Raw genomic sequence first — 114,658 nt, 5'->3', positions numbered from 1 at the left:
GAGGATGTCCGAGACCCGCTCGGCGGTGCTGGTCCGCCCGAGGAGGGCACGGTCGTCGGCCAGCCCGGTCAACTGCTCTGCCATGCCCGGAATTCAATCGCAGATGTCAGAACGAAACAACAGGGGTATTGAGGGATCGTTGAACGATCCCCTACGGTGCCACCCAGTACCGCTCGATGTACCGCTCGGCATACCGCTCGACCAGCACCCTCCGTCCTCCCCTTGCGAGGTGCACCATGAGCACACCCCCTCCACCCCAGGCACCGCCCACCGGCACCCGTCCTCCCGGCACGGCCGAACACGCCCTCGACGACGGCCCGTTCGGCTGGCTGCGCGCCCTCGGACCGCGGGGCCGTCGCGCCTTCGGCGGCGCGTTCGGCGGTTACGCCCTCGATTCGTACGACTACTTCACGCTGCCGCTGACCATGGTCGCGCTGGCCGCCTACTTCGGTCTGGACAGCGGCCAGACCGGGCTGCTGACGACGGTCACCCTGGTCGTCTCCGCGATCGGCGGCGCGCTCGCGGGTGTGCTGGCGGACCGCGCCGGCCGGGTCAGGGCGCTGCTGATCACCGTGATCACCTACGCCGTGTTCACGGTCGCCTGCGGCTTCGCGCCCAACTACGAGACGCTGCTCGTCTTCCGCGCCCTCCAGGGCCTCGGCTTCGGCGGCGAGTGGGCGGTAGGCGCCGTCCTGGTCGCCGAGTACGCGAGCACCAGGCACCGGGGGCGCACGCTCGGCGCGGTGCAGAGCTCCTGGGCCGTCGGCTGGGCGCTCGCGGTGGTCGTGTACACGCTGGTGTTCTCGCTGGCCGGGGACGACCTGGCCTGGCGGGTCATGTTCTGGACCGGCGCGCTCCCGGCCCTCCTCGTGGTGTGGGTGCGACGCAGCGTCCACGACGCGCCCGGGGCCGCCGAGGCGCGCGAGAAGGGTGCGGGCAGGGGTTCCTTCGCGGCGATCTTCAGGCCGGGCACGGCGGACTCACCGGGCCTGTTGCGCGTCACGCTCTTCGCGAGCCTGCTCTCCACCGGGGTCCAGGGCGGCTACTACACCCTCGCCACCTGGGTGCCGACGTATCTGAAGGACGAGCGCGACCTGTCGGTCGTCGGCACCGGCGGCTACCTGACGTTCCTGATCTCGGGTGCCTTCATCGGCTACCTCACCGGCGGCCACCTGACCGACGTGCTGGGCCGCAGGCGCAACATCTGGCTCTTCGCGCTGCTGTCGGCGGTCTGCATCCTGGCGTACGCCAACATTCCCAGCGGCGCCAACACCCTGCTCCTGGTGCTGGGCTTCCCGCTCGGCTTCTGCATGTCGGCCATCTTCAGCGGGTTCGGTTCGTATCTCAGCGAGCTGTATCCGACGGCGGTGCGGGGCGCGGGCCAGGGCTTCACGTACAACACCGGGCGCGCCGTGGGCGCCGTGTTCCCCACCACGGTCGGCTTCCTCGCCGACAGCTGGGGCGTGGGCGGCGCCCTGGTCTTCGGCGCCATCGGCTACGGCATCGCGGCGCTGGCACTGCTGGGGCTGCCGGAGACGCGCGGAAGGGAACTGGCATGAACCACCCGCACCCCGCGACCGGGAACCGGCCGCTCGCCCTCGTCGACGAGCACGCGCACGCGTGGAGCCCGAAAACGGCCCGCGCCCGCTTCCGGGAGGGGCTGACCGGCCCCACCGCCGGGGTCGCCGCCGGCCACACCCAGGCCAACCTCATCTCGGTGCCCGCCGACTGGGCGTACGACATGCTGCTGTTCTGCACCCGCAACCCGCAGCCGTGCCCGGTGCTGGACGTCACGGACGCCGGGACCTGGACCACCGTGCTCGCCGACGGCGCGGACCTGCGCACCGACCTGCCGCGCTACCGGGTGTGGCGGGACGGCGAGCTGGTGGACGAACCGACGGACGTGCGCGCGTACTGGCGGGACGACCTGGTGACGTTCCTGATCGGCTGCAGCTTCACCTTCGAGTGGGCGCTGGCCGCGGCGGGCGTCCCGATCCGCCACGTCGAGCAGGGCCGCAACGTCCCGATGTACGTCACCTCGCGCCCGTGCCGTCCGGCCGGGCGGCTGCGCGGGCCGATGGTGGTGTCGATGCGTCCCGTGCCGCCCGCGCACCTGTCGGCGGCGATCCGCGAGAGCGGCCTGCTCCCGGCGGTGCACGGCAGCCCCGTGCACTGCGGGGACCCGTCGGCGCTCGGCATCGAGGACCTGGACCGGCCCGACTTCGGCGACGCGGTGGAGCGCGAGCCGGACGACATCCCCGTGTTCTGGGCCTGCGGCGTGACGCCGCAGGCGGCGGTCATGGCCTCGCGGCCGCCCTTCGCGCTCACCCACGCACCGGGGCAGATGTTCCTCACGGACGCCCGTGACGAGCAGTACCGCGTGGGGTGATCCCGGATGCCGGGAGGCGTCGCCGCGGCGCCCGCGGCCGGCTCGCACCGGAGGCGGTACGGCGTCCGCCGGTGCCCCGTGAGGGCACGGCGCCGGGGACTCCGGTGCGCTCCCCGCTCCGTGACGGCGGGCGGCGGGCGACGGGCGACGGGCGACGGGCGACCCGACGGTACGCCGACACCCCGGGGGCCGCTCTGCCGACGCCCGGGCCACCTGCCCGACGCCCGGAGCACCTGCCCGGCGGCCACGCGTCGGCGGCGTACCCGCCGCGGGACACCGGGGCCCGGGGCCGCCTCGGTGGCGGTGGCCCGCCACCGGTGCCCCGCGCCTCACGGCGCTCACACGGCAGGCGCGTCCGGTCCGAAGCGGCTGCGTACCGCCGTCTGGACCTCGTCCTCCTCGGCCGGGTCGGCGGCGAGTCTGCGGAGTCGTTCGACGACGCGGGTGTCGCCGGTCTCGGCATGGCGGGCGGCGACTTCGCGGGTGGTCTCCTCGCAGTCCCACAGGCACTCGACGGCGAAGCCCGCCGCGAAGGACGGATCGGTGGCGGCCAGCGCGCGGGCGGCCCGGCCACGCAGGTGGGACGAGGCGGTCTCGCGGTAGACGTGGCGCAGTACGGGGGCGGCGCAGGCGATGCCGAGCCGTCCGGCGCCGTCGACCAGGGTCCACAGGGTCGGCGCGTCGGGGCCTTCACCGCGCACCGCCTCCCGCAGCGCGGCGAGGACGAGATCGCGGTCCTGGGCGGCGCCCCGGCAGGCCAGCACGCGTCCGGCGGCGGCGCCCAGGGCATCGGGGCGGTGCACCCAGCCGCGGGCCCGGTCGACGGCGGCGAGGCTGCGCATACGCTCGTAGGCGGCGACGGCGGCCTCCACGACCGGGGCGGAGCCGGTGGCCACCGCGCCCTCGATCAGGTCGACGACGTCCGGGTCGTTGCCGTCGGCGAGATAGCGCAGGGCGGTGCAGCGGGCGCCCTCGGTGCCGGACCGCGCGGCCTCGACGATCTCGGGACGGTCCTCGGGACCGGCGACGGCCGTGAGACAGCGGGCGGCCGGAACATGGAGCGGGGTGCCGCGCTCGACGCCCTGCTCGGCCCACTCGAACACGGCACGCACGCTCCAGCCGGGACGCGGGCCGGTGGAGTTCATCTGGCGCTGCCAGCGATCGAAACAGCCCGTCTCCTGGGCGGCACGCACGCGCGTGGCGATCGATTCGCGGGGATCGTCGGCCCACAGCCGCCAGGGCCGGGGTTCGAAGGCGTCCCGCACCGCGGCGGCCAGCTCGGCCTCGCCCTCGGCATCGTGCGGGAAGCGGGCCAGCACGGGCGCGGCGAGGGCGCGCAGACCGGCGTCGTCGTCGCGCAGCGCCAGCTCGTCCAGGGCCCACGCCCAGTTGACGCCGTGGGCGGCGTACCGGCGCAGCAGCTGGAGCGCGTCCAGCCTGCCGTAGGAGGCGAGGTGGCCGAGGACCGCGAGGGCCAGCCCGGTGCGCGACTCGTCGGCGTCCAGGACGTCCTCGGGGTCGAAGAGGTGGGCCTCGACCGCGTCCAGCTCGCCGTTCAGGTCGAGGTAGAGGCGGGCGTAGTAGAGGGAGCGGTTCTCGACCTGCCAGTCGTGGCGGGGGTCGTGGAGCACACAGTGGTTCAGCGCCGCGAGCGCCTCGGCGCGCGGAGCGGTGAGCGCGTGCAGCGTGCCGTCGCCGCGACCCCGCTGAAGCAGGCCGAGCAGCGTACCGCTGGGCGCTATGACCGGATCGAACATGGGAAACAGCCTCACATCAAGCGTCGACGCAACCGGGGAGCACGCGTTACCTGGCCGTGCGCCAACACGTCGGAGCGCCCGCCGTCTCTTGCTTGCTGAAGACCATGTTCCTCTGCCTCTCGTCGGTGGCCCTTGCGGGCCGTGTCACGGCCCGCGCGGTGCGGCAACACCTGCCCAGCCATCACGTCCGTGAACCACGTCGTCATGATGGCCCGGCGGTCACATCTGCCGCGACCGAAATTTCGGCGGCCCTGTACCGCCTCCCCCGTTTTCAGTGTTTTTCCTGGTCAGAAAGTATGGAGCGGGCCCGGTCGGGGTCCCCTCCACCGTCCCGTCACGGGGCGCCGAACAGCTCCAGCAGGTCCGTCCGGGCGAACATCCGCGCCGTGTCGACGGCCGACGGAGTGCCCGCCGCCGGGTCCGCGCCGGCCTCCAGAAGCGCCTTGGTCACTTCCGTCTCACCCTTGAAGGCGGCGCCCGCGAGTGGGGTCTGGCCCCGGTCGTTGACCCGGTCGGCGTCGGCGCCACGGGCGAGCAGCGCACGCACCGCGTCGGCGTGGCCGTGGTAGGCGGCGAGCATGACGAGGGAGTCGCCGCGGTCGTTGGTGAGGTCGGCCGGGACACCGGCGTCCACGTAAGCCACCAGTTCCTCGGTCCGCCCCTGCCGGGCCAGGTCGAAGATCTTGGTCGCCAGCTCCACGACCTCGGGGTCGGGGGCTTCACTCATCGGCCGGACCACCTCTCACTGCGCAATCACTGCGAACGTGACGCCCGTCGGGAAGGCTGACGAACGCCGGGGACAACGTGTGCGCACGGCCACGAGCGGTGTGGCCGTGCGAGTGAATCGCCAGGGTACTGGCTCGTGGGGCACCCGAGCGGATCAAGGACCCCTCCGCCACCTGGGGCAATTCTCGCGAATTTCCCCCATTTGCACCTTTTATCGTATGGATACATGCTGTGAGCCTGGAAGTACTCATGGTGACTGTCCCCGTGAACCAGGAGAACTCACATGATCCTCTCGATCTCAGGCGTCGTCCTGCTCGGCGTCGTCGTCTTCATCTTCTTCCGCAAGGACGGCCTCAAGGCCTCGCACCTGCTGGTCGCCGTGCTCTTCGGGTTCTATCTCGCGAGTACGGCCATCGCCCCGAGCATCAAGGCGGGCGGCGAGAGCCTGGCGGGTCTGCTCGGCGGCATCAAGTTCTGACCGGCCCGCTCCCCCGCCCGACACCCACACGTACGCACCTCCAGGAGGCAGCAGTGGCCCGGCGGCCCCTCCCCCGCATTCTGAGCAACGGCGGCGCGCAGCTCGCCCGGAGCCGGGAGCTGGCCCGGACGGCGGCCGACAGCGCCACCGACGTCCTCCAGCCGCTGATCACGATCGCCCGCGGTCTGCGCCGACTGGCCGCGGCCGCGCGGCGCAGATGGGCCGAGACCCCCAAGGACCGGCGCGGCGCGCTCCTGTTCCTGGTGGCCTCGGTGGTCCTGGTGGTGGCGCTCGTGCCGTACGGCCCGCTGCTCGCCGTCATCGTCCTGATGGCGGCGGCAGCCTGGCAGGGCAGGGACCGCACCCCGCCCGTGCCCGAGGGGCCCGACGACTCCCAGAGCCTGCGTCTGCAGTCCCTCTACGAGGCGTTGGTCCCGTACTTCGCGATCGCGGAGGACCCCGACCCCCTGTACGCCCACGGCGGTGGCTGGGAGAAGGCCTTCCCGGCCCACGACTTCGACGGCGACGGCCGCGTCGCCCACCTCGTGATCCGCTACCCCGCCTACTTCACCGACGGCGAGGCGGAGTCCCGGGCCCGGATCGAGCACCTGCTCGCCGCGAAGGCCGGCCGGGGCCGTGAGTACCGCTTCACGTGGGACGAGGAGGCCAACCATCTCGCGGTGGACGTGCTCCCCGCGCTCCCCACCGACATCGCCGCCCAGCGCTTCGTGACGGCCCCCGGCGAGACCGTCCTCGGCTTCACCGACCCGACCGGGGTCCAGCGCACGCTCCCGCTCACCCACGGCGCGGAGCAGCGGGACGTACCGCCGGTCGTCTGGCGCACCGGCATCCGCTCGACCGAACCCCACCTGCTGGTCCTGGGGCAGCCCGGCACCGGCACGTCCACCCTGCTGCGCTCGGTCGCCCTCCAGGCGCTGCACCACGGCGACCTGCTGATCGTCGACGGCGGCGGCACCGGGGAGTACGCCTGCCTGGTCGGCCGGGACGGTGTCCTGGCCGTGGAGTGCGGCCTCACCGGCGCGCTGACCAGCCTGGAGTGGGCCGCCGCGGAGACGGAACGGCGTCTGATCTCCGTCAACCGGGCCCGACAGCAGGGTCTGGCGGCGCCGGACGACACCCGGCGGCCCCTGTGGGTCTTCCTGGACCGCCCGACCGCGTTCACGCACCTCGCCGACGCGGACGGCCGCCGGGACCCGCAGACCCTGCTCCAGATCCCGCTGCGGCACGGCCGGGCCGCGAACGTGACCGTGGTCGTCGCCGACCAGCTGGACGCCCTGGACGGCCTGACCGACGCCGTACGGCAGCACACGCGCGCGCGTGTCGTGCTCGGCCCGGCCACGGCGGACGAGCTGACGACCGCGCTGGGCGCTCCCCCGCACACGACACCCGTCGACCAGGTCCCGCCCGGCCGGGGATACGCCCGCCTCGGCACCGGACCGGTGCACCGCCTCCAGGTTCCGGCCACCCCGGACCCCTACGACGACGCGACGAGCGAGACACACCGGCAGGCGGTGCTCGATCTGCTCCCCCCGCGCACGACGCCGGCGGACGGGGAGCAGGCGCCCCTTCCTCCGGAGGCGGAGGCGAACGCGGGGGCCGAGGCGGAGGCAAGGGCGAAGACGGAAGCCAAGGCCGTCTCCATGGAGAAGAAGGACGCCCCGGAACCGGCGGCATCGGGCGAGCCGGAGGAGAACGCGGCGGACCCGGAGCCGGCCTCCCCGGCGGCGGCCGAGCCGACGCCTGTTGAGCCGGTCGAGCCGGTCCCCGCCGAGGCGGTCGCGGCGGAGACCTCCTGACACCCCGGCCGGGGCGGCGCGAACCCACCGCGCCGCCCCGGCCCCGTCGCGCGGCCGTCGGGTGTCCGCGTCCCGACCGCGCCCGCCCGCGAGGGCTCCGGCGGCCGGGGCGCATCCGGCGGGACACCCCGCCGACGCGGGTGCGGCACACCCGTCCGCGGCGTCGCCCCCCCCGGGGCCGGGGCGCCGCGTCGACGCCGCCCCGGCCCCGGCGGCTGGACACCCCGGGCGCCGCCCACCGGCGCACACGGGCACCGCCGGCGCTCGGCACCCGCACCCGCGCCCCGCTCCGCCGGACCGGTCCTAGGCCACGAACGTCCGTGGTGGCTCGCCGCCGCCGACGCCGCCGTTCTCCACCAGCCGGGCCGCCGCGGCCAGTCGGACCGCCGCCTCCTCGGCCACGGCGCCGCCGACCGTGAACGGCAGCCGGACATACCCCTCGAACGCGCCGTCCACCCCGAACCGCGGCCCGGACGGGACACGCACGCCCACCCGCTCCCCCGCCTCGGCGAGCCGGGAGCCCGACAGGCCCCCGGTCCGCACCCAGAGGGTGAGCCCGCCGCGCGGCACCTCGAACTCCCAGCCGGGCAGCTCCCGCCGTACCGCCGCCACCAGCTCGTCCCGGTTCTGCCGGGCCTGTTCACGGCGCACCGTCACGGCCTGTTCCCAGCCGCCGGTGCTGAACAGCCAGTTCACGGCGAGCTGCTCCAGCACCGGGGTGCCCAGGTCGGCGTACGCCCGCGCGGCGACCAGGCTGCGGATCACGTCGGGCGCGGCACGGACCCAGCCGATGCGCATGCCGGCCCAGAAGGCCTTGCTCGCCGAGCCGACGGTGATCACGGTGGACCCGGCCGGGTCGAAGGCGCACACGGGGCGCGGCATCTCGACGTCGTCGTCCAGCCACAGTTCGCTCATGGTCTCGTCGGCCACGAGCACCGTCCCCGCCGAGCGGGCCGCGTCCACCAGGCGCCGTCGCTGGTCGTCGTCGGCGAGGGCGCCGGTGGGGTTGTGGAAGTCGGCGACGACGTAGGCGATGCGGGGCGCGGCGTCGCGCAGCACCTGGCGCCAGCGGTCCACGTCCCAGCCGGTGAGCCCCTCGGCCATCGCGACGGGCACCAGCCGGGCGCCGGCCTCGCGCATCAGCTGGAGGATGTTGGCGTAGGAGGGGGACTCCACGGCGATGCGCTCGCCGCGCCCCCCGAAGAGGTGGCAGATGGCGTCGATCGCACCCATCGCCCCGGTGGTCACCATGATCTGCTCGGGCATGGTGGGGATGCCCCGCGCGGTGTAGCGCTCGGCGATCATCGCGCGCAGCGCGGGCAGCCCGGCCGGGTAGTCGCCGTGGGTGTGCGCGTACGGCGGCAGCTCCTCGAGGGCGCCCTGCACCGCGCGGGTGAGCCAGGGCTCGGGCGCGGGCAGCGCCGCACAGCCCAGGTCGATCACGGAGCCGAGGGCCTCGGGCGGCAGTGGCTCCAGGCCCCGCGCGGGCAGCGGGTTGCCGGCCGGGACTGCGGTCCAGCTGCCCGCGCCCCGCCGGGACTCCAGGAAGCCCTCGGCCCGCAACGCCTCGTAGGCGGCGGCAACGGTGGTGCGGCTGACGGTCAGGGCGAGGGCCAGTTCGCGTTCGGCGGGCAGCCGGGCGGCGACCGGGACGCGGCCCTCCAGCACGAGCAGCCGGATGCCGTCGGCGAGCGCGCGGTAGGCCGGTGGGCGGCGGGTGCCGGGCCCGGCCGGGCGGTCCTGCTGCGAGCCGAGCAGCCGGGCCAGCTGTCCCGCCCCCACGGCCGAGGTCCACTGCGCCATGGAAATCAGTCCACCTTCCCCGAATTGGCCATGGTTGACTCTCCTTCTCAAGCCACAGGGTGTCATGCGGCAGGCCACTACCACCACACAGGGGGGCATCTCTTGACCAGGCGACCCAGACGACCCAGGCAGCCCACGCAGGGCCACCTCGCGCGACGGCTGATCCAGCTCTACGGCGGTCTCGTCCTGTACGGCGCGAGTTCCGCACTGCTGGTCAGGTCCGGGCTCGGTCTCGAGCCGTGGAACGTGCTGCACCAGGGCCTGGCGGAGCACACCGGGCTGTCGATGGGCGTGGTGCTGACCATCGTGGGCGCGGTCGTCCTGCTGCTGTGGATACCGCTGCGCCAGCGGCCGGGCCTCGGCACTGTCTCCAACGTGCTGGTGATCGGCGCCGCGATGGACGCCACGCTGAGCGTCGTCCCGGACGCCCACGGCTGGACGCTGCGGATCGCCGCGATGGTGGCGGGCATCGTCCTGAACGGCGCGGCGACCGGGCTGTACATCGCCGCACGGTTCGGCCCGGGCCCGCGCGACGGCCTGATGACGGGGCTGAACCAGCGCACCGGGCTCTCGGTGCGGCTGGTGCGGACCGCCGTCGAGATCACCGTCGTGGTGACGGGCTTCGCCCTCGGCGGCACGGTCGGCCTCGGCACCGTGCTCTACGCCGTGTCGATCGGCCCGCTCGCCCAGGTGTTCCTGCGCGTGTTCGCCGTGCCGTCGACACCGGACGGCAGCACGGTGGTTGCCGCCGGTCCGCCCCGGCGCGCGATACTGCGTCGGTGACCACCCCGATACGCCACCCCTACCTCGACCATCCCGGCCCGCTCGCGTTCGCCCACCGGGGCGGGGCGGCGGACGGCCTGGAGAACACGCTGCGGCAGTTCCGCCGCGCGGTGGAGGCGGGCTACCGGTACATCGAGACCGACGTGCACGCCACGCGGGACGGGAAGCTCGTCGCCTTCCACGACGCGACCCTGGACCGGGTGACGGACGGGGCGGGGCGGATCGCGGACCTGCCGTGGGAGAACGTGCGGCACGCGCGCGTGGCGGGCGAGGAACCCGTGCCGCTGTTCGAGGAGCTCCTGGAGACCTTCCCCGAGGTGCGCTGGAACATCGACGTGAAGGCGGAGCCCGCGCTGGGACCCCTGCTGGAGCTGATCCGGCGGCACGACGCCTGGGACCGGATCTGCGTCGGCTCGTTCTCCGAGGCACGCGTGGTGCGCGCCCAGCGGCTGGCCGGTCCGCGCCTGGCCACCTCGTACGGCACCCGTGGCGTCCTCGGTCTGCGGCTGCGCTCCTGGGGCCTGCCGGCCGCTCCGCGCCGCTCGGCGGTGGCCGCGCAGGTCCCCGAGGCCCAGTCGGGCGTCCGGGTGGTGGACCACCGCTTCGTGCGCGCGGCCCACGCGCGCGGGCTGCAGGTGCACGTCTGGACGGTGAACGATCCGGACCGGATGCACCGGCTCCTGGACCTGGGAGTGGATGGCATCATGACCGATCACATCGACACACTGCGCAAGGTCATGGAGGACCGCGGCGTCTGGGTATGAGCCCCGCCGCGCCCCGGGGACGGTGCGCGTGCACGGGGAAGCGAGGGCACGGGTGGGCACCGACACCCTGCGGACGGGCGCGGCCGACGGGGCCGACGGCGCGGCCGAGCGGCGGCGCGAGCAGCGCGGCTGGTACTTCTACGACTGGGCGTGCTCCGTCTACTCCACGAGCGTGCTCACCGTGTTCCTGGGGCCCTATCTCACCTCGGTCGCCGAGTCCGCGGCCGACACGGACGGGTACGTCCACCCGCTGGGCATACCGGTGCGCGCCGGGTCGTTCTTCGCGTACTCGGTGTCGCTGTCGGTGATCGTCGCGGTGCTGGTGATGCCGCTGGTGGGGGCCGCCGCCGACCGCTCGGGCCGCAAGAAGCCGCTGCTGGCCGCCGCCGCGTACACCGGCGCGGCGGCCACGACCGGCATGTTCTTCCTCGACGGCGACCGGTATCTGCTGGGCGGTCTGCTGCTGGTCGTCGCCAACGCGGCGCAGTCGGTCGCGATGATGCTCTACAACTCCTACCTGCCCCAGATCGCCCCGCCCGAGGAGCGCGACGCGGTCTCCTCCCGCGGCTGGGCCTTCGGCTACGCGGCCGGCTCCCTGGTCCTGGTCGTCAACCTGGTCCTCTACACCGGCCACGACTCCTTCGGGCTGAGCGAGAGCGCGGCGGTCCGCGTCTGCCTGGCGTCGGCGGGGCTGTGGTGGGGCGCCTTCGCCCTCATCCCGCTCCGGCGGCTGCGCGACCGGCGCACGGCGGCCCGGGAGGCCGCGCTGCCCGGGTTCCGGCAGCTCGCGGCGACCGTCCGCGACATGCGCCGCCGCCCGCTGACGCTGGCGTTCCTGCTCGCGTACCTCGTCTACAACGACGGCATCCAGACGGTGATCTCCCAGGCCTCGGTCTACGGCTCCGAAGAACTGGGCCTCGGGCAGTCGACGCTCATCGTGGCGGTGCTGCTCGTCCAGGTGCTGGCGGTGGCGGGCGCGCTGGCGCTGGGCCGGCTGGCCCGCAGGTACGGGGCCAAGCGCACGATCCTCGGATCGCTGGTCGCCTGGACGGTGACCCTCGCCGCGGGGTACTTCCTGCCGGCCGGGGCGCCCGTGTGGTTCTTCGTGCTGGCCGCGGGGATCGGGCTCGTCCTGGGCGGCAGCCAGGCACTGTCCCGCTCCCTGTTCTCCCATCTGGTCCCGCCGGGCAAGGAGGCCGAGTACTTCTCGGCGTACGAGCTGAGTGACCGCGGGATGAGCTGGCTCGGGCCGCTGCTCTTCGGGCTCACCTACCAGCTGACCGGGAGCTACCGCGACGCGATCATCTCCCTGGTCGCCTTCTTCGTGATCGGTTTCGTGCTGCTCGCGCGGGTGCCCGTACGGCGGGCGATCGGCGACGCGGGCAATCCGGTACCCGAAAGGATTTAGCGCTCGGCGCGAAAGGGCTGTAGTGTACGCGTTTGGCCTGCCAGGCGTACCGTTACTGCGCGTCAAAGGTGCCGAATCGCTATGTCACATCTGCCAACAGAGGTGACAAACCGGACGTCGGCGGGTACTGCACTGGTTGCAAGGCTGCGGCTGCGACGGCGACGCAGGGCCCGGATCGGGAGTCGGGACGGGAATCTTTACCGCCGCCCGGACGTTGACCGGATGACGACGACAGCGACACCTGTCCTGTGGGCGACAAGCCCGGGAGGCACGATTCATGAGTGAGCGAGCTCTTCGCGGCACGCGCCTCGTGGTGACCAGCTACGAGACGGACCGCGGCATCGACCTGGCCCCGCGCCAGGCCGTGGAGTACGCATGCGAGAAGGGGCATCGATTCGAGATGCCCTTCTCGGTCGAGGCGGAGATCCCGCCGGAGTGGGAGTGCAAGGTCTGCGGGGCCCAGGCACTTCTGGTGGACGGCGACGGCCCTGAGGAGAAGAAGGCCAAGCCCGCGCGTACGCACTGGGACATGCTGATGGAGCGACGCACCCGCGAGGAGCTCGAAGAGGTCCTCGAGGAGCGGCTGGCCGTTCTGCGCTCCGGCGCGATGAACATCGCGGTCCATCCGCGTGACAGCCGCAAGAGTGCGTAGCGGGAAACCGTAGGCGACACAACAGAACAACCGCGGGTGCCGTACATGGGCTTCATGTACGGCACCCGCGGTTTTGTCGTGTCCGTCGGGTGCCGGGTCCGGGCCGTGGGACGGAGCCGCAGGCTCAGCGCGTCAGCGGCGGGCGGGGGTCCTGCGGGAAGTCGTCCGGGTCGTCCCGGACGACCTCGCCCTGGACCACCTTGCCGTCCGGACGGTGCATCCGGGCCTGGCGGAAGGCGTCGCCCAGGGTGCCCGGGCCGGCGTCACGGAGCTTGCGCTCGACCGTCCGCTGGGCGTAACGGCTCACGGCCTTCTGCACCGGGGGCAGCAGCATGAGCAGGCCGAGCGCGTCCGAGATCAGGCCGGGCAGGATCAGGAGCAGTCCGCCCAGCATCATCAGGCCGTTGCCCTCGCTGTTCGGGCGGGCGGTCTCGGGCGGGATGCCCGACTGCTGCTGGTTGAGCGTCTCGGTGAGGTTGCGGAAGGCCCGGCGGCCGGCCGCCTTGATGACCACGGACCCGAGGACCACGCCGGCGACCAGGAGCAGGAAGACCACGAAGCCGCTGGTCGCTCCCGCGACCATGACGAGCAGCCAGATCTCCAGCACGAGCCACGCGGCGACGCCCAGCGGCAGGAAGGTGCGCAGCCGGGAGCGCGGAGGCCGGGCGGGGGACCTGGGGGTCTGAGCGCCAGTCGTCATACTCCCAGTGTGCCTGGCCCCGGCTCAGTGCGGCATAAGGGGCCGGTCGGGCGTCGAAGGGACCGGTCAGGCGTTGCCGTCGGGCACCTTCGTCGGCTCCGCCGGCTTCGTCGACTTGTCGCCCTGCGTCTCCGGCCCGCCGGACACCGCGTCGGGCCGCTTGTCGCGACCCAGGACCTTGCCGACCCTCTCCCCCACGCCCCAGGTGGTGACCCGCCACAGGGCCTCGACGAGGATGTCGCGGCTCATCTTGGAGTCGCCCAGTTCGCGCTCGACGAACGTGATCGGCACCTCGACCACGTGGTACCCGGCCTTGATCGCCCGGCGGGCGAGGTCGACCTGGAAGCAGTAACCCTGCGAGGAGACCTCCTCGAGGCCGAGCCCTTCCAGCGTCTCGCGGCGGAAGGCGCGGTAGCCGCCGGTGATGTCGCGCAGGGGCAGGTCGAGCGCGATCCGCGAGTACATGCTGCCGCCGCGCGAGATGAACTCGCGGGACTTGGGCCAGTTCACCACCCGGCCGCCCGGCACCCAGCGGGAGCCGAGCACCAGGTCGGCGCCCTTGAGGGCGGTCAGCAGGCGGGGCAGTTCCTCGGGCTGGTGGGAGCCGTCGGCGTCCATCTCGATCAGCACGCCGTAGCCGTGCTCCAGGCCCCAGCGGAAGCCCGCGAGGTAGGCGGCGCCCAGTCCTTCCTTGCCCTTGCGGTGCATGACCCGGACGTGGTCGTCCGCGGCCGCCAGTTCGTCGGCGAGCCTGCCGGTGCCGTCGGGGCTGTTGTCGTCGGCCACGAGCACGTGTGCCTCGGGGACGGCCTCGCGCACGCGCGTGACGATCGCCTTGATGTTCTCCGCCTCGTTGTAGGTCGGAATGATCACCAGGGTTGTGCCCAGCGGGCCGAACCGCCTCTCACGCCCCGCAGCCGCGGGCGTCCCGTCGCCGTCGTTCACCACTGCCCCTTCGTGTCCGTACGCAGAGGACCACCATAATCGCCGCGGCCTGCGTCAACGTGACAGGACGGTCCTACGGTGGTGTCGGTTCCCGGAAAGCGGGGTAGGGATGGCCGTTTCGGGACGTTGTGCGACGGATGGGGGCCCGGCGCCCTTCGGGCCGGCCCGGGACCCGCCGGCTGCGGGTCGACCTGGGTCGTTGTCTACTGAGCGCCCGGGCCCCACCCGGGTCACACCTCCCGACCGGCCGGAACGTTCCCTCGTCACGGTGCGGGCACTGAGCCTGGCTCCCAGTGGCGGTGCGCCGGTGCGGCACACCGTCCCTGACTCAGCGGCGCCGCGACGCGTCTGCGGAAGATTCCCCGGTCGGGCGTCCGGTGGTGGACTCCGCCGAACCTACCGGCCCCCCGCCGCCGCCTGTCAACAGTCGCTCGACCTGCGCCTTTTCCATCAACGCGCAGGTCAGCGCGGCGGCGAAGCAGGGCATGGCCCTGCGAAGATCATCGCCCCGTCGGCCGTGGAGATCACTCGCCCGGCCGTACGAAGACGGTACGGCCGCCCACCACGGTGCGGAGACAGACGGGCAGCTCCCGGCCGGGGGTGAGGTCGGGCAGGCCGGGCGTGCCCGAGCGCGGGTCGGTCGACCAGCGCGCGACCCGGTCGTCGGGGGCCTGGACCACGAGGTCGCCGGTACGCCACACGGCGTAGTCCGCGGGCACGCCGGGCACCAGGACGCCCGCGTCGTCGCGGCCGATCGCCCGCCAGCCGCCGCGCGTGTGCGCCGTGAACGCGGCGCGGACGGAGACGCGGTGCTCGGGAGTGCGGTGGAAGGCGGCGGCCCGGACGGTGCCCCACGGGTCGAGGGGCGTGACGGGGCTGTCGGAGCCGAAGGCGAGCGGCACGCCGGCGCGCAGCAGGGCCGCGTAGGGGTTGAGCGTGCGGGCCCGCTCGGCGCCCAGGCGCTGGGCGTACATGCCGTCCTCGCCGCCCCAGAGCGCGTCGAAGGCGGGCTGGACGGAGGCGGTCAGGCCCAGTTCGGCGAAGGCCGCGACGGTCTCCGGGGTGAGCATCTCGGCGTGCTCGATCCGGTGGCGGGCGGCGCGGACGCGGGCGAGGCCCACCTTGTCGGCGGCGGCGCGCACCCCCTCCACGACGGCGGTCACGGCGGCGTCCCCGATGGCGTGGAAGCCCGCCTGGAGACCCGCCTCGGTGCAGGCGACGACGTGCGCGGCGACGGCGGCGGCGTCCAGGTGGGCGGTGCCGGTGTGTCCGGCGTCGGCGTAGGGCTGGTGCAGGCAGGCGGTGTGCGAGCCGAGGGAGCCGTCGACGAAGAGGTCGCCGGCGGCACCGACGGCGCCCAGCTCGCGCGCCTTGTCTACGTCCTGCTCGGCCCAGTAGCCGATGACCCGCGGCCCAAGTTCCTCGGCGGACAGGCGCAGCAGGCCGGTGAGGTCGTCCTCGGAGGAGATCTCCGGGCCTGCGCATTCGTGAACGGTTCCGATGCCGAGGGAGGCGGCGTACGCGAGGGCGGCGCGCTGGGCCCCGGCACGCTGGGCCGGGGTGACGGCCCCGAGGGCGGCGGCGCGCACGGCGTGGTGGGCGTCGCCGGTGAGCGGGCCGTCACCGCGGGCGAGGTCACCGGGCGCCAGGTCGAGCAGGGCGGTGGTGACGACGGCCGAGTGGACGTCGATACGGCTGAGGTAGAGGGGGCGGCCGCCGGTGGCCGCGTCCAGTTCGGCGCGCGTCGGGGGCTGCCCGTCGGGCCAGCGGGCGGCGTCCCAGCCGTGGCCGAGGAGCACCCGGTCGTCCGGGCGGGCGGCGGCGAAGTCCCGTACGAGGGCGAGGGCCGCCTCGCGGGTCGGGGCGCCGGACAGGTCCAGGCCGGTGAGCGCGAGGCCGGTGGCGGTGGTGTGCACGTGTGCGTCGGTGAATGCCGGGGTGACGAGGGCGCCGTCCAGGTCGATCACCTCGTCGACCCCGTCCGCGAAGGCGTCCGCGGCGCCCTCCGAGCCGACCCAGGCGACCTGGCCGCGTTCGACGACCATGGCCGTGGCGAAGGGGTCGGCGGGACTGTGGACCTCGCCGCGGCGCAGCAGGACGGTCGAGGACGGGGTGGTGGACTCACTCATGGACACCAGTCTCGCCCCTCACGGGCGCCGCCCGGCAGTCGGGGCGGCGTGGGCGCCGGACGGTGCCCGGCGCCGTCGCGCGGCACCGGTCAGATCCGCGGCGGCCGGGACTCGTAGGGGGTCGAGAGGACGACGGTGGTGCGGGTGGAGACACCGGCGAGGGAGCGGACGCGCGCGAGCAGTTCCTCCAGCTCGTGCGGGGTGGCCACCCGGACCTTGAGGATGTAGTTCTCGTCGCCCGCGACGCTGTGGCAGGCCTCGATCTCGGGGACGCCGGCGAGGCGGTCCGCGATGTCGTCGGGGGCGCTGGGGTCGAACGGTTTCACCGAGATGAAGGCGGTCATCGGCAGCCCGACGGCCTCCGGGTCGACGACCGCGGCGTAACCGCGGATGACGCCACGCTGCTCCAGCCGGCGCACCCGCTGGTGCACGGCCGACGTGGACAGGCCCGTGGCCTTGCCCAGGTCTGTGTAGCTCATCCGCCCGTCCTTGACGAGCAGCTGCACGATCTGTCGGTCCAGCTCCTCCATGGCGCAAGAACCTACAGTGCCGTTGATCTCCTCGGATAGCCGAGCAGCCCAGGTCATGCCCCGTTCGTGATCTGACGGGGCGCCGGGCGGGAGCCGAGCGGGGACAAACCCGCCGCAGGGGGCATCTGCGAGCGGCATGTGACGAAGACCACACTGGTTGAACGTTCTCCGTAATGTTCTCGTGATTACCCCGGAGGGGGGACGGGAAGTGCTTGCTGTGGTCGAGGCCGCAGTGCCGTCACGGCCCAGCCCGAGGGGGAGATCCCATGCAGAGTCTTAAGCGCCCTGGTCGTACCACGTCCAAGCGGCAGCAGCCGGTCGTCGAGCTCGTATCGGAGGGCGTCGAACCGGACGCCTTCGACGACGAGGAAGTCGACGCCTACGACACCTTCGAGATGTACCGGGTGATCTGCCCGGACTGCGCGCAGCCCATCGCCCTGCTGGCGGACGAGGAGACGCTGCCGGAGCACGCGCTGTGCGCCTCGCCGTGGAACCCGTTCGGGCTCACGGTCTGCGTCGGCACCGGCCGCCGGGCCACCGAGGCGCGTCCGGCGGACGAGTCGTTCCAGCCGCACGAGCAGGACACCGCCCTGCTGCTGACGCTCCCCCGGGGCCTCGACTGGCGGACCCAGCCCTTCTCCCACGTCGGCGGCCCGGGCTCGCGCCCGATGCGGGTGCCGACGATGCGGCGCGAAGCGGCCTGAGGCGTCCGGACGCCCCGTTCGGGGCCGTCGACCCTGATCGCGGGGGCGGTCGACGGGGCGTCAAGGTCAGGGCGGCAAGCGGCACATGCCGGTGGACGCCCGCGAACTCACGCTCGAATACGCCCGCCGGTGACCTGTCCGCACCGTGACGCGTTGCCCGGGTATGACCCCCACGTACTCGTCGACCGGCAGTCGGCGCCGCGTGTTCGTACCGGTGCCCGCGGGACCGGTGCCCCCGGCCCCGCAGATCCCGGACCCGCCGATCTACCGCGAGCTGATGCGGACCTGGGCCGACGGCGGCCGCACCCTGCCGGGGCGCCACGACCCGGAGTGGGTCAGGCTCGCGGAGCCCCCGCGCGGCCTCGGCGACTTCTTCGCCACGGGTGACTTCTTCACCACCGGCGACCTTCGGGTCGGCGGCGACTTCACCGTCGCCGCCGGGCTCACCGCTCCTCGGGACCCGCGAGGTGACGGGCGATGACCATCCGCTGGATCTGGTTGGTGCCCTCGACGATCTGCAGCACCTTGGCCTCGCGCATGTACCGCTCGGCCGGGAAGTCGGCGGTGTAGCCGTACCCACCGAGGATCTGCACGGCGTCGGTGGTGACCCGCATCGCCGTGTCGGTGCAGTGCAGCTTGGCCATGGCGGCCTGCTTGGCGAACGGGAGTCCGGCATCGCGCAGCCGGGCCGCGGTCAGGTACAGCGCACGGCCGGCCTCGATCTGCGTCGCCATGTCGGCGAGCATGAAGCGCAGCCCCTGGAAGTCGGCGATCGGCTTGCCGAACTGCCGCCGCTCGGCCGCGTAGGACACCGCCTCGTCCAGCGCCGCCTGGGCCACTCCGATCGCGCAGGCCGCGATGCCGAGCCGGCCGGATTCGAGCGCGGACAGGGCGATCGCGAAGCCCTGCCCCTCCTCGCCGATGCGCCGGGCGTCGGGCACCCGTACCCCGTCCAGGTGGACCTGCGCCGTGGGCGAGCCCTTGAGTCCCATCTTCTTCTCGGGCACCGCGGCGCTCAGCCCCTCGGCGTCGCCGGGCACCAGGAAGGCGGTGATGCCGCGCGGTCCGTCCTCGCCCGTGCGCGCCATCACGGTGTAGAAGTCGGCGATGCCGCCGTGCGTGATCCACGCCTTGGTGCCGGTGATCACCCAGTCGTCGCCGTCGCGCACGGCCTTGGTGCGCAGCGAGGCGGCGTCGGAGCCGGAGGCGGGTTCGGAGAGGCAGTAGGCGCCGAGCAGGCCGCCGCCGAGCATCGCGGGCAGGTGCTCGGTCTGCTGCTCCTTGGTGCCGTAGGTGGCGAGCGCGTAGGAGGCGAGCGTGTGCACGCTGACGCCGAGGCCGACGGTGAGCCGGGCCGCGGCGAGCTCCTCGAGGACCTGGAGGTAGACCTCGTAGGGCTGTTCGCCGCCGCCGAACTCGGCGTCGTAGGGCAGTCCGAGGAGGCCGGCGTCGGACAGGAGGGTGAAGACCTCGCGCGGGAAGCGTCCGGCGTCCTCCTCCTCGGCCGCGCTCGGGGTGATCTCACGCTGCGCGATGTCGCGGACGAGCGAGATCAGATCCCGTGCCTCGTCCGTCGGCAGTTGCCGGTCCACCTGCTGCGGGGCGCGGTCGGGCATGGCGACGCTCTCCTCCCTGTCGGGCACATCGGCGGACGTGCGCCTTGGGTGGAGGCGGCTCCGCCGGGTCGTTCGGGCCTGGCCGATGCTCGCACTCCCGGGTCGCGGAAGCGGCTGACCAGCGGCTGTGCGCTGTGAGTATGCCCGATCGGAGGCACGGAGTCACCAGTTAACGACCGCTTACTCGAAGAATTCGGAGAATGGCCCGGACCGCGCCCGGGGGCCGGGATTTCCGGCTCCCCGGCGTCGAGAATGGTCCGCACCATTGACCACACTGGTCTAGTCCTCCTACGGTGACGAACCGAACGCCTTACCGCGTTCATGCCAATCGGCGCGCGTTCCCTCTTCCCCCCACGAGGAGACACCCGATGCACGTCCCGCACCTCCCCCGCGTCCGCCCCATCCGGACGCTGTTCTCCGCCCTGTGCACCGTCGCCCTGGGCGCCGGACTGCTGGCCGGCGCCGGTCCGGCCACGGCGACCGCCGAGTCGCCCGCCGCGCAGGCCGCGGCCGGGTCCAAGGTCGTCGGCTACTTCACGGAATGGGGCGTCTACGACCGCGACTACCACGTCAAGAACATCGAGTCGTCGGGCTCCGCCGACAAACTCACCCACATCAACTACTCGTTCGGCAACGTCACCGGCGGAAAGTGCGCCATGGGCGACTCCTACGCGGCCACCGACCGGGCCTACACCGCGGCCGAGTCCGTCGACGGTGTCGCCGACACCTGGGACCAGCCGCTGCGCGGCAACTTCAACCAGCTGCTCAAGCTGAAGAAGAAGCACCCCGACCTCAAGATCCTCTGGTCCTTCGGCGGCTGGACCTGGTCCGGCGGCTTCGCGCAGGCCGCGCAGAACCCGGAGGCGTTCGCCCAGTCCTGCTACGACCTGGTCGAGAACTCCAAGTGGGCCGACGTCTTCGACGGCATCGACATCGACTGGGAGTACCCGAACGCCTGCGGCCTGACCTGCGACACCAGCGGTCGTGAGGCCTTCCCGAAGCTGATGGGCGCCCTGCGCGCCAAGTTCGGCCAGGACTACCTGGTCACCGCGGCGATCACGGCCGACGCAACCTCCGGCGGCAAGATCGACGCGGCGGACTACGCGGGCGCCGCCCAGTACGTCGACTGGTACAACCCGATGACGTACGACTTCTTCGGCGCCTGGGACGCCACCGGGCCGACCGCCCCGCACTCGCCGCTCACCTCGTACTCCGGCATCCCGAAGGAGGACTTCCACACCTCGGCGACGATCGCGAAGCTCAAGGGGCTCGGCATCCCGCCCTCGAAGCTCCTGCTCGGGCTCGGCTTCTACGGCCGCGGCTGGACGGGCGTCACCCAGGCGGAGCCGGGCGGCAGCGCGACCGGTCCGGCGAAGGGCACGTACGAGAACGGCATCGAGGACTACAAGGTACTGAAGACCAGTTGCCCGGCGACCGGCACCGTGGGCGGCACCGCGTACGCCAAGTGCGGTGACGACTGGTGGAGTTACGACACCCCGCAGACCATCGCGACCAAGATGGCCTACAAGGACGAGCAGGGCCTCGGCGGCACGTTCTTCTGGGAGCTGAGCGGCGACACCGCCAACGGTGAGCTGATCAGGGCGATCGACTGAACCACCCGCCCACGCACGGGGGGCGGAGGGGTGGAGACCGGCTCGGGTCTCCACCCCTCCGTCACGCGTCGTCCGGGCGCCGGCGTCAGGATTCGTCGCGGCGGGCCGGGGCCGGGGCCGGGTAGGCGGGGTCCAGTTCCTCGATGGCGCGCAGCGTGCCGCCCAGCGACTTCACCAGCAGCTCGCGCATGGTCTCGCGGGGCAGTTCGGGCCGGCCGATCCAGTCCAGGGTGGCACCCTCGACGCTGCACACCCAGGCGAGCAGGCCCATGCGGGCGAGCGGCCCGATGTCCGAACGCCCGTAGGCCCCTTCGGCGATGGTGCCGACGATCGCCTCGCGCACCCCGTCCCGGATGGCGTGCACCTCGGCGTCGAAGCCGACACCGCCGCTGACGATGGTGCGGTAGGCCGCCTGGTTGTGCTCGGCGTAGCGCAGATAGCCGTCGATGGTGCGCTGGACGCGGTCCACCTGCGGCAGTTCGGTGCCGCGCGCCGCGGTGGTGACGAGGTCGGCGACGGAGTCCTGGACGATCGCCAGGTAGTAGCCCCGCTTGGACTGGAAGTAGTAGTAGATCAGCCCCTTGGCGACATGCGCCTGGCGGGCGATGTCGTCCATCGAGAGCGCGTCGTACGACGTGTCGGCGAACAACCTCCGCCCGATGGCGATGAGTTCCGCGCGGCGCGCAGCCGAGCGCTCGGTGCCGCGCGCCCGGGGACGGGCGTCGGCACGTTGTTGACTGATATTCAATTTCGACCCTGGTCTCCTACGGGCGGCGGGACATCCGCAGTATGGCAGGTCGGGTCGTGGGGCAGGTCACACCCGGGTCACGTCACGGACGGGCCGCCGGTCACGTCACGGAGGGACCGCCGGTCAGGTCACAGGAGGCCCAGCTGGACCACGAGCATCGCGACCACCACGACGAGGGTCCAGCCCAGGACGTGTTCCAGGATCTTCGGGCCGTCTTCCTTGGGGCCGCCGGTACGGACACGGGTGGCGGCTGCGGTGTGTGCGGTCATGGCGTCTCGCTGCTCTCGGGCTTCGGCTGGGGCGGAGTCCCCCCCGCTCACGGTGTCCACCTTGCCACCGTGAGCGGCTTTCGCGCCCGAGAGCTTGGTCACAGCGGCGCCGGTCAGCGCACGCCCACCGCCGCGAGGGCCTTGCGCTGACGCGGGCTGGGGTGGGCCGGGAAGTAGAGGTAGCAGACGCCACCGGTGCCGGAGGCGACCTTTCCACTGGCGTTGTACCGCTTGGTCCTGAGCCAGATGTTCTCCCACTCGCGCCGTTTGTAGACGCGGCGCACGGCGTCGTTGTCGTCCGAGGCCGGGTCGTTGGCGATCACGTCGCCGTCGGCGGTGAAGCCGATCACGGTCATAAGGTGGCCCGAGGTGCCGTAGCCCGACCCGGTCAGCTCCTCCTCCAGGAACGACTGGGACGTGATGACCGGGATGCCGGCCGCGATCAGCGTCTCCAGGTCGGTGAGGGAGCCGAGGCGGGTGACCACGCCCTGGAGGCCCTTGAACGTGGCGGCGTAGGCGGCGTTGAAGGGCCAGTTGCCGCAGCCCTCGTACTGGTTGTCGTAGGTGTACCGGGCGGCGTGGCAGATCTGCGGGTCGGCGTAGGAGGGGTCGACCCAGGCGAGCTGTTCCTCGGTGAGACGGCCGCCCCAGTACTCGATGATCATCTGCGAGGAGGTGGGGCTGCACCAGGCCTCGCCGCCGTTGTCGTACTCGGGGTACTGGCCCTTGTGGATCTCCTGCGAGTAGCGCGGGACGCGCAGTTCCCCGGCGTGGCGCGGGGTCGAGGCCGGGACGGTGAAGCGGTCGGGGACGTCGGAGCCCATCGCGCCGAGCCGCCAGACGGTGGGCGTGCTGCGCGTGCCGGGACGGCGGTGGAGGGTGAGCCGGAGCCGGTAGGAGGTCAGACGCAGGCCGGTGGACGCGTCGTCGATCGAGAAGGTGTCGGTCCAGATGCTGCTTCTGCCGTCGCTCTGGTCGTCGACCGAGGTCCGCCTGATGTCCTGCTCGCCGTCGCCGGCGGTCCAGCGGCCCATCACGTACCAGGGCGTGTCCGTGCCGTCGGAGTAGGTGCCCCGCAACTCGACCTGGATCCAGGTGCCGCTCGGCGTGTGCGCGTTCCAGGAGGCGATGACCTCCGTCGAGGGCACCGCGAGCCGGTGGACGGGCGAGGTCCAGGTCGCGTACTCCCAGGCCGCCGTGGTGCCGGTGTGCGGGTCGGTGTAGTCGGCGGTGCCGGCCGGCGCGCCGATCACGACGCCGGAGCGGGCGCCCGCGACGGGACGGACCCCCTGGGCGGCCCCTTGCCGCCAGTCCCGGAACGTGGTCCAGGCGTGGTAGTCGACCGGTCGCCGCGAGGCGGCCCGGGCGGGGCCCGTGGCGGCGCCGCCGGTGCCCGCGGCGGGCGCGGCCTGGGCGGTGGCCGGGATCGCGCCGCCCGCCGCGGCGGCCGCCACGACGGCCGCGGCCAGGAGGGTTCTGCGGGACGGCTGTTCGACTCTGCTCATGGGCGGGAGACCCCCAGGTGTCCGGGTCGGGCGGGTCCGTCGTTGCACGTTCGTGCGCCAACTATGGCCGCAGGCGCCCGGTCCTGCCAGCACTTCCACGCACGCCACGCCACCAATATTGGTGTCGACCAGTGGCGGAGGCAGAAGGTACGGACGTCCGGGCGCGGGGGCCGGGGGACGCGGGTGGTTAGAGTGCGGGTGACCTCGTCCGCCCTCCTGCCCACGGGATGCGCCATCCTCGACCCAGCAGCCCGGCTCCGCCGGCTTCCCCCTTCCTGCGGGCCCGTGCGCCTGATCGGCGTCGACGGACACGCCGGGTCCGGGAAGTCCACGTTCACCGGTCGGCTGGCGGCCCGGCTGGACGGTGCGCCGGTGCTGCACCTGGACGACATCGCCAGTCACGACGAGCTCTTCGGCTGGACCGGGCGACTGCTCCGCCAGGTGATCGAGCCCCTGCGGCACGGCGAGACGGCGCACTACACGCCGTACGACTGGCGGGCCCGGTGTTTCGGAGCGCCACGCCCCCTGCCCCCCGCTCCGGTGATCCTCGTCGAGGGTGTCGGCGCGGGCCGGTCGGCACTGCGGCCGCACCTGGCCGCGCTGCTCTGGATGGACGTACCCCGCGAGCAGGCGTGGGCGCGCGGACGGGCGCGCGACGGAGCGGAACAGCGGACGTTCTGGGACGGGTGGATCCCGGCCGAGCGCCGGCACTTCGCCGAGGACCCCTCACGCCCCTTCGCGCACCTTCTGGTGCGACAGCGCGAACAGGGGTACGAGGTGCTGCCGGGGCCTGCGGGAACGGCCACCGGAGCCCACTTCCTCACTCAAAGTGACGGACCGTCCGCGATGTGTTGAACGCGTGAAGATCACGCTCCCGCAACCCGCCGACGTGCCCCAACTTCGCTTGACCCGGGGGCCGTACAGGTCTTACGTTCTGAATGTGCGGCAGATCGAAGCCGCCGACAGACGCGAAGCCCCCGGTTGTTCCCCCGTGATCGGGGGCTTCGTTCTGCCCCGAGCACGTTTTCCAGCTGCTGCGCGACGCCGAACGCTCACCCTCGGTGACCGCCGGGCCGCGCGCCCCCACCGCTCCGACCTGCGGAACGGCCCCTCCCGCACCCTTCGGAGGAAAGACCGCCGCGGGTACGATGCCCTCGGTGCGAGCTACCGGAGATTGCCGCACGCACCTGCAACTCCGGTCCACGGCAGAGCCGTTGACCGAGGCGGCCGACGGGCGACGGCTCGGCGGCTTACCGACGGGGGCACGGTAGGTGGGGGACGTGATGGACTTCGGCACGCAGGGCCCACCGGCCCCGGCCGAACTCGCCTGGCTGCGCGGCGTGGACGCCTACACGATGGGGGCCTACCCGCAGGCGGAGGAGGAGTTCCGGGCGGCGGTGCGGATCGATCCCACGATGGCCGACGGCTGGCTGGGACTGCACGCGCTGCGCGTCGACACCACGAACGCGCTCCTGCGAATGTTCCGCAACCGCGACCGCTTCGGCGAGCAGCGGGCCCGCCACCGACGGACGCTCAACTCCTGGTACTGGCTGGGCTGGTGGGTGCAGCCGGTGCTGGAGAACCCGCGCGACCTGCTGCTGGCGCACGCCTCGCACTGGCTGGACGGCCGGCACGTACCGGAACTGGACCGGGCGCTGGCCGGGCTGCCGCCGGTGGACTCCGATCCCCAGGTCCGCTTCCTGCACGCCTGCCGCGCCTATCTGGTCAAGGACTGGGAACAGCTCGTGCGGCACACCGACCCGCTGCTCGGCGATCCGTTACTGGGCATCGAGGCCGGCCTGTTCAGCGGCATGGCCCGGGTCCGCCTGGAGATGTACGGGCAGGCCGAGCCGCTCCTTTCGGCGGCCCTGATGCGGTGCCGCAGCGAGCAGCCGCAGCGCAAGGAGCTGCGGTACTGGCTGGCGCGGGCCCATGAGGGCACCGGGCGCAGCGCCGCCGCGCTCCCCCTGTACCGGGCGGTGCACCGCGTCGACCCCGCCTTCATGGACACCTCGGCCAGGCTGGCCGCGATCGCCGAGGGCGACGGCTACGACGACCCGACCGACCTGGCGGGACTCGCGCAGGCCGGTGCGGGGACGGACGGCCTGGACGGACTCGACCCCCTCTTCGGCACCGAGGAGCGCGGCGTCAAGCTCTCCGCCCCCGAGCCCCCGCTGTCCGCCCCGCTGCCCCCGCTCGGCGGAGCGTCGGTGCGCGAGAAGGCGGGCGGGCCGGACCCGTCCCTGCCCACCGGGCCCACCGATCCCGCGTTGCTGGAGGAGGCGCTCGCGGAGCTGGAGCGGATGGTGGGCCTCGAACCGGTGAAGCGGCAGGTCAAGGCGTTGTCCGCGCAGTTGAACATGGCGCGGCTGCGCGCCGGGCAGGGCCTGCCCGTGCAGCCGCCCAAACGTCACTTCGTCTTCTCCGGCCCCTCCGGCACCGGGAAGACCACCGTGGCCCGCATCCTGGGCCGCGTCTTCTACGCCCTCGGGCTGCTCGGCGGCGACCACCTCGTGGAGGCGCAGCGGGCCGATCTGGTCGGCGAGTACCTGGGCCAGACCGCGGTGAAGGCCAACGAGCTGATCGACTCCGCGCTCGGCGGTGTCCTCTTCGTGGACGAGGCGTACTCCCTGTCCAACTCCGGGTACGGCAAGGGCGACGCGTACGGCGACGAGGCGCTGCAGGTGCTGCTGAAGCGGGCCGAGGACAACCGGGACCACCTGGTGGTGATCCTGGCCGGCTATCCGGAGGGCATGGACCGGCTGCTGGGCGCCAATCCCGGGCTGTCGTCGCGCTTCACCACACGGGTGGACTTCCCGTCGTACCGGCCGCTGGAGCTGACCTCGATCGGGGAGGTGCTCGCGGCGGAGAACGGGGACGTGTGGGACGAGGAGGCGCTGGACGAGCTGCGGTCGATCGCCGGGCACGTGGTGGATCAGGGGTGGATCGACGAGTTGGGGAACGGGCGGTTTCTGCGGACGCTGTACGAGAAGAGCTGTGCGTACCGGGATCTGCGGTTGTCCGTGTATCCGGGGGTGCTGAGCCGGGACGATCTGGCGACGTTGCGGTTGCCGGATCTGATGCAGGCGTATGGGGAGGTGCTGTCGGGGCGGGGGCCGGGGGCTCCCCCGACGGTGTGAAGGGCGTGGGGGCGGGGTGGGGGGCGCTTGCCCGCGTTGACGGGGTGCCGCTGCGCCCACCCGTGCCGCCTGGGGGTACCTCCCAGGCCGTTCAGGCACTGGGGGAGGCACGACTGCCCGCAGCGGCGGCGGCGGGGGGCGACTGCCCGCAGCGGTGGCGGCGGGGGGGGACGGCTGCCCGCAGCGGTGGGGCTATGTGGCCAGGGTTACCTCCCTGTCCCTGTGGGCCGGGTCCTTTACCTCGCCGACCAGGAGTTCCAGTACGTCCTCCAGGGCGACCAGGCCCAGGACCCTGCCCGACGCGTCCGTGACCTGGGCCAGGTGGGTGGCTGCTCGGCGCATCACCGTGAGGGCGTCGTCCAGGGGGAGTTCGGGGCGCAGGGTGGTCATCGGGCGCCACAGGTGCTGCGGGACGGCGCGGTCGGACTCCTCCAGGTCGAGGACGTCCTTGACGTGCAGGTAGCCCATGAAGGCGCCCTGTTCCGCCGCGATCGGGAAGCGCGAGTACCCGGTGCGGGCGGTGAGCCCGACGATCTCCCCCGGCGTGACCGAGGGGCTGACCGTCACCAGGGACTCCCGCGGGAGGAGCACGTCGGTCACCGGGCGGGAGCCCAGTTCCAGGGCGTCCTCCAGGCGTTCCTGTTCCTCCGGGTCGAGGAGGCCCGCCTGACCGGCGTCCTCCACCAGGCGATTGAGCTGCTCGCTGGTGAACACGGCCTCGACCTCGTCCTTGGGCTCGACGTGGAAGAGCCGCAGGATGCCCTGCGCGCAGGCGCCGAGCGCCACGGTGATGGGCCTGCACAGGCGGGCGAAGGCGACGAGGCCGGGGCTGAGCCACAGCGCGGCCTTCTCGGGGGCGGCCATGGCGAGGTTCTTGGGCACCATCTCGCCGATGACCAGGTGGCAGAAGACCACGGCGGCCAGCGCGATGACGTAGCCGAGCGGGTGGATCATGCCGTGCGGCAGGTGGATCCACTCGAAGACCGGCTCCAGCAGATGGGCGACGGTCGGCTCGGCGACGGCGCCGAGGGTCAGTGAGCAGACGGTGATGCCGAACTGGGCGGCGGCCATCATCTGGGGCAGCCGTTCCAGGCCGTACAGCACCTGCCGGGCGCGGGCGGTGCCGAGCGGTTCGATCTGGCTGCGGCGCACGGAGACGAGCGCGAACTCCGCGCCGACGAAGAAGCCGTTGGCGAGCACGAGCAGGGCGGCGAAGAGGAGTTGCAGGACGCTCATCGGGCGGCCTCCAGCACGGAGACCGGCGCGGTGCGCACCAGCCGTATCCGTTCGGCGCGGTAGTGGCCCACCTGGCGGACGGAGAGCCGCCAGCCGGGCAGCTCGGCGCGGTCGCCGACGGCGGGGATGCGGCCGAGCAGGTCGGCGACGAGTCCGGCCACCGTCTCGTACGGTCCCTCGGGCGCCTGAAGGCCGACGCGGCGCAGGGCGTCCACGCGGCAGCTGCCGTCGACGTCCCAGGCGGGCCGGCCGTCCTCGGGCGGGGCGGGGGCCAGTTCGGGCGCGTCGAGGCCGTCGTGCTCGTCGCGGACCTCGCCGACGATCTCCTCGACGATGTCCTCCAGGGTGACGACGCCGGCGGTGCCGCCGTACTCGTCGACGACGACCGCGATGGGCTGCTCGCTGCGCAGCCGGGTGAGCAGCGGCCGTACGGGCAGGGTCTCGGGGACCAGCAGAGCCGGGCGGGCGATCCGGCCGGCCGGAGTGCGCAGCCGGTCGTGCACGGGGACGGCGAGGGCGTCCTTGAGGTGGACCATGCCGACGATCTCGTCGATCTTCTCCCGGTAGACCGGGAAGCGGGACAGACCGGTGGCGCGGGTCAGGTTGACGACGTCCTCGGCGGTGGCCGAGGCGTGCAGGGCGCTGACCTTCACGCGCGGGGTCATGACGTGCTGGGCGGTCAGTTCGCCGAGCGACAACGTCCGGACGAAGAGGTCGGCGGTGTCCTGCTCCAGGGCGCCGGCCCGGGCGGAGTGCCGGGCCAGGGAGACCAGTTCGCCGGGGGTGCGGGCGGAGGCCAGCTCCTCGGCGGGTTCGATGCCCAGGGTGCGGACCAGGCGGTTGGCCACGGTGTTGAGCGCGGAGATCACCGGGTGGAAGAGGCGGGCGAAGGCGTGCTGGGGCCCGGCGACGAAGCGCGCGACCTGCAGCGGCTTGGACACCGCCCAGTTCTTGGGCACCAGCTCGCCGATGACCATCTGGACCGCCGAGGCCAGCAGCATGCCGACGACGACCGACACACCGGACACGGCACCGTCGGGGACGCCGATCGCCGTGAAGGGGCCGTCGAGCAGCTGGGCGAGCGCCGGTTCGGCGAGCATGCCGACGACGAGGGAGGTGATGGTGATCCCGAGCTGGGTGCCGGAGAGCTGGAAGGACAGCTCCTTCAGGGACTCGACGACCCGGTGGGCGCGCCGGTCGCCGGCCGCGGCGGCCTGTTCGGCGTCGGGGCGTTCGACGGTCACCAGGCCGAACTCGGCCGCGACGAAGAAGCCGTTGGCGAGGATCAGCAGGAACGCGGCTGCCAGGAGCAGCAGTGGGGTGGTCATGAGGCCGCCGCCTGTGGGGTGTCACAGCAGGGGGCGGCGCAGGTACTGCAGGACGGTCCGTCCATCGCCGGAGGGAGTCACTCCTCGGGTAGCAGGAACCCCGCGCACCGGGCGGAGCGACGGGGGCGAGGACGCGACGGCCGCGTCCTCGTTCCCAGATTAATCACGAAAAGGGTGCCCGCGGCAGGGTCGGCGGCGCCGCGTCAGTCACGCGGGGCCTCGGGAAGGGCACCGGACCGGGCCTCCACGAGGTCGCGCAGGGCGCGTGCGTCGGCGAGGGCGCGCTGCCTGGCGATGCCCGGCTGGATGCCGAGCGCGGGCAGGCTGGTGCCGTCGCTGAGGTCGAGGAAGACCCAGGGGTCGCCCTGGCGGAGGTTGACCCGGAGGATCTCGGGCCAGGCGAGGTCCCGCCTGGCGGTCAGGTTCACCACGGTGACGCCCGTCTCGTCGGCGACGACCCGGGGCCGGGCCAGCAGGAGCAGCACGCCCGCCAGGAGGAGGGCGGTCAGCACGAAGCTGAGTCGCTCGCCGGGTCCGAGACCGCCCAGCAGCAGGCCGAGCGTCGTGACGGTCACGAAGGTGACGACCGCGAGGACGATCAGGACGGCACGGGTGCGTCCCGGGCGGAAGGTGACGGGCAGGGCCGGCAGGTGGTCCGGCGTGGTGTCGGGCATGGTGTGGCTCCGGGTCGTGCTCGCGACGGGGAGGGGGTCAGAGCCGGCAGGCGTGGATGGCCGTGGTCAGGATGGCCCGGGCGCCGATCTCGTAGAGGTCGTCCATGATCCGCTGGGCCTCCTTGGCGGGGACCATCGCGCGGACGGCGACCCAGCCCTCGTTGTGCAGCGGGGACACGGTCGGGGACTCCAGGCCGGGGGTGAGGGCGACGGCCTTCTCCAGCTGCTCCACCCGGCAGTCGTAGTCCATCATCACGTACGTCCGGGCCACCAGGACGCCCTGGAGGCGGCGCAGGAACTGCTGGACCTTGGGCTCGGTGGTCGCGTCGGGCTCGGCGCCCGAGCGGCGGATGACGATGGCCTCGGACTGCATGATGGGCTCGCCGAAGACCTCCAGGCCCGCGTTGCGCAGGGAGGTGCCGGTCTCGACGACGTCCGCGATGACCTCGGCGACGCCCAGCTCGATGGCGGTCTCGACGGCGCCGTCCAGGTGGACGACGGAGGCGTCGATGCCCCGGTCGGCCAGGTGGGCGGCGACGATGCCCTCGTAGGAGGTGGCGACGGTGCGGCCCTTGAGGTCGTCGATGCCGTTCGCCGTGCCGGGCTTGCCGGCGAAGCGGAAGGTGGAGCGGGCGAAGCCGAGCGGGAGGATCTCCTCGGCGTGGGCGCCGGAGTCGACCAGCAGGTCGCGGCCGGTGATGCCGATGTCGAGCTTGCCGGAGGAGACGTAGATCGCGATGTCGCGGGGGCGGAGGTAGAAGAACTCGACCTCGTTGGTCGGGTCGACGATCCGCAGTTCCTTGGACTCGCGGCGCTGCTGGTAGCCGGCCTCATGCAGCATCTCCCCCGCGGGGCCTGACAGGGAACCCTTGTTGGGGACGGCGATGCGCAGCATGAGGTCGGCTTCCTTTGCGTGAAGGGGGGTGAGAGGGCGTGCTGGGGGCTTACAGGTGGGCGTAGACGTCGTCCAGGGAGATGCCGCGGGCGACCATCATGACCTGGACGTGGTACAGCAGCTGGGAGATCTCCTCGGCGGCGGCGTCCTTGCCCTCGTGCTCGGCGGCCATCCAGACCTCCGCGGCCTCCTCGACGACCTTCTTGCCGATGGCGTGGACGCCCTTGTCGACCAGTTCGGCGGTGCGGGAGGTGGCGGGGTCGCCGTGGGCTGCCTTGTGCTGGAGCTCGGTGAACAGCTCCTCGAACGTCTTCTTGGACATGATGGCCCCCACTTTACGCGTGCCCCGGCGGACCTAGCGCCACGGTTCGGATACTGAGCGGAGCGTGGCCGCCGTGGCGACGGCCGCGGTCACCGCCTCGTGGCCCTTGTCCTCGCTGGAGCCCTCGATGCCGGCCCGGTCCAGGGCCTGCTCCTCGGTGTCGCAGGTGAGGACGCCGAAGCCGACGGGGACGCCGGTCTCGACGGAGACCTGGACCAGACCCTGGGTCACGCCCTGGCAGACGTAGTCGAAGTGGGGGGTGCCGCCGCGGATGACGACGCCGAGGGCGACGATCGCGTCGTAGCCGCGGCCCGCGAGGACCTTGGCGACCACCGGGAGCTCGAAGCTGCCGGGGACCCTGAGCAGGGTGGGTTCGTCGATCCCCAGTTCGCGCAGGGCGCGCAGGGCGCCGTCCACCAGTCCGTCCATCACCTTGTCGTGCCACTGCGACGCGATCACGGCGACCCTGAGGTCCCCGACGTTGCGTACGGACAGTTCCGGTGCACCCTTGCCGCTCACGTGTCTCCTCGTCTCGCTTGCTTACTGGTTGCCGCAGGTGGACACGGGGGTCGTGTCCAGCCAGGGCAGGTCGTGTCCCATCCGGTCCCGCTTGGTGCGCAGGTAGCGGAGGTTGTGTTCGCCGGCCTGGACGGGCATCGGTTCGCGGCCGGTGACCGTGACGCCGTGCCGTTCGAGGGCGTCGCTCTTGTCCGGGTTGTTGGTCATGAGGCGGACGGCGCGCACGCCGAGGTCGGCGAGGATCTGGGCTCCGGCGCCGTAGTCGCGGGCGTCGGCGGGCAGGCCGAGTTCCAGGTTGGCGTCGAGGGTGTCGCGGCCACGCTCCTGGAGTTCGTAGGCGCGCAGCTTGGACATCAGGCCGATGCCGCGTCCCTCGTGGCCGCGCAGGTAGACGACCACTCCCCTGCCCTCGGCCTGGATGCGGTCCAGGGAGGCGTCGAGCTGGGGTCCGCAGTCGCAGCGCTGGGAGCCGAAGACGTCGCCGGTGAGGCACTCGGAGTGGACGCGGACCAGGACGTCCTTCCCGTCGCCGATCTCGCCGTGCACGAGGGCGATGTGCTCGACGCCGTCGACGGTGGATCGGTAGCCGTAGGCCGTGAACTCGCCGTGCTTCGTGGGCAGCCGGACCTCGGCCTCGCGGCGGACGGTGGGTTCCGCGCTGCGCCGGTGGGCGATCAGGTCCTCGATGGAGATGATCGTCAGGCCGTGCTTGCGGGCGAACGGGATCAGCTCGGGCAGCCGCAGCATGCGCCCGTCCTCGCCGGCGATCTCGACGATGGCGCCGGCCGGGCGCAGGCCCGCGAGGCGGGCGAGGTCGACGGCGGCCTCGGTGTGGCCGTTGCGGACGAGGACGCCGCCGGGCCGGGCGCGCAGCGGGAAGACGTGCCCGGGGCGGACCAGGTCGCCGGGCTCGGCGGTGCCGCCCGCCAGGAGCCGCAGGGTGGTGGCGCGGTCGGCGGCGGAGATGCCGGTGCTGACGCCGTGGGCCGCGGTGGCGTCCACGGAGACGGTGAAGGCGGTCTTCATCGACTCGGTGTTGTCGTCGACCATCTGCGGGAGCCGGAGCCGGTCCAGTTCCTCGCCCTCCATGGGGGCGCAGATCAGACCGCGGCACTCGCTCATCATGAAGGCGACGATCTCCTCGGTCGCCTTCTCGGCTGCGATGACGAGATCGCCCTCGTTCTCGCGGTTCTCGTCGTCGACGACCACGACGGGGCGGCCGGCCGCGATGTCGGCGACGGCCTGCTCGACCGGGTCGAGGGAGAGGTCGTCGATGCCGTCGGGGCTGTAGAGGATGGGTGCCGTGGTCATGCGGGCGCTCCTTCCGGGAGGGGGCGGGCCGCGTTGCGCGAGCGCAGCCACCAGTCGCGCAGGCCCCACAGGACGAGCGCGCCGTAGAGGACGTAGACGAAGCCGGAGAAGGCGAAGCCGTTGGCGAAGTTCAGCGGGACGCCGACGAGGTCGACCAGCAGCCAGGCGAACCAGAACTCGACCATGCCGCGCGCCTGGGCGTACATGGCGACGACGGTGCCGACGAAGATGTACGCGTCCGGCCAGGGGTCCCAGGACAGGGTGGGGTAGGCGGTGAACAGGGCGCCCACCGCGAGGGTGCCGACGGCGGCCGCGGCGACCAGGGCGCCGCGTTCGCGCCAGGTGGCGAACCGTACGGCGACGGAGCCGTCCTGCGTCTGCTGCCGGCCGCGGTTCCACTGCCAGAAGCCCCAGGCGGCGACGACCATGACGACGATCTGCTTGCCGGCGCTGCCGGAGAGGTGGGCGGTGGCGAAGGCCGCGAAGAGGACGAGCCCGGAGACGAACTGCACGGGCCAGGTCCAGATCGAGCGCCGCCAGCCGAGGGCGAGGCCGAGCAGACCGATCACGTTGCCGATCATGTCCGACCACTTGATGTGCTGGTCGAAGAGTGTGAACGCCTCGGAGTTGAGCCAGTTCACCGGGTGCCCCCCTGCGTACCGAGCAGCCGCTCGACGTACTTGGCGATGACGTCGACCTCGAGGTTGACCGGGTCGCCGGGCTGCTTGATGCCGAGCGTGGTCAGGGCGAGGGTGGTGGGGATGAGGCTGACGGAGAAGAAGTCGGGCCCGGCGTCGACGACGGTGAGGCTGATGCCGTCGACGGTGATGGAGCCCTTCTCCACGACGTAGCGGGCGAGGTCGGCGGGCAGGGAGATCTTCACGAGCTCCCAGTGCTCGGAGGGCTTGCGCTCGAGGATCTCGCCGGTGCCGTCGACGTGGCCCTGCACGATGTGGCCGCCGAGCCGGGCGCCGACGGCGGTGGGGCGCTCCAGGTTGACGCGGGAGCCGACGGCGAGGACGCCGAGGCTGGAGCGGTTCAGGGTCTCGGCCATCACGTCGGCGGTGAACTCGTCGCCCTCGTGGTCGACGACCGTGAGGCAGACGCCGTTGACGGCGATGGAGTCGCCGTGGCGGGCTCCTTCGGTGACCGCGGGGCCGCGCAGGCGGAAGCGACAGGCGTCGTCGAGGGTCTCGACGGCGGTGATCTCGCCCAGCTCTTCGACGATTCCGGTGAACACTTCCCGGGTCCTCCTGCCTCTTCGGGCACGGACTCCGGGGCTGTCGACGAACGACAGAAGGGACGGACGGGAACACCGGGAGCGACGACGCCGGACGGGGCCCGCCCGTGACGGACGTGCCCCAGAGATCGGCGGCGCGCACGTGTGCTCGCCCGCCGCGCACTGCCTCCCATCCGGACTTTAACCGTCGGTCCAGGAATTTCACCTGGTCAACCGGTCGCTGGAGGCGACCGGGTCGCGGACTGTAACCGCCGGTTCGGACTTTCACCGACCCCGGAGTGCGCTGCTTCTGGTACAGGGCCAGTGTGCCACGCCTGATCCACCTTCATGCGAACGGAGCGTGTGGAGTGGCTCACAGGGGGGTCATCGCCGGCTTCGGAGGGTGCCAACTGGGCGGCCGTGCCGTCGCCTTGAGATTGGTCCATACCTATTGACTCACTGGTCTAGTCCTCTCTACTGTCTGCGCAACTTCCGTGGAGAGGAACCGACTGTGCCTTCCCCGTCACGCTCCAGATCCCGCCACAGAGCCGGGCCGGCCCTGTTCGCGGCGGCGTCCGCCGTCGCCGGCCTGCTGCTCGCCGGCCTCCCGGCGACCGCCTCCCAGGCCGCCGACCAGGAGTCCTGCCGCCCCGACGGCCTGTACCAGACGCCCGGTGTCGACGTCCCCTACTGCTCGGTCTACGACTCCGCGGGCCGGGAGAAGATGGGTGCCGACCACCCGCGCCGGGTGATCGGGTACTTCACCGGCTGGCGCACGGGCAAGGACGGCAAGCCGGCCTACCTCGCCTCGGACATCCCGTGGGACAAGATCACCCACATCAACTACGCCTTCGCCCACGTCGACGGCGACAACAGGCTGTCCGTCGGCTCGGACGGCGAGAAGAACGCGGCGACCGGCATGACCTGGCCCGGGGTCGCGGGCGCCGAGATGGACCCGGACCTGCCCTACAAGGGCCACTTCAACCTGCTCAACAAGTTCAAGAAGCAGCACCCGGACGTCAAGACGATGATCTCGGTGGGCGGCTGGGCCGAGACGGGCGGCTACTTCGCCGACGACGGCTCGCGCGTCGACTCGGGCGGCTTCTACTCGATGGCCACCAAGGCCGACGGCTCGGTCAACCAGGCCGGCATCGACACCTTCGCGGACTCGGCGGTCGACTTCGTCCGCAAGTACGGCTTCAACGGCGTCGACATCGACTACGAGTACCCGACGACGATGAAGGACGCGGGCAACCCGCTCGACTGGTCCTTCGCCAACGGCCGCCGGGCCGGGCTGGTCAAGGGCTACGCGGCGCTGATGAAGACGCTGCGCGAGAAGCTCGACCGCGCGGGCGCCGCGGACGGCCGGCACTATCTGCTCTCCGTCGCCGCGCCGTCCTCGGGGTACCTGCTGCGCGGCATGGAGACCTTCCAGGTCCAGAAGTACCTGGACTACGTCAACATCATGTCCTACGACCTGCACGGCGCCTGGAACGAGTACGTCGGCCCGAACGCCTCGCTCTTCGACGACGGCAAGGACGCCGAGCTGGCCGCCGCCAACGTCTACGGCAGCGCCCAGTACGGGGGCATCGGCTACCTCAACACCGACTGGGCCTACCACTACTTCCGGGGCTCGATGCCGGCCGGCCGCATCAACATCGGTCTGCCGTACTACACGCGCGGCCACAAGAACGTCCAGGGCGGCACCGACGGCCTGTGGGGCAGGGCCGCCGCGTCGACCTGCCCGGCGGGCTCCGGCCTGACCAAGTGCGGGGACGGCGCCGTCGGCATCGACAACCTCTGGCACGACCTCGACACCAACGGCAAGGAGTCCCCGGCGGGCTCCAACCCGATGTGGCACGCCAAGAACCTGGAGAAGGGCATCGTCGGCGACTACGTCACCGACTACGGCTTCCCGGCGGACACGAAGCTCACGGGCACCTACGCCCGCAAGTACGACGCGACGCTGGTCGCGCCCTGGCTGTGGAACGCCGAGAAGAAGGTCTTCCTGTCCACCGAGGACGAGCAGTCGGTCGGGGCCAAGGCCGACTACGTGGTGGACCGCGGCATCGGCGGCGCGATGATCTGGGAGCTGGCCGGCGACTACGGCTGGAACGCCGCCAAGGGCCAGTACGAAATGGGCGACACCCTCACCTCGCTGATGTACGACACCTTCAAGTCGGCCGCGCCCTACGGCGCGAAGAAGTCGAACGCGGACCTGCCGACCGAGGCCGTGAACGTGGACGTGGAGTTCACGGACTTCAAGCTGGGCGACTCCAACTACCCGATCACGCCCAAGCTGCGGATCACCAACAACACGAAGACCGCGCTGGCGGGCGGCACGGAGTTCCAGTTCGACTACGGGACCTCGGCCCCCGGGAACGCCTCCGACCAGTCCGGTTTCGGGACCAGGGTCATCAGCAGCGACCACACGGGCAACAACGTGGGCGGCCTGAAGGGTGACTTCCACCGAGTGTCGATGAAGCTGCCGGCGTGGCAGTCGCTGGCACCGGGCGCGACCGTCGACCTGGCGTTCAACTACTACCTGCCCGTGTCGACCCCGTCGAACTGGACGGTCACGATCGACGGCAAGACGTACGCCCTGGCCGGCGACCTCGCCCGGGGCACGACGGTGGTGGACCCCGGCACGCAGACGCCGACGCCCACGCCCACGGACACCCAGTCCCCGACCCCCGGCCCGAGCCCGACGGACGGCACCGGGCAGTGCGCGGCCCCGGCCTGGGACGCGGCGGCGTCGTACGGCGGTGGCACCACGGTGTCCCACCAGGGGCACACGTGGAAGTCCAAGTGGTGGACGAAGGGCGAGGAGCCCGGAACCACCGGTGAATGGGGTGTCTGGCAGGACCTCGGCGCCTGCTGACCCCCGCCCGAACGGACCCGGCGGCGGTGACGAAGGCCCTTGCCCGCCGCCGGGTCCCCCCAAAGCACCCTGCCGGGCACGGGCGGGGTGCGTTTCCCCACGGAGTGCGCCAGGGTGTGATGGGCGAACCGCACGCCCATGTCCGGCAGGGGGCTGAACAGCATGACCACCATCCTGGTGACCGGCGGCACCGGCACGCTCGGCCGGCTCGTGACGGAGCGGCTGCGTGCCGGCGGGCACGACGTGCGGGTGCTCAGCCGGCACAGCGAGCCGTACGCCGTCGACCTCCGCGAGGGCGGCGACGGCCTGGACACGGCGCTCGCCGGTGTCGACACGGTCGTGCACTGTGCGACCACGCAGCGCGGCGGCGACGAGCGGTCGGCCGCGAACCTGATCGCGGCGGCGCGGCGGGCCGGAGTGACCCACCTGGTCTACATCTCGATCGTCGGCGTCGACCGGGTGCCGCTCGGCTACTACCGGACCAAGCTCGCGGTCGAGAAGCTGGTGGAGGAGTCGGGCCTCGGGTGGACGGTGCTGCGGGCGACCCAGTTCCACGACCTGGTGGTGCAGGTGCTCGGGATCCTGGCCAGGCTGCCCGTCGTGCTGCTGCCCGCCCATGCCCGCGACCAGCCGGTGGAGGTGGCGGAGGTCGCGGACCGGCTCGCGGAACTGGCCCAGGGTGCGCCCGCCGGCCGGGTGGCGGACATGGGCGGCCCCGAGGTGCGCACCTTCGAGTCGCTGGCCCGCGCCCACCTGGGCGCGACGGGACGCCGGCGGGCCGTGGTGAACGTGCCGCTGGCGGGGAAGACTTACCGCGCGTTCCGGGCGGGCGGGCATCTCGCGCCCGGACACGCGGTCGGCAGGCGCACGTTCGAGGAGTATCTGGCGGAGCGGTTCGGCGGCGGGGAGGGCGGACGGCGCGGATGAGCGGACGGGCGTGGCCGCTGGCGGGGCTGGGAGTGCTCGCGGGCGGCCAGGTGCTGCTGGGGCTGTGGGTCCTGCTGCTGCCCGAGCTGTTCTGGAAGTGGCCCTGGGTGTCGCACCTGCCGCCCTGCAACGAGCACCTGCTCCGGGACTTCGGCGGCGCGTCCCTCGCGCTCGCCGTGGTGCTGTGCGCGGCGGCGGCGACGATGGAACGCCGCCTGGTGCTCACGGCGCTGACGGCCTACCTGGTCTCCTCCGTCGCCCACCTCCTGTTCCACGCCTCGCACCTGGAGCCCCTGTCGGCGGCGAGCGCCGCGGGCTTCCTGACCCTGCCGGGCACGGCGGTCCTGCTCCCGGCGGCCCTGGTGTGGCCGGCGGCGGACGGCACGGTGTTCCGGGAACCCGACCCGGCGGGGCGGCCGTCGGCACCCTGAGGACACCGGTCCGCCAGCGGCGCACCCGGGCGCACCACCGCGCCCGGTCCGAAGCGCCGCGGGCTACCGCTCCGGTGGGGCGAAGAGGTCGTCCTGGGCGCGGTCGCGGGCGGTCAGCAGGGCGCCGCGCAGGACCGCGCCGCCGCCCAGGGTGCTCGGCCGTACCTCCGTGGCCAGCGGGGACATCCGGGCGAGGCGGCGTCGGACCCGGTCGGCGAGGGCGTCGGCGCCGGCCCGGCCGACCTCGCCCGCGAGGACCAGGCAGCCCGGGTCGAGGACGGAGACGACGGCGGCGGCGCCCAGGACGACGCGGTCGGCGAGGGCGTCGAGGAACCGTTCGGCGGCCGGGTCGGCGCCGGAGGCCGAACGGCGTACCGCCTCCCTGACCAGGGTGGCGGCGTGCGGCTCGGGCCCGGTGGACGGTGCCGTCAGCCCGTGCTCCGCCGCCAGGGCGGTCACCGCCGCCGCCCCCGCCACGGAGTGGAAGCCGCCGTCGCAGTCGGTGGCCGACGGCAGGCCCGCGGTGCCCGGCACCGGCATGAAGCCGATCTCGCCGGCTCCCCCGGACACGCCCCGGCGCAGGGTGCCGTCGAGGACGACGGCGGCGCCGATGCCGAGGCCGAGCCAGAGCAGGACGAAGGTGTCCCGGTCGCGGGCGGCGCCGTCGCGCTGTTCGGCCAGGGCGGCGAGGTTGGTCTCGTTCTCGACGCCGACCCGGGCCTCGGGGAACTTCTCCTGGAGCGCGGCCATCAGTCGGCGGTGCCACTCCGGCAGCCCGGTGGAGTCGCGCAGCTCGCCGCCGACCGGGTCGATCAGGCCTGGCGCACCGATACCGACGGTGTGCAGCCGGTCGGCGCCGGCCTCCTTGACCGCGCGCTCGACCAGGCTCACCGCCTGCTCCACCGCGGGACCGGTGCCGGAGTGGTCGTCGATGGGCACGGAGCCCTCGGCGAGGACCCGGCCGAGCAGGTCGGAGACGAGCACGGCGACGCCCTCGGTGCGCACGTCGAGGGCGGCGAGGTACGCGCGCTCGGCGACGATGCCGTACAGCTTGGCGTTGGGCCCGCGGCGCTGCTCGCCGGACTCCCCCGCCACCTCGATCAGTCCGGAGGCGGTGAGGCGTTCGACGAGGTCGGCGACGGTGGGCCGGGACAGGCCGGTCAGCTTCTTCAACTGGCCGGCCGTCAACGGGCCCTCCTGCTGGAGCAGATGGAGGGCGAGCCGGTCGTTGATGGCCCGGGCGGTGCTCGGGGATGCGGGCATGCCGGGATCCTTCCAGATCGGTGGCGCGGAGGCGCACGCCGGTAATCCACTATCTATCAGGCAGGCTCCCTGATAGTTTACCCCGCGCGCTGCCACACGCTGCCGCGCACCGAGGACACGGAGGGGTGGACCATGAGCACAGGGACCTACGGGCGAGGCGAGGTGAAGCGCGCCCGGTACGCGGTGGCGGCCGTGTTCGCCGTGCACGGCTCCGTCACCGGCTCCTTCGCGACCCGCGTGCCGTGGATCCAGGACCACGCCGACGTGAGCGCGGGCCAGTTGGGGCTGGCACTCGCCTTCCCGGCGCTCGGCGCCTCCCTCGCCATGCCGCTGGCCGGCCGGGTCACGCACCGTTTCGGCGCCCGGGCCGCCCTGCGCTTCCTGCTGGCGCTGTGGACGCTGGCGCTGGTGCTGCCCGCCCTCGCCCCGAACCTGGTCACCCTGTGCCTCGCCCTCTTCGTCTACGGCGCCACGGCGGGCATGTCGGACGTGGCGATGAACGCGCTCGGGGTCGAGATCGAGAACCGTCTCGACAGGTCGATCATGTCCGGGCTGCACGGCATGTGGAGCGCGGGCGCGCTGATCGGATCGGCGGCCGGCACGCTCGCCGCCCACCTGGGCACGGACGCCCGCACGCACCACGTCCTCGCCGCCGCCGTGCTGACCGTGACGGGCCTGGTCGCCTGCACGTGGGTACTGGACCTGCAGCCCGCCGAGGACGAGGACCCGCCGCCCCGGTTCGCGCTCCCGCCGAGGTCGGCGGTGCTGATCGGCGCGGTCGGTTTCTGCGCGGTGTTCGCGGAGGGCGCCAGCCTGGACTGGTCGGCGGTCTATCTGCGGGACGAGCTGGAGACCTCGGCCGGCCTGGCGGCGGCGTGCACGACGGGCTTCACGCTGACCATGGCGCTGAGCCGGCTCGTCGGCGACAAGGTCGTGGACCGGTTCGGCGCGGTGCGCACGGTCCGGGTGAGCGGGGTGCTGGCCGCCCTCGGCGGGCTGCTGGTCGTGGTCGGGGGCCATCCGGCGGTGGCGATGACCGGCTTCGCGCTGATGGGCCTCGGCATCGCCGTGGTCGTCCCGCTCTGCTTCGCCGCGGCCGGCCGGGCCGGTTCCAACCCGAGCCTGGCCATCGCGGGCGTCGCCACCATCACGTACACCTCGGGCCTGGTCGCGCCGAGCGCGATCGGCGGTCTGGCCCAGGCGACCAGCCTGGTGGTGTCCTTCGGTCTGGTGACCGTGCTGGCCTGCTGCCTCGTGGTGTTCGCGCGGGTGCTGCGGGCCGGGGACCGGAACCGGCCGACGATCAGTCCGCCGGCCGCAGAAGTGCCCGGCCGGCGGTCCTGAACGCCTCGCTCCACGGCGCCGGGCGCAGCGTCCCGGCGTCCAGCCGCACCAGCACCCGGGTGCCGCGGGCGTAGGTGGTGGCGCCGTCCGCCGAGCAGAGCCGGAAGCCGTAGGTCAGCCCGGTGGTGCCGAGCCGGTCCAGCCACAGGTGGACGGCGTACGCGCCCGGCCGCGTGACCGGCGCCTCGTAGCCGATCGTCAGTTCCCTGACCGCGTTGCAGGCGTCGCCGGCCGCTTCCCAGTCGCCCTCGAACCGGACACCGTGCCCGGCCCACAGCTCGGTCCAGGCCCGCTCGACCAGCACGGGGTAGCGGGCGTTGTGCAGCAGCCCGAGGGCGTCCAGGTCGTCGAAGTGGACGGTGACGGGGACGAGCCGGCCGTACGGCAGGGTGGACGGGGCGGGGGCGGCGGGCGCTTCGGCGGTCACGGTGGGCTCCTGGGTGGTGCGTGGTGGTACGCGCGGCGTCGTCGTACGGGGACCGCGACCATCCTAAGCGGACGCTCAGGACGCCCTTCGGGGAAGGTGCAGGTCAACCGCACGGCCGGGCACCCCCGACAATGGTCCGGACAGTCCTCACGTACAGAGAAAGCGAAACCTCACCATGGACCTCGGCGTGCGCTGGAAGCTGCACGGGGACGGGAAGGTACCCGCCCCCGGAGCGGTGGTCCGCCCCGACGAACGGCTCTCGTGGCCCCGCACGGCCGGGCTCGGCGCCCAGCACGTGGTGGCCATGTTCGGGGCGTCCTTCGTGGCTCCGGTCCTGATGGGCCTCGACCCCAACCTCGCGATCATGATGTCGGGCGTGGCGACCGTCATCTTCCTGCTCGCCACCCGCGGCCGGGTGCCCAGCTACCTCGGCTGCTCGCTCTCCTTCGTGGGCGTCGCCGCGGTCATCCGGGCGCAGGGCGGCACCAGCGCCACGGTGACCGGCGCGGTCCTCGTCGTCGGCGTCGCCCTGTTCCTGGTGGGGCTCGCCGTGCAGCGGTTCGGGGCGCGGATCATCCACGCCGCGATGCCGCCGGTGGTCACCGGCGCGGTGGTGATGCTGATCGGCTTCAATCTGGCCCCGGTCACCGCCTCCACCTACTGGCCGCAGGACCAGTGGACGGCACTGTTGGTGATGCTGTTCACCGGTCTGGCCGTGGTGTGTCTGCGCGGCTTCTGGTCCCGGATCGCGATCTTCCTGGGACTGGTCTTCGGCTACGTGCTCTCCTGGGCCCTCGACCGGGTCTTCGGGAAGATCCACTCGGTGGACGGCAGCGGCAAGCTCACCGACCACTGGCGCCTCGACTTCTCCGCCGTGGGCCGGGCCGACTGGATCGGGCTGCCGTCCTTCCACGGGCCGAGCTTCGAGTGGTCGGCGATCCTGGTCGCCCTGCCCGTCGTCATCGCCCTGATCGCGGAGAACGCCGGGCACGTCAAGGCGGTCGGCGAGATGACCGGCGACAACCTCGACGACAAGCTGGGCACGGCGATCTCGGCCGACGGCATCGGCTCGGTGCTCTCCACCGCGGTCGGCGGCCCGCCCAACACCACGTACTCCGAGAACATCGGCGTGATGGCGGCGACCCGGGTCTACTCGACGGCCGCGTACTGGGCGGCGGCCGGTTTCGCCCTGCTCTTCGGCCTCTGCCCGAAGTTCGGCGCGGTCGTGGCCGCGATCCCGGGCGGCGTCCTCGGCGGCATCACCGTCATCCTCTACGGCATGATCGGCCTGCTCGGTGCCCAGATCTGGACCAACGCCCGAGTGGACCTGCGCAACCCGCTCAACCTGGTGCCGGCCGCCGCGGGCATCATCATCGGCGTCGGCAACGTCAGCATGAAGTTCACGGACACCTTCTCCCTCAGCGGCATCGCGCTCGGCACCCTGGTCGTCATCACCGGCTACCACGCGCTGCGCGCTTTCGCCCCGGCCCACCTCAAGACCCAGCAGCCGCTGCTCGACGAGGGCACGTCGTCGTACGACGAGAAGACCGGATCCGGCGGGGACGGCGGCGGGGGTCAGCGCGCCAAGTCGTAGGCGTACGACGGGGTGAACGTGCCCGGTTCGCCCTTGCAGCCGTCGGACTCCCCCGGGAGCTTGACCCACAGGTAGGCGTCGACGCGCCCCATACCGGTGCTCAGGGTCGGTGCGCGGCCGATCCGGCGGCCGGCCGGGTCGCACCACTCGCCGTCCGGCGGGGCGCCGTTGCCGTTGCGGCTGGTGTCGATGACGGCGCCGAGGCTCGCCGGGCCGCCGAGGGCGTCGAGGACGGCGCGGTCGTAGGCGATCTCGTCGGCGGTGGCGTGGAAGTTGGAGACGTTGCTGAAGACGCCGTCGGAGGAGTCGGCCGAGGCGGCACCGGCCTGCTCGAGCCAGCCGGCCTGCTTGGCGGGCGCGTGCCAGCCGGAGTGGCCGGCGTCGTAGTAGACCCGGGCGCGGGGGTCGGCGTCCTTCAGCACCCGCCCCGCCCGGGCCAGGGAGGCGAAACGGTCGGCGCGCTCACCGGCGGACAGGCACTCGGACTGGGCGACCGAGTCGGGTTCCAGCACGACGATCACCTCGCCGGAGCCGAGCCCGGCGGCGAACCGGTCGATCCAGGCGTCGTAGGCGTCGAGATCGGGCGCGCCGCCCTCGGAGTGGCCGCCGCAGTCGCGGTCGGGTATCGCGTACGGCACGAGGACCGGCACCCGGCCCTGGGCGGCTCCCGCGGAGGTGACGGCGCGGACCCGGGAGGTGATGGTGGCCGGGGTGTGGTCGGCGAACCAGACGGCGGCCGGCTCGTCGGCGATCCGGGCGGCGATGACGTCGTGGCGCGGGTCGCCGGGGTGGGCCCGGACCCAGTCGAGGACCTGGGAGTCGGGGTGCCGGTACAGGCGCGTCGCGGTGGCCGTGGGCCGTGGTGTCCGCTCGGTGGGACTCGCGGACGTCTTCCTCGGCGGCACGGAGGGAGTCGTCCTCGTCGCCGTCGGCGAGGTGGTGGGGGACGGCGACGCCGAGGGTGCCGGGGACGGGGTGCCGGGCGGCGCGTCCCACCGCGGCGACGTCGTCACCCGCGGCGGGGCTGCGTCCACGTCACGCCCGCCGCCGTCGCCGAGCGCGGACAGCATGCCGGTCGCGGTACCGACCGCCACGACGACGGACGCCGCCGCGACCATCGCGCCGCGGCCCGCGGCACGCCTGCGCCCGGCCCCGCGAGCGGCCGGCCGCCGGGCACGAAGGCCTGACACGTACGGTCCCCCTCCCCCGCGCGGCGGGCGCGTTCCCCCGTTCTGGGGAAGCGTCGGGCCCGCCGGCACTGCCGTCAGCCTAAAGCTGCGACGCTGCCGCCATGGCGCACTGCGAGCAAGTCCCGACGGCTGCCCCGACGGTGGACGACGTGCTGTCCCGGATGCGCGCCCTCGACGCGGCGCTGCCGGCCCGGGACGGCGTCGCGGTCTTCAACCGCGTCTACCTCGCCGTCACCGAGGCCGTGGACCGGCACATCGACGGCGGCCGGTTCGCGGACCCCGGAGCCGCTGCCGCGCTGGACGTGCGGTTCGCGGAGCGTTATCTGACCGCCGTGGACGCGGCGGAGGAGGACCGCCGTCCGCCCGCCTGCTGGCGCCCCCTGTTCCAGCTCCGCCGCCACCCCGGGGTACGGCCGCTGCAGTTCGCCCTGGCGGGCATCAACGCGCACATCGGCCACGATCTCGCGCTGGCCGTGGTGGACACCTGTCGTACGCTCGGCTGCGAACCCGTCGACCTGGAGGACGAGTTCGACCGCGTGGGTGATCTCCTCGTCTCGCTGGAGGAGCGCGTCCGCGACGAGCTGATGCCGGGTCCCGACCTCCTCCAGATCGCCGACCCGCTGACCCATCTGCTGGGCTCCTGGAGCCTGGAGCGCGCCCGCGAGGCCACCTGGGCGGCGGCCCGCGCGCTGTGGGCGCTGCGCCGGCTGCCGGACGTCGCCGGGGAGTTCACCGAACGGCTGGACGCCGCGGTGGGCTTCGCGGGCCGCATGCTGCTCACCCCGCTGCGGGACTGATCCGGCCGGTTCCGGTATGTGCGCCTCCGGAACTCCCCCGCGATCGTTGTACGTTGAAACCGGTGGCCGTGCGCACCGTGCGGTCCACGGCCCGCGTCGCACCCCCGAATGCGAAGGAGCACCCGGCATGACGACCCGGCTCGGACTCGGCCTCCCCCAGATGCGGCAGTACGACATCGGCAAGGACGTCCCCGACGTGGCGCGCGCGGCGGAAGAGATGGGCTTCGAGAGCCTGTGGGTGTTCGAGCGGGCCCTGTTCCCCGAGCCCGCCACCCAGGGGCTGTACGGCGTCGAGGGCCTGCCCTGGCCGGACACGTACCGGAGTGTGGCGGAGCCGCTGGTCACCCTCGCCCTGGCCGCCGCGGTCACCGAACGGGCGCTGCTGGGCACGAGCGTGCTGGTCGCCCCGCTGCACGTCCCCTTCCAGCTGGCCAAGGCGCTGGCCTCGCTGGACGCGGCGAGCGGCGGCCGGGTGCTGGCGGGCTTCGGCACCGGCTGGTCCCACGACGAGTACGCGGCGGCCTCCGTGCGGCCGTTCGCCGAACGCGGTGCGGCCCTGGACGAGCTGATCGGGGTGTGCCGCGCGGTGTGGGGTCCGGACCCGGTGGTGTACGACGGCGAGGTCACGAAGATCGCGTCCGCCGTGGTCGGTCCCAAACCGGCCCGGCCGATCCCGATCCTGCTGGCGGCGGGCGGCAGCGGCCGGGCCCGGCGCCGTCTGGTCGACCACGCCGACGGCTGGCTGCCGACCGGCATCGGTGCCGAGACCGTCGCCGCGCAGCTGCGGGAACTGCGGGACCTGGCCGCCGAGCGGGGTCGCACGCGGCCGATCCGGACGGCGCTGCGGGTCAACACCCGCTACAGCGCGGCGAACTACGAGGGCTCCGACCGGCGCCCCTTCCAGGGCGGCGTCGACCAGATCGTCGAGGACCTGGCCGCGCACGCCGAGATCGGCCTGGACGAGATCCTCATCGACGTGCAGAGCACCGCGCGGGACGCCGAGGAGCTCAAGGACGTCGCCGCCCGGATCTACGAGAAGGCCCGGGCGGCCGGGATCTGAGGCCGGGCGGCGGGAGAACTCCTAGTCCTCGGGCAGCTCCACCGGCGCGATCTCCTCGTAGAGGTCGCCCGGGCCGGGGTTGGTCGCGTCGGTCTCGCCGCCGAAGTGGTGCATGACGCCCCAGACCGCGTTCAGCGCGGTCTGGACGGCGCCCTCGGCCCAGCCGGCCGTCCAGGAGATGTCGTCGCCGGCGAGGAAGATGCCCCGCTTGTCCTCCGGCAGCTCCTCCTGCATGAAGTGGGTGAACAGCCGCCGCTGGTAGCGGTAGTGGCCGGGCAGGTTGGCCTTGAACGCGCCCATGAAGTAGGGCTCGTTCTCCCAGGAGACCGTCACCGGGTTGCCGATGACGTGCTTCCGGATGTCGACCTTCGGGTAGATCTCGCCGAGCGACTTCAGCATGACCTCCATCCGCTCGTTCGCGGACAGCGGCAGCCACTTCAGGCTGTCGTCGCACCAGGTGTAGGAGAGGCAGATGACGGCGGGCCGGTCCGGGCCGTCGTCGAGCAGGTAGGTGCCGCGGGTCATGCGGTCGGTGAGCGTCATCGACATGACGTCCCGGCCGGTGTCCTCGTCCTTGTCCAGCCAGAAGGGCCGGTCGACGGGCACGAAGAGCTTGGAGCTCTCCATGTAGTGGGTGCGCTCGATCGCGGTCCAGTGGTCGATCGGGAAGAGCGAGTCGTCGCAGGCGATCTTCGAGAGCAGCATCCAGGACTGGGCGGTGAAGATCGCCGCCCGGTAGGTGCGGATGTCGCCGTCGGCGTCGGTCACGGTGATGCGGTTGCCGGCGGTGCGGTTCAGCCGGGTCACGGCCGGGCGGGGCTCGCCGTCCACGTGGAGGGTCTTCAGCGAGGTGCCGTGCGGCCAGTGGACGATCTTCTCCGGCTCGCGCTCCCAGAGCCTGAGCGGCAGCTGCTGGGAGCCGCCGACGATGCCGCGGTGGTGGTCGTCGGCCTCGGTGTAGACGACGCGGAGGATCTCCAGGATGGAGTTGGGGAAGTCGGTGTCCCAGCCGCCGGTGCCGAAGCCGACCTGGCCGAAGATCTCGCGGTGCCGAAAGGACTTGAAGGCCTCGGAGTCGCAGAGGAAGCCGTAGAAGGTCTGGTTGTCGAGCTTCTCGACCAGCTTCCCCCAGATCTCGCGGATGCGGGGGACGTCGCGCTCGCGCAGGGCGCGGTTCATGTCGGTGAAGTCGGCGCCCTCTTCGAGGCACTTCGCCCAGGCGTCGGCCACGTCCCGGTAGACCTGCGGCAGGTCGTCGAGGGTCTCGGCGTAGTGCGACTCGCCCTTGAGGTCGACGACGGTCGAGGGGGTCGCCTCGGCCAGCGGGTTGGGGAAGGCCCGGGTCTCGAGGCCCACCAGGTCGATGTAGTGCTGGAGGGCGGTGGAGGACGGCGGGAAGCGCATCGCGCCCATCTCGGCGGTCAGCGACGGGTCGCAGCCGTCGAAGCCGACGGTGCGCAGCCGGCCGCCGATCCGGTCGGCCTCGTAGACGACGGGCTTGAGGCCCATCTTCATCAGCTCGTAGGCGGCCACGATGCCGGACAGGCCGCCGCCGATGACGGCGACCTCGGTGCCGTGCTCGGTGGCGGGTATCTGGCCGAGTCCGGCGGGGTGGGCGAGGAAGTCGTCGTACGCGTACGGGAAGTCCGGCCCGAACATGGTGATCGGCGGCTGCTGCTCGTCTGCGTGCTCGATCGCGTTGGGCACGGTGGACGTCATGGGGTACGGACTCCTTGCACGGGTGGAACGGGGGCGGGACGCGCGGTTCGGGGCTCAGGCGAGGGCGCCGTAGAGGCCGGGGCGGCGGTCCCTCAGGTAGGGGTTGGCCTCGCGGGACGCGGCCAGGAAGGCGGGGTCCGCGTCGGCCAGGATCAGCTCCTCGGCCCGCCCGGCCCGGGCGCGGGCGACGCCGTCGGGTCCCGCGAGGGTGGACAGGCCGACGAACTCGAACTCGCCCTCGGGGCCGACGCGGTTGACGTACGCGACGTACATCTGGTTCTCGAAGGCCCGCACCGGCACGACGGACTCGGCGACGAACTGGAAGGGGTGCATCTGCGCGGTCGGGACGAGCAGCAGGTCGGTGCCGGCCAGGGCGTGGGCGCGCACGTTCTCCGGGAACTCCACGTCGTAGCAGATCATCAGGCCGACGGTGAGGCCGTTCAGCTCGGTCTGGACGACGGGCTGCTCGCCGGGGGTGAAGTGGTCGCGCTCGAAGCAGCCGAAGAGGTGGGTCTTGCGGTAGTTCGCCGGGCGGGTGCCGTCGGCGGCGACGAGCTGGACGGAGTTGAAGACCCGCTCGCCGTCCCGCTCGGGGTAGCCGTAGGCGACGGCCAGGCCGTGACGTCCGGCGATCTCCGCGACGGCGTCGGCCGCGTCGCCGTCGGCGGGCTCGGCGAGGACGCCGATGTCGTCGCCGACGGCGTATCCGGTCAGGAACAGCTCGGAGGTGACGAGCAGCGCGGCGCCCGCGGCGGCGGCGCGGCCCGCGGCCTCGTCGAGGACCTTGAGGTTCTCGGCGGTGGAACCGGGGCGGCCGGAGCTCTGGAGCAGGGCGGTGCGCATGCGTGATCCTCACCGGTCGGGGGGGGGTCGGGGGGCCAGATAGACGGTACGGTCGGCGGGCTCGGGCGGACAAGACGGACCCGTTGCGCGCCGGTGAGCGGTTCGTTGCGTGCACCCGGCACCCGTCGGCGATTCGTTGCGCCCCCGGCGGGCGCTCCCGTCCTCCTCGGGAAGCAGAGCGGGCCCGGCCCTCCCCGCCGCGCGGCGGAGGTGGTACCCGCCGTGGGCCCGATGTGGCGCGGAGGCGGCGCCGGGACAGTGGTGAGCGTTCGGTTCACCGGCTTCGACCTCTCGGGAGACGACCCGCCATGAAGCGCCGTACCGCGACCGCCGCACTCTGCGCCGCCCTGCTGCTCACCGCCGCCACCACCGGCGCGGCCGTCGCCGACGGCCCCCACGGGGGCCCGCACGACGGCCCGCCGCCGAGGGAGGCCGCCGCGCTGACCGGCACGGCCAAGCTGTACCGGTCGGCGGGGGACGACATCACCTTCACCTTCGACGCCCATCTGGCGGCCGAGGACCGGGAGGACCCGCTCAGGGCCACCGGGACCTTCGAGTTCAGCCACTACGCGAACGGCAGGGGTGCGCGGGCCGAGGCCACCGTGGACTGTCTCCTGACCGGCGGTGACGTGGCCGTCGTCTCCGGCGTCGTCACCGACTCCGACCTGCCCGGTGCCGAGGGCAGGCGGGTCGGCGTCACGGTTCACGACCTGGGCCGCCGCGACCGGCTCGGTTACAGCTGGGCGGCTACGGGCAGCCCCGCGGAGGGCGAGGAGCCGCCCCGGTGCGTGTCGTCGGCGCCGTTCGAGATGGTCAGGAAGGGGACCGGCGACTTCGACGTCGTGCCCTGGCAGCCGCGGCTGTAGTCCGGGCGGCACCGGCCAGGACCAGCGCCGTCAGGAGGTGCGGCACCGCGGAGAGCGCGAACGCGGTGCCGTGACCCCATGCCGTGGCCGCCGCCCCGTAGGCGACGTAGGTGGCGAGGGTGCCCAGCTCGCTGCCGAGGCCCGCGACCGAGGTCAGGGTGGCCCGTCCGGTGTCGTCGATGCGCTGCTGGAGGCGGGCGTCGGCCAGGACGGTCGCCAGTTGGAAGCCGCCGAAGGCGAGCGCGACCAGGATCAGGGCGACCGGCGTGCCCGCCAGGGCGCCCGCGGCCAGCGCGAGAGCGGAACCGGTGAGCAGCGCGGCGAAGCCGTTGCCGGTCAGGCGTCGCGCGGGACCGGCCAGCAGACTGCCGGCCGTGGCGCCGGCCCAGATCACCAGCAGCAGCCAGGGCACGGTCTCGGCGGCCACGCCCGTGTCCCGGGCGAGCAGTGGCGTGTACTCGTCGAGCGCGCCCCACACCGCGGTCACGGCCGGTACGAGGAGCAGCGCGCCGCGCACGGACCGGTCGGCGCGGGCGTCGGCGAGTCCGGCGCGCAGCGTCGCGGACCAGCGTTCGCCGCCGCCGGAGGGTGTGCGGTGCTCGGGGAACCGGGTCGCGACCGCCGCCGCGGCCAGACAGGCGAGCACGCTCGCCGCGCCCACCGCGTCGTAGCCGCCCCGGGCGAACACGGGGCCGGCCAGGCCCATGGCGGACATGGTCGCGGCGATGCCGATGGCCCGGGCCCGGCCCATGACGTGGGCGTACCGGTCGGCGGCACCGGCCCGGTCCAGTTCCTCGTAGACCAGTGCCTCCAGCGCGCCGGAGCCGAGCGCGCCGCCGGCGCCCCACAGCACGAAGCCGAGCGCGAAGGCGCCGTAGGACGGCACGAGCACCCACAGGGCGAAGCCGGCGGCGGTGAGCAGCGGGCCGAGGATCAGCAGCAGCCGCCGGGAGACGGCGTCGGCCCAGGCGCCGGAGGGCACCTCGAGCAGGACGCCGGTCAGCGACCACAGGGCGAACAGCGAGGTCGTCTGCCAGACGGACAGGCCGGTGTCGCTGAACAGCAGCGCGTACACCGGGTAGAGCAGGACGAACTCGTCGCAGAAGGCGGAGGCGTACAGCGTGCGCACCAGCCGGCGGGTACCGGCGGGCGCGGCGGCGGCACGCTCGGCCGAGGGCGGAGGTGAGACGGTCATGAGGCCTTCCCGAGGGGGCGGATCGGACACCGGGGGTACGGCGTCCGGGGCGGCCCTCGGGAGGAGGCGCTACGGGTGGTGGATCAATGTCGCCGGGTCATGGCACCGATGCTAGACGGTGTGCGGTGCCCCGCCCATGGGTTTACGTGGGCGAGCCCGACGAGAAGCGCCGCAGGAGCGGCGAGAGCACCAGGACGGACTTGGTGCGCTCCACGAACGGCTCCCCGGCGATCCGCTCCAGGACCCGCTCGAAGTGCCGCATGTCGGAGGCGAAGACCTGGGCGACCGCGTCCGCGTCCCCGGTGACGGTGGACGCGGCCACGACCTCCTGGTAGCGCTCCAGGCCCCGCTGGATGGTCTCGGGCGAGGTGTTGCGGCGGCAGAAGATCTCGACGAACCCCTCGGTCTCCCAGCCGAGCGCGGCGGGGTCGACGCGGACGGTGAAGCCGGTGATGGCTCCGGTGGCCCGCAGCCGGTCCACGCGCCGTTTGACGGCGGGCGCGGACAGGCCGACCGACTGCCCGATGTCCGCGTAGGAGCGGCGGGCGTCCTCGGCGAGGGCGTGCACGATGCGTTCGTCGAGATCGTTGAGCACTGCGGGTCGTTCACTTCACTTCTGGTGCGTCCGGACCCGGGAGGGGTCCGGTGTGGCGAGTCGGGAGCGGCGTTGGCCGTACACGAAGTAGAACACGAGCCCGACCGCCATCCAGACACCGAAGACCACCCAGGTGACGGTGGACAGGCTGCCCATCATCCAGACGCAGAAGCCGAAGCCGAGGGCGGGCAGGACCGGCGACAGCGGGACCCGGAAGGTGCGGCGCATGTCGGGATTGGTCCGGCGCAGCACCACGACGGCCACGTTGACCAGGGCGAAGGCGAAGAGGGTGCCGATGCTGGTGGCGTCGGCGAGCTGTCCGAGCGGGATGGCGGCGGCGAGAACGCCGCAGAACAGCGAGACGATCAGCGTGTTGGCGCGGGGCGCGCCGGTCTTCGGGTGGACCTTGGAGAAGACCTTGGGCACCAGTCCGTCGCGGGACATGGCGAACAGGACGCGGGTCTGGCCGTAGAGGACGGTCAGGACGACGCTGGCGATGGCGACGACCGCGCAGAAGGCCAGCAGGGTGCCCCAGAAGCTCTGCCCGGTCACGTCGGTCATGATCTGCGCGAGGGAGGCCTCGGAGTCGGTGAAGGTCCGCCAGGGCTTGGCGCCGACGGCGACGGCGGCGACCAGGACGTAGAGCACCGTGACGATGACGAGGGACAGCATGATCGCGCGGGGCAGGTCGCGCTGGGCGTTCTTGGCCTCCTCGCCCGCGGTGGAGGCGGCGTCGAAGCCGATGTACGAGAAGAAGAGCGTCGCACCCGCCGCGCTGACCCCGGCCATGCCGAGCGGCATGAAGTGCTCGTAGTTGCCGGAGCGGAAGCCCTGCACGCCGATCGCGCAGAACAGCACCAGTGCCGCGATCTTGACGACGACCATGATCGTGTTGGCGCGGGCGGACTCGCGGGCGCCGCCGAGCAGGAAGGTCATGGCGAGGAGCACGACGATCAGCGCCGGCAGGTTGAAGATGCCGCCGTCGCCGGGCGGCGCCGACAGGACCGCGGGGAGGGTGACGCCGATGGTGCCGTCGAGCAGCTCGTTCAGGTACTCGCCCCAGCCGACGGCGACGGCGGCCACCGACACGCCGTACTCCAGGATCAGGCACCAGCCGCAGATCCAGGCGACCAGCTCGCCCATGGTGGCGTAGGCGTACGAGTACGAGGACCCGGCGACCGGGATGGTGCCGGCCAGCTCGGCGTAGGAGAGGGCCGAGAAGAGCGCGGTGAGACCGGCGATGACGAAGGAGAGCGTGACGGCCGGCCCGGCCTTGGGGACGGCCTCGCCGAGGACGACGAAGATGCCGGTGCCGAGGGTGGCGCCGATGCTGATCATCGTGAGCTGCCAGAGGCCGAGGGAGCGGCGGAGGCTGCCGCCCTCGCCCTGACCGCCCTCGGCGACCAGGCGTTCCACGGGCTTGCGGCGCATGAGGCGCGCGGCGAGGCCCGGGGACGGGGCTGCCGATGCGTCCTGGTGCGGGGGTGCGCCTTGGTCGATCACGCGGGGACTCCTTTGTCGCTGCCGGTGGCTCCGCCGGGGTGAGCGGACGGGCTCCGGGCGGGCCTGGGGAGCGGCGGGGACCGGTGGGCGCGCTCGTGCGGCACGGGAACCCACCGAGCGGGGTCCCCGCCACGCCACGTACAGCGCAGAACACTACGAGGGGGGCGCGGCGCCGGTAATGCAGCAACCTTGCGCATTCGAGCACGATCGTTGCGTTCGACGGGGCGGCGCGGGTGTTCGTTGCGCGCGGGGCGCACGGCGTTGCGCGCGGGGCACGGATCGGTGGATCGGGCCTGGTCAGTGGTCGTCCGGTCGGCCCGCGACGGCGCGTGCCTCGGCCGCGTCCGCCGCGTCGAAGCCGATCTCCCCGGGCCGGCCGCGGGCGGCCTCCTGGGCGTCGATCCAGCGCGTGTGCGCCTCCCAGGCGGCCTGCTTGCTGGTGCCGAGCGCGGCCCCGATCTGCGACCAGGAGGCACCGGCCTCGCGGGCGGCGCGGACGGTGAGCTGGCGCCCGTAGGCGGCCTTGCGGGCGACCACCTCGCTCAGGGCGAGCAGTTCGAGGAGCTGCGGACGGTCCAGGGCCTCGCCGTCGCTGCCGAACCCGGCGAGGGACTCGCGGGCGCGCAGCTCGTCGAGACGGGCCACGGCGGTCAGCAGGGTGTGTTCCGGCTCGATGCTCTGTGGTGTCGTCATGCGTCCAGCGTCCCGTCAGGTCTGCTTGACGTCAAGCAGGCCTGACGGGACGGGTCCGGGGTCGGGCGCGGGTCAGCTCCAGCTGGCGTGGAGCGGCTTGCCCTCGGCGTAACCGGCGGCGCTCTGGATGCCGACGATGGCCTTCTCGGCGAACTCCTCCAGGGAGCCGGCGCCGGCGTAGGTGCAGGAGGAGCGGACGCCCGCGATGATCGAGTCGATCAGGTCCTCGACGCCGGGGCGGGCCGGGTCGAGGAACATCCGGGAGGTGGAGATGCCCTCCTCGAACAGCGCCTTGCGGGCCCGGTCGTACGCCGACTCCTCCGAGGTGCGGTTGCGCACCGCGCGGGCGGAGGCCATGCCGAAGGACTCCTTGTAGGCGCGGCCGTTGGCGTCGTGCTGGAGGTCGCCCGGGGACTCGTACGTACCCGCGAACCAGGAGCCGACCATCACGTTGGACGCGCCGGCCGCGAGGGCCATCGCCACGTCGCGCGGGTGACGGACGCCGCCGTCGGCCCACACGTGCTTGCCGTACTTCTTCGCCTCGGCGGCGCACTCCAGGACGGCGGAGAACTGCGGCCGGCCCACGCCGGTCATCATCCGGGTGGTGCACATGGCGCCGGGGCCGACGCCGACCTTGACGATGTCGGCGCCCGCCTCGATCAGGTCGCGCACGCCTTCGGCGGAGACGATGTTGCCCGCGACGATCGGGACCCGCGGGTCCAGCTCGCGGACGACCTTGACCGCGCTGATCATCGACTCCTGGTGACCGTGCGCGGTGTCGATGACGAGGGTGTCCACGCCCGCGTCGAGCAGCTGCTTGGCCTTGCCCGCGACGTCTCCGTTGATGCCGACGGCGGCGGCGATGCGGAGCCTGCCGTTCGCGTCGACGGCCGGCGTGTACAGCGTGGCGCGCAGGGCGCCCTTGCGGGTGAGGATGCCGGCGAGGCGGCCGTCCTTGTCGACGGCGGGCGCGTAGCGCCGGTTGGCGGCGTCGAGGGTGTTGAAGGCCTCGCGCGGGTCCAGGTCGGCGTCGATGAGGATCAGGTCCTTGGACATGACCTCCTCGAGCTGGGTGAAGCGGTCCACGCCGGACAGGTCGGCGTCGGTGACCACACCGACGGGCCGGTGGTCCCCGTCCACGACGACCCCGGCGTTGTGCGCGCGCTTGGGCAGCAGGGACAGCGCGTCGGCGACGGTCTGGTGCGGGGCCAGCACGATGGGGGTGTCCAGGACGAGGTGGCGGCTCTTCACCCAGGAGACGACGTCGGTGACGACCTCGATCGGGATGTCCTGCGGGATGACCACGAGCCCGCCGCGCCGGGCCACCGTCTCGGCCATCCGGCGGCCCGCGATGGCGGTCATGTTGGCGACGACCAGCGGGATCGTGGTGCCCGTGCCGTCCGGGGAGCCGAGGTCCACGCCCTGCCGGGAGCCCACCGCGGAGCGGCTCGGCACCATGAACACGTCGTCGTACGTCAGGTCGTACGAGGGCTGGATGTCATTGAGGAAACGCACGTGCTGCACATCCCAGTCGATCAGAGGTGGCCCCCGGACAGGTCAGCCAGGGGGAAAGAGCACGTACTTCATTCTCCCATGGCGCGGGACCGATCACCCCCGGTCGGATCATCCAGGCTGGTCAGCGGCGTGCTTGGAGGAACCTCCAGGGCCGAGGGTGACGAAGAGCCCCGGGCCGCGGTCGGTGGCCTCGGCGAAGACCTCCTCGGCGACCGCCCACTCGTCCGGCCGTGCCTCGGCGTACGCCCGCCAGCCCTCCACCACGAGCACCAGTCCCCGGTCCGCCGCGCCCTCGGGCCACACGGAGGGGTCGGCCAGGGAGTCGGCGAGGGCGTCCCAGTTGCGGCCGAACCAGTCGGGCAGCGCCAGGTCACGAGCGCAGCGGTCCATCAGCCCCGCCTTGTCCGTGACCCCGCCGAGGTCCAGCGTGACCACGAGCCGCCCCGCGGAGTCCTCGGTCATGTCGCGCCCTTCTTTCCGTTCCCTGCCGATCGGCCGTCAGATCCCGTCCGGGTCGGCCCGGTTGAGCGTCGACTTCGGGGCGGAGCCCGCCGTCATCAGGTAGTCCGCGGCCGACGTGTCCGTCACCAGGCTGGTGACGAGGCCGGAGCGCAGCACCGCGTCGATGGCCGCCGCCTTGCGCTGCCCGCCCGCGATCGCGACGACCTCGGGGATACGGCGGAGCTGGTCGGCCTTGACGGTGATGCACCGCTCCCCCAGGTCCCGCCCCACCCGGCGCCCGTCGGCGTCGAAGAGGTGCGCGGACATCTCGGCGGCGACGCCGAGCGAGGCGTAGTGCGCGCGCTCCTCGTCGCTGAGCATGTCGTGCACCGTCGAGATGCCGGGCTCCCAGGAGCCGATGGAGACACAGGCGACCGTGACCTTGTCGAAGTACTCGAAGGCCCGGGCGATCCCGGTCTGGTGCCGCAGCGCCTGCGCGGTGGCCGCGTCCGGCAGCAGCATCGGCGCGTAGATGGGGTGGGCGTCGCCGCCGGACACCTGGGCGGCGCGGCGCACGGCCTCCACCGAGCCGCGCTCGGCGGTCCCGGCGTCGTACACGCCCGTCAGCTGCACCACGGTGCACGGCGGCAGCCGGTCCAGCGCCGCCGCCATGTGGATGGTGGACCGGCCCCAGGCCAGGCCCAGCACGTCGCCCTCGTTGACCAGCTCGCCGAGCAGGTCGGCGGCCACCTCCCCCAGGTTCTCCGGGTCGGGCGTCTCCTCGGCGTCCGCCGGGGACTCCACCACGACCGCGTGCCGGAGCCCGTAACGGGCGCGCAGGGCGTCCGAGCGCTCGGCGTCCAGCTCGGCCGGCACCCGGATCTCGATGCGTACAAGGTCCCGCTCGAGGGCGGTCTCGAGAACCCTGGCCACCTTGAAGCGGCTGACGCCGAACTCCTCCGCGATCTGGATCTTGGACTTGCCCTCGAGGTAGAAGCGGCGGGCCATGGCCGCCGCCTGGACCAGCTCAGCGGGTCCCATCCGCATGGCTGAACGGCCCGCCGACATACCCGACACGGCGATCTCCTCACTGCTGTTCACACTCTGGATACGCCGTTCATCCTTGCAGATTCGGCGCACTTGATCAGCCCTGATGGGAGCCGTTCACTTTCTGTTCCTCAGTGGTCGCAGAACCAGGATGCCTTGGCGGTGGCCGCATCGGCCTGCGAGCGCAGCGCGCGTACCGCATCGGCCGGGTCGGACGCCCCGTACACCGCGGAACCCGCGACGAAGACGTCGGCGCCGGCCTCGGCGCACCGCTCGATCGTGGACGCCGAGACACCGCCGTCGACCTGGAGCCACAGCTCCAGACCGTGCTTCCCGATCAGCTCACGGGTCCGGCGGATCTTGGGAAGCATGATGTCGAGGAACGCCTGCCCACCGAAGCCGGGTTCAACCGTCATGATCAGCAGCATGTCGAGTTCGGGGAGCAGGTCCTCGTACGGCTCGATCGGCGTCGCGGGCTTGAGCGCCATGGAGGCGCGGGCGCCCTTGGCCCGGATCTCCCGGGCCAGCCGCACCGGCGCGGCGGCGGCCTCGGCATGGAAGGTGACGGAACCCGCGCCCGCCTCCACGTACTGCGGGGCCCAGCGGTCCGGGGCCTCGATCATGAGGTGGCAGTCCAGCGGGGTGTCCGTGGCGCGGGCCAGGGACTCGACCACCGGCACGCCGAGCGTGAGGTTCGGGACGAAGTGGTTGTCCATGACGTCGACGTGGAGCCAGTCGGCTCCCTCGACCGCCTTGGCCTCGTCCGCGAGGCGGGCGAAGTCGGCGGACAGGATGCTGGGATTGATCTGCGCGGCCATGTGCCCAAGCGTGCCATGCCCTCCGGGGGTGGGCGGGGAGGGGTCCGGGGTGGGCAGGGTTGTTCGTTGGCCGCGGGTTCGTTGTGGTTGCTCGCGCCCGCGCGGCGGAGCCGCAGAGTGTCACGGCCCCGCGCCCCTTTGGGGCGCGCCCAGTGGGCGTGGGCTGCACCTTCAACCCTTGCCGCAGACCGGGAGGTTTTGGGGTGTGCGGAGGCGGTCGAGTTCCTTCAGGCGGGTGTCGAGGTCGGTCGGGTCGGCGAAATAGCGGAGTACTGCCTGGTGGAAGGCGTCGCGGGTGGTGCGGGGCATGGCGTCGGAGGCGTCCCAGCAGCGGGTGCGGCCGGGTTCGCGCAGGAGGGTGCCGATCTCCCGTTCGACGGCGTCCTGCTCGGTGTCCGCCGCGGCCGACCTGTTCGCCGTGTACTCCGGCAGCGCGGTGTCCGGGTCGGCGAGGTAGCCGATCAGCTTCTTGGCCTGCGGGGTCGGGTTCAGCATGGCCGCGAGGTCGCCGGAGACCTCCCAGGCGCCGGCGTCCGTGCCGGCCCCGGGCACCACCTCGGAGAAGTGGACGTAGTCGCCGCCCTTCTGCCGCCAGTGCCCGGCGCGGAAGGACCCCTGATGCTCCAGGCGGCCCGCCGCGCAGTCGGCGTCGAACGCGGTGGTCAGCACCTGCTCGACACGGGAGGCGTCGCCCGCGCCCACCAGGTCGGCCCAGGTCGTCCAGGCCTTGCGTACGGCGTCGTCGGTCCAGGGCAGCCTGCCGTTGGCCCAGTCCGCGTACACCCGTGGGCCGGCCTGCTGGAGCAGGATGTCCTCCACCCAGTCGGTGCCGGGCCAGCCGGAGGTCGCGCCGGACTCCATGCCGAGGCACCACCGTGCGGGAGGGCCGGCCGTCTCCGCCGTCGGCGCCGGACCCGCGTACCACACCATGCTCTTCAGGCCGGTCTTCACGGGCAGCCAGTACGTGTGGGCGCCGCCCGCTTCCGGCACCGTCACCCGGGGAGCCCAGAACCGGTCGTAGTCCCCGGCGTCGAAGAGGCCGTCCAGCGGGTGGAGCCGGCCGTCGACGGCGTAGGCGAGCAGTTCGCCGGGGCCGGGCAGCACCGCCACGTCGGGCGGGTTGCCGGCCGCCATGTCGGCGGCGAGCACCTGGCTGAGCGCGGAGCTGCCCTGGTAGACGACGTCGATCCGGTACTTCTCCTCGAAGGGCTCGATGACGTGCTCCTCGAACTGCTCGCGCTCCGCACCGCTCCAGTTGGCCAGCAGGGTGACGGAGCCCTCCCAGTCACGGGCCCAGCGGACCCCGGCCCACAGGCCGGCGCCGAGCAGGACCAGGCAGACGCAGAGGATGCCGAGGGTGCGGGGGCCCGGGCGGCTCATCGCTGCCCCCGGAACCGGTACAGGGCGATCCGCGGCCACAGAACCCACAGCGTCAGCGCCACCACCACAGCCCCTCCCAGCAGTATCCAGTCGGACAACGAGGCCCAGAACCCGGCGTCCGCGAGCGCGCCCTGCACCTCGTCGGCCACCACGGGGATGGCGTCCGGGCCGGCCGGCGGCACCCGTACCTCGGCGACGGAGTCGGTCATCGCGCGGTGCGCCCGCAAGGTCTGCCAGGCCAGCAACGGCACGCCGACGGCGCACAGCACGGTGGCGGCGGGCAACCGCAGCCGCACGGGCCGCCGGAAGCGGCGCCGCAGGAACCACTGGGTCTCCAGCAGCGCCCCGCACAGGGCCGCGTACAGCACCGCGACCGTGCACCAGCCGAGCCACAGCTGCCAGGGGAAGGCGGCCTGCCGCCGGGCCTCGGCCAGCTGTTCGCCGCGCAGGGCGTCGAGGCGGCTCATGATGTCGCCCTCGGTTCCGGCCTCGGCCCGCAGGCCGAGGACCTTCTCGGCGTAGTGGAGAAAGGCGGCGCGCAGCGGTGAGCCGTCCGGCTCCCGGCCCCCGCGTTCCACCCAGCCCGAGTAGACGGCGATCAGCCCGGTGACGGTCTGGACGTCGTGGCGGCCCGCCAGGCCGGTGACGTTCTCCGAGGCGGCCAGGGCGAGGCTCTGCTGGGCGACGGAGATCTGGGTGAGGAACTCTCCGCTGGTGTCGCCCTCGGCGCCGGTGTCGCGGACCACGTCGTGCGCCTGCCGCAGCGCGCTCTGCGCGGTGTCGACGGCGCGGATGCCGGGCGCGCTCTCGGTGGCCAGGGGCACGGTGTCGTCGTGCACGCCTCGGTAGGCGAAGAACAGCGCGAGGGTGGTCGCGGTCGCGAGCGCCAGCAGCAGCCTGAGCCTGCGGGTCAGGTCCCGGCCGGTGGTGCTCACGGCCGGGCCTCGAAGCCGTGGCCGCAGGACGGGCAGAACCGGGCGGCCGCCGGAGCCTTGCGCGAGCAGGCCGGGCAGGTCACCGCGGCTCCGCCGCCCGGTGCCGTGCCCGACGTGCCGGAGCCGGGCCCGGTGCCGGACACGGGGCCGTAGGTGCTGTGGCTGCTCGCGGTGATCAGGTGCTGGAAGTCGACGGCCGTCACGTCGGGGCGCAGGGCGACCCGGCCGCCCTGCGCGTCCTCGATCCGCACCAGCCGGGCCAGCCGGGCCAGCTGCTCGTCGGCGCCCATGGCGTGGGCGAGCCGAACGGCCCGGCCGAGCTGGTGCTCGGCCAGGTCGCGCTGTCCTCGGCGGTGTGCGTCGGTGGCCGCGGCGACCGCCTCGCCGAGCCGCTGGTGCTGCTCGAAGTGCTCGACCTGGACGTCGGTGTGCCGGGACAGGGCCGGGTCGTCGGTCCAGTGCACCAGGCAGGGCTGTGGCGGCGGCAGCCGGACCTCGTCGCCGCCGGGCACCTCGACGGCGACCACGGCGATCTGGAGGTCCTCCCGGCGCGGGCGGCCGGCCGGGTCGGCGGCCAGGCACAGCTGGTAGCGGCGCGTCTCGTCGCCCCAGGCACGGGTGACGAACCGTCCGGTGCCGTCCTCGGCGGTCAGCTCGGCCTCGGTGGGGAAGACCTGCTTGAGGTAGCGCACGGTGCACCCGGGCATCGCGGTCACGGAGATCACCAGCTCGGGGACGGTCTTGGTGAGCAACCGGTTCATCAGCTGCTCGTACTCCGCCGGCAGCGCCGCCTCCTCGCGCACCGAGGAGGCGCTGCCGTGCAGCCGGCGGGTGATCCGCAGCAGTTCCTGGCCGTCCCACCCGTCGCCAATACCCCAGGCGTCGCAGACGAACTGGCCCGCGCACTCGTCCAGCACCCGGGCGAGCGGCATGTGCTCGTCGTGCTGGTTCCTGCCGTCGGTGAGCAGCAGGACGTGACCGAGGGGCGCGCCCTGCTTCGCGAGCAGGCGGCGGCTCAGGTCCAGCCAGGCGCCGATGCAGGTCCCGCCGCCCGCGACCATCTCGCGCACGGCACGCTCCGCGCGCCCCCGGGTGAAGTCGGAGGCGCGGGCCATGCGCGGGGTGTCCGGGTACACCACGGCCGCCTGCTCGCTGCCCCGCACCACCGCGAACGGGGTGCCGTCGGGCAGCTTGCGGATCGCCGCGACCGCCGCCCGCTGAGCCGCGTGCAGCTTCTCCACCGGCCAGGTCATCGAGCTGGAGCAGTCCACGGCCAGAACCTGCGCGAGCACCGGGCCGCCCCGGCGGCCGGCGCCCCCGGTGCCGTCCACGCGCACGCTGAGGATGGCGTGCATCCGCGGGTCGCCCGCCTCGCTGGACAGGTACTTCCACTGGCTGATCTCCAGCCCGGCGGCCGCCTGCCCGGCCGCTCCGCCCGTCCCGGGCGTTCCCGTCTCCACCGTGTCCCAGCCCCCTCGCCCACGTCGTCGCCGTCACGCCCGGGCCGTCGCGCCCCGCCCCGGCACGTTGCTCACTCCGTACGCCGCCGCCCCCGCCACAGGTCGCGCGGCCCGGCCGGTGCCGGGCGCACCGCGTAGGCGGCGTCCAGCAGGTCCCCGCGCTCGTCGGCGCTGCCCGCCTGGTCGGCGAGCCGTTTGAGGGACTTGGTCAGCTGCTTGCGCAGCGCTTCCTCGGTGTCCTGCGAGCCGAGCAGCTCGCCGGCGAGGAAGCCGCTCCCCCAGCCTTCGGGCGGGCGGCAGGCGAGCGCCTGCTCGCGCAGTTCGGTCACCAGCCGGTCCCGGGAGTCGCTGCCGTCCAGGTGCAGCCCCGCCAGCCGTTCGGCGGCCTCGCGCAGGTCGGCGGGGCGCGGCCCGGGCCCGCCGGGCAGCCGGCCGGCCAGGATCCGCACCGCGGCGACGCGGGCGGCGTCGTAGTGGCGGGAGGTGGTCGGCACGCCGTCCAGTACCTCGACGGCCCGGCGGCGCCCGTCGCGGCGCAGCCGGACGCGGGCCAGCCCGAAGGCGGCGCTGCCCTGCGTGGGGTCGCGCCGCAGCACCGCTTCGTAGAACTCCTCGGCCTGTGTCTCGCGGGCCCGCGCCCGCTCGGCCGCCTGCGGGTCCGCCTGGCGGGCCCGCGGGTCGCCCGGCGTCGCGGTCGGCCGGCCTGTGTCGGAGCCCGCCGCTTGTCCGTCCGGTGCCCGTACGTCCTTCCCTGGCAGGTCCGGCTCCCGTACGCCGGTCTCCCGGAGCCGCTCCGCCAGGTACTCGGCGCAGTAGCCGAGGGCCAGTTTGGGTGCTGCCTCGCCGGGCAGCGCGGCGTAGGTGGCGGCGAACTCGTCCTCCGCCTTGCCCACCGCGCCGCGCGTGAGATGGACCAGGCCCCGGTGCCAGAAGATCCGCCAGTCGTAGTCGCCGCTCCAGCCCTTGGCCCGGGCCACCCACTCCTCGGACCGCGCGGCGTTCCCGGCGTCCAGGTAGGCACGGCACAGCCACAGCGCCGTCTCCACGGTGCGCAGCGCCGGGTCGCCCTCGGCCCGTTCGGCGATGCGGTCGGGGGTGTCGGCGGCGAGTCCGCCGAGCAGTACGGTCGCCGGGTCCGCGGCGTCCGGCAGGGGGACCGGCAGCGCGCGGGCCGTCGCCCGGGGCTCGGGGGCACCCGCGGGCAGCTCCGGTGGGCCGCCGCCGGGGCGCCGTGTCCACCACCGGAGCGCCGGGACCGTGCCGAGCGCGGCACCGAAGACCGCCGCGGTCGGCTCGAACCGGGTGGAGCGCTCGGGGTACGGCCCCCGCCCGCCGAGCGCCTGGTCCTCGCGGAGCACCTCCCACAGCTGGCGGGACATCTCGGCCGCGGAACGGAACCGGGCGGCGGGCTCGGGGTGGGTGGCCCGGCGGATCAGCGCCTCGAAGGAGCGGGCGGCCAGTCCGGCGGGGCGGGTGGCCCGCTCGGCGAGCACCTTCAGGGTCCGGCCCACGGTGTACAGGTCGCTGTCTACGTCGAGGCCGCGCCGGTCGCGTTCGCGCTTGGGCGGCGCGTAGCCGTGGGTGTGGACCAGCCCGGAGGAACGGTCGTCGATCCGGCGGACGGCGCCCAGGTCTATGACCTTGATCTCGCGCCCGTAGTGGATGACGTTCTCGGGCTTCATGTCGCAGTAGAGCAGCCCCTGGTCGTGCAGGTACTCGAGGGCGCCGAGGATCTTGCAGCCGTACGTGATGACGTGCCCGAACTGGAAGCCGCCGGTGCCGAACAGCCGCGCCAGCTCCTCCTCGGGGGCGAAGCGGATCCAGGCGAGGGACCGGCCGCCGACGTACTCCATCACGATGTAGCCGGTCGGTTCGTCGTCGCCGGGCACCAGGTGCTGGACGTGGGTGACGATGCGGACGATGTCGCGGTGGTGGAGGCTGGTGAGTGAGCGGCGCTCCTCGACCGCGGCCCGGCGGGCCACGGCGTCGCCGGTGTTGATCAGCCCTTTGAGGACGACGTACAGGCCGGGCACCCTGGTGTCCTCGGCCAGGTAGACCCAGCCGTGCCCGCCGACCGCGAGATAGCCGAGCACCTTGTAGTGCCCGCCGACCCGGTCGCCGGGGCGCAGCTTCGGCCGGAACGAGTACTCCGTACCGCACTCCGGGCAGAACCCGTGGTCGGGGGCGGGACCGCCGTCGTAGGAGACCCCGATGGTGCCGGCGCAGTTGTCCACGCCGCAGCGCCGGCCGCCGGTCGGGGGCCGGGCGACGGTGTCGGCGGCCTCGGAGGGGTCCGGGGAGGGCAGGGCCGGCAGGACGAGGAGCCCGTCGCGGTCCAGTTCGCCGGGGCTCGGGGCGGCGTGGCCCTGCGACGCCGGTTCCGCGGGTGCGACGGGGCCGTCCGGGGCGGGGGCCGGCTCCGTCGAGGGCGGTTCGGGGTCGAGGGGGCGGCGGAAGCAGGTGTCGCAGTACCCGGTGACCATGATCCGGCCGCCCCGGCAGTCGGCTCTGACGCAGGCTCTGCCGCTCATGCCGGGGGCTCCCGGTGGGTCCGCGGGGCTGGCCGGGGACTTCTCGCCGTCATCGCGCGTCACCTCCGCCGTGGCCGTCGACGCGCCGGGTGTAGGCGTCCACCGCCGCCTCCGCCGCACGCACGTCGCAGGGTCTTGCCCGGAGCAGGGCGTGGGCCCGGAGGTAGAGGTCGTCCACGGCCGGGTCCTCCTCTCCCTGCAGGGAGTGCTGGTGCAGGACGTGATAGCCGCGCAGGCGTCCGGCGAGTTCGTCGCGCCGGTCGCGAAGCCGGTCGAGCTCGGCGACGCCCGCCGCCAGACGGCCGGCCACCCGATCGGCCAGCCGCTCGTACCGACCGAGGTCGGACACGGGTCCGGCGGCACGGACGGGAGCACGGCCGGGTTCCTGATCATGACCACGGTCCGCAAGCCGGTCGCGGTCGAGGTCCCGGTCCCGCCCCGGGTCGAGGTCCCGGTCCCGGCCGGGTTCCAGGTGGCGGACACGGTCGGGGTCCCAGTCCAGGTCGGGGTCCCGGTCGGCGTACCGGACCGGGCCCGGGGGCTGGTGAGGGTCGCGGTCGGGGTCCCGGTCATGGCCACGGTCCGGACGCCGATCGCGGTCGACGTCCCGGTCCCGCCCCGGGTCGAGGTCCCGGTCCCGGCCGGGTTCCAGGTGGCGGACACGGTCGAGGTCCCAGTCCAGGTCGAGGTCCCGGTCGGCGCCCCGGACCCGGCCCGGGGGATGGTGAGGGTCGCGGTCGGGGTCCCGGTCCAGGTCGTCGCGGCCACGGCCGGGGTCCCGGTGCCCGTCGCGGTCAGAGTCCCGGTCCGCGCCCCGGACCCGGCCCGGGGGCTGGTCAGGGTCGAGGTCCCGGTCCCGGGCAGGGCCCCCGGCCGGGTCGCGCTCCCCGTCGGCGTCGTCCGCGCGCAGCAGGTCCGCCAGGGCGGCGTGTGCGGCCACCAGGTCCGAGTCGAGGGGGCGTAGGCCGTGCGGGACCACGGCCGCGAGGCGTTCGTGCAGGTCCTCGGCGAGGGGTCCGGTGAGGTCCCGCAGCCGCTCGACGAGCCGGGCGCGACGCTCCCGGGCGGGCCGGGTGAGCAGTCGGTCGCGGGCGAGGCGGTGGCAGTCGCCGGCCGTGCGGAACACCAGCAGCAGCCGGCTGCCCCCGGCGCGCAGCACCTCCAGGAGGTCCAGCAGGGGCAGCGGGTCGATCGCCTCGTCGACGCCGACGACGACCAGGTTGAGGGTTGACCTGGAGGCGCGGATGCGGTCGAGCGGGGGATCCTCCGGGTGCTGCCACAGGCCCATGCGGTCGGCGATCCGCTCGGCGATCTCGGCGGCGGTCACCCCGCTCGCGTCCACCGCGAGGTCGTGGCCGCCGGCCGACGGGACGGTGCCGGGCGGGTCGAGGGACGCGCGGTCGATCGAGACCGCGGTGCGTAATTCCCGGTCGGCGAGGGTGATGGCGCGGCGCAGCGTGGCCGCGCGGGCGGCGTCGCCGGGCCCGACGACGCTGATCTTCACCTGGTTGCCGTCGTCGCGCAGCCAGGCGGCGAGGCGCTGGGCGAACGGCTCGTCGAGCAGGTCCGGGGAGGGGCCGTCGTCGGTGGGGAGCAGCCGCTCGTCCACGGCCGTGGGGCCCTCGATGTGCGGCTTGAGCCCGGGCAGGTGACGGGCGATGGTCTCGGCGGGGCTCATGAAGGAGAACCGGTTGCCGTGCTGGTCCAGCTGCCCGCTGAGCACCATGCCGATGACCTCTCCGGTCCGGCTGTCGGCGACGCCCGCGCCGCTGCATCCCGGGCTGGCCAGTTCACCGGGGCTGACCGGGCTCAGCTGCACCTGTCCGTCGCGCCCGCAGCCGCCGACGACGGTGGAGCGGAACCAGATGCCGCCGTTGTGGGCGTACGGGAAGCCGTACATGCGCACTTCGCGGCCCGGTGCGGACAGCCGGTGCAGCCGTACCGTTTCCTCCACCGGCCGGGGCCGCTCCAGCCGCAGCAGGGCCACGTCCCCGCTGGGGTCGCCGTCGGCGTCCCGCGTTTCCGGTACGTAGGCGGTGCCGTCCACCCGGGCGGGAACCGCGGGCACGCTGTGGTCGGTGGCGCCGACGAACTCCGCGGTGAGCCGGGCCGCCGCGCGGTCCACCACGTGCGCGCAGGTGAGCACCTGGTCGGGGGTCAGCAGTATGCCGGCCCCCGCGATCTCCCCGTCCGCTCCCCGGATCCGCACCGCCCAGCTCGGCGTCTTCATGGGCGAGGCGGCCGGTTCTCCCCCGCCAGCAGCCATATGCGAACTATACGGGCGTGTGCAGCCGGCGCATACTGCTGCGACGGCAGTGAACGAGCTTTGTACGGAGGCGAGTTGACGAACGAACCGGGTTTCGTGGGGCTGGCCGAGGTGATCGGCCGGATCCGGGGCGAACTGGAGGCGGCCCGCGCCGAGGCGGCGGGCCACGACCTGGGTTTCGCGGTGGAGAACGTGAGCCTGACCTTCACCGTGCAGGTCCACCGCGCGGGCAGCGGCCGGGGAGGCGTCCGGATCGGTGTGGTGACGGCCGAACTGGGCGGCTCGGTCGACCACCAGACCACCCACCAGGTCCAGGTGGACCTGAAACCGGAGCTGGCGGACGGGACGCGGATGAAGGTCAACCGCCGCTAGGCGCCGCGAAGGACGGGGGCGGGGACGGTCACGAGGTCCGGCGCACGAGGGCCAGGTACATGGCGTCCGTGCCGTGCAGGTGCGGCCACAGCTGGACGTCGGGTCCCTCGCCCAGGTCGGGGACGCCGGGCAGCAGCGGCCGGGCGTCGAGCAGCTCGGTGCCGGGGTGCTGCTTGAGGACGTCCGCGACGACCGCGCGGGTCTCGGCGAGGTGGGGCGAGCAGGTCGCGTAGGCGACGACGCCGCCGACCCGTACGGCCTCCAGGGCACTGCGCAGCAGTCCGCGCTGGAGCGGGGCGAAGCCGTCCAGGTCCTCGGGGCGGCGCCGCCAGCGCGCCTCGGGACGACGCCGCAGAGCGCCGAGCCCCGTGCACGGCACGTCCACCAGGACGCGGTCGAAGCTCCCCGGGCGCCACGCGGGGCGGGTCCCGTCGGCGGCGATCACCTGGTAGGGCCCCGGGTTGCCGTCCAGCGCCCTGGCCACGAGCCCGGCGCGGTGCGGCTGCTTCTCGGAGGCCAGCAGGAAGGCTCCCCGTTCGGCGGCGAGCGCACCGAGGAGCGCGGCCTTGCCGCCGGGTCCGGCGCACCCGTCCAGCCAGCGTCGGTCCGGCCCGTCCAGCGGCGCGTTGGCCAGGGCCAGGGCGACCAGCTGGCTGCCCTCGTCCTGCACACCGGCGCGGCCCTCCCGCACGGCCTCGACGGCCCCGGGCTCGCCGCCCTCGCTCAGCCGCACGGCGTACGGCGACCAGCGTCCCGGTACGGCGGCCTCCTCGCCGAGCAGTTCGTCGGGGGTGGCCCGGCCCGGCCGCGCGACCAGGGTGACCTCGGGGCGTTCGTTGTCGGCGGCCAGCAGTTCCTCGATGCCGGTGCGGCCGCCGCCCAGCGAGTCCCAGAGCGCGGAGACGACCCAGCGCGGGTGCGAGTGCACGACGGCGAGGTGGTCCTCGGGGTCCTCGTCGTAGGGCGGGGCGACGCGCTCCAGCCAGCCGTCGAGGTCGTCCCGGGCCACCTTGCGCAGCACGGCGTTGACGAACTTGGCCCGCCCGTCCCCGAGCACGACCCGGGCCAGCTCCACGGAGGCGGAGACGGCGGCGTGGCTCGGGATCCGCGTCCCGAGCAGCTGGTGCACCCCCAGGCTGAGCACGTCGAGCACCGGCGGGTCGACCTCGCGCAGCGGCCGGTCCACGCAGTCCGCGATGATCGCGTCGTAGGTACCCTGCCGGCGCAGCGTCCCGTACACCAGCTCGGTCGCGAGGGCGGCGTCCCGGGCGTCGAACTTCTCGGGGCCCTCCTTCTCGCGGGCCTTGCGCAGCAGCGGCGGCAGGACGAGGTTGGCGTACGCGTCCCGCTCGTCCACGGCGCGGAGGGCCTCGAAGGCGAGGATGCGGACGGGGTCCTTCTGGGGCCTGCGGTACGGCTTGCCGGGCTTGCGGGGACGGCGGGGCTGCTCGCTCACGAAAAAGGTGCTCCGGGTGTGGGGTGAAGTGCGCTCACCAGCGTACGCCGCGCGGGTGAGCGTCGCCGCTCAGGCGCGGATCAGCCGCCGAGCAGCTCGCCCTCGCTGATCCGCGCGCCGCGCGCCCAGTCCGCGGCCCGCATCGGCTTCTTGCCCTGCGCCTGCACCCACAGCAGCTCGACGGCGTGCGAGCCGGTGCCGACGTACACGTTGTTCTTCGCGGCGGCGAGCTGTCCCGGGGCGAGGTCGGTCCGGTCGGGCAGCGGCAGGGCCTGCACCAGCTTGAGCCGTTCGCCCCGGAAGGTGGTCCAGGCGCCGGGGGCCGGGGTGCAGCCGCGCACCACCCGGTCCACGCGCAGCGCGGGGGCGGTCCAGTCGACGCGGGCGTCCTCGACGGTGATCTTGGGCGCGAGGGTGACGCCCTCGGCCGGCTGCGGTACGGCCTTCAGGCTGCCGTCCTCGATGCCGTCCATGGTGGCCGCGAGCAGGCCGGCCCCGGCGAAGGCCAGCCGGGTCAGCAGGTCGCCGCTGGTGTCGGTGGGCCGGACGGTCTCGGTGACGGTCCCGTACACCGGGCCGGAGTCCAGGCCCTCCTCGATCAGGAAGGTGGAAGCGCCGGTGATCTCGTCGCCCGCCATCAGCGCGTGCTGCACGGGGGCGGCGCCGCGCCAGGCGGGCAGCAGCGAGAAGTGCAGGTTGACCCAGCCCTGGGCGGGCACGTCGAGGGCGACGCGGGGCAGCAGGGCACCGTAGGCGACGACGGGGCAGCAGTCGGGCGCGATCTCGCGGAGCCGGTCCAGGAACTCGGGGTCGCGCGGCTTCGCGGGCTTGAGCACCTCGATGCCCGCCTCCTCGGCCCGCTCGGCCACGGGCGAGGCGACCAGCCGGCGTCCGCGCCCGGCCGGAGCGTCGGGCCGCGTGACGACGGCGGCCACCTCGTGACGCCCGGAGGCGATCAGGGCGTCCAGGGCGGGAACGGCGACCTCGGGGGTACCGGCGAAGACGAGCTTCATGGGTGGGACGGGCCTCTCGGGCGGGGACGGTGGCGGGCGACGCACCAGTCTACGAGCCGTCAACCGACGGAGAGCCGCCGACGGCACGGTGCCCCGGGAGAGCCCAGCGTCTCCTCCGGCCGGAAACGGGTGGTGCGCGGGTGGAAGCGCCCTCGGAGGCCGAAAGCCGAGGGGGCGCACGACCAAACCCCCACGCCCCCACCCCGTGACCAACCCCGGACCCGCACGTTGGTCAAGAAAGAGTTGACACGCCGGGCCGCCCGCGCGGCCCGATTCCTTTCAACGCCGGTTCGAGAGGCTTGTTCATGGCCGACCACGCAACCCACGACGCCCAGGCTCGGGCCAGCCTGCACTTGCTGGTGCGGGACATCGAGCGGGTCCGCCGGCAGGTGGACGCACTGCGCACCCTCACCGCCCAGCTGGGCAACGTCTACCGCCCGCGCCGCTCCGGCCCCTCCACGGGCTTCGTCGTCTACGGACGCGCCCCCGCCCCGACGGTCCGTCTCGCGCAGGAGCTGCGGGACAGCGTCGAGACCCTGGTCACGGCCGCCGTGGACTTCGACCGTTCGCTCGGCTTCTCCTGGGACGCGGTGGGCTCCGCGCTCGGCGTGACCAAGCAGGCGGTGCACCGGCGCTACGGCTCCCGGCGCGCCGCGGCCCAGACGGCGGCGTCCACCGCGGAGGCCACCGAGCACACCCCGGAGCCCACGACCACCCGCCCGGTCAACGTGGGGCCCGGACTCCCGCCGGTGCCCACGGTTCCGGCGGCCCGTTCCATGCCGACCCAGCCGACCTCGGGCAGCCCGTCCCTGCGCGACGAGGTCCGCCCGACCGCCTTCCCCGGCCCGCGCAACGGCTGACGCCCCGCAACGGCTGACCCGCACACCGGCCGCTCGCACCGGCCGAGCCGCGCTCTCGCACCGGCCCTCCGCCCTCCCCGACCCCGGAGACGGAGGGCCGCGGCGTGTCGGCCCCGCGCCGCTGCGCGGTGGCCCGCCTCACCCGATGTCGGGCGGATCGATCCGCACCCACACGGCCGTGTCGCTACCGCGTGCCGTCCGGGCCGCCTGAGCGGCCTTCAGCGCACCGGCCAGGGCCGCCCCGCGCCCCGGAGGCACCCGGACCAGCGCACGCTCCCAGTGCTCCCCGGGCGGCGGCGCGCCCACCCGCCGCGGCCGGCCCGCCGCCGTGACGGGCAGGGGCACCGGCCCGAGCACCTCCGCCTCCCGCGGCAGCTCGACGGCGCCGAGGAATCCGGCCACCGCCTCCGGGGGTCCCGACACGGCCGCCATCCGCGACACCGGCGGGAAGCCCAGCTCGGCCCGTTCGGCCAGCTCGCGCAGCGCATGACCGGCCGGGTCCCAGCGCACCAGCGCCTGCACCGGCCGCAGCGTCGGCTCGGCGATCGCGACGACGGTGCCCCCGGCGCTCTGCGGGCGCACCAGGGCGGCCGCGGCCAGCCAGCGCCGCAGCGCGTCCTCGCCGGCCCGCAGGTCGGGCCGGCCGAGCATCGCCCAGCCGTCGAGCAGCAGCGCCGCCGCGTATCCGCCCTCGGCGACCGGTTCGGCCCCCGGGGTGCTCACGACCAACGCGGGGGCCTCGGACACGGTGTCCAGCACATGCTCACGTCCGGAGGTGCGCACGGGCACGGCCGGGAAGGCCCGCCCCAGCTCCTCCGCCGTGCGCCGGGCGCCCACGATCTGCGCCCGCAGCCGGAAGGCCCCGCACTCCGGGCAGTGCCAGGCGCCCTCCTCGCGCCCGCACCAGCCGCACCGCAGGGCGGAGGCGGACTCCTGCCCCTCCAACGGCCCCGCGCAGTGCCGGCACCGCGCGGGCGTCCGGCACGCCGCGCAGGCCATCCGGGGTACGTAACCCCGCCGGGGCACCTGCACCAGCACCGGTCCGTGCCGCAGCCCCTCCCTGACGGCCTGCCAGGCGAGGGTGGGCAGGCGCGCGGCCCGGGCGGCCTCGTCGCGGGCCAGATCGTGGTCCCCCACGGTCCGCACCAGCGGCGCGGCGTCCCGGACCTGCTCCCGCGTGGCGACCAGGGGCCGGGCCCAGCCGGTCTCCACCAGCTGGGCGGCCTCCACGGTGCAGCTCCAGCCGCCCAGCAGGAAGGCGCACCGGTCCTGGGCGGCGCGCAGCAGCAGTACCTCGCGCGCGTGCGGCTGCGGGGCGTGCGGCTCGCTGTGGCTGTCGTCGCCGTCGTCCCACAGGGCGACCAGACCAAGGTCCCGCACCGGCGCGAACATGGCGGCCCTGGTCCCGATCACGGCCCGTACGGCGCCCCGGCGCACCGCGAGCCACTGCGCGTACCGCTTCTCGGGCCCGGCGTCGGCGGTGAGCACCGCGTGCCGTCCCTCGCCGAGCAGCGCGGTGAGCGCGGCGTCGACGCGGGCGACGGCCCGTCCGTCGGGCAGCACGGCGAGGGCGCCCCGGCCGGAGGCCAGCGTGGCCGCCACGGCCCGCGCGAGTTCCTCGGTCCACCGCGGGCCGGGCAACGCGTTCCACACCGCGCGCGGCGCGCCTCCGGACGCGAGGGCGGCCACGAACGCGGCCCCCTGCTCGTACCGCTCCCACGGCCCGGGCTCGGGCACCGGCGGCGCGGGCAGCGGCTGCGGCGAGGCCCGCTTCTCGGCCCGCGCGTTGCGCGGGGGGACGGCGAGCTGGAGGACGTCGGCGACGCTGCCCGCGTACCGGTCGGCGACCGCGCGGACCAGGCCGAGCAGCTCCTCGTCGAGGATCCGCTCGGGCGAGACGACCTGGGCCAGCGCGGCCAGCGGCCCCGCGTAGTCGGACTCGGCGAGCCGCTCGACGAGGAAGCCGTCGATGAGCCCGCCGCCCTCGCGCCGCCCGTCGCGCACCCGGTGCCGCCCGGCCCCGAAGCGCACCCGCACCCGCACCCCCGGCTGGGCGTCGGCGTCCAGCTCCTCGGGCACGGCGTAGTCGAAGTACCGGTCGAGATGGAGGACGCCCTTGTCGACGAGGACCCTCGCGACCGGCCGCTCCTTGGCGAGCGCGGCCCCGCGCCAGGTGCGCGGCTTGGCCCGCGGGGTCTTCGCCCTGCGCACGGTCTCCCGGATGAGCGCGAGCTGCTCGGGCGGCGCGTCCTGCGCGTCGCCCCGCTCCGGTCCGTTCTCGCTGCTCACGCCTGCATTCTCGCAAAGACCACTGACAGCAGTGCCGGGACGGTGATCATGCGGCGAGGCCCGGCGCCCCCCTCGGGGACACCGGGCCTCGTCACGTGCCGTGGGGCGCGACGGCGCCCCGGAGTCCGGCCTACAGGCCGGCGGCCTCGCGCAGCGCGTCCACGCGGTCGGTGCGCTCCCAGGTGAAGTCGGGCAGCTCGCGGCCGAAGTGGCCGTACGCCGCGGTCTGGGCGTAGATCGGGCGGAGCAGGTCGAGGTCGCGGATGATGGCGGCCGGGCGCAGGTCGAAGACCTCGTCGATCGCCTTCTCGATCTTCTCGGGCTCGACCTTGGCGGTGCCGAAGGTCTCCACGAAGAGGCCGACCGGCTCGGCCTTGCCGATCGCGTAGGCGACCTGGACCTCGCAGCGGGCGGCGAGGCCGGCGGCCACGACGTTCTTCGCGACCCAGCGCATGGCGTACGCCGCGGAGCGGTCGACCTTCGACGGGTCCTTGCCGGAGAAGGCGCCGCCGCCGTGGCGGGCCATGCCGCCGTAGGTGTCGATGATGATCTTGCGGCCGGTCAGACCGGCGTCGCCCATCGGGCCGCCGATCTCGAAGCGGCCCGTCGGGTTGACCAGGAGACGGTAGTTCTCCGTGTCGATCTTGATGCCGTCCTCCAGGAGCGCCTTCAGCTCCGGCTCGACGACGAACTCCTTGATGTCCGGGGCCAGCAGCGACTCCAGGTCGATGTCGCTCGCGTGCTGCGAGGAGACGACGACGGTGTCCAGCCGGACCGCCTTGTCGCCGTCGTACTCGATGGTGACCTGGGTCTTGCCGTCCGGGCGCAGGTACGGGATGGTGCCGTTCTTGCGGACCTCGGACAGGCGCTTGGACAGGCGGTGGGCCAGGAAGACCGGCAGCGGCATGAGCGTCGGCGTCTCGTCGGACGCGTAGCCGAACATCAGGCCCTGGTCGCCGGCGCCCTGGCGGTCCAGCTCGTCCTCGTCGCCCTCGACGCGGTTCTCGTACGCGGTGTCGACACCCTGCGCGATGTCCGGGGACTGGGCGCCGATGGAGACCGACACGCCGCAGGAGGCTCCGTCGAAGCCCTTCTTGGAGGAGTCGTAGCCGATCTCGAGGATCTTGCCGCGGACCAGGTTGGCGATGTCCGCGTAGGCCTTGGTGGTGACCTCTCCGGCCACGTGCACCAGACCGGTGGTGATCAGGGTTTCGACGGCGACCCGAGAGGTCGGGTCCTCACGCAGAAGCGCGTCGAGGATCGTGTCGCTGATCTGGTCAGCGATCTTGTCGGGGTGACCTTCGGTCACGGACTCCGAGGTGAACAGGCGACGGGACACAACGCTCCCTGGGGTTGCAGCGGCTGCTGGCTGATCATTTGTGGACGGCACGGGGAGCTGCACCCGGCGACGTCCGAGAACAGTTTATCGGTCGCGCTCTGCCGCGGGCCCACCCGTCTCAGCTCTCGGGAGGGCTGTGACCTGCGGCACGGGCATTCTGCCCAGAAGGAAGCATCCTTGGCCAGGGGCGCCACGCTGGAATGCGTCGTCTTCGAGGCCGCTTCGAGCGAATGGGCCAGTCATTCCAGCCGCCGGGCGACGAGGTCCCAGACCGTGTCGGCCAGCGCTTCCTTCGGGCCGTGGGCGACCGGCGTCTCGCTGCCGTCGGCGCCCAGGACCACGGCCTCGTTCTCCTCGGAACCGAAGGTCTTGCGCTCCCCCACCTCGTTCACCACGAGGAGGTCGCAGCCCTTCCGCTTCAGCTTGGCCCGGCCGTTGGCCAGGACGTCGTCGGTCTCGGCGGCGAAGCCGACGACCACCTGCCCGGAGCGGGCCCGGGTCGCGGAGATCTCCGCGAGGATGTCCGGATTACGCACCAGGGCGATCGGCGCGGGTTCCTGGTCGTCCTTCTTCTTGATCTTCCCGGTGGCATAGGTCGCGGGCCGGAAGTCCGCCACGGCCGCGGCCATGACGACGGCGTCGGCGTCCGCCGCGGCGCGCAGCATCGCCTCGCGCAGCTCCACCGCCGTGCCGACCGGCACCACGTCCACGCCGGCCGGGTCGGGCATCGACGCGTTCGCCGCGACGAGCGTGACGCGGGCGCCGCGGGCGGCGGCGGTGCGGGCGAGGGCGTAGCCCTGCTTGCCGGATGAGCGGTTGCCGAGGAAGCGGACGGGGTCGAGGGGCTCCCGGGTGCCGCCGGCGCTGACGACCACGTGCCGTCCGGCGAGGTCGGGCTCGCGCACTCCGCGGGCCAGCACCCGGCGGCAGACCTCGAAGATCTCGCCCGGGTCGGGCAGCCGGCCCTTGCCGGTGTCGACGCCGGTGAGGCGGCCGACGGCGGGTTCGATCACCACGGCGCCGCGGCGGCGCAGCGTCGCCACGTTCTCCTGGGTGGCCGGGTGCTCCCACATCTCGGTGTGCATGGCGGGGGCGAAGACGACCGGGCAGCGGGCGGTGAGCAGGGTGTTGGTGAGCAGGTCGTCGGCCAGTCCGTGGGCCGCCTTGGCGAGCATGTCGGCGGTGGCCGGGGCGACGACGACCAGGTCGGCGTGCTGGCCGATGCGCACGTGCGGGACCTCGTGGACGTCGTCCCAGACCTCGGTGGAGACGGGGTGGCCGGACAGGGCGGACCAGGTGGCGGCGCCCACGAAGTGCAGTGCGGAGGCGGTGGGGACGACCCGGACATCGTGCCCGGACTCGGTGAGTCTGCGCAGCAGCTCACAGGCCTTGTACGCGGCGATGCCGCCGCTGACCCCCAGAACGACCTTGGGCTTGTCCACCGTCTCTCCCCGGTTCGGATACCGCGCTCGGACTGCGCGCCGCTCGGACTGCGCGTACGACCCATCACACACCACAGGCCCGACAGTCGGACTGCCGGGCCTGTGGACAAGTCAGCGTAAGGCTGAAGATACGACCGCCGATACCGCCGGCCGCCGGTACTGCTTGGTGCTACTGCGCCGGGCCCTCGATGGCCTCGGACGTCAGCAGCCCCGCGTTGATCTCGCGCAGGGCGATCGAGAGCGGCTTCTCGTGGACGTGGGTGTCGACGAGCGGACCGACGTACTCGAGGAGGCCCTCGCCGAGCTGCGAGTAGTACGCGTTGATCTGGCGGGCCCGCTTGGCCGCGTAGATCACGAGGCTGTACTTCGAGTCCGTGGCCTCGAGGAGCTCGTCGATCGGCGGGTTGATGATGCCCTCGGGCGCGGAGATGGAAGAGGACACGCTCTACCTTCCGATGGATGGGAAAGATGAAGTCAGGATGATCGCAGCTTGACCAGTAACGATCACACGACGTTCGTCAAGGCTAGCAGCTCGCGCGCCACGTCCTCGACGGAGGTGTTCACCAGGGTCTGGTCGAACTCCGGCTCCGCCGCCAGCTCGACCTTGGCCGCGGCGAGGCGGCGCTCGATCACCTCGGGCGCTTCGGTGCCCCGGCCGGTGAGCCTGCGCACCAGCTCGTCCCAGGAGGGCGGGGCCAGGAACACCAGCCGGGCCTCGGGCATGGACTCGCGGACCTGCCGCGCCCCCTGGAGGTCGATCTCCAGGAGAACCGGCTCACCGGACTCCAGGCGCTCCAGCACGGCCGTGCGCGGCGTGCCGTAGCGGTTGCCGGCGAACTCGGCCCACTCCAGCAGCTCGCCGTTGGCGATCAGCTTGTCCATCTCCTCGTCGCTGACGAAGAAGTAGTGGACGCCGTGCTGCTCGCCGGGGCGGGGCTTGCGGGTCGTCGCCGAGACCGACAGCCAAACCTCGGGGTGTTCCTTGCGCATATGGGCGACGACCGTGCTCTTGCCGACCCCCGAGGGGCCGGAGAGCACGGTCAGCCGCGGACGTGCGTCCGGGGGTACGGGGGACGTCCCCCGGGGTGTTGCAGCCATGCAGCGATTATTCCAGCAATCGCGGAGTGGTCGGGACTCAGCTGCCGGTGCTGCCGAACTCGCGCTCCAGGGACGCGATCTGGTTGGACCCGAGACCGCGCACGCGGCGGCTCTCGGAGATGCCCAGTCGCTCCATGATCTGCTTGGCGCGGACTTTGCCCACGCCCGGCAGGGACTCGAGGAGGGCGGAGACCTTCATCTTGCCGATGACGTCGTTCTTCTGTCCCTGCTGGATGACCTCGTGGAGGGAGGCACCGGAGTGCTTGAGTCGATTCTTGACCTCGGCCCGCTCCCGGCGAGCCGCGGCGGCCTTTTCGAGCGCGGCTGCGCGCTGTTCAGGGGTAAGGGGCGGAAGAGCCACGCCTACGTCACCTCGGATGTCGAACTGTCGGATACGGACCGGTGAGGAACCTAGTCGCCCCTCACCTGGTGAGCCACGAGCAACACGCTCGCCCGTTGACTCTCGACGGAGACTAGCGGTCAAGTCCGCCAGAGTCAGCGAGAACAGCGGAAAAGTCCTGGTCAGCCTCCGTCAGGCCGGACAATTAGGACATACTCCCTCTGATTTGAGGATGTATCCAGAGTCAGGAGGCCGTGACCGCGGTCCGGATCTCCGCCGCGAAACGGTCGGCGGCCGTTCGCAACGCGCCCACGTCGGGACCGTGACGAAGGACACCCCGGCTGACGCTCGGCACCACGTTGCGCACCGCGGCACCGAACACCTGCGGCAGATCCGCCGGCGTGGCCCCCTGCGCGCCGATGCCCGGGGCCAGCAGCGGACCGTTGATGCCCAGGTCGTACGAGGACAGGTCGCCCAGCGTGGCACCGACCACCGCGCCGAAGGATCCCAGGGGCTCCTCCCCCGCGTTCTCGGCGGCCAGGTGCGCCAGCATCGTCGCCCCGACGCTGCGCCCGTCGTCCCGCACCGCGTGCTGGACCTCGCCGCCCTCCGGGTTGGAGGTCAGCGCCAGCACGAACAGGCCCGCGCCGCTCTCGCGCGCCAGGTCGACGGCCGGCTTCAGGGAGCCGTAGCCGAGGTACGGGGAGACAGTCAGCGCGTCGGAGAACAGCGGGGCGTCCTTGTGCAGGAACGACTCGGCGTAGGCGGCCATGGTCGAGCCGATGTCGCCGCGCTTGGCGTCCGTCACGACCAGCGCACCGGCCGCCCGCGCCTCCTGGACCGACTTCTCCAGCACGGCCACGCCGCGCGAGCCGAACCGCTCGAAGAAGGCGCTCTGCGGCTTGAGCACGGCGACCCGGTCGGCCACCGCCTCCACGACGGTGCGGCTGAAGCGCTCCAGGCCGGCCACGTCGTCGTTCAGGCCCCACTCGGCGAGCAGGGAGGCGTGCGGGTCGATGCCGACGCAGAGCGGCCCGCGCTCGTCCATGGCGCGGCGCAGCCGGGCGCCGAAGGGTTCCAGTACCGTCATGCCTTCGTCCTCACGTCGGCGCCGACCGCGTCGGCGAGGGTGGCGTACGGGCTCTGCCGCAGGCGGGCGGCGAGCCCCTTGTGGATGGCTCGGCCCCAGAAGGGCCCCTCGTAGATGAACGCGCTGTAGCCCTGGACCAGCGTGGCACCGGCCAGGATGCGCTCCCAGGCGTCCTCGGCCGTCTCGACGCCGCCGACGCCCACCAGGGTGATCCGGTCGCCCACGCGCGCGTACAGGCGGCGCAGCACCTCCAGGGAGCGCGCCTTGAGGGGAGCGCCGGACAGACCGCCGGTCTCCCCGACGAGGGCGGGCGAGGAGGTCAGGCCGAGGCCCTCGCGCGCGATGGTGGTGTTGGTGGCGATGATGCCGTCCAGACCCAGCTCCACGGCCAGGTCGGCGACCGCGTCCACGTCCTCGTCGGCGAGGTCGGGCGCGATCTTGACCAGCAGCGGGACGCGCCGGGCGGTCACCGCGCGGTCGGCGGCCTCGCGGACCGCGCTCAGCAGCGGGCGCAGCGCCTCGGTCGCCTGGAGGTTGCGCAGGCCGGGCGTGTTGGGCGAGGAGACGTTGACGACGAGGTAGTCGGCGTGCGGGGCCAGCCGCTCGGCGGACTTCACGTAGTCGCCGACGGCTTCCTCCTCGGGGACGACCTTGGTCTTGCCGATGTTGACGCCGACGACGGTCCGGAAGACGGGCGTGCGGGAGGCCAGGCGGGCCGCGACGGCCAGCGAGCCGTCGTTGTTGAAGCCCATGCGGTTGATCAGCGCCCGGTCGCCCACCAGGCGGAACAGCCGCTTCTTGGGGTTGCCGGGCTGCGGCTCGCCCGTGACGGTGCCGATCTCGACGTGGTCGAAGCCGAGCATCGCCATGCCGTCGATCGCGACGGCGTTCTTGTCGAAGCCGGCGGCCAGCCCGAAGGGGCCGTGCATCCGCAGCCCCAGGGCCTCGGTGCGCAGCTCCTCGTACCGGGGCGCGAGCGCGGCGGCGACGAAGGTGCGCAGGACGGGGACGCGGACGGCCAGGCGGATCCAGCGGAAGGCGAGGTGGTGGGCCGCCTCCGGGTCCATCCGCTTGAAGACGAGAGAAAAGAAGATCTTGTACATGGGTGTCCTCATGAAGAGGGGGACACCGTTTCCGGTGTCCCCCTCGGGGCTGCTAGTCGCGGGCCGCGGTCAGGAATTCGGCGTGTTCCTGGAGTGAGCGCACTCCCACGTCCCCGTGGTTGAGGGCGTCGATGCCCTGCACCGCGGCCGCCAGCGCCTGGACCGTGGTCAGGCAGGGCACGGAGCGGGCCACGGCCGCCGTACGGATGTCGTAGCCGTCGAGGCGGCCGCCGGTGCCGTACGGGGTGTTGACGATGAGGTCGACCTCGCCGTCGTGGATGAGCTGGACGATGGTCTTCTCGCCGTTCGGGCCGGTGCCCTCGGACTGCTTGCGCACGACGGTGGCGTTGATGCCGTTGCGCTTGAGGACCTCGGCGGTGCCGGAGGTGGCCATCAGCTCGAAGCCGTGGGCGACCAGCTCACGGGCCGGGAAGATCATCGAGCGCTTGTCGCGGTTGGCGACCGAGATGAAGGCCCGTCCCTTGGTGGGCAGCGGCCCGTACGCGCCCGCCTGCGACTTGGCGTAGGCCGTGCCGAAGACGGAGTCGATGCCCATGACCTCGCCGGTGGAGCGCATCTCCGGGCCGAGCACCGTGTCGACGCCGCGGCCGTGGATGTCCCGGAAGCGGGACCACGGCATCACGGCCTCCTTGACGGAGATCGGCGCGTCCAGCGGCAGGGTGCCGCCGTCGCCGCTGGCCGGGAGCAGGCCCTCGGCGCGCAGTTCGGCGATGGTCGCGCCCAGCGAGATGCGGGCGGCGGCCTTGGCCAGCGGCACCGCGGTCGCCTTCGAGGTGAAGGGGACGGTGCGGGAGGCACGCGGGTTGGCCTCCAGGACGTACAGGATGTCCCCGGCCAGCGCGAACTGGATGTTGATCAGGCCGCGCACGCCGACGCCCTTGGCGATGCCCTCGGTGGAGGCGCGCAGCCGCTTGATGTCGAAGCCGCCGAGCGTGATCGGGGGCAGGGCGCACGCCGAGTCGCCGGAGTGGATGCCGGCCTCCTCGATGTGCTCCATGACGCCGCCGAGGTACAGCTCCTCGCCGTCGTACAGGGCGTCCACGTCGATCTCGATGGCGTCGTCCAGGAAGCGGTCCACCAGGACCGGCCGGGACGGGCTGATCTCGGTCGACTCGGCGATGTACGCCTCCAGCCGGGTCTCGTCGTAGACGATCTCCATGCCGCGTCCGCCGAGGACGTAGGAGGGCCGCACCAGGACCGGGTAGCCGATCTCGTCGGCGATGGCCTTGGCCTCGCCGAAGGTGGTGGCGGTGCCGTGCTTGGGAGCCGGGAGACCGGCCTCGGCGAGGACCCGGCCGAAGGCGCCGCGGTCCTCGGCGGCGTGGATGGCCTCCGGGGAGGTGCCGACGATCGGCACGCCGTTGTCCTTCAGCGCCTGCGACAGGCCGAGCGGGGTCTGGCCGCCGAGCTGGACGACGACGCCGGCGACCGGTCCGGCCTGCTGCTCGGCGTGGACGATCTCCAGGACGTCCTCCAGGGTGAGCGGCTCGAAGTAGAGCCGGTCGGAGGTGTCGTAGTCGGTGGAGACGGTCTCCGGGTTGCAGTTGACCATCACGGTCTCGTACCCGGCGTCGGACAGCGCGAAGGAGGCGTGGACGCAGGAGTAGTCGAACTCGATGCCCTGGCCGATGCGGTTGGGACCGGATCCCAGGATGATCACCGCGGGCTTCTCGCGGGGCGCGACCTCGCTCTCCTCGTCGTAGGAGGAGTAAAAGTACGGCGTCCGCGCGGCGAACTCGGCGGCGCAGGTGTCGACCGTCTTGTAGACCGGGCGGACGCCGAGCGCGTGCCGGACCTGGCGGACGACGTCCTCGCCCAGGCCGCTGATCTCGGCGATCTGCTGGTCGGAGAAGCCGTGCCGCTTGGCCTCGGTGAGCAGGTCGGCGGTCAGCTCGCGGCTCTCGGCGATCTCGTCGGCGATCTCCTTGATGAGGAAGAGCTGGTCGACGAACCAGGGGTCGATCTTCGTGGCGTCGAAGACCTCCTCCGGGGTGGCGCCCGCGCGGATGGCCCCCATGACGGCGTTGATGCGGCCGTCGGTGGGCCGCACGGCCTCGCGCAGCAGCTCGTCCTTGTCGCCGGGCTCGCCGACGAAGGTGAACTGGCTGCCCTTCTTCTCCAGCGAGCGCAGCGCCTTCTGGAAGGCCTCGGTGAAGTTGCGGCCGATGGCCATGGCCTCGCCGACCGACTTCATGGTCGTGGTCAGCGTGGAGTCGGCGCTCGGGAACTTCTCGAAGGCGAAGCGCGGGGCCTTGACGACGACGTAGTCGAGCGTGGGCTCGAAGGAGGCCGGGGTCTCCTGCGTGATGTCGTTCGGGATCTCGTCCAGCGTGTAGCCGACGGCGAGCTTGGCCGCGATCTTGGCGATGGGGAAGCCGGTCGCCTTGGAGGCGAGCGCCGAGGAGCGCGACACGCGCGGGTTCATCTCGATGACGATGACCCGGCCGTCCTCGGGGTTCACCGCGAACTGGATGTTGCAGCCGCCGGTGTCGACGCCGACCTCGCGGATGATCGCGATACCGACGTCGCGCAGCACCTGGTACTCGCGGTCGGTGAGCGTCATCGCGGGCGCCACGGTGATCGAGTCGCCGGTGTGCACGCCCATGGGGTCGAAGTTCTCGATGGAGCAGACGACCACGACGTTGTCGTTCTTGTCGCGCATCAGCTCCAGCTCGTACTCCTTCCAGCCGAGGATGGACTCCTCCAGGAGCACCTCGGTGGTCGGCGAGAGGGTGAGGCCCTGCCCGGCGATGCGGCGCAGTTCCTCCTCGTCGTGGGCGAAGCCGGAGCCGGCGCCGCCCATGGTGAAGGAGGGGCGGACGACGACGGGGTAGCCGCCGAGCTCCTCGACGCCCTTGAGGACGTCGTCCATGGAGTGGCAGATGTAGGACCGGGCGGACTCGCCGTGGCCGATCTTCTTGCGGACCTCCTCGACGACCTCCTTGAACAGGTCGCGGTCCTCGCCCTTGTTGATGGCCTCGACGTTGGCGCCGATCAGCTCGACGCCGTACTTCTCCAGGACGCCGTTGCCGTGCAGCGAGATGGCCGTGTTCAGGGCCGTCTGGCCGCCCAGGGTGGGCAGGAGGGCGTCGGGGCGCTCCTTGGCGATGATCTTCTCGACGAACTCGGGCGTGATCGGCTCGACGTAGGTGGCGTCGGCGATCTCCGGGTCGGTCATGATCGTCGCCGGGTTGGAGTTCACCAGGACGACGCGCAGGCCCTCGGCCTTGAGCACGCGGCACGCCTGGGTGCCGGAGTAGTCGAACTCCGCGGCCTGGCCGATGACGATCGGGCCGGAGCCGATGACCAGGACGGACTGGATATCGGTGCGCTTAGGCACGCTGGCCCTCCATCAGGGAAACGAAGCGGTCGAACAGGTAGGCGGCGTCGTGCGGGCCGGCGGCCGCTTCGGGGTGGTACTGGACGCTGAAGGCCGGCCGGTCGAGGAGCTGGAGGCCCTCCACCACGTTGTCGTTGAGGCAGACGTGGGAGACCTCGGCGCGGCCGTAGGGGGTGTCGGAGACCTGGTCGAGCGGGGCGTCGACGGCGAATCCGTGGTTGTGCGCGGTGACCTCGACCTTGCCGGTCGTACGGTCCTGCACGGGCTGGTTGATGCCGCGGTGGCCGTACTTCAGCTTGAAGGTGCCGAAGCCGAGGGCGCGGCCCAGGATCTGGTTGCCGAAGCAGATGCCGAAGAGCGGGGTGCCGCGCTCCAGGACGCCCCGCATCACGGAGACCGGGTGGTCGGCGGTGGACGGGTCGCCGGGGCCGTTGGAGAAGAACACGCCGTCGGGCTCGACGGCGTAGACGTCCTCGACGGTGGCCGTGGCGGGCAGGACGTGCACCTCGATGCCGCGCTCGGCCATCCGGTGCGGGGTCATGCCCTTGATGCCGAGGTCGACGGCGGCGACGGTGAACTTCTTCTCGCCGATCGCCGGGACGACGTACGCCTCGGTGGTGGCGACCTCGGCGGACAGGTCGGCGCCGCTCATCTCCGGGGCCTGGCGGACCTCGGCGAGCATGGTGCCCTCGTCGGGCAGCGCGTTGCCGGAGAAGATGCCGACACGCATGGCGCCGCGCTCGCGCAGGTGGCGGGTGAGGGCGCGGGTGTCGATGCCGGAGATGCCGACGACGCCCTGGGCGGCCAGCTCCTGGTCGAGGGTGCGGGTCGAGCGCCAGTTGGAGGGCACGCGCGCGGGGTCGCGCACCACGTAGCCGGAGACCCAGATCTTCCTGGACTCCATGTCCTCGTCGTTGATGCCGGTGTTCCCGATGTGCGGGGCGGTCATCACGACGACCTGGCGGTGGTACGACGGGTCGGTGAGGGTCTCCTGGTAGCCGGTCATGCCGGTGGAGAACACGGCTTCGCCGAAGGTCGCCCCCACGGCCCCGTAGGCGCGGCCGCGGAAGATCCGGCCGTCCTCCAGGACGAGTACGGCGGGAGTCCGGTGGGCTCCCCTGGTGGAGGTCGTCATCGTGCGCCTTCCGTTTCCGTCTTGTTGATCATGTCGTTCAGGGTGTCGACCCACTCGTTGTGCTCGGCCGCGTGGTCGGAGCGGAAGCCGGAGTCGATCAGTTTGTCGCCGTGGGCCCAGGTGACGACCAGCAGCCCGCCCTCGGTGAGGACCTTGCCTGCGATGCCCTTGTCGAGCCGGGCCTCGCGCAGCGCGGCGACGGGGACGAAGAAGTCCGCGGCGCCGGGCCGTACGACGTCCAGTCCCGCTTCCGTGAGCGTGAGCTCGACCCGGCTGCGGGTGCCCAGGCCGTGCGCGACGATGCGGTCCAGCCACTGCCCGGCGGTGGTGGAGCCGTGGTAGCGGCCGCTCATGCTCAGTTTCACCGCACCGGGCTCGTCGGGCGCGGTGGGGAGGGCCGGCAGGTCGCCCTGGAGCGTGCCGCGCCACTTCCAGCCCTCGCGCATCAGCCAGTAGACGAGCGCGACGAAGAGGCCGAGGCCGACGACCCAGCCGACGCGGGCGGCCCAGTCGGTCACTTCCGCCGATTCCTTCTCGGCGGCCAGCAGGATTACCGGTGCTACAGATGTCACGTGAGCTTCCCGTCGACGAGCGTGGCCTTGCCCCGCAGCCACGTGTGCGTCACACGGCCCGGCAGCTCACGCCCCTCGTAGGGGGTGTTGCGACTGCGCGAGGCGAAGCCCGCGGGGTCCACCTGGCCACGGTATTCCGTGTCGACCAGGGTGAGGTTGGCGGGCTCACCAGCCGAGACGGGACGGCCGTGTCCGGTGGCCTGTCCGATCTGCGCGGGCTTGACGGACATCCGGTCGGCGACGCCGGCCCAGTCCAGCAGGCCCGTGTCCACCATGGTCTCCTGCACCACCGACAGCGCGGTCTCCAGGCCGACCATGCCCATGGCGGCGGCGGCCCACTCGCAGTCCTTGTCCTCGTGCGGGTGCGGGGCGTGGTCGGTGGCGACGATGTCGATCGTGCCGTCGGCGAGCGCCTCGCGCAGGGCCAGGACGTCACGCTCGGTGCGCAGCGGCGGGTTGACCTTGTAGACCGGGTTGTACGACCGGACCAGCTCGTCGGTGAGGAGGAGGTGGTGCGGGGTGACCTCGGCGGTGACGTCGATGCCGCGGGACTTGGCCCAGCGGACGATCTCGACGGACCCGGCGGTCGACAGGTGGCAGATGTGGACGCGGGAGCCGACGTGCTCGGCGAGCAGCACGTCCCGCGCGATGATCGACTCCTCGGCGACGGCGGGCCAGCCCCCGAGGCCCAGCTCGGCGGAGACGACGCCCTCGTTCATCTGGGCGCCCTCGGTGAGCCGGGGCTCCTGGGCGTGCTGGGCGACGACGCCGTTGAAGGCCTTCACGTACTCCAGGGCGCGGCGCATGATCACGGCGTCGTGGACGCACTTGCCGTCGTCGGAGAAGACGGTGACGCCGGCCGCGGACTCGTGCATGGCGCCCAGCTCGGCGAGCTTGGCGCCCTCCAGGCCGACGGTGACGGCGCCGATGGGCTGCACGTCGCAGTAGCCGGACTCCTGGCCGAGCCGCCAGACCTGCTCGACGACGCCGGCGGTGTCGGCGACCGGGAAGGTGTTGGCCATGGCGAAGACGTTGGTGTAGCCGCCGCTCGCCGCCGCGCGGGTGCCGGTGAGGACGGTCTCGGAGTCCTCGCGGCCGGGCTCGCGCAGGTGGGTGTGGAGGTCGACCAGGCCGGGCAGCAGCACCTTGCCGCCGGCCTCGACCACCTCGGCGCCCTCGGCGGACAGTCCCGTGCCCACCTCGGCGATGGTCGCGCCGTCGATCAGTACGTCCTGCGGCTCGCCGCCGAGCACCTTCGCACCGCGGATCAGGGTCTTGCTCATCGTCTTACTTCTCCTCGGTGGGTCGGGCGTGGGTGACGGCGGGCTCGGCGCCGCCGAGCAGCAGGTAGAGGACGGCCATCCGGACGGAGACGCCGTTGGTGACCTGCTCGACGACGGTGCAGCGGTCGGAGTCGGCGACCTCGGCGGTGATCTCCATGCCGCGGACCATCGGGCCGGGGTGCATCACGATGGCGTGGTCGGGCATCTTCGCCATGCGGTCGCCGTCGAGGCCGTAGCGGCGGGAGTACTCGCGCTCGGTGGGGAAGAACGCGGCGTTCATGCGTTCGCGCTGCACGCGCAGCAGCATCACCGCGTCGGACTTGGTCAGCGTCGAGTCGAGGTCGTAGGAGACCTCGCAGGGCCAGGTCTCGACGCCGACCGGCAGCAGGGTGGGCGGGGCGACGAGGGTGACCTCGGCGCCGAGGGTGTGCAGCAGGTCGACGTTGGAGCGGGCGACGCGGCTGTGCAGGATGTCGCCGACCAGGGTGACGCGGCGGCCGTCGAGGTCCTTGCCGAGGCCGGCGTCGGGGCCGACCAGGCGGCGGCGCATGGTGAAGGCGTCCAGCAGGGCCTGGGTGGGGTGCTGGTGGGTGCCGTCGCCGGCGTTGATGACGTGGGCGTCGATCCAGCCGGAGGTGGCCAGGCGGTAGGGGGCGCCGGAGGCGCTGTGCCGGATGACGACGGCGTCGACGCCCATGGCCTCCAGGGTCTGGGCGGTGTCCTTGAGGGACTCGCCCTTGGAGACGCTGGAGCCCTTGGCGGTGAAGTTGATGACGTCCGCGGACAGGCGCTTCTCGGCGGCCTCGAAGGAGATCCGGGTCCGGGTGGAGTCCTCGAAGAAGAGGTTGACGACGGTACGGCCGCGCAGGGTGGGCAGTTTCTTGATCGGCCGGTCCGCGACCCGGGCCATCTCCTCGGCGGTGTCGAGGATCAGGACGGCGTCGTCGCGGGTGAGGTCGGCGGCCGAGATGAGATGACGCTGCATCTGTCAGGCTCCGTAGGGCGATTCATGCGGAAGAGCGGGATAATTCGGGCGGCCGGGCGCGTGCGGGGGCACGCCGAGCGGGCGTACGGCACGGGTGGGCGCGTACGCGGGGTGTTACGGGTGGGCGCCCGGGGTGTCCGGCTTGGCACCGAGCAGCACGGTGTCGCGACCGTCCTCCTCGGCGAGCTGGACCTTGACCGTCTCCCGCAGCGACGTCGGGAGGTTCTTGCCGACGTAGTCGGCGCGGATGGGCAGTTCGCGGTGGCCGCGGTCGACGAGGACGGCGAGCTGCACCGCGCGCGGGCGGCCGATGTCGTTCAGCGCGTCGAGGGCGGCTCGGATGGTGCGGCCGGAGAAGAGCACGTCGTCGACGAGGACGACGAGGCGGCCGTCGATGCCGTCACCGGGGATCTCGGTGCGGGCCAGGGCGCGCGGCGGGTGCATGCGCAGGTCGTCGCGGTACATGGTGATGTCGAGCGAGCCGACCGGCATCTTGCGCTCGGTGATCTGCTCCAGCTTGTCGGCGAGCCGCCGGGCGAGGAAGACGCCGCGGGTCGGGATGCCGAGGAGCACCACGTCGTCGGCGCCCTTGGCGCGTTCGACGATCTCGTGGGCGATGCGGGTGAGCACCCGAGCGATGTCGGGCCCCTCCAGAACGGGCCGGGCCTCGGACTGCCGGCCTTGCTGCTTGTCCATACGAAACGGACCCCCTTCTCCGCCTCACGGGACGGACCTTAAAGGACGTCGGAATTGCGCCACCTACGGTACCAGGCTCACAGAACCGGCCCGACGGCCCCCCTGACACTCCCCCGTCACTCTTCTGCCGCACTCCGGCCACCCGTTCGGAGCAACGGAAGGCGAATACCACGGAAGAGTCGGTGCGGACCATTCGGCTTGACGCAGCAGAGTAACGCTGCGTAACCTCACAGTGAGTTACCAGCCGCGCGGCCGACAACAGAGCCTGCCGCGTCGACACCTTGTCCGGGGAGCCATATGTCCAGCGAATACGCCAAACAGCTCGGGGCCAAGCTCCGGGCCATCCGCACCCAGCAGGGCCTTTCCCTCCACGGTGTCGAGGAGAAGTCCCAGGGCCGCTGGAAGGCCGTGGTGGTCGGCTCGTACGAGCGCGGCGACCGTGCCGTGACCGTGCAGCGCCTCGCCGAGCTGGCGGATTTCTACGGCGTTCCCGTACAGGAGCTGCTGCCGGGCACCACCCCCGGCGGTGCCGCCGAGCCGCCGCCGAAGCTGGTCCTGGACCTGGAGCGGCTGGCCACCGTGCCGGCCGAGAAGGCGGGCCCGCTCCAGCGCTACGCGGCGACGATCCAGTCCCAGCGCGGTGACTACAACGGCAAGGTGCTCTCGATCCGCCAGGACGACCTGCGCACGCTCGCCGTCATCTACGACCAGTCGCCCTCGGTCCTCACCGAGCAGCTGATCAGCTGGGGCGTCCTGGACGCGGACGCGCGTCGCGCGGTGGCGTCCCACGAGGAACTCTGACCCTCGTCCGCCTCAGCAGAAACGTGCCGCCGGGGTGGCCGGAACCATTCGGTTCCGGCCACCCCGGCGGTTTTCTGCATGTCGTACGGGCGACACGCACGGAGCTAGTCCCGACGCAGCGAGGACTTCAGGTCCTTCAGCCGGCCGAGCAGGCCGTTGACGAACGCGGGCGAGTCGTCCGTGGAGAACTCCTTCGCCAGCTGCACCATCTCGTCCAGGACGACGGCGTCCGGGGTCTCGTCGACCCAGATCAGCTCGTACGCGCCCAGGCGCAGGATGTTGCGGTCGACGACCGGCATCCGGTCGAGCGTCCAGTCGACGGAGTAATGGGCGATCAGCTCGTCGATGCGCTGCGCGCGCTCGGCGTAGCCCTCGACCAGCTCCATCGTGTACTCGCTGACCGGCGGCTGCCGGGTGTCGGACCGGGAGTGCCGGACCCAGTCGGCGAGCACCGTCAGGACGTCGGCGCCGCGCTGATCGCCCTCGAAGAGGATCTGGAAGGCGCGCTTGCGGGCCGTGTTGCGAGCAGCCACGGTTAGCTGTTCACCCGGCCGAGGTAGTCGCTCGTGCGGGTGTCGACCTTGATCTTCTCACCGGTGGTGATGAAGAGCGGGACGTTGATCTGGTGACCGGTCTCCAGGATGGCGGGCTTGGTGCCGCCGGTGGAGCGGTCGCCCTGGACGCCGGGCTCGGTCTCCTGGATGGTCAGCTCGACGGCGGCGGGCAGCTCGACGAAGAGCACCTCGCCCTCGTGCTGCGCCACGGTGGCCTCGAAGCCCTCGACGAGGAAGTTCGCGGCGTCGCCGACGACCTTCTTGTCGATGTGCAGCTGGTCGTAGGTCTGCATGTCCATGAAGACGAAGTACTCGCCGTCCATGTACGAGAACTGCATGTCACGCTTGTCTACGGTGGCCGTCTCGACCTTGACCCCGGCGTTGAAGGTCTTGTCGACGGTCTTGCCGGAGAGCACGTTCTTGAGCTTGGTGCGCACGAAGGCCGGGCCCTTGCCGGGCTTGACGTGCTGGAACTCGACGACGGACCAGAGCTGGCCGCCTTCGAGCTTGAGCACCAGGCCGTTCTTGAGGTCGTTCGTGGAAGCCACGGTTTGGGAATCTCCTGGACTGGACTGACGTGGACGACCTCGGCGTTGCGCGCACAGCGCGAGGCTAGAGCGCGAGCAGCTCCTTGGTCGTGATGGTGAGTAGCTCGGGTCCGCCGTCCGCCTCGGGGCGCACGACGAGCGTGTCATCGATCCGGACCCCGCCCCGGCCCGGGAGGTGGACCCCCGGTTCGACGGTGACCGGCACACAAGCGTCCAGTTTACCCATGGCCGCGGGGGCCAACTGCGGGTCCTCGTCGATTTCGAGTCCGACACCGTGACCGGTGAGTGCCGGAAGGTTCTCCGCGTACCCCGCCGAGTCCAGTGCCTGGCGGGCGGCGCGGTCCACATCACGGCAGGCCGCACCGGGTGCGAGGGCCTCACGTCCGGCCCGCTGGGCGGAGAAGACGAGGTCGTACAACTCGATCTGCCAGTCGGCCGGCGAGGTCCCGATGACGAACGTACGGCCGATCTCGCAGCGGTATCCGCGGTACGTCGCGCCGAGGCAGACGGAGAGGAAGTCGCCCTCCTCCACCCGGCGGTCGGTGGGCCGGTGGCCGCGGCGCCCCGAGTTCGGGCCGGTGCCGACGGAGGTGGGGAAGGCGGGGCCGTCGGCGCCGTGGTCGACGAGGCGGCGTTCCAGCTCCAGGGCGAGGTGCCGCTCGGTGCGGCCGACGAGGATGGACTCCAGGAGCTCGCCGAGGGCCTGGTCGGCGATCTCGGCGCCGATGCGCAGGCAGGAGATCTCCTCCTCGTCCTTGACGACCCGGAGCTGCTCCACGGCCTGACCGAGGTCCGTCAGACGCAGGCCGGGGGCGACGGAGGACATGGCCCGGTGCCGGACCACGGTGAGATGGTGGTCCTCCGTGGCGAGGGACTCGGCACCCTGGTCCGCGGCGAGGCCGGTGGCGGTGACGGCCGGATCACCACCGGGGCCGGGCAGGGCGCGGACCCGGAGCGAGTCGTCGGGCCGGCCCTCGGTCGGCCGGTCGTCCGGTGGGCCCGAGCAGACCAGCAGGTCCTCGGTCCTGCCGAGCAGCAGTACGGCACCGTGCGGGGCCGCGCCCGCGAGATAGCGCACGTTGGCGGGCCGGGAGACGAGCGCCGCCGCGCTGCCGCCCGCGTTGCAGCGTTCCCGTAGGCGCGTCCGGCGGGCCGCGTAGACCTCTGACATGAGCCGAGCGTATGGCTCCGCCGGTGGGGGCGCCGCTTGGGTGGGCCGAGTGGGCGGGGGCCGGGGAACGCGGGGTGCGCCGCATGGGGTGGGGGCTTGTGTTGTGTGGCGTCTGGACGCCGGTGGGGGTTTCTCGCGCAGTTCCCCGCGCCCCTTGGGGACGCTTTTCTCCCCGGCGCTTACCAGTTCGGGGGGCTGGCTATGGAGCGGGAAAGGACCTCGTCGAGGAGGTGGGCGGTTTCCGGGATGTCGAGTTGGGAGTTGTCGATGATGGGGAGGCCAGAGCCGTACCAGCCGGCCATGCGGCCGTGGATGCGGGCGACCTCCTCGTCGGTGAGACGGCGGTTGCCGCTGCGTTCGGCGTTGCGCTCCAGGACGATGTCCAGGCCGGGCAGGAGGACGACCGGGAGCAGGCCGGGTCCGACGTGGCGCTTCCAGCCGCCGAGGCCGACGACCGGGCGGTCCGGGAAGACCGCGTCGTCGAGGATGCAGGAGATGCCGTTGGCGAGGAAGTTGCGCGCGGAGAAGCCGCAGGTGCGGCGGGCTAGGCGGTACTGCGCCTCCGAGTGTTCGTTCCACCCGGTCTGGGGGTCGGCGAAACCGGAGCGGACCCATTCGCGGACGTCGTCGAGGCTGATGTGCGCGGTCGGGACCCTGCGGTGGTCGGCCCAGTACTTGGCCACGCTGGTCTTGCCCGCGCCCGCCGGGCCGATGAGCAGCACCGCGAGGGTGGTCGTGGTGGGGTCGGGCGCGGCGGCCGTGGCGGGCGGCACGCTGGGCACGGCCACCGGACCGCCGGGGGGCAACGACACGTGGCCGGTGGTCTCCGACGCCGGAGCGGGACCCGGGTGGTGCGGTCCCGGCGCGGGGGCCGGCTGGTGCGGGGCCGGGCCGGGGGCCGGGTGCGCCGGGGCCTGGCGCGGTGCCATGGGGTGTCCCGGCGCCTGGGGCGGTACGGGGGCGGGTCCCTGGGGGGAGCCAGGGTGGTGTGCGGCCGGGGACCAGCCGAGGGCGGGTCCGTGCCCCGGCTGGTGGGGCGGCGGCAGCGGAGAACCCACTGGGTGCTGCATCCGGTGCCACTCCGTCTCGTACAGGCAGGCGATGGGCGCTGGCGGCGGGAAGGGGGTCCGCCGTCCTGCTACCGAACGGTACCGCCCCCGGCCGTCGTTTGGTGAACGGCCGGGGGCGGTCCGAAGTGCCCGTCCGGCAGGGCGAATCGGACGGAAGGGCACACCCCGGTACTACTCACCCACCTCGCCGTAGGCGGCGAGGAGGACGGCCGGGTCGGGGCCCTCGAGGACGGTGGGCTTGGCGAGACCGTCCAAGACGATGAAGCGCAGCAGGTCGCCGCGGGACTTCTTGTCGACCTTCATGTTCTCGACCAGCTTGGGCCACTGGTCGTAGCGGTAGTGCAGCGGGAGCCCGACGGCCTCCAGGATGGTGCGGTGACGGTCGGCGGTGGCGTCGTCCAGCCGGCCCGCCAGGCGGCCCAGTTCGGCGGCGAAGTGCATGCCGACGGAGACGGCGGCGCCGTGGCGCCACTTGTAGCGCTCGTTCTTCTCGATGGCGTGGCCGAGGGTGTGGCCGTAGTTGAGGATCTCCCGCAGGCCCGCCTCCTTGAGGTCGGAGGAGACGACCTCCGCCTTGACCTTGATGGAGCGCACGATCAGCTCGGCGGTGTGCGGTCCGGCCGGGGTGCGCGCGGCCTGCGGGTCGGACTCGATCAGGTCCAGGATCGCCGGGTCGGCGATGAAGCCGGCCTTGATGACCTCGGCCAGGCCGGAGACGTAGTCGTTGACCGGGAGCGAGTCCAGGGCGGCCAGGTCGCACAGGACACCGGCGGGCGGGTGGAAGGCGCCGACGAGGTTCTTGCCCTCGGCGGTGTTGATGCCGGTCTTGCCGCCGACGGCGGCGTCCACCATGGCCAGCACGGTGGTGGGCACGGCGATCCAGCGCACCCCGCGCAGCCAGGTGGCGGCCACGAATCCGGCCAGGTCGGTGCTGGCGCCGCCGCCGACCCCGACGATGACGTCGGTGCGGGTGAAGCCGGACTGGCCGAGCGCCTTCCAGCAGTACGCGGCGACCTCGGCGGTCTTGGCCTCCTCGGCGTTGGGCACCTGGATGGCGACCGCCTCGTAGCCCTGCTCGGCGAGGTCGGCGCGCAGGGCGTCACCGGTCTCGGCGAGCGCCTCGGGGTGGATCACCGCGACCCGCTTCGCCTTGGCGCCGATCAGGCCGCCCAGCTCGCCCAGGAGCTGACGTCCCACCAGGACCTCGTAGGGGTCGGACCCCGCGGTGCCGCCGACCTGGATCCGGGTGACTGCCTCGCTCATGCTTCCTTCAACTCCACTGCGTCTAGGGCGGCTTCGGCGACTTCTTCGGGCGTACGGCCGTCGGTGGCCACGACGGCCGTGGCCACCTCCTCGTAGAGGTGGCGGCGGGCCTCCATCAGCTCGCGCCACTGCTTGCGCGGGTTGACCGCGAGCAGCGGGCGCGCCACGTTCAGGCCGGTGCGCTTGACTGCCTCCTCGACGTCCATCGAGAGGTAGACGACCCGTTGTCCGGCGAGCAGTGCCCGCGTGTCGGCGTCGAGGATCGCGCCGCCGCCGAGGGCGAGGACGCCGTCGTGCCCGGCGAGCGCACCGCGCACGGCGTCCTTCTCCAGGGCCCGGAAGGCGGCCTCGCCCTCGTCGACGAAGATCTCGGCGATGGCCCGTCCCTGCGCGGTGACGATGTCCTCGTCCGTGTCCCGGAAGCCCGTGCCGAGCCGCTCGGCGAGCAGCTGCCCGACGGTGGACTTGCCGACTCCCATCGGTCCGACCAGGACGATCAGCGGGGCGCTCATCGGATGGCCAGGTTGTCGAGGTAGGAGCGCACGTTGCGGCGGGTCTCGGTCACGCTGTCGCCGCCGAACTTCTCCGCCACCGCGTCGGCGAGGACCAGGGCCACCATGGCCTCGGCGACGATTCCGGCGGCCGGCACGGCGGACACGTCGGAGCGCTGGTGGTGGGCCTGCGCGGCCTCGCCGGTGGTCACGTCCACGGTCTTCAGGGCACGCGGCACGGTCGCGATCGGCTTCATGGCGGCGCGCACCCGCAGCAGCTCACCGGTGGTGAGACCGCCCTCGGTGCCGCCGGAGCGGCCGGAGACCCGGCGGATGCCGTCGGGCGTGCTCACGATCTCGTCGTGCGCCTGGGAGCCGGGCACGCGGGCCAGTTCGAAGCCGTCGCCGATCTCTACGCCCTTGATCGCCTGGATGCCCATGAGGGCACCCGCGAGCCGCGCGTCGAGCTTGCGGTCCCAGTGGACGTGCGAGCCGAGGCCGACCGGCACGCCGTAGGCCAGGATCTCGACGACGCCGCCGAGGGTGTCGCCGTCCTTGTGGGCCTGGTCGATCTCGGCGACCATCGCCTCCGACGCGTCCGCGTCCAGGCAGCGCACGGGGTCGGCGTCCAGCCGCTCGACGTCGTCCGGCGTCGGGTACACGCCGTGCGGCGCCTTCGCCGAGGCCAGTTCGACGACGTGGCTGACGATCTCGATCCCGGTCGTCTCCTTCAGGTACGACCGGGCCACCGCGCCCAGCGCCACGCGGGCCGCCGTCTCGCGGGCCGAGGCGCGCTCCAGGACCGGACGGGCCTCGTCGAAGCCGTACTTCTGCATGCCGGCGAGGTCCGCGTGGCCGGGGCGCGGCCGGGTCAGGGGGGCGTTGCGCGCGAGGCCGGCCAGCACCTCCGGGTCGACCGGGTCGGCCGCCATGACCTGTTCCCACTTGGGCCACTCGGTGTTGCCGACCATGACCGCGACCGGGGAGCCCATGGTCAGACCGTGCCGGACGCCGCCGAGGAAGGTGACCTCGTCGCGCTCGAACTTCATCCGCGCACCGCGACCGTAGCCGAGCCGCCGCCTCGCCAGGTGGTCCGCCACCATGTCGGTGGTGATCGGCACGCCGGCGGGCAGTCCCTCCAGCGTCGCGACGAGTGCGGGACCGTGGGACTCCCCCGCGGTCAGCCAGCGCAACCTGCTCAACGGTGCTCCTCAGTGCTCGCGCCCCGGTATGCCCCGCGTACACGTCTGCTCCGCGTACGCGACGGTCCGACCGGGTGCGCGGCCCCGGTCCGCCGCCTCCGATCCTCCCACGTCCGGCCGCAGCACCCGGTCGCCGGTCCATCTGCCGGGACGGACGGGCGGACTCCGGCGGCGTCAGGCGGGAGGGTTGCCCTGCTGGGGCGAGGGGGCGTAGGAACCGAGGTAGTCCGCGCCGCTTTCCTGCCGCGGCGCCGGAGCGTAGGGGCCGAGGAAGTCCGCGCCACGCTCCTCCGAGCGGGGCGGCGCGTAGGGTCCCAGGTGGTCGGCGCCGGTGCCCTGGCCGTACGGGGCCGGCCCGGGCAGTGTCTGTGCCGTGCGCCTCGCGCGCCGCCGGGCGATCCCGCGCTTCGCCTTGACCACCCAGCTCGCGACGACGGCGAGCACGATCAGGGCGAGCACCGTGATCTGCACCCAGTCGGGCAGGAAGCCCAGGACGGCCTCCAACATCTGGCTCTTGGCGGAGGCCAGCGGCACGCCTGTGTACATGGATCGTCGTCCCCTCCCGTTCCGCCCCCTGCGGAACCGGACGGATACTAGCGGTCCGCGAGCGCCTGCTCCCCCGCTTTTCGCATGGCGGCCAGCGGCGCCGGAGCACGGCCGGTCATCTGCTCCACCTGGAGCACCGCCTGGTGGAGCAGCAGGTCGAGGCCGCTGACGACGGCACCGCCGTACGCCGACCAGCGGGCCGCGAGCGCGGTGGGCCACGGGTCGTAGAGCACGTCGAAGAGGGTGGCGGGCCGCTCGGGGACCGCTGCGGCGAGCGGGTCGGTGGCGCCGGCGGGGGTGGTGGCGACGACCAGCGGAGCGCTCAGCGCCTCCTCGGCCCGCGCCCAGTCCACGATGCGCACGTCCACGTCCAGCCGCTCGGCCCAGCCCCGCATCTCGGCGGCGCGCGCCTCGCTGCGGACGTAGACGGAGACCTCACCGGTGCAGATCCGGGCCAGTGCGGCCAGCGCGGAGGACGCGGTGGCACCGGCGCCGAGGATGGCGGCGGTCTCGACCTTCTCGACACCGTGCTCGCGCAGGGCGGCGACGATCCCGGGGATGTCGGTGTTGTCGCCGGTCCTGCGGCCGTCCTCGGTGAAGACGACCGTGTTCACCGCGTCCACGGAGGCCGCCGTCTCGCTGATGCCGTCGAGCAGCGGGATCACCGCCCGCTTGAGCGGCATGGTCAGCGACAGCCCCGCCCACTCGGGGCCCAGCTCCGCGAAGAAGCCGGGCAGGGCGGCCTCGTCGACGTCGAAACGGTCGTACGTCCAGTCCGCGAGGCCCAGCTCCGCGTAGGCGGCACGGTGCAGCACCGGGGAGAGGGAGTGGGCGATCGGGGAGCCGAGAACGGCGGCCCGTCGCCGGTCAGTTGCCCGAGGCGGCATCGAATTTGTCCTTCAGCTTCAGGAACTCGTCGTGGGTCTTGGCGAACTCGGTCTTCTCGACACCGTCGGTGGCCACGAAGTAGATCCAGCCGTCGTCGGTGGGGTTGAGCGCCGCCTGCAGGGCCTCCGCGCCGGGGTTGCCGATGGGGCCGGGCGGCAGGCCGCGGTGGTAGTACGTGTTGTACGGGTCCGGGTTGCTGTTGATCTCGGACTCGCTGATGTGGATCTTGCTCTGCTTCATCAGGTAGTTGAACGTCGAGTCGAACTGGAGCTTCTGGTTCGTCTCGGTGTTGGACTCCTTGAGCCGGTTGTAGATGACCTCGGCCATCTTCCGGAAGTCCTCGTGCGTCTTGCCCTCCGCCTGCACCAGGCTCGCGGCGGTGAGCAGCTCCCAGGGGCCCTCGAGGCCGAGCCCCTCCGCCTTCTCCTCCAGGCCGATCTTCTCGTACTGCTCGTTGGCCCGTGCCACCATCTGCTTGAGCACGTCCTCGGGCTTCTGTCCCTTGGCCGCCGAGTAGCTGGACGGGTAGAGGAAGCCCTCCAGGGGGTCCTTGACGTTCTTGTGGTTCAGCGCCCATTCGGGCAGGCCGAGGTTCTTGTACTCGGACTTGGCCACCTCGGCGGTGGTGCCCGCCTTCACTCCGAGGCGCTTGTCGATGAGTTCGTAGACGGCGGCGTTGCGCCTGCCCTCGGCGATGATCAGGTTGCTGCGGCTCTTCGGACTGAGCAGGAGTTCGACCGCGCTCTCGGCCGACATCTCCTTCTGCAGGGTGTACACGCCGTCCTGGATGCTCTTCCCTCGCGGGTTGCTCTGCTGGGCGGCGATGAAGGCGTCGACGCTCTTGACCACGCCCTGCCGTTTGAGCTCCTGACCGATCGTGGAGCCGCCCGCGCCCTTGGGAATGGTGACGGTGACCTGCTCGCCGTTGCCGTCGCCCGCGAAGTCCGGGGCCGCGCCGAAACGATCCTGGTAGAACTGGTAGCCGAAATACCCGATACCGGCCACGCCGCCGCCGAGCACGAGGCAGACCACGAGACAGGCGCATCCGCTGCGGCGTTTCTTCGGCTTGCCGCCGCCCCGGGCCCTGCGGTCCCCGCGGTCCCCGCGGCCGTCGTCCGCCGCGTCGTCGTCACCGTCGTCGCCCCCGCCCGCGAAGAAGGCGTGCTCCCCCTCGTCCGGGCCGGGGTCCCAGTCGGTGCGCTGCGGCTCGGGCTCGGCGCGCCGGCGGGTGGGCGGCTCCGGCGGTGGGTACGCCTCGGGGGTGCCGTACAGGTCGGGCTGTTCGGCGCCGTAGCCGCCGGTCTGCTGTCCGTAGGGGTCGGACGGGTCGGCCGGGTAGTGCGCCTGCGGTTGGCTGCCGCCACCCCAGCCGCCGTCGTCGTAACCCTGCTGCGGCTGGGCCTGGGGCGCGTACTGCTGGTCGTACTGCTGCTGACCGTACTGGTGCTGGTCGTACTGGTTGCCGTACTGGTCGTACTGCGGCTCGGGGTGCTGGTGGCCGTACTGGTCGTACTGGGGCTGCCCGCCGCCGTAGGACGACTGACCGCCGTTGCTCCAGTCGGCGTACTGCTGCTGCGCCTGCTGCTCCGGATACTGCTGCGGCTGGCCGCCGTAGGGGGACTGCTGGCCCGCGTGGGCCTGCTGTCCGCCCCATCCGCCGTCCCCGTACAACGGGTCCTCGGGATGCCACGGTTCGGAGCCTGGGCCCCGGCCATACTCAGTCATCGATCCCCTAGAGCCGCGAGGCGACGGGGGGCGCGACCTGTGCCGAAGGGCCCGCTTCCGTTCCGCCTCTTGCTGTGCGGTGGCTGTTCGAATGCCTCCGCATCGCGCGGAACGTTACCGTACCGCGATCAGATGACCACTTCGACGCCCTCGCCGGGTGGCCTGCCTGACACCCGTTCGGATTCGAGTGCCTGCTGGAGGATGATCACGGCGGCGGCCTGGTCGATGACGGACCGGCCCTTCTTGGACTTCACTCCGGAGGCGCGCAGCCCCTGACTGGCGGTGACCGTCGTCATGCGTTCGTCGACCAGCCGGACCGGGACGGGCGCGATGCCCTTGGCCAGCTCCTGCGTGAAGCGCCTGACCTTGGCCGCGGCCGGGCCCTCGCCCCCCTTGAGGGAGCGCGGGAGGCCGACGACGACCTCGATGGGCTCGTACTCCGCGACCAGCTGCCGCAGGCGCCGGTGCGCCGCCGGGACGTCGCGGCCGGGGACGGTCTCCACCGGGGTGGCGAGGATGCCGTCGGGGTCGCAGGACGCGACCCCGATACGGGCGTCGCCGACGTCGATCGCCAGGCGGCGGCCGCGGCGCATCACCGGGCCGTCCGCCTGGTCGTTCTCGGGGGTGCTCACTTGGCCGAGTCCGCCACGAGGCGCTCGACGGCGTCGACGGCGTCGCCGATGGCGGCCGGGTTCTGGCCGCCGCCCTGGGCGACGTCCGGCTTGCCGCCACCGCCGCCACCGAGGGTCTTGGCGGCGGTGCGCACCAGGTCACCGGCCTTGAGGCCGCGCTCGCGGGCGGCCTCGTTGGTGGCGATGACCGTGAGGGGCTTGCCGTTGACCGTGGTGAACAGGGCCACGACCGCGGCCCGGCCGCCCTGGATGCGGCCGCGCACGTCGAGGACCAGCTTGCGCAGGTCGTCGGCCGTGGTGCCGTCGGGGACCTGGCCGGTCACGAGGGCCACGCCGCGCACGTCCTTGGCGGAGTCGGCGAGCGAGCCGGCCGCCTGGAGGACCTTCTCGGCGCGGAACTTCTCGATCTCCTTCTCGGCGTCCTTCAGCTTGCCGAGCATCGCGGAGACCTTCTCCGGCAGCTCCTCCGGACGGCCCTTGATCAGCTCCTGGAGCTGGGCGACGACCGTGTGCTCGCGGGCGAGGAAGTTGTAGGCGTCCACGCCGACCAGGGCCTCGATGCGGCGCACGCCGGAGCCGATGGAGGACTCGCCGAGCAGCTTGACCAGGCCGAGCTGGGCGGTGTTGTGCACGTGGGTGCCGCCGCACAGCTCCTTGGAGAAGTCGCCGATGGTGACGACGCGCACGCGCTCGCCGTACTTCTCGCCGAACTCGGCGATGGCGCCCTGCTTCTTGGCCTCGTCGATGCCCATGACGTCGGCGCGCACGTCGAGGTCGCGGGCGAGCACCTCGTTGATCTTCTGCTCGACGTCGGTCATCACGGCCGTCGGCACGGCGGACGGCGAACCGAAGTCGAAGCGGAAGCGGCCGGGCTGGTTCTCGGAACCGGCCTGCGCGGCCGTCGGGCCGAGGGCGTCGCGCAGCGCCTGGTGGGTGAGGTGGGTGGCCGAGTGGGCGCGGGCGATGGCCTTGCGGCGGCGGTCGTCGATCGAGGCCTGGGCCTTGGCACCGACGGTGACCTCGCCGACCTGGACGACGCCCTTGTGGACGTAGACGCCCGGCACCGGCTTCTGGCAGTCGCGGACCTCGATCACGGCGCCGGTGTCGACCCGGATCCGGCCGGTGTCGCCGATCTGGCCGCCGCCCTCGGCGTAGAACGGGGTGCGGTCCAGGACGATCTCGACCTCGTCGCCCTCGGTGGCGGCCGGGGAGGAGGCGCCGTCGACGAGGATGCCGACGATCGTGGACTCGGTCTCGGTGTCGGTGTAGCCGACGAAGTCGGTGGCACCGGCCTTGTCGGCGATCTCCCGGTAGGCACCGGCACCGGCGTGGCCGGTCTTCTTGGCCTGGGCGTCGGCCTTGGCGCGCTCCCGCTGCTCCTTCATCAGGCGCCGGAAGCCGTCCTCGTCCACGGACAGCCCCTGCTCGGCGGCCATCTCCAGGGTGAGGTCGATCGGGAAGCCCCAGGTGTCGTGGAGCAGGAACGCCTTGTCGCCGGCGAGGACGGTGCCGCCGGAGGCCTTGGTGTCGCTGACGGCGGTGTCGAGGATGTTGGTGCCGGCCTTCAGCGTCTTCAGGAAGGCGTTCTCCTCGGCGAGGGCGACCTTCTCGATCCGCTCGCGGTCGGTGATCAGCTCGGGGTACTGCTGCCCCATCATGCCGATCACGACGTCGATGAGGTCCTTGACGACCGGACCGGTGGCGCCGAGGAGCCGCATGTTGCGGATGGCGCGGCGCATGATGCGGCGCAGCACGTAGCCGCGGCCCTCGTTGCCGGGGGTGACACCGTCGCCGATGAGCATCACGGAGGTGCGCATGTGGTCGGTGACCACGCGCAGGGAGACGTCCGAGGCCTGGGCGTCGCCGTAGGCCACGCCGGTCAGTTCGGTGGCCTTGTTGATGACGGCCATGGAGGTGTCGATCTCGTACATGTTCTGCACGCCCTGCAGAATCATGGCGAGGCGTTCCAGGCCGAGGCCGGTGTCGATGTTCTTGCTCGGCAGCTCGCCGAGGATCTCGAACTCCTCCTTGCCGATGCCCTCGCCCCGCTCGTACTGCATGAAGACGAGGTTCCAGATCTCCACGTACCGCTCGTCGTTGACGGCGGGGCCGCCCTCGACGCCGAACTTGGGGCCGCGGTCGTAGTTGATCTCGGAGCAGGGGCCGCAGGGGCCGGGGACGCCCATGGACCAGTAGTTGTCCTTCTTGCCGAGGCGCTGGATGCGCTCGGAGGGGACGCCCACGACGTCGTGCCAGATGCGCTCGGCCTCGTCGTCGTCCTGGTAGACGGTGATCCACAGGCGCTCGGGGTCGAGGCCGTAACCGCCCTTGTCCTGGGCACTGGTGAGCAGCTCCCAGGCGTACTTGATGGCGCCTTCCTTGAAGTAGTCGCCGAAGGAGAAGTTGCCGCACATCTGGAAGAACGTGCCGTGGCGCGTGGTCTTGCCGACCTCTTCGATGTCCGGCGTGCGCACGCACTTCTGGACGCTGGTGGCGCGGTCGAAGGGCGGCTTGACCTCACCCAGGAAGTAGGGCTTGAAGGGCACCATGCCGGCCGGGACGAGGAGCAGAGTCGGGTCGTCCGCGATGAGCGACGCCGAAGGGACGACGGTGTGACCGCGCTCCTCGAAGAAGCTCAACCAGCGGCGACGAATCTCGGCCGACTCCATCAGTGGTCCTCATTCCGGTTGTACGAGTAGGTCGTCCTGTCGTCGACGACGTACTTCGGGTTGCTGCTGTTGCTGTTCTCGATGGCGTAGCGACGCCGGGGGGCGGGGAGTTCGGGTTCGACGGGGGCGTTCAGGCCCAGCGCGTCGTCCAGTTCGGCCTCCCGCTGGGCCATGTTGTCGCGGACGTCGAGTGCGAAGCCCACCGCGCGGTCCCTGACCCGGGCGCCCACGTCGAGCGCCTTGTTCGCCGCGGTGGCGGCGAGGCTGTCGGGGGTGAGCTGCTTGAGCTTCCGGTTGACCTTGGTGGTGGCCCACACACCGGCTGCCACGCCGGTGCCGAACCAGAACGTACGGCGGAACATCCCTCGGTCAGCCCTTCTTCCGCTTCGTCCGCCGCGCGGCCGGGAGCGTACGGCCCACGATCACGGTGCGCCGCGCCCGGTCGGCGGGGGCGGACATGTCCTCCTTGCGACCGCCGAGTGCCCGGCGCACGCCGTATCCGAACGCCGCGACCTTGACCAGGGGGCCGCCGAAGGTGGAGGCCACGGTGGTGGACAGCGCGGAGGCGTTCGAGGTGACCTCCTGGACGTCCGAGGCGATCGCGTCGACCCGGTCGATCTGGGTCTGCGCGCTGCGCACCGCCGCCGAGGCGTCGGCCAGCAGCGGGACGGCCTGGTCGGTCACGTCCGCCACGAGTTTGGTGGTCGTCCTGAGCGTCTGGGCCAGCCTCGCCAGTGCGACGGCGAGAAAGGAGACCAGGATCGCCCAGAAGACGGCCACCAGGATCCCGGCCACCTCGCCACCGGACACTGTGTGCACCCGCTCCCTGAAAGACGTGCCTTGAACATCGGGAAAGTCGTGCACCGAGCCTATCGCGCCGGGCACGGGGCTCCGTACCGGATTCCCCTGTCGCGCGCGGCGCGGTCCGGCCGAGTCGCGAGAAGCGATTGTACGGAGTGAATACGGTTCAGTACGCTCCGTGTTTCATGCGAGACCTTCGGCGCGACGGCATCCTGCACGGCAATCTACCGCTGGAGCTCGACACCTTCGTGGGCAGAGCGACGGAACTCGCGGAACTGGCCGGGGCGCTGGACTCGGCCCGGCTGGTGACCGTCACCGGGACCGGCGGTGTGGGCAAGTCCCGGCTGGCCGCGCGGGCGGCCGCGCGGCGCTCGCCCCGGGACGGGGTGTGGCGGGTGCAGCTGGCGCCGGTGCGCGACGAGGAGTTCGTCGACTACGCGGTCGTGGAGGCGCTCGGCCTGACCGATCACACGACCCGGCTGCCGCGCGAGACGCTGCTGGCGCACCTGGCCGAGCGGGAGCTGCTGCTGATCCTGGACGGGGTCGAGCACCTGGTGGACGCCTGCGCGTCGCTGGTGACCGAGCTGCTGGGCCGCGCCCCGGGGCTCCGGGTGCTGGCCGTGGGGCGCAGGCCACTGGACGCGACCGGGGAGCGGCTGGTTCCGCTGGCCCCGCTGGGCACGGAGGAGGCTGTGGAGCTGCTGACGGTACGGGCCGGGCAGCTCCACGTCACCTGCGGCTACGACGACGACCCGGACGCGGACCAGCGGGAGGTGCGCGAGCTGTGCCGGCGTCTGGACGGGATTCCGCTGGCGATCGAGCTGGCGGCGGGGCGCCTGGGCGCGCTGTCGCCGGGGCAGGTGCTGCGCCGGCTCGACGACCGGTTCCGGCTGCTGGCGGGCGGGGACCGCACCGCGCTGCCCCGGCACCGGACGCTGCGTACGGCGATCGGCTGGAGCCACGAGCTGTGCACGCCGCCGGAACGGCTGCTGTGGGCGCGGCTGTCGGTGTTCGCCGGGCCGTTCGACCTGGAGGCCGCCGAGTACGTGTGCAGCGGGGACGGACTGCCGGCCGACGAGGTGCTCGACGTGCTGTCCGCGCTGCTCGCCCAGTCCGTGCTGACCCGCGAGGAGTCCCCGGCCGGGGTGCGCTACCGGATGCTCGACACGGTGCGGGCGTACGGCGCCGACTGGCTGGCGGCGGCCGGTGACGCGGACCGACTGCGGCGGCGGCACCGGGACTGGTATGTGGGCCTGGCGACCTGGTGCGAGCTGGAGTGGTTCTCGCCGCGCCAGGGCGAGGTCGCCGCGCGGGTCGACGCGGAGCTGCCGAACCTGCGCAGCGCCCTGGAGCACTGCCTGGGCGAGCCGGACGGCGGGCACCTGGGCCAGTATCTGGCGGGTGCCCTGTGGTTCCACTGGGTCGGCTGCGGGCGGCTGTCGGAGGGGCGGCACTGGCTGGAGCAGGCGGTGCGGCTGGACGCGGAGCCGACGGCGGGCGAGCAGTCCCGGCTGAAGGCGCTGTGGGTGCTCGCGTACGTGGCGATCCTTCAGGGCGACACGGTGCGCGCGCTCGGGGCGCTCCAGGAGTGCCGCGAGGAGGCTGAGCGCTCGGGGAACCCGACGGCGGTGGCGTACGCGGAGCACCGCACCGGCTGTCTGGCACTGGTGACGGACGACCTGCCGCGCGCGGAGACGTTGCTGCGCTCCGCGCTGCACCGCTACCAGCAGATCGGCGAGCTGAACAGCAACGTCCTGATGGGCCAGGTGGAGCTGGCGATGGCGCGGGCGTTCCAGGGCGATCTGCCGGACGCGGTGCGCCTGTGCGAGGACGTGCGCCAGGTGTGCGAGGACCACGGCGAGCGCTGGGCCCGGGGCTACGCCTTGTACGTCCTGGCCTACGCGGCCTGGAGCGACGGCGACCCGGTGCGCGCCCGCGAGCTGCTGGCCGACTGTCTGGGCGGGGCGCACCGCTTCCGCGACCAGCTGGGGTCGGTGCTGGCGGTGGAGCTCCTCGCCCTGGTCACGGTGGCGGAGGGCGACGCTGCGGAGGCGGCGGTGCTGCAGGGCGCGGCGGGGCGGATGTGGCCGTCGGTGGGGCTGCCGCTGTTCGGGTCGGCGCACTACAACGCGCCGCACGAGCTGTGCGAGACAGCGGCCCGGGAACAGCTGGGCGACGAGCGGTACGAGCAGTGCGTACGGCACGGGGCGCGGCTCGGCCGCCGGGAGGCGGTGGCGCGGGCGCTGCGCCGGCCCGGGGTCCCGGCCTCGTTGCCGGCACCGCGCACGGCGGCCGGCGGGCGGTCCGCGGCGGGCGCCCGGGTGGGGACGGCGAAGCCCGCCGCCTCGCCCACCGGGAAGGGCGGGGAGACGGCGGGCTGAGTACCGCGGGTGTACTGCGCCGGGGCTGGGATCAGCGGGCGTAGTACTCGACGACGAGCTGCTCGTCGCAGATCACCGGGATCTCCTTGCGGTTCGGCTCACGGTCCAGGCGGAACGCCAGGGCCTTGAGGTTCACCTGGAGGTAGCGCGGGGTCTCGCCGTCGGGGGCGAAGCCACCCTCGCGGGCGATGGTGAAGAGCGTCTTCTCCTTGGAGCGCTCGCGCACCTGCACCACGTCGTCCGGGCGGACGCGGAAGGACGGCTTGTCGACCTTCTGGCCGTTGACCTGGATGTGGCCGTGGACGACCATCTGGCGGGCCTGGTAGATCGTGCGGGCGATGCCCGAACGCAGGACCAGCGCGTCGAGACGGCGCTCGAGCTCGATGACCAGGGCCTCGCCGGTCTTCATGTTGGTCTTGGAGGCACGCTCGTAGGCGCGGACGAGCTGACGCTCGCTGAGGTCGTACTGCGCGCGCAGACGCTGCTTCTCGAGCAGACGGACCTTGTAGTCCGAGTTCTGCTTGCGGCCGCGGCCGTGCTCGCCCGGCGGGTAGGGGCGGGCCTCGAAGTACTTGACGGCCTTCGGGGTCAGCGCGATGCCGAGGGCACGCGACTTCTTGACCTTGGGGCGGGACTGGTTCGCCACTGTGTGTGTCTCTTCTCTAGTTTCCGGCTTGTCAGGGTTGTGGGAGGTCGCAATCCGCAGCCGGGGAAACCCGTCGGGTCCGCTGACGGACCTGTCGGGCAGCCGCTCCCCTGGTCTGGGCACATACGTGCAGCACGCGAGTGGCCCACCGACCGTTCCCGGAAGCCGGGTGGTGGTGGGCTGCCCGCGACACCGATCGACGGTGCGCGACGCTCCTGGAACCCCGGAGGGTTCCGGCCGGTTGTCCCGTTCTGACGGCACGGGACTCGGCACTCCGGGCGATTCTACAGGCTGCTCAGGAGGGCTTGCGACCGAGGTGCCCGCGGGTCCACTCCACGGCGTCCGCGTACCGGGCCTCGGCGCCGTGCCGGGTCGGCGTGTAGTACGTGCGGTCCTTGAGCCCGTCCGGCGCGTACTGCTGGGCGGCGATGCCCTCGGGCAGGTCGTGCGGGTACACGTACCCCTGGCCGTGCCCCAGCTTGCCGGCGCCCTTGTAGTGGCTGTCGCGCAGGTGTGCGGGGACCGGGCCGGTGTGGCCCTTGCGCACGTCGTCCAGGGCGGCGCCGATGGCGGTGGTCGCCGCGTTGGACTTGGGGGCCAGGGCCAGGGCGATGGTGGCGTGGCTGAGGGTGAGGGAGGCCTCGGGGAAGCCGATCATGGCGACGGCCTGGGCGGCGGCGACGGCGATCTGCAGTGCGTTCGGATCGGCGAGGCCGATGTCCTCGCTGGCGGAGATCATCAGGCGCCGGGCGATGAAGCGGGGGTCCTCGCCGGCCTCGATCATCCGGGCCAGGTAGTGCAGGGCGGCGTCGACGTCGGAACCGCGGATGGACTTGATCAGGGCGCTGGCGACGTCGTAGTGCTGGTCGCCGTCGCGGTCGTACTTCACCGCGGCCCGGTCGACCGTCTCCTCCAGCGTGGTCAGGCCGATCTCCGTCTCGCCCTTGTCGAGCGCGGCGCCGGCGGCGGCCTCCAGCGCGGTCAGCGCGCGCCGGGCGTCGCCGCCGGCGATGCGCAGCAGGTGCTCCTCGGTGTCCTCGGGGAGGGCGAGGGCGCCCTTGAGGCCCCGCTCGTCGGTCAGGGCGCGGCGCAGCAGGCCCCGGAGGTCGTCGTCGGTGAGGGGTTCGAGGGTGAGCAGGAGGGAGCGGGAGAGCAGCGGGGAGATCACCGAGAAGTACGGGTTCTCGGTGGTGGCGGCGATCAGGGTGACCCAGCGGTTCTCGACGGCCGGGAGCAGGGAGTCCTGCTGGGCCTTGCTGAAGCGGTGGATCTCGTCGAGGAAGAGGACGGTCTCCTTGCCGTACCCGCCGACGGCGCGGCGGGCGCCGTCGATGACCGCGCGGACCTCCTTGACGCCCGCGGTGATCGCCGACAGCTCCACGAACCGCTTGTTGGTGGCCTTGGAGACGACGTACGCCAGGGTGGTCTTGCCGGTGCCCGGCGGGCCCCAGAGGATGACCGAGGACGGCCCCGCGGGGCCGGACGCGCCCTCGCCGACCAGGCGGCGCAGGGGGGATCCGGGCTTGAGCAGGTGCTGCTGGCCCACGACCTCGTCGAGGGTGCGCGGGCGCATCCGCACGGCGAGGGGGCTGCCGGTCGGGTCCTTCTCCTGGCGTTCTTCGGCTGCGGCGGTGAACAGGTCGGGCTCCACGCTCTGAACCCTAAATGACCGCACCGACAACGCGGCGGGCCCGGTGGTCCCGCCCGCCCGGCAGACCCGTCAGCTGGTCCAGAAGTCCCACCAGCGGGTGAGGATCATCATGCCGATGATGCCGATGTGCAGCACCGGCAGGACCCAGGTGAACTCGCCGAAGAAGCCGCGCAGCCAGTTCGGCGCGGGCAGGAAGCCCTTGCGGACGTTGAAGGAGGTCACGTACCAGAACATCAGGATGGTGGCGACCCAGGCCAGGCAGCACCAGAGGCACAGCGAGTTGATCCGGTACAGGGACTGGAACTGCAGCCAGGAGACGAAGCCGACGCCGAACAGGCAGCCCGCGTTGAAGGTGAGCCAGTACCAGCGAGGGAAGGTGGCACGGGCGAGCAGGCTCATGCCGACGCAGATGACGATGCCGTAGGCGACGAGGCCGAGCATCGGGTTGGGGAAGCCGAAGACGGAGGCCTGGTCGCTCTCCATGATGTTGCCGCAGGAGACGACCGGGTTGAGGCTGCAGCCGGGCGTGAACGTGGTGCCGGCGACCTTGGCCTCGAGGATCTTCTGCTTGTCGATCGTGATGACCCAGGCGGCGAGCAGTCCGGCCGCGCCCGTGATCACCAGCAGCAGGGCCAGGGCGCGGCTGCCGCCCTCGGTGCGCGGGGTGCGAGTGCTGCCGTCCGGCGCGGACTCTGCCACGGTGGAGACGTCCTTCACTGTCGTCTTGCTCATCACGCCGATTCCGTCACTGGAGAGTGGGCCTGCTTCGGGCAGGGGCCATTGTGCCGCACAAGCCTGTAGGGGCACCGTTCGATGAGCCTATGAACGGATCGGCGATCACTCCGGAGCGGCGCGTTCCGGCCACCGTCCGTTCCCCGGGGGCACGCGCGAGCGAAAACGCGTGCCCCGCAAGGGTGTCGCCGGGCTAGGCAGTTTCGTTTGGATCAGTCGGTCGTTGGTTCGGGTGTGCCGTTGACTGATGCGCAGTGGGCGCGGATTGAGCCGTTGCTCCCGGACCGGACGCCGAGGCGAGGTGGTCGCTGGCGAGACCATCGAGAGGTGATCGACGCGATCGCCTACAAGTTCCAGACCGGCACGCAGTGGGTTCACCTGCCGGAGAAGTACGGCAACTGGCGAGGGGTCTACAACCGGCTGCGGATGTGGGCCGTCGACGGCACCTGGGAGCGAGTCTTCACCGCCCTGGTCGCCCAGGCAGACGCGGACGAGGACCTCAACTGGGCCGTCTCGGTCGACTCCACCATCGTGCGGGCCCACCAGCACGCGGCCGGAGCCCGCAAAAGGGGGCCCCGGCCGGCGAGCCGACCGACCATGCCATCGGCCGGTCCCGCGGCGGACTGACCACGAAGATCCACCTCGCTGCCGACGCCCGCTGCCGGCCCCTGGCGTTCGTTCTCACCGCAGGCCAGGCCGGTGACGCACCCGCGTTCACCGACGTCATGGCCCGCCTGCGCGTTCCCCGCCGACGAGGACGACCCCGCACCAGGCCGGACCTGGTCCTGGCCGACAAGGCGTACTCCTCCCGCGCGATCCGCGAGCACCTGCGCAAGCGCGGCATCCGGGCAGTGATCCCCGTCCCCGCAGACCAGCGCGCACACCGGCTACGTCGGGGCAGCCGGGGCGGCAGGCCACCGGCCTTCGACCGCGAGACCTACAAGCAGCGCAACACCGTCGAGCGGTGCATCAACCGCCTGAAGCAGTGGCGTGGTATCGCCACCCGCTACGAAAAGACCGCCACCATCTACCTGGCCGGACTCCACATCGCGGGCATCTTCCTCTGGTCCGCCCGGTGATCCAAACGAAACTGCCTAGCCGAGCCTGGACTCCAGCTCCGCCACGATCTCGTTGACGCCGATCGCGGTCTGCTCGCCGGACTCCATGTCCTTGAGCTGGACGACGCCCTCGGCCAGGTCGCGCTCGCCCAGGACCAGCGTGTAGCGGGCGCCGGAGCGGTTGGCGGCCTTCATCGCGGCCTTGAGGCCCTTGCCGCCGTAGGAGAAGTCGGCGGCGACGCCGTTCTTGCGCAGCTCGGTGACCTTGGCGAACAGGATCCGGCGGGCCTCCTCCCCCATCGGGACCGCGAAGACGGAGGTGGCGGACGGGATGTCCAGTTCGATGCCCTCCGCCTCCAGGGCGAGGACGGTGCGGTCGACGCCGAGGGCCCAGCCGACCGAGGGCAGGGACGGGCCGCCGATCATCTCGGACAGGCCGTCGTAGCGGCCGCCGCCGCCCACCGCGGACTGGGAGCCGAGGCCGTCGTGGACGAACTCGAAGGTCGTGCGCGTGTAGTAGTCCAGGCCGCGGACCAGCTTCGGGTCGTCCTCGAAGACCACGCCGGCCGCCGTGATCAGCTCGCGCACCTCCTCGTGGTACGCCTTGCAGGCGTCGCACAGGTAGTCGCGCAGCAGGGGGGCGTCGGTGAGCTGCTTCTGGACGTCCGGGCGCTTGTCGTCCAGGACCCGCAGCGGGTTGATCTCGGCGCGGCGCAGGGTGTCCTCGTCCAGGTCGAGACCGCGCAGGAAGTCCTGGAGCGCGGCCCGGTAGACGGGACGGCACTCCTTGTCGCCCAGGGAGTTGAGCAGGATGCGGAAGTCACGCAGGCCGAGGGCGCGGTACGACTGGTCGGCCAGGATGATCAGTTCGGCGTCCAGGGCCGGGTCCTCGGCACCGATCGCCTCGGCGCCGACCTGGGAGAAGTGGCGGTAACGGCCCTTCTGCGGGCGCTCGTAGCGGTACTGCGAGCCCGAGTACCAGACCTTCACCGGCAGGTTGCCCGCCTTGTGCAGGTTGGCCTCCAGGACCGCGCGCAGTACGGGGGCGGTGGTCTCCGGGCGCAGGGCGAGGCGGTCGCCGCCCTTGGTCTCGAAGACGTACATCTCCTTGGTCACGATGTCGGTCGACTCGCCGACGCCGCGTGCGAACAGCTCGACGTTCTCGAAGCCGGGCGTCTCGATGTAGCCGTAGCCGGAGTTGCGCAGCGGGGCGGCGATCGCCTCGCGGACGGCCAGGAACTTGGCGGAGTCGGGCGGCAGCAGGTCGTACGTGCCCTTGGGGGCCTTGAAGGTGCTCACGGAAGGTCTCGTCACATTCCTCGTCGGGGCGCGTTCTGGGCGCCCTGGCCGGCGGCCACCTGCCGCAAGTACGGGTTGGTGGCGCGTTCCTGGCCGATGGTCGTCTGGGGGCCGTGTCCGGACAGCACCACGGTCGAGTCGTCGAGCGGCAGGCACACGCGTGCCAGGGACTCGAGCATGTCGTCCATGGAGCCACCGGGGAAGTCGGTGCGTCCGATGGAGCCGGCGAACAGCAGGTCGCCCGAGAACATGACCGGCGGGATGTCCGCCGTCTCGGGCAGGCCGAAGGTCACCGACCCCTTGGTATGGCCCGGCGCGTGCGCGACCGACAGGTGCAGGCCCGCCAGCTCCAGCTCGGCGCCGTCGGTCAGCTCCTTGACGTCGTCCGGCTCCCCGACGGTCAGCTCGCCCATGAGCGGCATGCCGATGCTGCGGCCGATGCCCTTCTCGGGGTCGCTCATCATGTAGCGGTCCTCGGGGTGGATCCAGGCCGGCACGTCGTGGGCGCCGCACACCGGGACGACCGAGGCGACGTGGTCGATGTGGCCGTGGGTGAGGACGACGGCGACGGGCTTGAGCCGATGCTTGCGGATCGCGTCCTCGACTCCGGGGGCCGCCTGGTGGCCCGGGTCGATGATCACGCACTCCTCACCGGCGGCGGGGGCGACGAGGTAACAGTTCGTCCCCCAGGCACCGGCGGGGAACCCGGCAATGAGCACGATCGTCCTTCGTTTGGGTCGGTACGGGTGGGCTTGCGAACCGGTCGCGCCCATGGTCAGAGCCTACCGGCGGTGCCGATTCCTCAGCGAACCCATATACGGTACGGGGCTACACGCCCACGGTCGGCTCATCGCACCCACGCGTACCGGTCGGCACACGAAGACGCATGAGGAGAGAACCCGGTGGTCAGCCAGGAGCAGCGGCGGCGTCAGCTCGCCCGGGAGAAGTTCTTGCGGCAGCAGCAGCGACGCACGTCCGCGCGACGCAAGGCGCACATGCGCAACGCCGCGATCGCGTCCGTGCTGGGCGTGATCCTGATCGGCAGTGTCGCGCTGTACACGACCGGTGTGGTCCTCAAGGACGACGACAGCAAGACGAACGCGAGCGCGGAGGTCACTCCGAGCGCCTCGGCGACCAGCAAGGCGCCGGACCCGTGCGACAAGCCGGCCGAGGGCAAGGTCAAGACGCAGACCTGGAAGAAGGAGCCTGCGCTGACCGTCGACAAGTCGGCGAAGTACACGATGAAGCTGGAGACCACGTGCGGTGACATAGACATCGCGCTGAAGGCGAAGGCGGCACCCCACACCGTCAACTCGTTCGACTTCCTGGCGGGCAAGGGCTACTTCGACCACACCAAGTGCCACCGGCTCACCACCGAGGGCATCTACGTCCTGCAGTGCGGCGACCCCACCGCCCAGGGCAACGGCGGCCCCGGCTACAACATCCCGGACGAGAACCTGAAGGACAAGAGCCTCAAGGACAACGTGTACCCGGCGGGCACGGTGGCGATGGCCAACACCGGGCAGCCGGACTCCGGCGGCAGCCAGTTCTTCCTCGTGTACCAGGACAGCCAGCTGCCCCCGAGCTACACGCCGTTCGGCACCGTCTCGAAGGAGGGCATGACGGTGCTGAAGAAGATCGCCGCCGCGGGAGCCCAGCCCGCGGACCCGACTACGGGCAACACCGCACCCAACGCGACGGTCGTGATCGACAAGGCCACGGTCACCAAATCCTGACCCTCATCAGCGAAAGTTCGGTCGTGCGGGATGCGGACAGGCCCCCCGCCGGTCGCCTATGTTGGCCGTGACGAAACTGTGGACGATGCCCGGGGGTGGCGAAGCCCCCCGCCGGCATCATGTGGAGGAGGCGCTGTGAGCAGCGACCCGTGGGGCCGCGTCGACGAGACGGGGACCGTGTACGTGCGTACGGCCGACGGCGAGCAGGTCGTCGGATCCTGGCAGGCAGGCTCCCCCGAGGAGGCACTGGCCTACTTCGAACGCAAGTACGAAGGCCTGGTTGTCGAGATCGGCCTCCTCGAGAAGCGGGTGAAGACCACCGACCTGTCGGCCAAGGACGCCCAGACCGCCGTCGACCACCTGCGCGAGCAGGTGGACGCGCACCACGCGGTCGGCGACCTGGACGCACTGCGGGCCCGGCTGGACAAGCTCGTCGCGCTCGTGGAGACCCGCCGCGAGGAGCGCAGGGCCCAGCGGGCCAAGCAGTCCGACGAGGCGCGCGGTGCCAAGGAGGCCCTGGTCGCCGAGGCCGAGGAGCTGGCGCGCTCGGACCAGTGGCGGGCCGCCGGTGAGCGGCTGCGGTCCCTGGTGGACACCTGGAAGGGCCTGCCGCGCCTGGACCGCAAGTCCGACGACGAGCTGTGGCACCGCTTCTCGCACGCGCGCTCGGCGTTCTCCAAGCGCCGCAAGCAGCACTTCGCGCAGCTCGACGCGCAGCGCGAGGAGGCCCGCCGGACCAAGGAGCGGCTGGTCTCCGAGGCCGAGGCGCTGTCGAACTCGACGGACTGGGGTCCGACCGCCGCGCGCTACCGCGACCTGATGTCCGAGTGGAAGGCCGCCGGCCGCGCCCAGCGCGAGCACGAGGACGACCTGTGGAACCGCTTCCGCGGCGCCCAGGACGTGTTCTTCGCGGCCCGCAGCTCGGTCTTCGCCGAGCGGGACGCCGAGCAGTCGGAGAACCTGAAGCTCAAGGAGGAGCTGGCCGAGGAGGCCGAGAAGCTCGTCCCGGTCACCGACCTGAAGGCGGCCCGCGCCGCGTTCCGTTCGGTGAACGAGCGCTGGGAGGCCATCGGCCACGTGCCCCGCGACGCCCGGCCCAAGGTCGAGGGCCGGATGCACGCGGTCGAGCGGGCCATCCAGGAGGCCGAGGAGGCCGAGTGGCGCCGGACCAACCCGGAGGCACGCGCGCGTGCCGAGGGTCTGACCGGTCAGCTCCAGGCCGCCGTGGACAAGCTGCGCTCGCAGATCGAGCAGGCGCGCAGCCAGGGCAACGACGCCAAGGCCGACAAGCTCGCCCGCGAGCTGGAGGGCCGCCAGGCCCTCCTCGACCAGGCGCTCAAGGGGCTGCACGAGTTCGGCGGCTGACGGCCGCGGACCGCATACGAGAGGGGCTCCCGTACGGTGCGTACGGGAGCCCCTCTCGTATTGCCTCTGTGCGGCCCGCTACGACGGCCTGCGCGCCGAAGTCACCCGGTACACGTCGTAGACGCCCTCGACGCCGCGTACGGCCTTCAGGACGTGACCCAGGTGCTTCGGGTCGCCCATCTCGAAGGTGAACCGGGAGGTGGCCACCCGGTCCCGGGAGGTCTGGACGGCCGCCGAGAGGATGTTGACGTGCTGGTCGGACAGCACCCGGGTGACGTCCGACAGCAGCCGGGAGCGGTCCAGGGCCTCCACCTGGATGGCGACCAGGAAGACCGAGGACTGCGTGGGCGCCCACTCGACCTCGAGGATGCGCTCGGGCTCCCGGGACAGCGAGTCGACGTTCACGCAGTCGCTGCGGTGGACGGAGACACCGCTGCCGCGGGTGACGAAGCCGATGATCGGGTCGCCGGGGACGGGCGTGCAGCAGCGGGCCAGCTTGACCCACACGTCCTCGACGCCCTTGACGACCACGCCCGGGTCGGCGTTCGCCCGGCGCTTGCGGCCGCGGCCCCGGGACGGCGGAACCGACTCGTCGATCTCCTCGGTGGCCGCCTCCTCGCCGCCGAGCGCCTGGACGAGCTTCTGCACGATGTTCGGCGCGGAGACGTGGCCCTCGCCGATCGCCGCGTACAGCGCGGAGATGTCCGAGTAGCGCATCTCGTGCGCGAGCGTGACCAGGGAGTCGCCGGTGAGGATGCGCTGGATCGGCAGGTTCTGCTTGCGCATCGCGCGGACGATGGCGTCCTTGCCCTGCTCGATCGCCTCGTCGCGGCGCTCCTTGGAGAACCAGGCACGGATCTTGTTGCGGGCGCGCGGCGACTTCACGAAGCCCAGCCAGTCGCGGGAGGGGCCCGCGCCGGCCGCCTTGGAGGTGAAGACCTCCACCAGGTCGCCGTTGTCCAGGGTGGACTCCAGCGGCACCAGGCGTCCGTTGACCCGCGCCCCTATGGTGCGGTGGCCGACCTCGGTGTGGACCGCGTAGGCGAAGTCCACCGGGGTGGCACCGGCGGGGAGCGCTATGACGTCGCCCTTGGGGGTGAAGACGAAGACCTCGTTGCGGGAGAGGTCGAAGCGCAGGGACTCCAGGAACTCGCCGGGGTCCTCGGTCTCCTTCTGCCAGTCCAGCAGCTGCCGCAGCCACGCCATGTCGTTGAGGTGGTCGTCCTTGCTCTTCCCGGACGACCGGGGGGCGTCGGTGCGCACCTTGGAGGCGCCGGCGACGGCCTCCTGCTTGTACTTCCAGTGCGCGGCGATGCCGTACTCCGCGCGACGATGCATGTCGAAGGTGCGGATCTGCAGCTCGACCGGCTTGCCGCCGGGCCCGATGACCGTCGTGTGCAGCGACTGGTACATGTTGAACTTGGGCATCGCGATGTAGTCCTTGAACCGCCCCGGAACCGGGTTCCAGCGGGCGTGGACCGTGCCGAGCGCCGCGTAGCAGTCGCGGACGGTGTCCACCAGGACGCGGATGCCCACCAGGTCGTAGATCTCCGCGAAGTCCCGGCCGCGGACGATCATCTTCTGGTAGACGCTGTAGTAGTGCTTGGGGCGGCCGGTGACGGTCGCCTTGATGCGGGCGGCGCGCAGGTCCTGCTGGACCTCGTCGGTGACGACGGCCAGGTACTCGTCGCGCTTGGGGGCGCGCTCGGCGACCAAGCGGACGATCTCGTCGTACATCTTGGGGTAGAGGATCGCGAAGGCGAGGTCCTCCAGCTCCCACTTGATGGTGTTCATGCCCAGGCGGTGGGCGAGCGGCGCGTAGATCTCCAGGGTCTCACGCGCCTTCTTCTCCTGCTTCTCGCGCTTGAGGTAGCGCATGGTGCGCATGTTGTGCAGGCGGTCGGCGAGCTTGATGACCAGGACGCGGGGGTCCTTGGCCATGGCGACGACCATCTTGCGCACGGTCTCGGCCTGCGCGGCCTCGCCGAACTTGACCTTGTCCAGCTTGGTGACGCCGTCGACGAGCAGGGTGACCACGTCGCCGAAGTCGCGGCGCAGGTCCTCCAGGCCGTACTCGGTGTCCTCGACGGTGTCGTGCAGCAGCCCGGCCATCAGCGTGGCCGGGTCCATGCCGAGCTCGGCGAGGATGGTGGTGACGGCGAGCGGGTGCGTGATGTACGGGTCGCCGCTCTTGCGCTTCTGGCCGCGGTGCCAGCGTTCGGCGACCTGGTAGGCGCGCTCGATCTGGCGCAGGGTCGCCGTCTCGATCTTGGGGTCGTTGCCGCGCACTATGCGCAGCAGCGGCTCCAGGACCGGGTTGTACGGGTTGGCGCGCTGCACGCCGAGGCGGGCGAGGCGGGCGCGGACGCGGTTGGAGGAGCCGGAGCGGGTGGGCTGCCCGGCGGGGGTGCGGACCACGGGCGCGTTCTGCGGGCGCTCGGAGGGCAGCGGTTTGGGGCGCGGCTGCTGCTCGGCGGGCTTGTCGACCGGCGTGACCGGGGCGTGCTGGATCGGCCCGCGCGTGTCGTTCTTCGCCTGGGGCGCGCTCGGCGCGGGCTTCGCCGCGGACGCCGAGGCGGACTCGGGCTTTGCGGCGGTCAGTGGCTGGGCCTCGTCTGGCAAGAGGACTCCTCGTGCGCGATCCGGGTCCCCCGGTCAGGCTCCGGACACCCCATGGTAGCGATCCTGCCCTCCGGGATCGCCTTCTGGCCAATCCGAGAGCCTGTGACGTCCTGTGAAGGCCGTCCATCACTGCAACGCCCGAGGCGGGCGCCGGATTCCTCCGGGCCCGCCTCGGGCGTGCGGTGCGCGTGGTTCGTTCAGACCGTGAGCAGCGCCTTCAGCGGTGCCCCGGCCAGGGCCGGCTCCAGTCGGGCCCGGCCGCCGAGGAAGCCCAGCTCCATCAGGACGGCGAGGCCCGCGACCTCGGCACCGGCCCGGCGGATCAGCTCCAGCGATGCCTCGGCCGTGCCGCCGGTGGCGAGGACGTCGTCGACGACCAGCACGCGGTCGCCCGCGCTCAGGTCCTCGGCGTGCACCTCGATCTCGGCGGAGCCGTACTCCAGGTCGTAGGCCTGGCTGAGCGTGGCTCCGGGGAGCTTGCCCGCCTTGCGTACGGGGATGAAGCCAAGACCCGCCCGCAGGGCCACCGGGGCGCCCAGGATGAAGCCGCGCGCCTCCAGGCCGACGACCTTGGTGGCGCCGGTCTCCCCGGCGACCCCGGCGAGGGCGTCGGTCAGGGCGGTGAAGGCCGCCGGGTCCGCCAGGAGCGGGGTGATGTCCTTGAACACCACA

At 72.6% G+C, this 114,658-nt stretch carries 104 protein-coding genes and 1 riboswitch (2 of these 105 running past the window's edge); of the genes, 28 read left to right on the top strand and 76 right to left on the bottom strand.

The window, feature by feature from the left end:
* On the bottom strand, positions 1-84 hold the start of the coding sequence (locus D1J63_RS30760; RefSeq protein ID WP_125633321.1) for a GntR family transcriptional regulator. Its footprint begins 612 nt before the window's first position; 84 of the gene's 696 nt are visible here — the first part of the coding sequence; it begins with the start codon at positions 82-84; the stop codon falls past the left edge of the window.
* Between the two features lie 152 nt (positions 85-236).
* Here D1J63_RS30760 and D1J63_RS30755 point away from each other — a divergent pair, with 152 nt between their 5' ends.
* Positions 237-1,559 carry an MFS transporter gene (locus D1J63_RS30755; protein WP_125633318.1) on the top strand — a complete coding sequence of 441 codons (1,323 nt, stop codon included), beginning with the start codon at positions 237-239 and terminating at the stop codon, positions 1,557-1,559.
* The gene (locus D1J63_RS30750; RefSeq protein WP_125633316.1) at positions 1,556-2,389 is read left to right on the top strand and encodes a putative hydro-lyase; all 834 of its coding nucleotides are present in this window, start codon (positions 1,556-1,558) and stop codon (positions 2,387-2,389) included. Before D1J63_RS30755 ends, D1J63_RS30750 begins: the two co-directional genes overlap by 4 nt.
* Positions 2,390-2,727: 338 nt before the next feature.
* On the opposite strand, the gene D1J63_RS30745 is transcribed toward D1J63_RS30750, so the two are convergent.
* Both D1J63_RS30745 and D1J63_RS30735 read right to left on the bottom strand, forming a co-directional pair.
* Complete coding sequence (locus D1J63_RS30745; RefSeq protein WP_125633314.1) at positions 2,728-4,146, bottom strand: HEAT repeat domain-containing protein; 1,419 nt, start codon at positions 4,144-4,146, stop codon at positions 2,728-2,730.
* 334 nt (positions 4,147-4,480) lie between these two features.
* Entirely contained in the window at positions 4,481-4,873 is a 393-nt protein-coding gene (locus tag D1J63_RS30735; protein WP_102931537.1) for an ankyrin repeat domain-containing protein, read from the bottom strand.
* Between the two features lie 282 nt (positions 4,874-5,155).
* On the opposite strand from D1J63_RS30735, the gene D1J63_RS30730 reads away from it, so the two are divergent.
* Both D1J63_RS30730 and D1J63_RS30725 read left to right on the top strand, forming a co-directional pair.
* A complete protein-coding gene (locus tag D1J63_RS30730; RefSeq protein WP_007447353.1) occupies positions 5,156-5,350 on the top strand; it encodes a hypothetical protein in 195 nt (64 codons plus the stop codon).
* A gap of 53 nt (positions 5,351-5,403) precedes the next feature.
* Positions 5,404-7,167 (top strand): hypothetical protein, encoded by a 1,764-nt coding sequence (locus D1J63_RS30725; protein WP_125633312.1) that lies wholly within the window; start codon positions 5,404-5,406, stop codon positions 7,165-7,167.
* Between the two features lie 303 nt (positions 7,168-7,470).
* Here D1J63_RS30725 and D1J63_RS30720 read toward each other — a convergent pair whose 3' ends face one another.
* A complete protein-coding gene (locus D1J63_RS30720; RefSeq protein WP_102931789.1) occupies positions 7,471-8,970 on the bottom strand; it encodes a PLP-dependent aminotransferase family protein in 1,500 nt (499 codons plus the stop codon).
* 102 nt (positions 8,971-9,072) lie between these two features.
* On the opposite strand from D1J63_RS30720, the gene D1J63_RS30715 reads away from it, so the two are divergent.
* The 4 genes from D1J63_RS30715 (at position 9,073) to D1J63_RS30700 (ending at position 12,577) form a co-directional block, all read left to right on the top strand.
* Positions 9,073-9,753: a hypothetical protein gene (locus tag D1J63_RS30715; protein WP_125633310.1), complete on the top strand. Its 681-nt coding sequence runs from the start codon at positions 9,073-9,075 to the stop codon at positions 9,751-9,753.
* Positions 9,750-10,517, top strand: coding sequence for a glycerophosphodiester phosphodiesterase (locus tag D1J63_RS30710; RefSeq protein WP_102931787.1), 768 nt, complete (start codon positions 9,750-9,752; stop codon positions 10,515-10,517). Before D1J63_RS30715 ends, D1J63_RS30710 begins: the two co-directional genes overlap by 4 nt.
* Before the next feature lie 52 nt (positions 10,518-10,569).
* Entirely contained in the window at positions 10,570-11,925 is a 1,356-nt protein-coding gene (locus D1J63_RS30705; protein ID WP_125633307.1) for an MFS transporter, read from the top strand.
* A gap of 277 nt (positions 11,926-12,202) precedes the next feature.
* Complete coding sequence (locus tag D1J63_RS30700; RefSeq protein ID WP_003977404.1) at positions 12,203-12,577, top strand: RNA polymerase-binding protein RbpA; 375 nt, start codon at positions 12,203-12,205, stop codon at positions 12,575-12,577.
* 124 nt (positions 12,578-12,701) lie between these two features.
* Here the strand turns inward: D1J63_RS30700 and fxsA are convergent, their stop codons facing one another.
* From fxsA to D1J63_RS30680, 4 genes are all read right to left on the bottom strand, one after another.
* Positions 12,702-13,277, bottom strand: coding sequence for an FxsA family membrane protein (fxsA, locus tag D1J63_RS30695; RefSeq protein ID WP_125633305.1), 576 nt, complete (start codon positions 13,275-13,277; stop codon positions 12,702-12,704).
* A 66-nt stretch (positions 13,278-13,343) separates the two neighbouring features.
* On the bottom strand, positions 13,344-14,222 hold the full coding sequence (locus D1J63_RS30690) for a polyprenol monophosphomannose synthase (protein ID WP_125633303.1): 879 nt from the start codon (positions 14,220-14,222) through the stop codon (positions 13,344-13,346).
* A 524-nt stretch (positions 14,223-14,746) separates the two neighbouring features.
* On the bottom strand, positions 14,747-16,351 hold the full coding sequence (locus tag D1J63_RS30685; RefSeq protein WP_164713049.1) for an amidohydrolase: 1,605 nt from the start codon (positions 16,349-16,351) through the stop codon (positions 14,747-14,749).
* Positions 16,352-16,440: 89 nt separating this feature from the next.
* Complete coding sequence (locus D1J63_RS30680) at positions 16,441-16,881, bottom strand: Lrp/AsnC family transcriptional regulator (RefSeq protein ID WP_019983923.1); 441 nt, start codon at positions 16,879-16,881, stop codon at positions 16,441-16,443.
* A gap of 266 nt (positions 16,882-17,147) precedes the next feature.
* On the opposite strand from D1J63_RS30680, the gene D1J63_RS30675 reads away from it, so the two are divergent.
* Both D1J63_RS30675 and D1J63_RS30670 read left to right on the top strand, forming a co-directional pair.
* Complete coding sequence (locus D1J63_RS30675) at positions 17,148-17,585, top strand: hypothetical protein (protein ID WP_102927183.1); 438 nt, start codon at positions 17,148-17,150, stop codon at positions 17,583-17,585.
* Positions 17,586-17,748: 163 nt separating this feature from the next.
* Positions 17,749-18,066: a hypothetical protein gene (locus tag D1J63_RS30670; protein ID WP_125633299.1), complete on the top strand. Its 318-nt coding sequence runs from the start codon at positions 17,749-17,751 to the stop codon at positions 18,064-18,066.
* On the opposite strand, the gene D1J63_RS30665 is transcribed toward D1J63_RS30670, so the two are convergent.
* The gene (locus D1J63_RS30665) at positions 18,029-19,201 is read right to left on the bottom strand and encodes an acyl-CoA dehydrogenase (RefSeq protein WP_125633297.1); all 1,173 of its coding nucleotides are present in this window, start codon (positions 19,199-19,201) and stop codon (positions 18,029-18,031) included. The genes D1J63_RS30670 and D1J63_RS30665 overlap by 38 nt on opposite strands.
* A 368-nt stretch (positions 19,202-19,569) precedes the next feature.
* On the opposite strand from D1J63_RS30665, the gene D1J63_RS30660 reads away from it, so the two are divergent.
* Positions 19,570-20,814 carry a glycoside hydrolase family 18 protein gene (locus tag D1J63_RS30660; RefSeq protein WP_125633294.1) on the top strand — a complete coding sequence of 415 codons (1,245 nt, stop codon included), beginning with the start codon at positions 19,570-19,572 and terminating at the stop codon, positions 20,812-20,814.
* Positions 20,815-20,899: 85 nt separating this feature from the next.
* On the opposite strand, the gene D1J63_RS30655 is transcribed toward D1J63_RS30660, so the two are convergent.
* From D1J63_RS30655 to D1J63_RS30645, 3 genes are all read right to left on the bottom strand, one after another.
* A complete protein-coding gene (locus tag D1J63_RS30655) occupies positions 20,900-21,562 on the bottom strand; it encodes a TetR/AcrR family transcriptional regulator (protein ID WP_102927179.1) in 663 nt (220 codons plus the stop codon).
* Positions 21,563-21,690: 128 nt separating this feature from the next.
* The gene (locus D1J63_RS30650) at positions 21,691-21,831 is read right to left on the bottom strand and encodes an SCO1431 family membrane protein (protein ID WP_107499473.1); all 141 of its coding nucleotides are present in this window, start codon (positions 21,829-21,831) and stop codon (positions 21,691-21,693) included.
* Positions 21,832-21,944: 113 nt separating this feature from the next.
* Positions 21,945-23,336 carry a peptidase C39 family protein gene (locus D1J63_RS30645; protein ID WP_164713048.1) on the bottom strand — a complete coding sequence of 464 codons (1,392 nt, stop codon included), beginning with the start codon at positions 23,334-23,336 and terminating at the stop codon, positions 21,945-21,947.
* Between the two features lie 198 nt (positions 23,337-23,534).
* Here D1J63_RS30645 and D1J63_RS30640 point away from each other — a divergent pair, with 198 nt between their 5' ends.
* The gene (locus tag D1J63_RS30640; protein ID WP_241235624.1) at positions 23,535-24,191 is read left to right on the top strand and encodes a hypothetical protein; all 657 of its coding nucleotides are present in this window, start codon (positions 23,535-23,537) and stop codon (positions 24,189-24,191) included.
* 428 nt (positions 24,192-24,619) lie between these two features.
* Positions 24,620-26,476 carry an AAA family ATPase gene (locus D1J63_RS30635; RefSeq protein ID WP_125633290.1) on the top strand — a complete coding sequence of 619 codons (1,857 nt, stop codon included), beginning with the start codon at positions 24,620-24,622 and terminating at the stop codon, positions 26,474-26,476.
* A gap of 192 nt (positions 26,477-26,668) precedes the next feature.
* Here D1J63_RS30635 and D1J63_RS30630 read toward each other — a convergent pair whose 3' ends face one another.
* From D1J63_RS30630 to D1J63_RS30590, 9 genes are all read right to left on the bottom strand, one after another.
* Positions 26,669-27,712, bottom strand: a complete 1,044-nt coding sequence (locus D1J63_RS30630) for a hemolysin family protein (RefSeq protein ID WP_102931146.1) — start codon at positions 27,710-27,712, stop codon at positions 26,669-26,671.
* Positions 27,709-29,040 (bottom strand): hemolysin family protein, encoded by a 1,332-nt coding sequence (locus tag D1J63_RS30625; RefSeq protein WP_125633288.1) that lies wholly within the window; start codon positions 29,038-29,040, stop codon positions 27,709-27,711. Before D1J63_RS30625 ends, D1J63_RS30630 begins: the two co-directional genes overlap by 4 nt.
* Positions 29,041-29,243: 203 nt before the next feature.
* Positions 29,244-29,714 (bottom strand): PH domain-containing protein, encoded by a 471-nt coding sequence (locus D1J63_RS30620; protein WP_102931144.1) that lies wholly within the window; start codon positions 29,712-29,714, stop codon positions 29,244-29,246.
* Positions 29,715-29,751: 37 nt separating this feature from the next.
* A complete protein-coding gene (hisG, locus tag D1J63_RS30615) occupies positions 29,752-30,609 on the bottom strand; it encodes an ATP phosphoribosyltransferase (RefSeq protein WP_102931143.1) in 858 nt (285 codons plus the stop codon).
* A 49-nt stretch (positions 30,610-30,658) separates the two neighbouring features.
* Entirely contained in the window at positions 30,659-30,931 is a 273-nt protein-coding gene (locus D1J63_RS30610; protein ID WP_030380826.1) for a phosphoribosyl-ATP diphosphatase, read from the bottom strand.
* Positions 30,932-30,964: 33 nt separating this feature from the next.
* Positions 30,965-31,450, bottom strand: a complete 486-nt coding sequence (gene ribH, locus D1J63_RS30605) for a 6,7-dimethyl-8-ribityllumazine synthase (protein WP_052837924.1) — start codon at positions 31,448-31,450, stop codon at positions 30,965-30,967.
* A 21-nt stretch (positions 31,451-31,471) separates the two neighbouring features.
* Entirely contained in the window at positions 31,472-32,761 is a 1,290-nt protein-coding gene (locus D1J63_RS30600) for a bifunctional 3,4-dihydroxy-2-butanone-4-phosphate synthase/GTP cyclohydrolase II (protein WP_125633286.1), read from the bottom strand.
* Entirely contained in the window at positions 32,758-33,402 is a 645-nt protein-coding gene (locus tag D1J63_RS30595) for a nicotinamide mononucleotide transporter family protein (RefSeq protein ID WP_059299488.1), read from the bottom strand. The genes D1J63_RS30600 and D1J63_RS30595 overlap by 4 nt, the downstream gene beginning before the upstream one ends.
* A complete protein-coding gene (locus tag D1J63_RS30590) occupies positions 33,399-34,001 on the bottom strand; it encodes a riboflavin synthase (protein ID WP_125633284.1) in 603 nt (200 codons plus the stop codon). The genes D1J63_RS30595 and D1J63_RS30590 overlap by 4 nt, the downstream gene beginning before the upstream one ends.
* Positions 34,002-34,156: 155 nt before the next feature.
* A riboswitch (FMN riboswitch) is annotated at positions 34,157-34,287 on the bottom strand.
* Positions 34,288-34,491: 204 nt separating this feature from the next.
* Between D1J63_RS30590 and D1J63_RS30585 the strand changes: the two genes are divergently transcribed.
* The 3 genes from D1J63_RS30585 to D1J63_RS30575 all read left to right on the top strand — a co-directional run bounded on the left by D1J63_RS30585 (position 34,492) and on the right by D1J63_RS30575 (position 38,219).
* Positions 34,492-36,861, top strand: coding sequence for a chitinase C-terminal domain-containing protein (locus D1J63_RS30585; protein ID WP_125633282.1), 2,370 nt, complete (start codon positions 34,492-34,494; stop codon positions 36,859-36,861).
* A gap of 162 nt (positions 36,862-37,023) precedes the next feature.
* Positions 37,024-37,788 (top strand): NAD(P)H-binding protein, encoded by a 765-nt coding sequence (locus D1J63_RS30580; RefSeq protein WP_125633280.1) that lies wholly within the window; start codon positions 37,024-37,026, stop codon positions 37,786-37,788.
* The gene (locus tag D1J63_RS30575) at positions 37,785-38,219 is read left to right on the top strand and encodes a hypothetical protein (RefSeq protein ID WP_241235623.1); all 435 of its coding nucleotides are present in this window, start codon (positions 37,785-37,787) and stop codon (positions 38,217-38,219) included. The genes D1J63_RS30580 and D1J63_RS30575 overlap by 4 nt, the downstream gene beginning before the upstream one ends.
* A gap of 63 nt (positions 38,220-38,282) precedes the next feature.
* Here D1J63_RS30575 and D1J63_RS30570 read toward each other — a convergent pair whose 3' ends face one another.
* Positions 38,283-39,482 carry an ROK family transcriptional regulator gene (locus D1J63_RS30570; protein ID WP_102931139.1) on the bottom strand — a complete coding sequence of 400 codons (1,200 nt, stop codon included), beginning with the start codon at positions 39,480-39,482 and terminating at the stop codon, positions 38,283-38,285.
* Between the two features lie 132 nt (positions 39,483-39,614).
* On the opposite strand from D1J63_RS30570, the gene D1J63_RS30565 reads away from it, so the two are divergent.
* Complete coding sequence (locus tag D1J63_RS30565; RefSeq protein ID WP_125633278.1) at positions 39,615-40,826, top strand: MFS transporter; 1,212 nt, start codon at positions 39,615-39,617, stop codon at positions 40,824-40,826.
* On the opposite strand, the gene D1J63_RS30560 is transcribed toward D1J63_RS30565, so the two are convergent.
* Positions 40,786-41,253 (bottom strand): thioesterase family protein, encoded by a 468-nt coding sequence (locus D1J63_RS30560; protein WP_125633276.1) that lies wholly within the window; start codon positions 41,251-41,253, stop codon positions 40,786-40,788. The two genes, D1J63_RS30565 and D1J63_RS30560, sit on opposite strands and share 41 nt — an antisense overlap.
* Positions 41,254-41,428: 175 nt before the next feature.
* Between D1J63_RS30560 and D1J63_RS30555 the strand changes: the two genes are divergently transcribed.
* Positions 41,429-42,847, top strand: a complete 1,419-nt coding sequence (locus D1J63_RS30555) for a solute carrier family 23 protein (RefSeq protein WP_125633275.1) — start codon at positions 41,429-41,431, stop codon at positions 42,845-42,847.
* On the opposite strand, the gene D1J63_RS30550 is transcribed toward D1J63_RS30555, so the two are convergent.
* Complete coding sequence (locus tag D1J63_RS30550) at positions 42,829-43,965, bottom strand: glycoside hydrolase family 6 protein (RefSeq protein WP_125635935.1); 1,137 nt, start codon at positions 43,963-43,965, stop codon at positions 42,829-42,831. The genes D1J63_RS30555 and D1J63_RS30550 overlap by 19 nt on opposite strands.
* Positions 43,966-44,138: 173 nt before the next feature.
* Between D1J63_RS30550 and D1J63_RS30545 the strand changes: the two genes are divergently transcribed.
* Positions 44,139-44,834: a DUF5995 family protein gene (locus tag D1J63_RS30545; RefSeq protein WP_125633273.1), complete on the top strand. Its 696-nt coding sequence runs from the start codon at positions 44,139-44,141 to the stop codon at positions 44,832-44,834.
* Positions 44,835-44,961: 127 nt separating this feature from the next.
* On the top strand, positions 44,962-45,894 hold the full coding sequence (locus tag D1J63_RS30540) for an LLM class F420-dependent oxidoreductase (protein WP_125633271.1): 933 nt from the start codon (positions 44,962-44,964) through the stop codon (positions 45,892-45,894).
* Positions 45,895-45,915: 21 nt separating this feature from the next.
* Here D1J63_RS30540 and D1J63_RS30535 read toward each other — a convergent pair whose 3' ends face one another.
* Positions 45,916-47,613 (bottom strand): NAD(P)/FAD-dependent oxidoreductase, encoded by a 1,698-nt coding sequence (locus D1J63_RS30535; protein ID WP_125633269.1) that lies wholly within the window; start codon positions 47,611-47,613, stop codon positions 45,916-45,918.
* 54 nt (positions 47,614-47,667) lie between these two features.
* Entirely contained in the window at positions 47,668-48,456 is a 789-nt protein-coding gene (locus D1J63_RS30530; RefSeq protein ID WP_102930801.1) for a carbon-nitrogen hydrolase family protein, read from the bottom strand.
* A gap of 308 nt (positions 48,457-48,764) precedes the next feature.
* Between D1J63_RS30530 and D1J63_RS30520 the strand changes: the two genes are divergently transcribed.
* Positions 48,765-49,322, top strand: coding sequence for a Repetin (locus D1J63_RS30520; RefSeq protein WP_164713047.1), 558 nt, complete (start codon positions 48,765-48,767; stop codon positions 49,320-49,322).
* Here D1J63_RS30520 and D1J63_RS30515 read toward each other — a convergent pair.
* The 13 genes from D1J63_RS30515 to D1J63_RS37370 all read right to left on the bottom strand — a co-directional run bounded on the left by D1J63_RS30515 (position 49,270) and on the right by D1J63_RS37370 (position 65,701).
* Positions 49,270-50,517 carry an MFS transporter gene (locus D1J63_RS30515; protein ID WP_125633267.1) on the bottom strand — a complete coding sequence of 416 codons (1,248 nt, stop codon included), beginning with the start codon at positions 50,515-50,517 and terminating at the stop codon, positions 49,270-49,272. The two genes, D1J63_RS30520 and D1J63_RS30515, sit on opposite strands and share 53 nt — an antisense overlap.
* A gap of 142 nt (positions 50,518-50,659) precedes the next feature.
* Positions 50,660-51,112 (bottom strand): Lrp/AsnC family transcriptional regulator, encoded by a 453-nt coding sequence (locus D1J63_RS30510; protein WP_003977367.1) that lies wholly within the window; start codon positions 51,110-51,112, stop codon positions 50,660-50,662.
* 15 nt (positions 51,113-51,127) lie between these two features.
* Positions 51,128-52,615, bottom strand: coding sequence for an amino acid permease (locus tag D1J63_RS30505; protein WP_125633265.1), 1,488 nt, complete (start codon positions 52,613-52,615; stop codon positions 51,128-51,130).
* A 297-nt stretch (positions 52,616-52,912) separates the two neighbouring features.
* A complete protein-coding gene (locus tag D1J63_RS30500; RefSeq protein WP_102931869.1) occupies positions 52,913-53,308 on the bottom strand; it encodes a hypothetical protein in 396 nt (131 codons plus the stop codon).
* A 72-nt stretch (positions 53,309-53,380) separates the two neighbouring features.
* Positions 53,381-54,823, bottom strand: a complete 1,443-nt coding sequence (locus tag D1J63_RS30495; protein ID WP_164713046.1) for a GuaB1 family IMP dehydrogenase-related protein — start codon at positions 54,821-54,823, stop codon at positions 53,381-53,383.
* Positions 54,824-54,931: 108 nt separating this feature from the next.
* Positions 54,932-55,285 (bottom strand): barstar family protein, encoded by a 354-nt coding sequence (locus D1J63_RS30490; protein WP_125633261.1) that lies wholly within the window; start codon positions 55,283-55,285, stop codon positions 54,932-54,934.
* A 36-nt stretch (positions 55,286-55,321) separates the two neighbouring features.
* Positions 55,322-56,365, bottom strand: a complete 1,044-nt coding sequence (locus tag D1J63_RS30485) for a sugar-binding domain-containing protein (protein ID WP_061445792.1) — start codon at positions 56,363-56,365, stop codon at positions 55,322-55,324.
* A gap of 77 nt (positions 56,366-56,442) precedes the next feature.
* Positions 56,443-57,129 (bottom strand): ribulose-phosphate 3-epimerase, encoded by a 687-nt coding sequence (gene rpe, locus D1J63_RS30480; protein ID WP_125633259.1) that lies wholly within the window; start codon positions 57,127-57,129, stop codon positions 56,443-56,445.
* Between the two features lie 171 nt (positions 57,130-57,300).
* Positions 57,301-58,509: an extracellular solute-binding protein gene (locus D1J63_RS30475; RefSeq protein ID WP_125633257.1), complete on the bottom strand. Its 1,209-nt coding sequence runs from the start codon at positions 58,507-58,509 to the stop codon at positions 57,301-57,303.
* The gene (locus D1J63_RS30470; protein ID WP_125633255.1) at positions 58,506-59,444 is read right to left on the bottom strand and encodes a hypothetical protein; all 939 of its coding nucleotides are present in this window, start codon (positions 59,442-59,444) and stop codon (positions 58,506-58,508) included. The genes D1J63_RS30475 and D1J63_RS30470 overlap by 4 nt, the downstream gene beginning before the upstream one ends.
* A complete protein-coding gene (locus D1J63_RS30465) occupies positions 59,441-60,904 on the bottom strand; it encodes a VWA domain-containing protein (protein WP_125633253.1) in 1,464 nt (487 codons plus the stop codon). Before D1J63_RS30465 ends, D1J63_RS30470 begins: the two co-directional genes overlap by 4 nt.
* Positions 60,905-60,975: 71 nt before the next feature.
* Positions 60,976-63,435 carry a tetratricopeptide repeat protein gene (locus D1J63_RS30460; protein ID WP_164713045.1) on the bottom strand — a complete coding sequence of 820 codons (2,460 nt, stop codon included), beginning with the start codon at positions 63,433-63,435 and terminating at the stop codon, positions 60,976-60,978.
* 49 nt (positions 63,436-63,484) lie between these two features.
* On the bottom strand, positions 63,485-65,701 hold the full coding sequence (locus D1J63_RS37370; RefSeq protein ID WP_241235622.1) for a serine protease: 2,217 nt from the start codon (positions 65,699-65,701) through the stop codon (positions 63,485-63,487).
* Positions 65,702-65,776: 75 nt separating this feature from the next.
* On the opposite strand from D1J63_RS37370, the gene D1J63_RS30445 reads away from it, so the two are divergent.
* On the top strand, positions 65,777-66,073 hold the full coding sequence (locus tag D1J63_RS30445; protein WP_176155666.1) for a trypco2 family protein: 297 nt from the start codon (positions 65,777-65,779) through the stop codon (positions 66,071-66,073).
* Positions 66,074-66,101: 28 nt separating this feature from the next.
* Here D1J63_RS30445 and D1J63_RS30440 read toward each other — a convergent pair whose 3' ends face one another.
* Complete coding sequence (locus tag D1J63_RS30440; protein WP_102928361.1) at positions 66,102-67,529, bottom strand: transcription antitermination factor NusB; 1,428 nt, start codon at positions 67,527-67,529, stop codon at positions 66,102-66,104.
* An 80-nt stretch (positions 67,530-67,609) separates the two neighbouring features.
* Entirely contained in the window at positions 67,610-68,542 is a 933-nt protein-coding gene (gene fmt, locus D1J63_RS30435; protein WP_125633249.1) for a methionyl-tRNA formyltransferase, read from the bottom strand.
* A gap of 305 nt (positions 68,543-68,847) precedes the next feature.
* On the opposite strand from fmt, the gene D1J63_RS30430 reads away from it, so the two are divergent.
* A complete protein-coding gene (locus tag D1J63_RS30430; protein WP_125633247.1) occupies positions 68,848-69,402 on the top strand; it encodes a hypothetical protein in 555 nt (184 codons plus the stop codon).
* A gap of 138 nt (positions 69,403-69,540) precedes the next feature.
* On the opposite strand, the gene D1J63_RS30425 is transcribed toward D1J63_RS30430, so the two are convergent.
* From D1J63_RS30425 to pyrR, 14 genes are all read right to left on the bottom strand, one after another.
* Entirely contained in the window at positions 69,541-71,691 is a 2,151-nt protein-coding gene (locus D1J63_RS30425; RefSeq protein WP_125633245.1) for a primosomal protein N', read from the bottom strand.
* A gap of 130 nt (positions 71,692-71,821) precedes the next feature.
* Positions 71,822-73,030, bottom strand: coding sequence for a methionine adenosyltransferase (gene metK / locus D1J63_RS30420; protein ID WP_059299511.1), 1,209 nt, complete (start codon positions 73,028-73,030; stop codon positions 71,822-71,824).
* Between the two features lie 239 nt (positions 73,031-73,269).
* On the bottom strand, positions 73,270-74,472 hold the full coding sequence (gene coaBC / locus D1J63_RS30415; RefSeq protein WP_125633243.1) for a bifunctional phosphopantothenoylcysteine decarboxylase/phosphopantothenate--cysteine ligase CoaBC: 1,203 nt from the start codon (positions 74,470-74,472) through the stop codon (positions 73,270-73,272).
* A 169-nt stretch (positions 74,473-74,641) separates the two neighbouring features.
* Positions 74,642-74,914: a DNA-directed RNA polymerase subunit omega gene (gene rpoZ, locus D1J63_RS30410; RefSeq protein ID WP_003977348.1), complete on the bottom strand. Its 273-nt coding sequence runs from the start codon at positions 74,912-74,914 to the stop codon at positions 74,642-74,644.
* Between the two features lie 62 nt (positions 74,915-74,976).
* Positions 74,977-75,570, bottom strand: a complete 594-nt coding sequence (gene gmk, locus D1J63_RS30405) for a guanylate kinase (protein WP_102930902.1) — start codon at positions 75,568-75,570, stop codon at positions 74,977-74,979.
* A gap of 37 nt (positions 75,571-75,607) precedes the next feature.
* A complete protein-coding gene (locus tag D1J63_RS30400; RefSeq protein ID WP_016572363.1) occupies positions 75,608-75,931 on the bottom strand; it encodes an integration host factor in 324 nt (107 codons plus the stop codon).
* 223 nt (positions 75,932-76,154) lie between these two features.
* Positions 76,155-77,000 (bottom strand): orotidine-5'-phosphate decarboxylase, encoded by an 846-nt coding sequence (gene pyrF, locus D1J63_RS30395; protein ID WP_164713044.1) that lies wholly within the window; start codon positions 76,998-77,000, stop codon positions 76,155-76,157.
* Positions 76,997-78,103 (bottom strand): quinone-dependent dihydroorotate dehydrogenase, encoded by a 1,107-nt coding sequence (locus D1J63_RS30390; RefSeq protein WP_102930901.1) that lies wholly within the window; start codon positions 78,101-78,103, stop codon positions 76,997-76,999. The genes pyrF and D1J63_RS30390 overlap by 4 nt, the downstream gene beginning before the upstream one ends.
* A gap of 52 nt (positions 78,104-78,155) precedes the next feature.
* Positions 78,156-81,464 (bottom strand): carbamoyl-phosphate synthase large subunit, encoded by a 3,309-nt coding sequence (gene carB, locus D1J63_RS30385; protein WP_125633241.1) that lies wholly within the window; start codon positions 81,462-81,464, stop codon positions 78,156-78,158.
* A complete protein-coding gene (gene carA / locus D1J63_RS30380) occupies positions 81,457-82,599 on the bottom strand; it encodes a glutamine-hydrolyzing carbamoyl-phosphate synthase small subunit (RefSeq protein ID WP_125633239.1) in 1,143 nt (380 codons plus the stop codon). The genes carB and carA overlap by 8 nt, the downstream gene beginning before the upstream one ends.
* Complete coding sequence (locus D1J63_RS30375; RefSeq protein WP_125633237.1) at positions 82,596-83,171, bottom strand: hypothetical protein; 576 nt, start codon at positions 83,169-83,171, stop codon at positions 82,596-82,598. Before D1J63_RS30375 ends, carA begins: the two co-directional genes overlap by 4 nt.
* Positions 83,168-84,454, bottom strand: coding sequence for a dihydroorotase (locus tag D1J63_RS30370; RefSeq protein ID WP_125633235.1), 1,287 nt, complete (start codon positions 84,452-84,454; stop codon positions 83,168-83,170). The genes D1J63_RS30375 and D1J63_RS30370 overlap by 4 nt, the downstream gene beginning before the upstream one ends.
* A 4-nt stretch (positions 84,455-84,458) precedes the next feature.
* Positions 84,459-85,439: an aspartate carbamoyltransferase catalytic subunit gene (locus D1J63_RS30365; RefSeq protein ID WP_125633233.1), complete on the bottom strand. Its 981-nt coding sequence runs from the start codon at positions 85,437-85,439 to the stop codon at positions 84,459-84,461.
* 114 nt (positions 85,440-85,553) lie between these two features.
* A complete protein-coding gene (gene pyrR, locus D1J63_RS30360) occupies positions 85,554-86,135 on the bottom strand; it encodes a bifunctional pyr operon transcriptional regulator/uracil phosphoribosyltransferase PyrR (protein WP_102930896.1) in 582 nt (193 codons plus the stop codon).
* A gap of 297 nt (positions 86,136-86,432) precedes the next feature.
* Between pyrR and bldD the strand changes: the two genes are divergently transcribed.
* A complete protein-coding gene (gene bldD, locus D1J63_RS30355) occupies positions 86,433-86,936 on the top strand; it encodes a transcriptional regulator BldD (protein ID WP_007447547.1) in 504 nt (167 codons plus the stop codon).
* A gap of 104 nt (positions 86,937-87,040) precedes the next feature.
* Here the strand turns inward: bldD and nusB are convergent, their stop codons facing one another.
* The 14 genes from nusB to D1J63_RS30280 form a co-directional block, all read right to left on the bottom strand.
* Complete coding sequence (gene nusB, locus D1J63_RS30350; protein WP_125633231.1) at positions 87,041-87,469, bottom strand: transcription antitermination factor NusB; 429 nt, start codon at positions 87,467-87,469, stop codon at positions 87,041-87,043.
* Positions 87,470-87,471: 2 nt separating this feature from the next.
* A complete protein-coding gene (efp, locus tag D1J63_RS30345) occupies positions 87,472-88,038 on the bottom strand; it encodes an elongation factor P (RefSeq protein WP_061445771.1) in 567 nt (188 codons plus the stop codon).
* 64 nt (positions 88,039-88,102) lie between these two features.
* Positions 88,103-89,209, bottom strand: a complete 1,107-nt coding sequence (locus D1J63_RS30340; RefSeq protein ID WP_102930895.1) for an aminopeptidase P family protein — start codon at positions 89,207-89,209, stop codon at positions 88,103-88,105.
* A gap of 179 nt (positions 89,210-89,388) precedes the next feature.
* Positions 89,389-90,279, bottom strand: coding sequence for a Pro-rich N-terminal domain-containing protein (locus tag D1J63_RS30335; protein WP_125633229.1), 891 nt, complete (start codon positions 90,277-90,279; stop codon positions 89,389-89,391).
* Positions 90,280-90,450: 171 nt separating this feature from the next.
* On the bottom strand, positions 90,451-91,542 hold the full coding sequence (gene aroB, locus D1J63_RS30330; protein WP_125633226.1) for a 3-dehydroquinate synthase: 1,092 nt from the start codon (positions 91,540-91,542) through the stop codon (positions 90,451-90,453).
* The gene (locus D1J63_RS30325; protein WP_125633224.1) at positions 91,539-92,054 is read right to left on the bottom strand and encodes a shikimate kinase; all 516 of its coding nucleotides are present in this window, start codon (positions 92,052-92,054) and stop codon (positions 91,539-91,541) included. Before D1J63_RS30325 ends, aroB begins: the two co-directional genes overlap by 4 nt.
* A complete protein-coding gene (gene aroC / locus D1J63_RS30320) occupies positions 92,051-93,235 on the bottom strand; it encodes a chorismate synthase (protein ID WP_102930891.1) in 1,185 nt (394 codons plus the stop codon). The genes D1J63_RS30325 and aroC overlap by 4 nt, the downstream gene beginning before the upstream one ends.
* 174 nt (positions 93,236-93,409) lie before the next feature.
* Positions 93,410-93,781 (bottom strand): hypothetical protein, encoded by a 372-nt coding sequence (locus D1J63_RS30315; RefSeq protein WP_125633222.1) that lies wholly within the window; start codon positions 93,779-93,781, stop codon positions 93,410-93,412.
* Between the two features lie 47 nt (positions 93,782-93,828).
* Positions 93,829-94,668 carry a shikimate dehydrogenase gene (locus D1J63_RS30310; RefSeq protein WP_125633220.1) on the bottom strand — a complete coding sequence of 280 codons (840 nt, stop codon included), beginning with the start codon at positions 94,666-94,668 and terminating at the stop codon, positions 93,829-93,831.
* Positions 94,649-96,394 carry an endolytic transglycosylase MltG gene (mltG, locus tag D1J63_RS30305; RefSeq protein ID WP_125633218.1) on the bottom strand — a complete coding sequence of 582 codons (1,746 nt, stop codon included), beginning with the start codon at positions 96,392-96,394 and terminating at the stop codon, positions 94,649-94,651. Before mltG ends, D1J63_RS30310 begins: the two co-directional genes overlap by 20 nt.
* Positions 96,395-96,522: 128 nt before the next feature.
* Positions 96,523-96,987: a Holliday junction resolvase RuvX gene (ruvX, locus tag D1J63_RS30295; protein ID WP_007447501.1), complete on the bottom strand. Its 465-nt coding sequence runs from the start codon at positions 96,985-96,987 to the stop codon at positions 96,523-96,525.
* 35 nt (positions 96,988-97,022) lie between these two features.
* On the bottom strand, positions 97,023-99,695 hold the full coding sequence (gene alaS / locus D1J63_RS30290) for an alanine--tRNA ligase (protein WP_125633213.1): 2,673 nt from the start codon (positions 99,693-99,695) through the stop codon (positions 97,023-97,025).
* Positions 99,695-100,057 (bottom strand): DUF6167 family protein, encoded by a 363-nt coding sequence (locus tag D1J63_RS30285; protein WP_125633211.1) that lies wholly within the window; start codon positions 100,055-100,057, stop codon positions 99,695-99,697. The genes alaS and D1J63_RS30285 overlap by 1 nt, the downstream gene beginning before the upstream one ends.
* Positions 100,058-100,064: 7 nt before the next feature.
* On the bottom strand, positions 100,065-100,514 hold the full coding sequence (locus D1J63_RS30280; RefSeq protein WP_102930884.1) for a DUF948 domain-containing protein: 450 nt from the start codon (positions 100,512-100,514) through the stop codon (positions 100,065-100,067).
* A gap of 167 nt (positions 100,515-100,681) precedes the next feature.
* Here D1J63_RS30280 and D1J63_RS30275 point away from each other — a divergent pair, with 167 nt between their 5' ends.
* Entirely contained in the window at positions 100,682-102,877 is a 2,196-nt protein-coding gene (locus tag D1J63_RS30275) for an AAA family ATPase (RefSeq protein WP_164713043.1), read from the top strand.
* A 31-nt stretch (positions 102,878-102,908) separates the two neighbouring features.
* Here D1J63_RS30275 and rpsD read toward each other — a convergent pair whose 3' ends face one another.
* From rpsD to D1J63_RS30260, 3 genes are all read right to left on the bottom strand, one after another.
* Positions 102,909-103,523, bottom strand: coding sequence for a 30S ribosomal protein S4 (rpsD, locus tag D1J63_RS30270; RefSeq protein ID WP_030185023.1), 615 nt, complete (start codon positions 103,521-103,523; stop codon positions 102,909-102,911).
* A 295-nt stretch (positions 103,524-103,818) separates the two neighbouring features.
* Positions 103,819-105,174: a replication-associated recombination protein A gene (locus tag D1J63_RS30265; RefSeq protein WP_102927922.1), complete on the bottom strand. Its 1,356-nt coding sequence runs from the start codon at positions 105,172-105,174 to the stop codon at positions 103,819-103,821.
* Positions 105,175-105,243: 69 nt separating this feature from the next.
* On the bottom strand, positions 105,244-105,906 hold the full coding sequence (locus tag D1J63_RS30260) for a vitamin K epoxide reductase family protein (RefSeq protein WP_102927923.1): 663 nt from the start codon (positions 105,904-105,906) through the stop codon (positions 105,244-105,246).
* A 207-nt stretch (positions 105,907-106,113) separates the two neighbouring features.
* Here D1J63_RS30260 and D1J63_RS30255 point away from each other — a divergent pair.
* Positions 106,114-106,985, top strand: a protein-coding gene (locus D1J63_RS30255; RefSeq protein WP_241235487.1) for an IS5 family transposase whose coding sequence is annotated in 2 segments (ribosomal slippage) — positions 106,114-106,474 and positions 106,474-106,985 — 873 coding nt in all. Because the reading frame shifts where the segments join, the coding sequence is not laid out codon by codon here.
* A 15-nt stretch (positions 106,986-107,000) separates the two neighbouring features.
* On the opposite strand, the gene hisS is transcribed toward D1J63_RS30255, so the two are convergent.
* Both hisS and D1J63_RS30245 read right to left on the bottom strand, forming a co-directional pair.
* Entirely contained in the window at positions 107,001-108,263 is a 1,263-nt protein-coding gene (gene hisS / locus D1J63_RS30250) for a histidine--tRNA ligase (protein WP_125633205.1), read from the bottom strand.
* 11 nt (positions 108,264-108,274) lie between these two features.
* Positions 108,275-108,982 (bottom strand): MBL fold metallo-hydrolase, encoded by a 708-nt coding sequence (locus D1J63_RS30245; protein WP_125633203.1) that lies wholly within the window; start codon positions 108,980-108,982, stop codon positions 108,275-108,277.
* Between the two features lie 183 nt (positions 108,983-109,165).
* Here D1J63_RS30245 and D1J63_RS30240 point away from each other — a divergent pair, with 183 nt between their 5' ends.
* A complete protein-coding gene (locus tag D1J63_RS30240; RefSeq protein ID WP_125633201.1) occupies positions 109,166-109,999 on the top strand; it encodes a peptidylprolyl isomerase in 834 nt (277 codons plus the stop codon).
* A 135-nt stretch (positions 110,000-110,134) separates the two neighbouring features.
* A complete protein-coding gene (locus D1J63_RS30235; protein ID WP_102927927.1) occupies positions 110,135-111,364 on the top strand; it encodes a DUF349 domain-containing protein in 1,230 nt (409 codons plus the stop codon).
* A gap of 78 nt (positions 111,365-111,442) precedes the next feature.
* Here the strand turns inward: D1J63_RS30235 and relA are convergent, their stop codons facing one another.
* Entirely contained in the window at positions 111,443-113,986 is a 2,544-nt protein-coding gene (gene relA, locus D1J63_RS30230; protein ID WP_125633199.1) for a GTP pyrophosphokinase, read from the bottom strand.
* A 197-nt stretch (positions 113,987-114,183) separates the two neighbouring features.
* Positions 114,184-114,658: the 3' portion of an adenine phosphoribosyltransferase gene (locus D1J63_RS30225; protein ID WP_125633196.1), read on the bottom strand. Its footprint extends 74 nt past the window's final position; only the last 475 of its 549 coding nucleotides appear in the window; its start codon lies off the right edge, out of view — the gene reads right to left on this strand; it ends in the stop codon at positions 114,184-114,186.

It is taken from the genome of Streptomyces sp. KPB2, assembly GCF_003950055.1.
Classification (GTDB): Bacteria; Actinomycetota; Actinomycetes; order Streptomycetales; family Streptomycetaceae; genus Streptomyces; species Streptomyces salinarius.
The sequence above is the reverse complement of the archived record's forward strand: the minus strand, read 5'-3'. Positions and strand labels throughout refer to the sequence as shown.

Coding starts and splice junctions, on each gene's coding strand:
- D1J63_RS30755 (WP_125633318.1), top strand. CDS start 237: ATGAGCACACCCCCTCCACCCCAGGCACCGCCCACCGGCACCCGTCCT.
- D1J63_RS30750 (WP_125633316.1), top strand. CDS start 1,556: ATGAACCACCCGCACCCCGCGACCGGGAACCGGCCGCTCGCCCTCGTC.
- D1J63_RS30745 (WP_125633314.1), bottom strand. CDS start 4,146: ATGTTCGATCCGGTCATAGCGCCCAGCGGTACGCTGCTCGGCCTGCTT.
- D1J63_RS30735 (WP_102931537.1), bottom strand. CDS start 4,873: ATGAGTGAAGCCCCCGACCCCGAGGTCGTGGAGCTGGCGACCAAGATC.
- D1J63_RS30730 (WP_007447353.1), top strand. CDS start 5,156: ATGATCCTCTCGATCTCAGGCGTCGTCCTGCTCGGCGTCGTCGTCTTC.
- D1J63_RS30720 (WP_102931789.1), bottom strand. CDS start 8,970: ATGGCGCAGTGGACCTCGGCCGTGGGGGCGGGACAGCTGGCCCGGCTG.
- D1J63_RS30700 (WP_003977404.1), top strand. CDS start 12,203: ATGAGTGAGCGAGCTCTTCGCGGCACGCGCCTCGTGGTGACCAGCTAC.
- fxsA (WP_125633305.1), bottom strand. CDS start 13,277: ATGACGACTGGCGCTCAGACCCCCAGGTCCCCCGCCCGGCCTCCGCGC.
- D1J63_RS30685 (WP_164713049.1), bottom strand. CDS start 16,351: ATGAGTGAGTCCACCACCCCGTCCTCGACCGTCCTGCTGCGCCGCGGC.
- D1J63_RS30680 (WP_019983923.1), bottom strand. CDS start 16,881: ATGGAGGAGCTGGACCGACAGATCGTGCAGCTGCTCGTCAAGGACGGG.
- D1J63_RS30675 (WP_102927183.1), top strand. CDS start 17,148: ATGCAGAGTCTTAAGCGCCCTGGTCGTACCACGTCCAAGCGGCAGCAG.
- D1J63_RS30670 (WP_125633299.1), top strand. CDS start 17,749: ATGACCCCCACGTACTCGTCGACCGGCAGTCGGCGCCGCGTGTTCGTA.
- D1J63_RS30665 (WP_125633297.1), bottom strand. CDS start 19,201: ATGCCCGACCGCGCCCCGCAGCAGGTGGACCGGCAACTGCCGACGGAC.
- D1J63_RS30660 (WP_125633294.1), top strand. CDS start 19,570: ATGCACGTCCCGCACCTCCCCCGCGTCCGCCCCATCCGGACGCTGTTC.
- D1J63_RS30650 (WP_107499473.1), bottom strand. CDS start 21,831: ATGACCGCACACACCGCAGCCGCCACCCGTGTCCGTACCGGCGGCCCC.
- D1J63_RS30645 (WP_164713048.1), bottom strand. CDS start 23,336: ATGAGCAGAGTCGAACAGCCGTCCCGCAGAACCCTCCTGGCCGCGGCC.
- D1J63_RS30635 (WP_125633290.1), top strand. CDS start 24,620: ATGGACTTCGGCACGCAGGGCCCACCGGCCCCGGCCGAACTCGCCTGG.
- D1J63_RS30630 (WP_102931146.1), bottom strand. CDS start 27,712: ATGAGCGTCCTGCAACTCCTCTTCGCCGCCCTGCTCGTGCTCGCCAAC.
- D1J63_RS30625 (WP_125633288.1), bottom strand. CDS start 29,040: ATGACCACCCCACTGCTGCTCCTGGCAGCCGCGTTCCTGCTGATCCTC.
- D1J63_RS30620 (WP_102931144.1), bottom strand. CDS start 29,714: ATGCCCGACACCACGCCGGACCACCTGCCGGCCCTGCCCGTCACCTTC.
- hisG (WP_102931143.1), bottom strand. CDS start 30,609: ATGCTGCGCATCGCCGTCCCCAACAAGGGTTCCCTGTCAGGCCCCGCG.
- D1J63_RS30610 (WP_030380826.1), bottom strand. CDS start 30,931: ATGTCCAAGAAGACGTTCGAGGAGCTGTTCACCGAGCTCCAGCACAAG.
- D1J63_RS30600 (WP_125633286.1), bottom strand. CDS start 32,761: ATGACCACGGCACCCATCCTCTACAGCCCCGACGGCATCGACGACCTC.
- D1J63_RS30580 (WP_125633280.1), top strand. CDS start 37,024: ATGACCACCATCCTGGTGACCGGCGGCACCGGCACGCTCGGCCGGCTC.
- D1J63_RS30575 (WP_241235623.1), top strand. CDS start 37,785: ATGAGCGGACGGGCGTGGCCGCTGGCGGGGCTGGGAGTGCTCGCGGGC.
- D1J63_RS30570 (WP_102931139.1), bottom strand. CDS start 39,482: ATGCCCGCATCCCCGAGCACCGCCCGGGCCATCAACGACCGGCTCGCC.
- D1J63_RS30565 (WP_125633278.1), top strand. CDS start 39,615: ATGAGCACAGGGACCTACGGGCGAGGCGAGGTGAAGCGCGCCCGGTAC.
- D1J63_RS30555 (WP_125633275.1), top strand. CDS start 41,429: ATGGACCTCGGCGTGCGCTGGAAGCTGCACGGGGACGGGAAGGTACCC.
- D1J63_RS30550 (WP_125635935.1), bottom strand. CDS start 43,965: ATGGTCGCGGCGGCGTCCGTCGTCGTGGCGGTCGGTACCGCGACCGGC.
- D1J63_RS30545 (WP_125633273.1), top strand. CDS start 44,139: ATGGCGCACTGCGAGCAAGTCCCGACGGCTGCCCCGACGGTGGACGAC.
- D1J63_RS30540 (WP_125633271.1), top strand. CDS start 44,962: ATGACGACCCGGCTCGGACTCGGCCTCCCCCAGATGCGGCAGTACGAC.
- D1J63_RS30535 (WP_125633269.1), bottom strand. CDS start 47,613: ATGACGTCCACCGTGCCCAACGCGATCGAGCACGCAGACGAGCAGCAG.
- D1J63_RS30530 (WP_102930801.1), bottom strand. CDS start 48,456: ATGCGCACCGCCCTGCTCCAGAGCTCCGGCCGCCCCGGTTCCACCGCC.
- D1J63_RS30520 (WP_164713047.1), top strand. CDS start 48,765: ATGAAGCGCCGTACCGCGACCGCCGCACTCTGCGCCGCCCTGCTGCTC.
- D1J63_RS30515 (WP_125633267.1), bottom strand. CDS start 50,517: ATGACCGTCTCACCTCCGCCCTCGGCCGAGCGTGCCGCCGCCGCGCCC.
- D1J63_RS30500 (WP_102931869.1), bottom strand. CDS start 53,308: ATGACGACACCACAGAGCATCGAGCCGGAACACACCCTGCTGACCGCC.
- D1J63_RS30490 (WP_125633261.1), bottom strand. CDS start 55,285: ATGACCGAGGACTCCGCGGGGCGGCTCGTGGTCACGCTGGACCTCGGC.
- rpe (WP_125633259.1), bottom strand. CDS start 57,129: ATGGCCGCGCAGATCAATCCCAGCATCCTGTCCGCCGACTTCGCCCGC.
- D1J63_RS30475 (WP_125633257.1), bottom strand. CDS start 58,509: ATGAGCCGCCCGGGCCCCCGCACCCTCGGCATCCTCTGCGTCTGCCTG.
- D1J63_RS30460 (WP_164713045.1), bottom strand. CDS start 63,435: ATGAGCGGCAGAGCCTGCGTCAGAGCCGACTGCCGGGGCGGCCGGATC.
- D1J63_RS37370 (WP_241235622.1), bottom strand. CDS start 65,701: ATGGCTGCTGGCGGGGGAGAACCGGCCGCCTCGCCCATGAAGACGCCG.
- fmt (WP_125633249.1), bottom strand. CDS start 68,542: ATGAAGCTCGTCTTCGCCGGTACCCCCGAGGTCGCCGTTCCCGCCCTG.
- D1J63_RS30430 (WP_125633247.1), top strand. CDS start 68,848: ATGGCCGACCACGCAACCCACGACGCCCAGGCTCGGGCCAGCCTGCAC.
- gmk (WP_102930902.1), bottom strand. CDS start 75,570: ATGGCTGCAACACCCCGGGGGACGTCCCCCGTACCCCCGGACGCACGT.
- pyrF (WP_164713044.1), bottom strand. CDS start 77,000: ATGACGGTACTGGAACCCTTCGGCGCCCGGCTGCGCCGCGCCATGGAC.
- D1J63_RS30390 (WP_102930901.1), bottom strand. CDS start 78,103: ATGTACAAGATCTTCTTTTCTCTCGTCTTCAAGCGGATGGACCCGGAG.
- carA (WP_125633239.1), bottom strand. CDS start 82,599: ATGACGACCTCCACCAGGGGAGCCCACCGGACTCCCGCCGTACTCGTC.
- D1J63_RS30370 (WP_125633235.1), bottom strand. CDS start 84,454: ATGAGCAAGACCCTGATCCGCGGTGCGAAGGTGCTCGGCGGCGAGCCG.
- D1J63_RS30365 (WP_125633233.1), bottom strand. CDS start 85,439: ATGCAGCGTCATCTCATCTCGGCCGCCGACCTCACCCGCGACGACGCC.
- pyrR (WP_102930896.1), bottom strand. CDS start 86,135: ATGGACAAGCAGCAAGGCCGGCAGTCCGAGGCCCGGCCCGTTCTGGAG.
- bldD (WP_007447547.1), top strand. CDS start 86,433: ATGTCCAGCGAATACGCCAAACAGCTCGGGGCCAAGCTCCGGGCCATC.
- D1J63_RS30340 (WP_102930895.1), bottom strand. CDS start 89,209: ATGTCAGAGGTCTACGCGGCCCGCCGGACGCGCCTACGGGAACGCTGC.
- D1J63_RS30335 (WP_125633229.1), bottom strand. CDS start 90,279: ATGCAGCACCCAGTGGGTTCTCCGCTGCCGCCGCCCCACCAGCCGGGG.
- aroB (WP_125633226.1), bottom strand. CDS start 91,542: ATGAGCGAGGCAGTCACCCGGATCCAGGTCGGCGGCACCGCGGGGTCC.
- D1J63_RS30325 (WP_125633224.1), bottom strand. CDS start 92,054: ATGAGCGCCCCGCTGATCGTCCTGGTCGGACCGATGGGAGTCGGCAAG.
- D1J63_RS30315 (WP_125633222.1), bottom strand. CDS start 93,781: ATGTACACAGGCGTGCCGCTGGCCTCCGCCAAGAGCCAGATGTTGGAG.
- D1J63_RS30310 (WP_125633220.1), bottom strand. CDS start 94,668: ATGCCGCCTCGGGCAACTGACCGGCGACGGGCCGCCGTTCTCGGCTCC.
- mltG (WP_125633218.1), bottom strand. CDS start 96,394: ATGACTGAGTATGGCCGGGGCCCAGGCTCCGAACCGTGGCATCCCGAG.
- ruvX (WP_007447501.1), bottom strand. CDS start 96,987: ATGCGCCGCGGCCGCCGCCTGGCGATCGACGTCGGCGACGCCCGTATC.
- alaS (WP_125633213.1), bottom strand. CDS start 99,695: ATGGAGTCGGCCGAGATTCGTCGCCGCTGGTTGAGCTTCTTCGAGGAG.
- D1J63_RS30285 (WP_125633211.1), bottom strand. CDS start 100,057: ATGTTCCGCCGTACGTTCTGGTTCGGCACCGGCGTGGCAGCCGGTGTG.
- D1J63_RS30275 (WP_164713043.1), top strand. CDS start 100,682: ATGCGAGACCTTCGGCGCGACGGCATCCTGCACGGCAATCTACCGCTG.
- D1J63_RS30260 (WP_102927923.1), bottom strand. CDS start 105,906: ATGAGCAAGACGACAGTGAAGGACGTCTCCACCGTGGCAGAGTCCGCG.